This window comes from Stenotrophomonas sp. STEN046, assembly GCF_056759755.1.
Window position 1 is genome coordinate 1 of the sequence record NZ_JBRRDR010000014.1, and the last position, 92,202, is coordinate 92,202.

Annotated in this window: 81 protein-coding genes and 1 riboswitch; of the genes, 59 read left to right on the forward strand and 22 right to left on the reverse strand. The window is 65.8% G+C overall.

Annotated features, from left to right (window positions below; all coding sequences use genetic code 11):
- Nucleotides 1–144: 144 nt before the first annotated feature.
- Complete coding sequence (locus ACVOLJ_RS08860; RefSeq protein ID WP_481563958.1) at nucleotides 145–1,044, reverse strand: LysR family transcriptional regulator; 900 nt, start codon at nucleotides 1,042–1,044, stop codon at nucleotides 145–147.
- A 227-nt stretch (nucleotides 1,045–1,271) separates the two neighbouring features.
- Between ACVOLJ_RS08860 and ACVOLJ_RS08865 the strand changes: the two genes are divergently transcribed.
- Complete coding sequence (locus tag ACVOLJ_RS08865) at nucleotides 1,272–2,450, forward strand: serine hydrolase domain-containing protein (RefSeq protein WP_481563959.1); 1,179 nt, start codon at nucleotides 1,272–1,274, stop codon at nucleotides 2,448–2,450.
- The gene (locus ACVOLJ_RS08870; RefSeq protein WP_481563960.1) at nucleotides 2,447–3,631 is read left to right on the forward strand and encodes an MFS transporter; all 1,185 of its coding nucleotides are present in this window, start codon (nucleotides 2,447–2,449) and stop codon (nucleotides 3,629–3,631) included. Before ACVOLJ_RS08865 ends, ACVOLJ_RS08870 begins: the two co-directional genes overlap by 4 nt.
- Nucleotides 3,632–3,666: 35 nt before the next feature.
- Here the strand turns inward: ACVOLJ_RS08870 and ACVOLJ_RS08875 are convergent, their stop codons facing one another.
- A complete protein-coding gene (locus ACVOLJ_RS08875; protein ID WP_475279427.1) occupies nucleotides 3,667–5,298 on the reverse strand; it encodes an EAL domain-containing protein in 1,632 nt (543 codons plus the stop codon).
- A 228-nt stretch (nucleotides 5,299–5,526) separates the two neighbouring features.
- Between ACVOLJ_RS08875 and cycA the strand changes: the two genes are divergently transcribed.
- Entirely contained in the window at nucleotides 5,527–6,900 is a 1,374-nt protein-coding gene (cycA, locus tag ACVOLJ_RS08880) for a D-serine/D-alanine/glycine transporter (protein WP_481563961.1), read from the forward strand.
- Between the two features lie 319 nt (nucleotides 6,901–7,219).
- Complete coding sequence (locus ACVOLJ_RS08885) at nucleotides 7,220–7,996, forward strand: lytic transglycosylase domain-containing protein (RefSeq protein WP_475279425.1); 777 nt, start codon at nucleotides 7,220–7,222, stop codon at nucleotides 7,994–7,996.
- A gap of 10 nt (nucleotides 7,997–8,006) precedes the next feature.
- On the opposite strand, the gene ACVOLJ_RS08890 is transcribed toward ACVOLJ_RS08885, so the two are convergent.
- A complete protein-coding gene (locus ACVOLJ_RS08890; protein ID WP_481563962.1) occupies nucleotides 8,007–9,527 on the reverse strand; it encodes a hypothetical protein in 1,521 nt (506 codons plus the stop codon).
- 163 nt (nucleotides 9,528–9,690) lie between these two features.
- Between ACVOLJ_RS08890 and ACVOLJ_RS08895 the strand changes: the two genes are divergently transcribed.
- Nucleotides 9,691–11,775: a gluconolaconase gene (locus tag ACVOLJ_RS08895; RefSeq protein WP_481563963.1), complete on the forward strand. Its 2,085-nt coding sequence runs from the start codon at nucleotides 9,691–9,693 to the stop codon at nucleotides 11,773–11,775.
- Here ACVOLJ_RS08895 and ACVOLJ_RS08900 read toward each other — a convergent pair.
- On the reverse strand, nucleotides 11,753–12,160 hold the full coding sequence (locus ACVOLJ_RS08900; RefSeq protein WP_481564006.1) for a YciI family protein: 408 nt from the start codon (nucleotides 12,158–12,160) through the stop codon (nucleotides 11,753–11,755). The two genes, ACVOLJ_RS08895 and ACVOLJ_RS08900, sit on opposite strands and share 23 nt — an antisense overlap.
- A gap of 717 nt (nucleotides 12,161–12,877) precedes the next feature.
- Here ACVOLJ_RS08900 and ACVOLJ_RS08905 point away from each other — a divergent pair.
- The 32 genes from ACVOLJ_RS08905 to ACVOLJ_RS09060 all read left to right on the forward strand — a co-directional run bounded on the left by ACVOLJ_RS08905 (nucleotide 12,878) and on the right by ACVOLJ_RS09060 (nucleotide 51,895).
- Nucleotides 12,878–13,291, forward strand: coding sequence for a YciI family protein (locus ACVOLJ_RS08905; RefSeq protein WP_475279422.1), 414 nt, complete (start codon nucleotides 12,878–12,880; stop codon nucleotides 13,289–13,291).
- A 65-nt stretch (nucleotides 13,292–13,356) separates the two neighbouring features.
- Nucleotides 13,357–13,779, forward strand: a complete 423-nt coding sequence (locus ACVOLJ_RS08910) for a VOC family protein (RefSeq protein ID WP_475279421.1) — start codon at nucleotides 13,357–13,359, stop codon at nucleotides 13,777–13,779.
- A 33-nt stretch (nucleotides 13,780–13,812) separates the two neighbouring features.
- Nucleotides 13,813–14,223, forward strand: coding sequence for a VOC family protein (locus ACVOLJ_RS08915; protein WP_475279420.1), 411 nt, complete (start codon nucleotides 13,813–13,815; stop codon nucleotides 14,221–14,223).
- A gap of 25 nt (nucleotides 14,224–14,248) precedes the next feature.
- The gene (locus ACVOLJ_RS08920; RefSeq protein ID WP_481563964.1) at nucleotides 14,249–14,605 is read left to right on the forward strand and encodes a DUF1428 domain-containing protein; all 357 of its coding nucleotides are present in this window, start codon (nucleotides 14,249–14,251) and stop codon (nucleotides 14,603–14,605) included.
- Nucleotides 14,606–14,650: 45 nt separating this feature from the next.
- On the forward strand, nucleotides 14,651–15,898 hold the full coding sequence (locus tag ACVOLJ_RS08925; RefSeq protein WP_481563965.1) for an RNA polymerase sigma factor: 1,248 nt from the start codon (nucleotides 14,651–14,653) through the stop codon (nucleotides 15,896–15,898).
- A 356-nt stretch (nucleotides 15,899–16,254) separates the two neighbouring features.
- Nucleotides 16,255–16,767, forward strand: a complete 513-nt coding sequence (gene tssB / locus ACVOLJ_RS08930; protein WP_481563966.1) for a type VI secretion system contractile sheath small subunit — start codon at nucleotides 16,255–16,257, stop codon at nucleotides 16,765–16,767.
- 42 nt (nucleotides 16,768–16,809) lie between these two features.
- Nucleotides 16,810–18,285 (forward strand): type VI secretion system contractile sheath large subunit, encoded by a 1,476-nt coding sequence (tssC, locus tag ACVOLJ_RS08935; RefSeq protein WP_481563967.1) that lies wholly within the window; start codon nucleotides 16,810–16,812, stop codon nucleotides 18,283–18,285.
- Between the two features lie 7 nt (nucleotides 18,286–18,292).
- Nucleotides 18,293–18,718 carry a type VI secretion system baseplate subunit TssE gene (gene tssE, locus ACVOLJ_RS08940; protein WP_481563968.1) on the forward strand — a complete coding sequence of 142 codons (426 nt, stop codon included), beginning with the start codon at nucleotides 18,293–18,295 and terminating at the stop codon, nucleotides 18,716–18,718.
- Between the two features lie 4 nt (nucleotides 18,719–18,722).
- The gene (gene tssF / locus ACVOLJ_RS08945) at nucleotides 18,723–20,486 is read left to right on the forward strand and encodes a type VI secretion system baseplate subunit TssF (protein ID WP_481563969.1); all 1,764 of its coding nucleotides are present in this window, start codon (nucleotides 18,723–18,725) and stop codon (nucleotides 20,484–20,486) included.
- Nucleotides 20,450–21,472, forward strand: coding sequence for a type VI secretion system baseplate subunit TssG (gene tssG, locus ACVOLJ_RS08950; protein WP_481563970.1), 1,023 nt, complete (start codon nucleotides 20,450–20,452; stop codon nucleotides 21,470–21,472). Before tssF ends, tssG begins: the two co-directional genes overlap by 37 nt.
- Nucleotides 21,469–22,164 (forward strand): FHA domain-containing protein, encoded by a 696-nt coding sequence (locus tag ACVOLJ_RS08955; RefSeq protein WP_481563971.1) that lies wholly within the window; start codon nucleotides 21,469–21,471, stop codon nucleotides 22,162–22,164. The genes tssG and ACVOLJ_RS08955 overlap by 4 nt, the downstream gene beginning before the upstream one ends.
- Nucleotides 22,165–22,228: 64 nt before the next feature.
- Nucleotides 22,229–22,981, forward strand: a complete 753-nt coding sequence (tssJ, locus tag ACVOLJ_RS08960; protein WP_481563972.1) for a type VI secretion system lipoprotein TssJ — start codon at nucleotides 22,229–22,231, stop codon at nucleotides 22,979–22,981.
- Between the two features lie 3 nt (nucleotides 22,982–22,984).
- Nucleotides 22,985–24,322 carry a type VI secretion system baseplate subunit TssK gene (gene tssK, locus ACVOLJ_RS08965; protein ID WP_481563973.1) on the forward strand — a complete coding sequence of 446 codons (1,338 nt, stop codon included), beginning with the start codon at nucleotides 22,985–22,987 and terminating at the stop codon, nucleotides 24,320–24,322.
- Nucleotides 24,315–25,148, forward strand: a complete 834-nt coding sequence (gene icmH / locus ACVOLJ_RS08970) for a type IVB secretion system protein IcmH/DotU (protein ID WP_481563974.1) — start codon at nucleotides 24,315–24,317, stop codon at nucleotides 25,146–25,148. The genes tssK and icmH overlap by 8 nt, the downstream gene beginning before the upstream one ends.
- Nucleotides 25,149–25,236: 88 nt before the next feature.
- Nucleotides 25,237–27,810, forward strand: a complete 2,574-nt coding sequence (gene tssH / locus ACVOLJ_RS08975) for a type VI secretion system ATPase TssH (RefSeq protein ID WP_481563975.1) — start codon at nucleotides 25,237–25,239, stop codon at nucleotides 27,808–27,810.
- A 14-nt stretch (nucleotides 27,811–27,824) separates the two neighbouring features.
- A complete protein-coding gene (locus ACVOLJ_RS08980; RefSeq protein ID WP_481563976.1) occupies nucleotides 27,825–29,366 on the forward strand; it encodes a sigma 54-interacting transcriptional regulator in 1,542 nt (513 codons plus the stop codon).
- A gap of 107 nt (nucleotides 29,367–29,473) precedes the next feature.
- Complete coding sequence (gene vasI / locus ACVOLJ_RS08985; protein WP_481564007.1) at nucleotides 29,474–30,052, forward strand: type VI secretion system-associated protein VasI; 579 nt, start codon at nucleotides 29,474–29,476, stop codon at nucleotides 30,050–30,052.
- Complete coding sequence (tssA, locus tag ACVOLJ_RS08990; RefSeq protein ID WP_481564008.1) at nucleotides 30,046–31,494, forward strand: type VI secretion system protein TssA; 1,449 nt, start codon at nucleotides 30,046–30,048, stop codon at nucleotides 31,492–31,494. Before vasI ends, tssA begins: the two co-directional genes overlap by 7 nt.
- 115 nt (nucleotides 31,495–31,609) lie before the next feature.
- A complete protein-coding gene (gene tssM / locus ACVOLJ_RS08995) occupies nucleotides 31,610–35,263 on the forward strand; it encodes a type VI secretion system membrane subunit TssM (protein ID WP_481563977.1) in 3,654 nt (1,217 codons plus the stop codon).
- A 189-nt stretch (nucleotides 35,264–35,452) separates the two neighbouring features.
- The gene (locus ACVOLJ_RS09000; protein ID WP_481563978.1) at nucleotides 35,453–35,971 is read left to right on the forward strand and encodes an Hcp family type VI secretion system effector; all 519 of its coding nucleotides are present in this window, start codon (nucleotides 35,453–35,455) and stop codon (nucleotides 35,969–35,971) included.
- Nucleotides 35,972–36,048: 77 nt separating this feature from the next.
- A complete protein-coding gene (locus ACVOLJ_RS09005; RefSeq protein WP_481563979.1) occupies nucleotides 36,049–36,306 on the forward strand; it encodes a PAAR domain-containing protein in 258 nt (85 codons plus the stop codon).
- Nucleotides 36,307–36,335: 29 nt separating this feature from the next.
- Nucleotides 36,336–38,837, forward strand: a complete 2,502-nt coding sequence (locus ACVOLJ_RS09010; protein ID WP_481563980.1) for a type VI secretion system Vgr family protein — start codon at nucleotides 36,336–36,338, stop codon at nucleotides 38,835–38,837.
- Nucleotides 38,818–41,013, forward strand: coding sequence for a T6SS effector phospholipase Tle3 domain-containing protein (locus ACVOLJ_RS09015; protein WP_481563981.1), 2,196 nt, complete (start codon nucleotides 38,818–38,820; stop codon nucleotides 41,011–41,013). Before ACVOLJ_RS09010 ends, ACVOLJ_RS09015 begins: the two co-directional genes overlap by 20 nt.
- Nucleotides 41,010–42,557, forward strand: coding sequence for a type VI lipase adapter Tla3 domain-containing protein (locus tag ACVOLJ_RS09020; protein WP_481563982.1), 1,548 nt, complete (start codon nucleotides 41,010–41,012; stop codon nucleotides 42,555–42,557). The genes ACVOLJ_RS09015 and ACVOLJ_RS09020 overlap by 4 nt, the downstream gene beginning before the upstream one ends.
- Nucleotides 42,558–42,681: 124 nt before the next feature.
- The gene (locus ACVOLJ_RS09025) at nucleotides 42,682–43,869 is read left to right on the forward strand and encodes a hypothetical protein (RefSeq protein WP_481563983.1); all 1,188 of its coding nucleotides are present in this window, start codon (nucleotides 42,682–42,684) and stop codon (nucleotides 43,867–43,869) included.
- Nucleotides 43,860–44,960, forward strand: coding sequence for a hypothetical protein (locus ACVOLJ_RS09030; protein WP_475279416.1), 1,101 nt, complete (start codon nucleotides 43,860–43,862; stop codon nucleotides 44,958–44,960). Before ACVOLJ_RS09025 ends, ACVOLJ_RS09030 begins: the two co-directional genes overlap by 10 nt.
- 121 nt (nucleotides 44,961–45,081) lie before the next feature.
- Nucleotides 45,082–45,759, forward strand: coding sequence for a hypothetical protein (locus ACVOLJ_RS09035; RefSeq protein ID WP_475279415.1), 678 nt, complete (start codon nucleotides 45,082–45,084; stop codon nucleotides 45,757–45,759).
- A 16-nt stretch (nucleotides 45,760–45,775) separates the two neighbouring features.
- Entirely contained in the window at nucleotides 45,776–47,422 is a 1,647-nt protein-coding gene (locus tag ACVOLJ_RS09040; protein ID WP_481563984.1) for a CsgG/HfaB family protein, read from the forward strand.
- 267 nt (nucleotides 47,423–47,689) lie between these two features.
- A complete protein-coding gene (locus ACVOLJ_RS09045; protein ID WP_481563985.1) occupies nucleotides 47,690–49,339 on the forward strand; it encodes a M28 family metallopeptidase in 1,650 nt (549 codons plus the stop codon).
- Nucleotides 49,340–49,502: 163 nt separating this feature from the next.
- A complete protein-coding gene (locus tag ACVOLJ_RS09050) occupies nucleotides 49,503–50,762 on the forward strand; it encodes a sensor histidine kinase (RefSeq protein WP_475279412.1) in 1,260 nt (419 codons plus the stop codon).
- Complete coding sequence (locus tag ACVOLJ_RS09055) at nucleotides 50,752–51,522, forward strand: LytR/AlgR family response regulator transcription factor (protein WP_475279411.1); 771 nt, start codon at nucleotides 50,752–50,754, stop codon at nucleotides 51,520–51,522. Before ACVOLJ_RS09050 ends, ACVOLJ_RS09055 begins: the two co-directional genes overlap by 11 nt.
- A gap of 28 nt (nucleotides 51,523–51,550) precedes the next feature.
- A complete protein-coding gene (locus ACVOLJ_RS09060) occupies nucleotides 51,551–51,895 on the forward strand; it encodes a hypothetical protein (protein ID WP_481563986.1) in 345 nt (114 codons plus the stop codon).
- 39 nt (nucleotides 51,896–51,934) lie between these two features.
- Here the strand turns inward: ACVOLJ_RS09060 and ACVOLJ_RS09065 are convergent, their stop codons facing one another.
- The gene (locus ACVOLJ_RS09065; RefSeq protein ID WP_475279409.1) at nucleotides 51,935–52,549 is read right to left on the reverse strand and encodes a hypothetical protein; all 615 of its coding nucleotides are present in this window, start codon (nucleotides 52,547–52,549) and stop codon (nucleotides 51,935–51,937) included.
- Between the two features lie 310 nt (nucleotides 52,550–52,859).
- Here ACVOLJ_RS09065 and ACVOLJ_RS09070 point away from each other — a divergent pair, with 310 nt between their 5' ends.
- On the forward strand, nucleotides 52,860–53,789 hold the full coding sequence (locus ACVOLJ_RS09070; RefSeq protein WP_481563987.1) for an oxygenase MpaB family protein: 930 nt from the start codon (nucleotides 52,860–52,862) through the stop codon (nucleotides 53,787–53,789).
- 439 nt (nucleotides 53,790–54,228) lie between these two features.
- Here ACVOLJ_RS09070 and ACVOLJ_RS09075 read toward each other — a convergent pair whose 3' ends face one another.
- Entirely contained in the window at nucleotides 54,229–54,816 is a 588-nt protein-coding gene (locus ACVOLJ_RS09075) for a TetR/AcrR family transcriptional regulator (RefSeq protein ID WP_481563988.1), read from the reverse strand.
- Nucleotides 54,817–54,949: 133 nt separating this feature from the next.
- Between ACVOLJ_RS09075 and ACVOLJ_RS09080 the strand changes: the two genes are divergently transcribed.
- Together ACVOLJ_RS09080 and ACVOLJ_RS09085 are read left to right on the forward strand one after the other, a co-directional pair.
- Complete coding sequence (locus ACVOLJ_RS09080; RefSeq protein WP_481563989.1) at nucleotides 54,950–56,164, forward strand: MFS transporter; 1,215 nt, start codon at nucleotides 54,950–54,952, stop codon at nucleotides 56,162–56,164.
- Nucleotides 56,161–57,333, forward strand: a complete 1,173-nt coding sequence (locus tag ACVOLJ_RS09085; RefSeq protein ID WP_481563990.1) for an MFS transporter — start codon at nucleotides 56,161–56,163, stop codon at nucleotides 57,331–57,333. The genes ACVOLJ_RS09080 and ACVOLJ_RS09085 overlap by 4 nt, the downstream gene beginning before the upstream one ends.
- A gap of 133 nt (nucleotides 57,334–57,466) precedes the next feature.
- Here ACVOLJ_RS09085 and ACVOLJ_RS09090 read toward each other — a convergent pair whose 3' ends face one another.
- Complete coding sequence (locus ACVOLJ_RS09090; RefSeq protein WP_481563991.1) at nucleotides 57,467–59,578, reverse strand: M13 family metallopeptidase; 2,112 nt, start codon at nucleotides 59,576–59,578, stop codon at nucleotides 57,467–57,469.
- A 175-nt stretch (nucleotides 59,579–59,753) separates the two neighbouring features.
- Here ACVOLJ_RS09090 and ACVOLJ_RS09095 point away from each other — a divergent pair, with 175 nt between their 5' ends.
- Complete coding sequence (locus tag ACVOLJ_RS09095; protein ID WP_481563992.1) at nucleotides 59,754–62,816, forward strand: bifunctional diguanylate cyclase/phosphodiesterase; 3,063 nt, start codon at nucleotides 59,754–59,756, stop codon at nucleotides 62,814–62,816.
- A gap of 91 nt (nucleotides 62,817–62,907) precedes the next feature.
- Here ACVOLJ_RS09095 and ACVOLJ_RS09100 read toward each other — a convergent pair whose 3' ends face one another.
- Nucleotides 62,908–63,789, reverse strand: coding sequence for a LysR family transcriptional regulator (locus ACVOLJ_RS09100; protein WP_481563993.1), 882 nt, complete (start codon nucleotides 63,787–63,789; stop codon nucleotides 62,908–62,910).
- Nucleotides 63,790–63,884: 95 nt separating this feature from the next.
- On the opposite strand from ACVOLJ_RS09100, the gene ACVOLJ_RS09105 reads away from it, so the two are divergent.
- The 3 genes from ACVOLJ_RS09105 (at nucleotide 63,885) to ACVOLJ_RS09115 (ending at nucleotide 66,973) form a co-directional block, all read left to right on the forward strand.
- A complete protein-coding gene (locus ACVOLJ_RS09105; protein WP_481563994.1) occupies nucleotides 63,885–64,295 on the forward strand; it encodes a DoxX family protein in 411 nt (136 codons plus the stop codon).
- A 43-nt stretch (nucleotides 64,296–64,338) separates the two neighbouring features.
- A complete protein-coding gene (locus ACVOLJ_RS09110; protein ID WP_481563995.1) occupies nucleotides 64,339–65,148 on the forward strand; it encodes a dioxygenase family protein in 810 nt (269 codons plus the stop codon).
- A 181-nt stretch (nucleotides 65,149–65,329) separates the two neighbouring features.
- Entirely contained in the window at nucleotides 65,330–66,973 is a 1,644-nt protein-coding gene (locus tag ACVOLJ_RS09115) for a Na+/H+ antiporter (protein ID WP_475279399.1), read from the forward strand.
- Nucleotides 66,974–67,076: 103 nt separating this feature from the next.
- Here ACVOLJ_RS09115 and ACVOLJ_RS09120 read toward each other — a convergent pair whose 3' ends face one another.
- On the reverse strand, nucleotides 67,077–67,325 hold the full coding sequence (locus ACVOLJ_RS09120; protein ID WP_180868872.1) for a DUF3297 family protein: 249 nt from the start codon (nucleotides 67,323–67,325) through the stop codon (nucleotides 67,077–67,079).
- A 90-nt stretch (nucleotides 67,326–67,415) separates the two neighbouring features.
- On the opposite strand from ACVOLJ_RS09120, the gene ACVOLJ_RS09125 reads away from it, so the two are divergent.
- Nucleotides 67,416–67,958 carry a DUF6630 family protein gene (locus ACVOLJ_RS09125; protein WP_475279398.1) on the forward strand — a complete coding sequence of 181 codons (543 nt, stop codon included), beginning with the start codon at nucleotides 67,416–67,418 and terminating at the stop codon, nucleotides 67,956–67,958.
- 87 nt (nucleotides 67,959–68,045) lie between these two features.
- Here the strand turns inward: ACVOLJ_RS09125 and ACVOLJ_RS09130 are convergent, their stop codons facing one another.
- The 5 genes from ACVOLJ_RS09130 to msrB form a co-directional block, all read right to left on the reverse strand.
- Entirely contained in the window at nucleotides 68,046–68,321 is a 276-nt protein-coding gene (locus ACVOLJ_RS09130; RefSeq protein ID WP_439448132.1) for a DUF4031 domain-containing protein, read from the reverse strand.
- Nucleotides 68,322–68,334: 13 nt separating this feature from the next.
- Nucleotides 68,335–68,847: a hypothetical protein gene (locus ACVOLJ_RS09135; protein WP_475279397.1), complete on the reverse strand. Its 513-nt coding sequence runs from the start codon at nucleotides 68,845–68,847 to the stop codon at nucleotides 68,335–68,337.
- 85 nt (nucleotides 68,848–68,932) lie between these two features.
- The gene (motB, locus tag ACVOLJ_RS09140; protein WP_475279396.1) at nucleotides 68,933–69,901 is read right to left on the reverse strand and encodes a flagellar motor protein MotB; all 969 of its coding nucleotides are present in this window, start codon (nucleotides 69,899–69,901) and stop codon (nucleotides 68,933–68,935) included.
- Nucleotides 69,902–69,904: 3 nt separating this feature from the next.
- On the reverse strand, nucleotides 69,905–70,759 hold the full coding sequence (gene motA / locus ACVOLJ_RS09145) for a flagellar motor stator protein MotA (protein WP_475279395.1): 855 nt from the start codon (nucleotides 70,757–70,759) through the stop codon (nucleotides 69,905–69,907).
- 101 nt (nucleotides 70,760–70,860) lie between these two features.
- A complete protein-coding gene (gene msrB / locus ACVOLJ_RS09150; protein WP_481563996.1) occupies nucleotides 70,861–71,328 on the reverse strand; it encodes a peptide-methionine (R)-S-oxide reductase MsrB in 468 nt (155 codons plus the stop codon).
- A 136-nt stretch (nucleotides 71,329–71,464) separates the two neighbouring features.
- Here msrB and ACVOLJ_RS09155 point away from each other — a divergent pair, with 136 nt between their 5' ends.
- Together ACVOLJ_RS09155 and ACVOLJ_RS09160 are read left to right on the forward strand one after the other, a co-directional pair.
- Entirely contained in the window at nucleotides 71,465–71,839 is a 375-nt protein-coding gene (locus ACVOLJ_RS09155) for a classical arabinogalactan protein 4 (protein WP_475279393.1), read from the forward strand.
- Nucleotides 71,840–71,974: 135 nt separating this feature from the next.
- On the forward strand, nucleotides 71,975–72,166 hold the full coding sequence (locus tag ACVOLJ_RS09160; RefSeq protein ID WP_481563997.1) for a lana protein: 192 nt from the start codon (nucleotides 71,975–71,977) through the stop codon (nucleotides 72,164–72,166).
- An 81-nt stretch (nucleotides 72,167–72,247) separates the two neighbouring features.
- On the opposite strand, the gene ACVOLJ_RS09165 is transcribed toward ACVOLJ_RS09160, so the two are convergent.
- On the reverse strand, nucleotides 72,248–72,727 hold the full coding sequence (locus tag ACVOLJ_RS09165) for a winged helix-turn-helix transcriptional regulator (protein ID WP_475279391.1): 480 nt from the start codon (nucleotides 72,725–72,727) through the stop codon (nucleotides 72,248–72,250).
- A 147-nt stretch (nucleotides 72,728–72,874) separates the two neighbouring features.
- Here ACVOLJ_RS09165 and ACVOLJ_RS09170 point away from each other — a divergent pair, with 147 nt between their 5' ends.
- Together ACVOLJ_RS09170 and alr are read left to right on the forward strand one after the other, a co-directional pair.
- Entirely contained in the window at nucleotides 72,875–74,179 is a 1,305-nt protein-coding gene (locus ACVOLJ_RS09170; RefSeq protein WP_475279390.1) for a D-amino acid dehydrogenase, read from the forward strand.
- The gene (gene alr, locus ACVOLJ_RS09175; RefSeq protein WP_481563998.1) at nucleotides 74,158–75,225 is read left to right on the forward strand and encodes an alanine racemase; all 1,068 of its coding nucleotides are present in this window, start codon (nucleotides 74,158–74,160) and stop codon (nucleotides 75,223–75,225) included. The genes ACVOLJ_RS09170 and alr overlap by 22 nt, the downstream gene beginning before the upstream one ends.
- Before the next feature lie 117 nt (nucleotides 75,226–75,342).
- Here alr and ACVOLJ_RS09180 read toward each other — a convergent pair whose 3' ends face one another.
- Nucleotides 75,343–75,909, reverse strand: a complete 567-nt coding sequence (locus tag ACVOLJ_RS09180; RefSeq protein ID WP_475279388.1) for a DUF3016 domain-containing protein — start codon at nucleotides 75,907–75,909, stop codon at nucleotides 75,343–75,345.
- Between the two features lie 247 nt (nucleotides 75,910–76,156).
- Between ACVOLJ_RS09180 and ACVOLJ_RS09185 the strand changes: the two genes are divergently transcribed.
- Together ACVOLJ_RS09185 and ACVOLJ_RS09190 are read left to right on the forward strand one after the other, a co-directional pair.
- The gene (locus tag ACVOLJ_RS09185) at nucleotides 76,157–78,142 is read left to right on the forward strand and encodes a hybrid sensor histidine kinase/response regulator (RefSeq protein ID WP_475279530.1); all 1,986 of its coding nucleotides are present in this window, start codon (nucleotides 76,157–76,159) and stop codon (nucleotides 78,140–78,142) included.
- A gap of 44 nt (nucleotides 78,143–78,186) precedes the next feature.
- Nucleotides 78,187–78,480 carry a DUF3247 family protein gene (locus ACVOLJ_RS09190; RefSeq protein ID WP_481563999.1) on the forward strand — a complete coding sequence of 98 codons (294 nt, stop codon included), beginning with the start codon at nucleotides 78,187–78,189 and terminating at the stop codon, nucleotides 78,478–78,480.
- 94 nt (nucleotides 78,481–78,574) lie between these two features.
- On the opposite strand, the gene ACVOLJ_RS09195 is transcribed toward ACVOLJ_RS09190, so the two are convergent.
- Nucleotides 78,575–78,838, reverse strand: a complete 264-nt coding sequence (locus tag ACVOLJ_RS09195) for a hypothetical protein (RefSeq protein ID WP_230110317.1) — start codon at nucleotides 78,836–78,838, stop codon at nucleotides 78,575–78,577.
- Between the two features lie 156 nt (nucleotides 78,839–78,994).
- Here ACVOLJ_RS09195 and ACVOLJ_RS09200 point away from each other — a divergent pair, with 156 nt between their 5' ends.
- The 3 genes from ACVOLJ_RS09200 to ACVOLJ_RS09210 are packed head-to-tail and all read left to right on the forward strand — an operon-like array spanning nucleotide 78,995 to nucleotide 81,443.
- Complete coding sequence (locus tag ACVOLJ_RS09200; protein ID WP_481564000.1) at nucleotides 78,995–80,065, forward strand: class I SAM-dependent methyltransferase; 1,071 nt, start codon at nucleotides 78,995–78,997, stop codon at nucleotides 80,063–80,065.
- Entirely contained in the window at nucleotides 80,062–80,763 is a 702-nt protein-coding gene (locus tag ACVOLJ_RS09205) for a pseudouridine synthase (RefSeq protein WP_475279385.1), read from the forward strand. The genes ACVOLJ_RS09200 and ACVOLJ_RS09205 overlap by 4 nt, the downstream gene beginning before the upstream one ends.
- Nucleotides 80,760–81,443, forward strand: coding sequence for an HAD family hydrolase (locus tag ACVOLJ_RS09210; RefSeq protein WP_475279384.1), 684 nt, complete (start codon nucleotides 80,760–80,762; stop codon nucleotides 81,441–81,443). Before ACVOLJ_RS09205 ends, ACVOLJ_RS09210 begins: the two co-directional genes overlap by 4 nt.
- Before the next feature lie 115 nt (nucleotides 81,444–81,558).
- Here the strand turns inward: ACVOLJ_RS09210 and fabB are convergent, their stop codons facing one another.
- The gene (fabB, locus tag ACVOLJ_RS09215) at nucleotides 81,559–82,767 is read right to left on the reverse strand and encodes a beta-ketoacyl-ACP synthase I (RefSeq protein WP_475279383.1); all 1,209 of its coding nucleotides are present in this window, start codon (nucleotides 82,765–82,767) and stop codon (nucleotides 81,559–81,561) included.
- A complete protein-coding gene (gene fabA, locus ACVOLJ_RS09220) occupies nucleotides 82,767–83,282 on the reverse strand; it encodes a 3-hydroxyacyl-[acyl-carrier-protein] dehydratase FabA (RefSeq protein WP_025878420.1) in 516 nt (171 codons plus the stop codon). The genes fabB and fabA overlap by 1 nt, the downstream gene beginning before the upstream one ends.
- 191 nt (nucleotides 83,283–83,473) lie before the next feature.
- On the opposite strand from fabA, the gene dinB reads away from it, so the two are divergent.
- Nucleotides 83,474–84,568, forward strand: a complete 1,095-nt coding sequence (gene dinB, locus ACVOLJ_RS09225; protein ID WP_481564001.1) for a DNA polymerase IV — start codon at nucleotides 83,474–83,476, stop codon at nucleotides 84,566–84,568.
- A gap of 345 nt (nucleotides 84,569–84,913) precedes the next feature.
- On the opposite strand, the gene ACVOLJ_RS09230 is transcribed toward dinB, so the two are convergent.
- Nucleotides 84,914–85,825: an MBL fold metallo-hydrolase gene (locus ACVOLJ_RS09230; protein WP_475279381.1), complete on the reverse strand. Its 912-nt coding sequence runs from the start codon at nucleotides 85,823–85,825 to the stop codon at nucleotides 84,914–84,916.
- 59 nt (nucleotides 85,826–85,884) lie between these two features.
- Nucleotides 85,885–86,523, reverse strand: a complete 639-nt coding sequence (locus ACVOLJ_RS09235) for an NAD(P)-dependent oxidoreductase (protein WP_481564002.1) — start codon at nucleotides 86,521–86,523, stop codon at nucleotides 85,885–85,887.
- Between the two features lie 106 nt (nucleotides 86,524–86,629).
- Here ACVOLJ_RS09235 and ACVOLJ_RS09240 point away from each other — a divergent pair, with 106 nt between their 5' ends.
- From ACVOLJ_RS09240 to gph, 3 genes are read left to right on the forward strand one after another with little or no spacing between them, the layout of a single operon-like run.
- On the forward strand, nucleotides 86,630–87,559 hold the full coding sequence (locus ACVOLJ_RS09240; RefSeq protein WP_481564003.1) for a LysR family transcriptional regulator: 930 nt from the start codon (nucleotides 86,630–86,632) through the stop codon (nucleotides 87,557–87,559).
- Nucleotides 87,556–88,347, forward strand: coding sequence for a class I SAM-dependent methyltransferase (locus tag ACVOLJ_RS09245; RefSeq protein ID WP_481564004.1), 792 nt, complete (start codon nucleotides 87,556–87,558; stop codon nucleotides 88,345–88,347). Before ACVOLJ_RS09240 ends, ACVOLJ_RS09245 begins: the two co-directional genes overlap by 4 nt.
- Before the next feature lie 50 nt (nucleotides 88,348–88,397).
- Nucleotides 88,398–89,054, forward strand: a complete 657-nt coding sequence (gene gph / locus ACVOLJ_RS09250; protein ID WP_481564009.1) for a phosphoglycolate phosphatase — start codon at nucleotides 88,398–88,400, stop codon at nucleotides 89,052–89,054.
- A 98-nt stretch (nucleotides 89,055–89,152) separates the two neighbouring features.
- Here gph and btuB read toward each other — a convergent pair whose 3' ends face one another.
- On the reverse strand, nucleotides 89,153–90,994 hold the full coding sequence (gene btuB, locus ACVOLJ_RS09255; protein ID WP_481564005.1) for a TonB-dependent vitamin B12 receptor: 1,842 nt from the start codon (nucleotides 90,992–90,994) through the stop codon (nucleotides 89,153–89,155).
- A 117-nt stretch (nucleotides 90,995–91,111) separates the two neighbouring features.
- Nucleotides 91,112–91,333, reverse strand: a riboswitch (cobalamin riboswitch).
- A gap of 188 nt (nucleotides 91,334–91,521) precedes the next feature.
- Between btuB and ACVOLJ_RS09260 the strand changes: the two genes are divergently transcribed.
- The gene (locus ACVOLJ_RS09260; RefSeq protein WP_475279376.1) at nucleotides 91,522–92,100 is read left to right on the forward strand and encodes a histidine phosphatase family protein; all 579 of its coding nucleotides are present in this window, start codon (nucleotides 91,522–91,524) and stop codon (nucleotides 92,098–92,100) included.
- The last annotated feature ends 102 nt before the right edge of the window (nucleotides 92,101–92,202 follow it).

A 92,202-nucleotide genomic window follows, 5' to 3' on the forward strand; every position in this document is an offset into this window, starting at 1 on the left:
GGATCTACTGGATCGGGCATCCACGTGTGGCGTGGATCTACTGGACCGGGCATCCACGCATGGCGTGGATCTACTGGACCGGGCATCCACGCATGGCGTGGATCTACTGGATCGGGCATCCACGCATGGCGTGGATCGGCCTGATCACGGCACGGTATCCAGCCGTGCGCCGACGAAGTCGATGAACACCCGCAGCTTCGGCAGTACGTGGCGGCCCGAGGGCCACAGCAGGTGGAACGTGCCGCAGGAATGCACATGGTCTTCGAGCACCGCTTGCAGCCGGCCGTCTGCCAGTGTTTCGCGCACCGAGTGCACCGGTACGAACGCCAGCCCGATGTCCCGCAGCGCCAGCGCCACCCGCGCTTCGATGGTGTTGGCGACCATGTGCACCGGCAGTTCCTGCGGCGCTTCCCCGTGCGGCCACTGGATCGGCCAGGGTTCCAGCTTGCCGGAGCTGGGGAAGCGGTAATGCAGCAGCGTGTGTTGCAGCAGGTCGGCGGGCGTGGCCGGCGTGCCGCGTCGCTGCAGATACGCCGGCGAGCCGACGATGCGGCGCGGGAACACGCCCAGGCGGCGTGCGTTCATGCGTGAATCGCTGGGTTCGCCAACCCGCAGCACCGCGTCGAAACCTTCTTCGATCACATCGACCAGGCGGTCGCTGAAATCCAGGTCGAGGCGGATGTCTGGATAGGCGGCCATGAACTCGGCCATCAGCGGCAGGGTCAGGTCGCCCACCAGCGGCAGGCTGATGCGCAGGGTACCGCTGGGCGCGGCGTGCGGTTGCGCCAGTTCGGTGCGGGCCGCGTCGCGTTCGTCGAGGATGCGGCGGCAGCGCGCAAGGAACAGCGTGCCTTCGGCGGTGAGGGTGATGCTGCGCGTGCTGCGGTGGAACAGGCGCACGCCAAGGGCCTGTTCCAGCCGTGCCACGCATTTGCCGGCGGCCGATGCCGAGATCCCCTGCAGGCGCCCGGTCTCGACGAAGCTGCGGCTGTCGGCGGCGTGCACGAAGGTCTGCAGGTTGGCGAGGTTGTCGAGGACGGACATGGGCAGGGCCGATAGGGAAGGGGCAGGGTAGGCGTGCGCGCTGGGCGCCGAGCACGCGGCCGGCGCAACACTGCGATGCAGCGCGCGGGTTGCGCGCTGCGGCCCGCTGGTTCCGGCCATGATGCCGATTGCGGACTGGCCGGTCCATGATGCGCGGAGCCGTGCCCCGCTTTTTGTCGAGCGCGCAGCTGCCTACCGTGGCGACCTCTCCCCACGGAACACCGACGATGACGCTCGCCCTTCCCGTTGATGCCGCACCCACCCTGCCGGCGGTGAGCCGCCTGCTGCACGCGGTGCATCCACAACGCCTGGTTGGCGCGGTGGTGCTGGTGCGCCAGCACGGTGTGCTGCGCCATGCCAGCGCCAGCGGACTGGCCGACCGCGAAGCCGCCACGCCGATGCGCCGGGATCATCTGTTCCGGTTGGCGTCGGTGAGCAAGCCGCTGCTGACCACGGTGATCCTGCGCCTGGTGGCCGAGGGCGTACTCGACCTGGACGCACCGGTGCAGCGTTGGCTGCCCGACTTCCAGCCGGCGCTTGCCGATGGCAGCCGCCCGGCGATCAGCTTGCGCCAGCTGCTCAGCCACAGCAGCGGGCTGGGCTACCGCTTCCTGGAGGCCGACGCCGACGGCCCCTATGCCCGTGCAGGCGTCAGTGACGGGATGGATGCGGCGCGGCTGACCCTGCAGGACAACGTGCGCCGCATCGGGCAGGCGCCCTTGCTGTTCGCGCCGGGCAGCCAGTGGTTGTATTCGCTGGGCGTGGACGTGGCCGGAGCCGTGGCCGAGGCGGCAACCGGCGAGCCGCTGCAGGCACTGTTCGATCGGCTGCTGGCGCAACCGCTGGGCCTGCGTGATACCGGCTTTGCCACCGACGCGCCGGATCGCTTGGCCACGCCGTATGTCAGCGATACGCCGCAGCCGCATCGCCTGCAGGAAGGCGAGGTTGTACCGCCGTTCGACGGTACCGTGGGTATCGAATACAGCCTGGCGCGTGCGGGCGATCGCCATTGCCACCCATCGGCCGGCGCCGGTCTGGTGGGCACCGCTGATGAGGTCATGACCGTGCTGGAAGCGCTGCGCGATGCGCGCGCGTCCCCGCTGCTGCCCGATACGCTGCTGGCGCAGATGGGGCGCCCGCAAGTGGGTGAGCAGGGACCGGCGGAGCCGCCGGGCTGGGGTTTTGGGCTGGGTTTTGCGGTGCTGCGTGATCCGCAGGCCAGCGGCACGCCGCAGGCCGCTGGCAGCTGGCGCTGGGGCGGTGCCTACGGTCACAGCTGGTTTGTCGACCCGACCCGCGCGCTGAGCGTGGTGGCGCTGACCAACACGCTGTACGAAGGCATGCACGGCGCATTTGTCGATGCGTTGCGCGATGCGGTGTACCTCGATCTGGAGACCGTGCGATGAGCGGGCATGCGATCGACGTGGCCGCACCGGCCGGTGAGGCCACCCGGTTGCCGTGGCGCGGCCTGCTGGCGTTGGCCGGCGGTGGTTTCATCACGCTGTTGACCGAGACGCTGCCGGCCGGCGTGCTGCGCCCGATGGGCGAAAGCCTGGGCGTGAGCGACGCGGCGGCGGGCCAGCTGGTGAGCGTCTATGCGTTGGGTTCGGTGCTGGCCGCGTTGCCGATGACCGCACTGACCCAGCGCCTGCCACGTCGCCCCCTGCTGCTGGCGGCGATTGCCGGCTTCCTGGTGGTCAACACGGTGACCGCGCTGAGCCACGACTACGCGCTGACCCTGGTGGCCCGCTTCCTGGCCGGCGTGGGCGCGGGACTGTTGTGGTCGCTGGTGGCCGGTTACGCCGCGCGCATGGTGGTGCCAGCACTGCAGGGACGGGCGATTGCCGTTGCGATGATCGGCTCGCCGCTGGCGTTGTCGCTGGGGGTGCCGGCCGGCACCCTGCTGGGCCAGCAGATCGGCTGGCGTTGGGCATTCGCGCTGATGAGCGTACTGGCGGTGCTGCTGCTGGGCTACGCACGCTGGGCCTTGCCGGCACTGCCGGCCGCCGGCGCAGGCAAACGCGAGTCGCTGGGTTCGGTCTGGCGCATGCCGGGTATCCGCAGCACGCTGCTGGTGATGGTGCTGTACGTGCTGGCGCACAACGTGCTGTACACCTACATCGAACCGCTTGCGGTGCAGGCCGGGGCAGGTGCGTGGCTGGACCGCCTGCTGCTGACCTTTGGTATCGCGGCCATCGCCGGCATCGGCATTGCTGGCTGGGGCGTGGATCGCCACCTGCGCGCGCTGGTCTGGAGCAGTGTCATCGGCTTTGTGATGGCGGTGGTGGCGCTGCTGTTGTGGCCCCGTACGCCGGGCGTGCTGTTGCTGGTGACGATGCTGTGGGGCGTGGCCTTCGGTGCAGTGCCCACCCTGTTCCAGACCGCATTGGCCCGCCGTGCCGGTGCCGCTGCCGATCTGGCGCAATCGATGCTGGTGACCGGCTGGAATCTGGCCATTGCCGCCGGCGGTGTGACCGGTGGACTGATGCTGCAGGCCAGCGGCGCACAGTATCTGGGCGCGTTGCCATTGCTGTTGCTGCTGGTGTGCGCGGTATGGCTCTGGGCACGTCCCAGGGCCTGGCTGTAGGCATCGCGGTGCCGACCCCGGTCGGTACCTGCACCTCAGCCGACCGGCCCGGCCTCGGCCTGCTCGCGCTCGAACGGCACGCTGCGTGGATTCTGCATGTGCTCGCGTGCCGCGCCGTAACGCTGCTGCCGCTTGTGGTGGAAAGCGATGAACTCATCGCGCGGCAACGGCCGCGAGAACAGCCAGCCCTGGCCGAACTGCACGTGCTGGCTGTGCAGGTAGGCCAGCTGGGCTTCGGTTTCCACACCTTCGGCCACCACCCACAGCCCCAGCTCCTGGGCCATGCCGATGATGTGCGGGGTGACCGGGCTGGTGGCGCTTTCGGTGCCGATCGCATCGACGAAGGACTTGTCGATCTTCAGCGCATCCAGCGGCAGCTGCTGCAGATACTGCAGGCTGGAATAGCCGACACCGAAATCATCGATGGCCACGCTGTGGCCAGCCCGGCGCGCTGCGGCCAGCATGGTGCGGGCGCGGTCGATATCCAGGAAACCGCGCTCGGTGGCTTCCAGCCAAATCTGCTGCGGAAGAATGCCGCTGCCGGCCATGCGCTGGGCGATCACCTTCAGGGCGCGGCCGCTGCTGATGTCTTCGGCCGCCAGGTTGATCGCGATGTGTGCGCTGCGGTCCTGGGCCAGCAGTTCGCGCATGTCGGCCACCACGTTCTCGATCACCAGGTCGGTGATGTCGGCGATCATCCCGGCCTCTTCGGCCAGTGGAATGAACAGGTCCGGGCGCACCTGGGTGCCGTCGGGACGCTGCCAGCGCACCAGCGCTTCGGCACCGACGCAGATGCCGGTGTCCAGTTCGATGATGGGCTGGTAATGCAGGTAGAGCTCGCGGCGACGGATGGCGATGGCCAGCTCGCCACGCATCGACAGCCGCCGCCGCGACAGCCAGATGACCAGACCGGCCCCTGCGGCCGCCATCAGCAGGCCCAGGGGAACGAACAACCACGCCTGCTGGCGGAAGGTCGCCGCCAGCGCTGTACGCGGGGTGGTGGCGATGGCAAGCCATTCCCCACTGCGCGCGCTGGCATACAGGGTGTTATGGTCCAGCCCCTCGCCGGGGTCGCGCAGCAGCTTCAGCAGCAGGGCCGGGTCCATGCCGTCCTGGCGGGTCAGCAGACGCCCGTCCGGGCTGGCCAGGGCCAGCCGCACGTTGGGATCCCCGGCGACATCCACGAAGCGCCGCGGGTCGATCAGCACATCGTAGGACCCGTACAGGATGGACAGCATCGGCCGTCGGCCACTGGCTTCCGGGCGCACGTTCACGGTGATGCCGGCGCCGTCGCTGGTGACGTGGTCCGGGGTGGGTTGGTCCACCTCCGATTCGAATACGCCCCAGGACGTGCAGCGCAGCTTGCCGCCTTCGAAGTAACCCATCTGGTCAGCCGACGGTGTGGTCATCACCAGGCTCTGCATGCGCCGGATGTGTTCGGTACCGCACGGCGCCAGGGCGCTGGCTTCGGCGGACTTCAGCGCGGCCAGCGCTTCCTGGTAGGACACTTCGGCGCGCCGCATGGTGCGGTCGGCGATGGCATGCAGGCGCTGCTGTTCCACGCTGACGGCACGGTCCCAGGTGGCGTAGACCATCGCGGCGATCGGCAGGGCGGCGGCCAGCACGGCCAGCGCGGTTCCGCCGATGATGACCCGCAGGCGGCTCATGACCGGGGCTCCAGAGAAGTGTGCGGGGCAGGGCACATGGGCGGGGCCGGTCCTTGGACGATGACGCTATCTGAACACGCCGCCGGGCTGGGCGGAATGGGACGAATTCGGTAATCGGTCACATTGTGGTGAAAGCGACACCTGTTGGCGATTATGGGCCACCCGGCGCTGGTGTTGTGGCATCGGGAGGACTACCGTCGGTAGCTTCACCCGCCCCTTCCCGCGCCCATGACCGAGCCCGCCACGCCCCCCGAGCACCTGCGCCGCAGCCTGTCCAACCGTCACCTGCAACTGATCGCCATCGGCGGTGCCATCGGCACCGGCCTGTTCATGGGCTCGGGCAAGACCATCAGCCTGGCCGGCCCTTCCATCATCTTCGTGTACCTGATCATCGGCGCGATGCTGTTCTTCGTGATGCGCGCGATGGGCGAGCTGTTGCTGTCGAACCTGCAGTACAAATCCTTCATCGATTTTTCCACCGACCTGCTCGGGCCCTGGGCCGGCTTCTTCTGTGGCTGGACATACTGGTTCTGCTGGATCGTCACCGCGATCGCCGATGTGATCGCCATCGCCGCCTATGCGCAGTTCTGGTTCCCCGGGCTGGAAGCCTGGAAGCCGGCGCTGGCGTGCGTGTTGCTGCTGTTGTCGCTGAACCTGGTGACGGTGAAGCTGTTTGGCGAGATGGAGTTCTGGTTCGCGCTGATCAAGATCGTGGCCATCTGCGCACTGATCATCACCGGTGCCGGCCTGGTGGCCTGGGGCTTCACTTCGCCCAGTGGCCATACCGCCGCGCTGTCCAACCTGTGGAACGACGGCGGCATGTTCCCGATGGGCCTGGTCGGCTTCTTCGCCGGTTTCCAGATTGCGGTGTTCGCCTTCGTTGGTATCGAGCTGGTGGGCACCACCGCGGCGGAAACGGCCAACCCGGAGCGCAACCTGCCCAAGGCGATCAACTCGATCCCGATCCGCATCATCATCTTCTACGTGCTGGCGCTGGTGGCGATCATGGCGGTCACCCCGTGGCGGCAGGTGGTGCCGGACAAGAGCCCGTTCGTGCAGCTGTTCGTGCTGGCCGGCATTCCCGCCGCCGCCAGCCTGATCAACTTCGTGGTGCTGACCTCGGCGACCTCGTCGGCCAACAGTGGCATCTTCTCCACCAGCCGCATGCTGTACGGCCTGGCCGAGGAAGGGCACGCGCCGCGCGGGTTGTCCAGGCTGTCGCGGGCGGCGGTACCGGCACGCGGCCTGTTGTTCTCGTGCCTGTGCCTGCTGGGCGGCACCCTGCTGATCTACATGATTCCGAACCTGGTGACTGCCTTCACCCTGGTTACCACGCTGGCGACGGTGCTCTTCATCTTCGTCTGGTCGCTGATCCTGGTGGCCTACATGGTCTACCGCCGCCGCTACCCGGAGCGCCACGCCGCATCGATCTTCAAGATGCCTGGCGGGGTGCTGATGTGCTGGGCCTGCCTGGTGTTCTTTGCCGCCGTGCTGGTGCTGCTGAGCCTGCAGGCCGACACCCGCCAGGCGCTGATCGCCAGCCCGGCGTGGTTCGTGCTGCTGGGCGCGGGGTACTGGTTGCGGCGCAGGACCGCGAAGTGATCCAGCGTTTGCGTTGGGTTGATTGATCCATCGTTACCAGGGAGTTTCATCCACGCATGGCGTGGATCTACGGTCAGCCGCAGGGAACTGTCGAAGGTGGGGTGGGTCCGGTGGCGGGAGTGTCCGTGGCATGGATGCCGCGGCCCAGCCCCCGAGGACGGGTTTACGGCGTCTTCCGCCACCGGACCCATCCCGCCTCCCCCCAGGGGATCGACCTTTGCCGTTGCGTGTGATCTGGCCTCTGCAGGTGCAGGGCGCAGCCCTGCCAACTCCCCCATTCACCCGGTATTAGCGGGCGCGGCCGGATCATCCGGCCGCCATGACCCTGCGCCCCGCCCTCTTCGTTCTGTTGCTGCTGGCTGGCCTGTGGCCGGGGCTGGCCGGCGCGCGCACGGTCTACCGCTGCGTGCAGGGCAATACGGTCAGCCTGGCCACCGCCCCCGAGCCGGGCTCGCGCTGCACGCCGAAGGAGATCGACGACAGCGCCGTGCAGACGCCCAACCTGTGGGGCAACATGGGGGTGTTCAGCGGCGTGCTGTACGAACGCGAGCAGGACGGCGTGCTGGTGTATTCCACGCGCAACCTGCCGGGCTCACGGGTGTTCCTGAAGTTCACCGTGGCCACCCCGCCCGGCGAGCCGGCGCATGAAGGCCTGGGCAAGGTCGGCAAGCCGCAACTGGCGCAGCACGCCAGGCAGTTCAAGGCCGCTGCCAAGGCCACCGGTGTGGACGATGCCTGGCTGCGTGCGATTGCCCACGCTGAAAGCAACTTCGATGCGCTGGCGGTGTCCAGCAAGGGTGCGCAGGGGGTCATGCAGCTGATGCCCGATACGGCACTGGAATACGGCGTGCGCGATCCGTTCTCGCCGCAGCAGTCCATCGATGGCGGTGCCCGCTACATGCGCGCGCTGCTGCGCCGCTACAACGGCGACCGGCCGCTGGCCGCTGCGGCCTACAACGCCGGCATCGGTACGGTGACGCGTTACAAGGGCGTGCCACCGTATGCCGAGACGCTTGCCTACGTGGACAAGGTGATGGCCCTGTACGCCCGCTACCGTGAGGCGATGGGCATCCGCACCGAGGTGCCGGCGAAGTAGCCGGTGCCGCTCAGCGCGAGGTGCTGCCGCTGACCAGATCGTAGCGTTCGATGCGGCCGACACGTGCGACCTCGGCCTGTACGTCGGCACGCTGCTTGAGCGCGCGCCAGTTGGCATCGATGCGTACATCACCCGGCAGCGAGGGATACACGCGCAGGTCCTGCAGGCTGGCCAGTGCGTCACCGCGCTCCAGCGGCGAACGCAGCTGCTCGATCAGCACCGCTGCGGCGCCATCCAGATCACCTTCTTCCAGCAGCATCTCGCGGTGGAGCGAGAGCGCGTCCTTGCCCTGCGCGACGATGATCGCGCGTAGCGCAGCAGCCGTTGCGCTGTCGCCGCGCTCGCGTGCGGCGGAAAGCTGCAGCAATGCCTGTGTCGCCCGCCCATAGTCGCTCAGTTCCGGCAGTGCCTTCATCACCGCATCAGCTTCCTGCCGCCGCCCCAGCGAGTTCAGTACGAAGCCGACATTCATCTGGTGGTCGATGCCATCGGGCCCCCGTGCGCCGATACGTGCGGCGAGCTGTGCCGTCGCAAGCGCATCGTCGGTACGGCCGAGGCGGCGCAGCGCGGTGATCCGGGTATTGAGCAGCCAGGCCGCCCACTCCACCTGGCCACCGGGCGGCGACTGCTCCTGCGCTGCAGCGCTGGCCAGACTGTCGGTCAGTGCCAGCACCTCCTCGTTGCGGTCCAGGGCCAGCAGCGTGCTGCTGAAATCCACCAGGCGGGCGTCGAACGCCCGATCAAGCAGGCCGGATACGCGCAGATCATCCAGATGGTGCTGTGCGGCCTTTACCGGATCAAACCGTGCATCGCTGCGGTCGACGTAGCGGTCGAAGCGTCTGTCGCTGCGCAGCTGGATCAGTTCGGCCGGGGTGTCGATGCGCCGCAGGGTTGCCGGCACGGCCTCAGCGCGACCGTTGTCGACCTGCAGCGTGGCCAACGCCAGCCACAGGGTGGTCGGCTGCATGCCGCTGCTTTTCCAGTCGTTGTCGAACAGCGCCTGCAGCAGGGCCATGCGCTGGATGGGCTGGTCGCGCAGGTGATGCTGCAGGTAGCTGACGGCGTGGTGATCGATGCCGAGCGGACCATCGGCCTGGCCGAGCGCTTCGATCAGGCGCGTGGCAGCCACGCCGGGATCTTCCTGGTTCAGGTCCAGTGACACGCTGATGGTCAGGATCTGCGCATCGCCCGGCAGTGCCAACAGGGCCTGTTGCAGGTAGCGGCGTGCCAGCGCGGGCTGCTTCTGCTTTGCCGCCGTCCAGCCGGCAAACTGTGCCGCACGGCCGCGGCGCTCGTTATCGAAGTCGGCCAGCAACGGGTTGTCCATCAGCCGCTGCATGGCAATCAGCGCCGCCAGGGTGTTGCCGCTGCGGCTCTGCTCGATCGCCTGGTCCCACTGCTGCGCGTACGCGGTGTGCGCGGCATCCATTGCAGCGGCAGGTTCGGCCGGCGCCGTGGGTATGTTCGCGCTGGCGGGCAGGCTGGCCAGCGTGGCCAGCGTCAGCGCGAGGAACAGGATACTGCGGGGCATGGTGGGCCTCCGTCCATGGAATGGACATTGAACCCGCTGTTGCAGCGCAGGACAAGCGTGCCAGAACAGCGCTTTTGCTCCAGGGGGCAATTGGCGATGGCGCCGCACGGGCGCAGCGACTATCGTCGTGCCTCTTCAAGAGCAAGCACAGGCAAACGGTACGATGGCGCGGTGGCAAGGGATGGCAGTGGGTGCGGTGGTGGTGGCAACGGCAGTGGCGCTGGCGGCAACCTGGTGGGAGTTCCCCGCATCGGGCCCCGCCGTACCGAAGGGCCCGGTGCCGACGCCGCTGGCGTGGACCGCACAGATCGAACTGCTGGCGGGCGACGGTCACCCGGGTGATCGTGATGGAGCCTCGGCGCAGGCGCGCTTTGCTGATCCCTATGCGTTGCTGGGTGCTGCCGACGGCAGCGTCTATTTCACCGATGCCGGCGACAACAACCGCATCCGCCGCCGTCTGCCCGACGGGCGGATTGAAACGGTGGCGGGGCAGGGCGAGGGACGCGTTGATGGTCCTGCGCTGCAGGCCAGTTTCAATACCCCTTCCGGTATTGCCGCCGATGCACAGGGCAACCTGTATGTGGCCGACACCGGCAACCACGCAATCCGCCGCATCGGCGTCGACGGCCAGGTCACCACGTTGGCGGGTGGCACCCAGGGGTTCGCCGATGGTCCTGCTGCACAGGCCCGCTTCGACGGCCCGATGGGCATCGCCGTGGACGCGCAGGGGCAGGTCTACGTGGCTGACACCTGGAACGACCGCATCCGCGTGATCGGCACCGATGGCAGCGTTCGTACGCTGGCCGGTGGTGATCGCCCTGGCTTCACCGATGCGCCCGGTGGCGAGGCACGCTTCGATACGCCGGTGGCGCTGGCCATCGATGCGCACGGTGCATTGCTGGTGGCCGACCTGTTCAACAACGCGGTGCGGCGCGTTGGCGCCGACGGCACGGTCAGCACGCTGATCGGCAATGGCACGGTCATCAATGGCCCGCTGTCGCTGGCCACGACCCACGACGGTGTGCTGTACGTGGGCGATCTTGACGGACGCATCGTGCAGGTCACGCCGCAGGGTCATCAGCTGGCGCTGCTGGGCAACGATCGCCTGCCACGCCTGGCCCGCCCCAGCGGATTGGCGGTGGAAGCCGATGGTTCGCTGCTGGTGGCCGATTCAGCGGGGTATCGCCTGCATCGCCTGCGCCCGCTGCCGGTGGGTGAGCTGCCGGCACCGGCGCTGGTCGGCCCCGCCTCCGACGCGGCGCTGCCTGACAGCGGTGGGCGCTGGCCGCTGGCGCCGCAGGATGGCTGGCACGAGGTGGTTGGGACGCTGGGCGAAGTACGTGGGACCTTCCAGGGCGAGAGCCGCCACCATCTGCATGGCGGCTTCGATGTGCGCGGCGATGTCGGCCAGACCGTGCTGGCGATCGCCGAAGGCAAGATCAGCAGCCCGATCGCCGCCTGGAACCTGGGTGGGCAGGCCGAGGGCCTGGCCGTTGACCGGCTGAAGTACATCCACATGCGGGTGGGACGCACGCCGGCGGGCGCACCGTTCGATGCGCGCTGGCAGGCGCTGTATGACGATCAGGGAAAACTGGAACGCATCCGCGTGCGTCGCGGCACGCGCATCCATGTCGGCGATCGGCTGGGCAGCATCAACAGCCAGGCGCACGTGCACCTGGCGGTGGGCAACGGTGGCTTTGAGACCAATGCGGTGGCGCTGGGCTTCAAGGACTACGCCGACCACTTCGCACCGCGCATCACCGATGTCGGGTTGCTGGATGACAACGACCAACCGCTGGCTGCCGGCAGCGATGGCGTGGTGATGCTCGCGCGGCAGGGACGCGGCGTGCAGATCGTGGTCGAAGCCTGGGACCAGGTGGACAACAACCTGCCGCGCCGCCGGCTGGGGCCGTACCAGGTGGGTTACCAGATCCTCGACGCTGCAGGACAGCCGCTGCAGGGTTACGAGCAACCACGCTGGAACATCGTCTTCAACCGCATGCCGCCGCAGAAGCAGGCGGTGAAGGTGGCCTATGCGCCCGACAGTGGCATCACCGTGCATGGCAGTGCGGTCACCCGGTTCCGCTACCTGGTGACCAACACTGTGCGCGATGGGTTGATGGAGACCGGTCGCTGGCAACCGGCAGCACTGCCGCCGGGCGAATACATCGTGCGCGCCAGTGCGCGCGACTACAGCGGCAACGAAGGCGTGGGCCCGCGCGAGATCAGGGTACGGCTGCTGCCATAGCGGCGGCCGGGGCGCCGCAGCGTTCGCGCTCGGCGTCCATGTCTTCCAGCGGGCGCACTTCGATGCTGCCGAAGCGGGCCCAGGGGAAATCCTGGGCGATGCGCATGGCCTCGTCGCGGTTGCGGGCCACGATCAGGTTGAAGCCGGCAAGCAGCTCGCGGGTTTCGGCGAACGGCCCATCCAGTACACGGCTGTGGCCATCGCGCACGCGCAGCGTCTGTGCGGTGTCCACCGGCTGCAGTTTCTGCGCAGCCAGCAACGTGCCCTCGGCCTGCAGTTTGTCGGCGTGGGCGAGGCAGTCGCGCATCAGCGCATTGAACTCTTCGCTGGGCAGGCGCTGCAGCAATGACGGGTCGATGTAGATCAGGAGCAGGTACTGCTGCATGGCACGGTCCTGGCGGGGGCGGGTGCCCATGATGGCGCAGGTTCTGCGCAGGGCCATGCTGCAGCGCGAGAGGCGCGCCTTCGGCGGGGATCGGCGAACGGCGGAGCCCCTCCGTGGTAAAGCTACAGCGTGATTCCTGGGCTTGGCCCGGGGGGGGGGGGGGGGGGGGGGGGGCCCCAAAACCCACCACAGGGGGGGGGGGCCCCCGGACCACGACCCCGACCCCCCCCCCCCCCCCCCCCCCCCCCCCCCGGCCCTGGACAGGTTCCTGCGGCGTCCACCACGGAAAATCACAAACAAGAGCAAAAGCGGGTCGCTTCGCTCGCAAAGCCGAGGCCCGCCAGCCAACCGCCGTTGCTGTTGCCGTTGCTTCTGCCCTTTTTTCTTGATCTTCCCGTGGTGGGGCAGCCGCAGAGATCTGTCTGGGGCCGGGCGGGTGGGGTTGGCGGGGTATCCGCGCCATGGATGGCGCGGCTAAGCCTCCAAGGACGGATTCACGGCGTCCCCGCCAATCCCACCCGCCCGGCCCACCCTCAGGAACCCAGCTTTCAGCGACCAACCCCACCCCACCACGGAGGGGCTCCGCCGTTCGCTGATCCCCGCCGAAGGCGCGCTCTCCGCGGAAGAATAATTTTCAGAAGACGTGTCGATTCCCATGACCCTGGTTCGTTGTATCCAGTGAAGGGCACGCACCCGGCGTCCCCACGGGAGACCGAAATGAAAGTGATGGTGATCGTGAAGGCCAACGCCGATTCCGAGGCCGGCCGCATGCCCAGCGAACAGGAACTGGCCGCAATGGGCGCCTACAACGAGCAGCTGGTGGCGGCCGGCATCATGCTGGCCGGCGAGGGCCTGCACGCCACCCAGCGTGGCCGCCGCATTCATTTTGGTGGCGGCGCGCCGCAGGTCCAGGCCGGTCCGTTTGGCCCGGCAGGCGAACAGATTGCCGGGTTCTGGCTGTGGGAGGTGCGCTCGCTGGATGAAGCCACTGAGTGGGCCAGCCGCGCGCCATTTGCCGCCGGCGGCGCACTCGAGCTGCGGCCGTTGATCTCCGCCGAAGACTTCGGCGAGGCCTTCACCCCCGAATTACAGCAGCAGGAACAGCGTCTGCGTGCACAGCTGGAAGGCTGAGTTCTCCATTCCCCGCCGGGCGTGGCCCGGCGCTTTCGCTCTGAATCACACCACGGAGTAGTGCCATGAAACTGATTCCCTTCCTCGGCTTCAGCGGCCAGGCCCACGATGCCATGGCGTTCTATGCCAAGGCACTGGGTGGCCAGGTCACCTCGGAAATGAAGTACCGCGACATGCCACCGTCCGATGGCTCGCCGGGCTGCAATGACATGCCCGCAGACACGCTCGACCACGTTGCACACAGCCAGCTGGAAATCGGCGCGGCGATCCTGATGGCCGCCGATGGCCCAGGCAGCGGCGAGGGCGGGGCGACCACCATCAATGTGGACGTGGACAGCATCGAAGAGGCCGAACGTGTCTTTGCCGCGCTGGCCGAGGGCGGCCAGGTGCAGATGCCGATCGCCGAAACCTTCTGGGCGCATCGCTGGGGCATGCTGATCGACCGTTACGGCAAGCCGTGGATGGTCAACTGCATGAAGCAGCCCTGATTCCTCTTTCATCCATCACAAGGAGCCGTACCGATGAGCACACCGCAACCGCAGATGATCTTCGTCAACCTGCCCGTGCAGGATCTGGAAAAGGCCAAGGCGTTCTTCGCCGCGCTGGGCTACAGCTTCAATCCGGCGTTCACCGATGAGAACGCCGCCTGCATGGTCGTCAGCGAGAGCATCTTCGTGATGCTGCTGGTCAAGCCGTTCTTCCAGCAGTTCACCAGCAAGGCCATCGCCGATGCGCACGCGCAGACCGAGGTCATCACCTGCCTGTCGGCCGACAGCCGCGAGGCGGTGGATGTGATGGTGGACAAGGCACTGGCCGCCGGTGCGAGCGAGCCGCAACCGGCGCGCGACTATGGCTTCATGTACCAGCGCGGCTTCCAGGACCTGGATGGGCATCTCTGGGAAATCGCACACATGGATGGCGAACCGGGCTGACGGCCGGTCGCCGCGGAGAACTGTCATGGCTTACGTGGATGCTTACGTGCTGCCGTGCCCGCAGGACAAGGTGGCGGCCTATCGCCGCCTTGCCCGCCAGGCCGGTGCGGTGTGGAAGGACCACGGCGCGCTGCAGTACATGGAATGCGTGGCCGACGATGTGGAACCGGGCAAGTCGACCTCGTTCCCGCGCGCGGTGAAGGCCAAGCCGGGCGAGACGGTCATCGTCGCCTTCGTGGTGTTCCGTTCGCGCGCCGCGCGCGACCGCATCAACAGGAAGGTGATGGCCGACCCACGGCTGGCGCACATCGGCCCGGGCGACATGCCGTTCGATACCCGGCGCATGTTCTGGGGCGGCTTCAAGCCGATCGTGGAAGCGTGACCCCCGGCGCTTGTGTGGGCCGGGCCCGCATGCTGTGATCGGTGCATGCACGATCCGGCCCTGAGCCAGCGTCTGGATACCCTCTGGCGGATGGAGTCGCCAGTGTTGATCGCGCGCCTGGCGCGGCTGCTGGGCGGCGATGTCGGTCGCGCCGAGGAGCTGGCGCAGGACACCTGGCTGGCCGCGCTGGAGCGCTGGCCGGCGCAGGGCGTCCCGGACAATCCCGGAGCCTGGTTGATGACCACCGCGCGCAACCGCGCCATCGATGTGCTGCGCCAGCACCAGCGCGTGGCGCAGCAGCATGCGCAATGGGGTGAGCAGCTGCACCCGGCTGCATTGACGGCGCCCGACGACAGCCAGGCGCTGGAAGATGACATCGGCGATGACCTGCTGCGCCTGATGTTCGTGGCCTGCCATCCGGTGCTGCCGGCCGACGCGCGGGTCGCGTTGACCCTGCGGTTGCTGGGGGGACTGACCACCACCGAGATCGCCCGTGCCTTCCTGCAGCCGGAGCCGACCATTGCCCAACGCATCGTGCGCGCCAAGCGCACGCTGGCGCAGAAGCAGATTGCCTACGAAGTGCCCCGTGCAGAGGCCCTGCCCGCACGATTGGCCTCCGTGCTGGAGGCGATCTATCTGGTGTTCAACGAAGGCTATGCGGCCAGCGCGGGCGACGACTGGATGCGCCCGGCACTGTGCACCGAAGCGCTGCGGCTGGCGCGCATCCTCGCCCACCGCATGCCGGCGCCCTCGGCACTGGGGCTGCTGGCGCTGATGGAGCTGCAGGCCTCGCGCATGGCCGCGCGCGTGGACGCAGACGGTGCGCCGATCCTGCTGGATCAGCAGAACCGTGCGCGCTGGGACTGGCTGCAGATCGAACGCGGCCAGCAGGCGTTGACGCGTGCGGTGTCGGCCGGCGGTGGCGATGACCCCTATGTACTGCAGGCGCGCATCGCCTTCTGTCATGCCAGTGCACGGCGTGCCGAAGACACCGACTGGGCGCGCATCGCCACCTTGTATGCGCAGTTGCTGCAGGTGATGCCTTCGCCGGTGGTCGCGTTGAACCGGGTGGTGGCGGTGTCGCGCAGCGAGGGTGCGTTCGCCGCCTGGACCTTGCTGCAGCCGTTGCTGGACGAACCCCGCCTGCAGGGCTATGCACCGTTGCTGGTGGTGCGTGGCGAACTGCTGCAGCTGCTGGGCAGGGCGGAGGATGCGCGTGACGCGTTCCGTAGTGCTGCTGCCCTTACCGGTAACGAGCGCGAGCGGGCCCATCTGCTGACCCGGGCCCAGTAATCCCGCGCGACGCGCGAGGGCACGGTCTGAGGCTGATCTGTCGGATACGGCGCTGTCGCCGTCCTCGAAAATTGGATCTGATTGCGCGTGCACAATAGAAATCAGATGAATATCTGCCGTATTCGGACCATTTCGAGAAGATTGAAATAATTCCTATTTAATCTGCGCGCCCAAGTTGATCATCATGGCCCGTCCATTACGGAAGCAGCGGCCAAGCCCTGATTCAAGGTCACCCTGGCATTCGGGTGACACGGCGCAACGAGGACATCACTTTCCTGCACTGCAAGCGCGGTCACGCTACACGCGTGCAGGAGAAAATCCGGAAGTCGAACCTCAACGCAGGAGGTCATGCACATATGTCGAGCAAGGATGGTTCTGTCGCTCCAAAGGAGCGGATCAACATCAAGTACGTCCCGGCAACCGGCGACCAGATGGCGGAGATGGAACTGCCGCTGAAACTGATTGTCGTCGGGGACTTCAAGGGGCACGCAGAGCAGGTCCCGATCGATGAGCGCGAATCCATTCGTGTTGATAAAGGCAATTTTGACGCAGTAATGGAGAAGGCCGGCTTGGAACTGACGCTGGAAGTTCCTGACCGCCTGTCGGAAGAGCCAGATCGCAGTCTGCCGGTCCACCTGGGCTTCAAATCGCTCAAGGACTTTACTCCTGATTCGATTGCCCAGCAGGTTCCGGAACTGCGAACGCTGCTCGAGCTTCGTGAGGCGTTGGTCGCACTGAAGGGGCCGCTGGGTAATGTCCCTGCCTTCCGCAATGCTCTGCAGGAAATGCTGGCCGACCCCGCAGCACGGGAGCGATTGGCCGATGAACTGCAATTGGCACTCGCAACACCCGATAGCGATCCAATCTGAGATTGCCAACGAAGGCCCGCACGAAATTCCAAGGGAGCAACGATGGAAGCCACGGAAAAACTGTCCAGCACGACGATGCCCGCCACAGATGGGCTGCTCGATCAGATCATGGCCCAGACCAGAATGGAGCCGACGCAGGAAGGCTACTCCATCGCAAGGCGAGGTGTAGCAGAGTTCATCACTGAAATGCTGCGCACGAAGGAGCGTTCCGAGCAGATCAACAAACACCTGGTCGACGAGATGATCGTGGAGCTTGACGGCCGGATCAGTCAGCAGATGGATGCCGTGCTGCATCATCCTTGCATGCAGGAGCTGGAGTCCGCATGGCGTGGCCTGAAACTTCTGGTAGACCGAACCGACTTCCGGGAGAACATCAGGATCGACCTTTTGCATGCCACGAAGCAGGAGTTGCTGGAGGACTTCGAAGGCGCGGCCGATCTCACCCAGAGTGGTCTGTACAAGCACAGCTACTCAGCGGGCTATGGGCAGTTTGGTGGTGAACCCGTAGCGGCGATGGTAGGGAACTACTACTTCGGTCCGTCGACACCGGACATGAAACTACTGAACTACGTGGCGTCCGTTGGAGCGATGGCGCATGCACCCTTCATTGGTGCAGCAGGTCACGAGTTCTTCAATGTCGATGGCTATCAGGATCTATCCGCACTGAAGGAGATAAAGGACATATTCGACGGTCCGCGATACGCAAAATGGCGCGCATTGCGTGATTCGGAGGATTCCAGATATCTCGGTCTGGCAATGCCGCGCTTCCTTCTCAGGCAGCCTTACCATCCACTGGAAAATCCGGCTCGCCGCTTCAACTACAACGAGGCTGTCAGCGGGTCCCACGAGAGCTATCTCTGGGGGAATGCCGCATTCCTGCTTGCGACACGCATCACCGATAGCTTCGCCCGCTACCGCTGGTGCCCCAACATCATCGGCCCGCAGTCCGGTGGCGCGGTGGAGGACCTCCCTGTGCATCTGTATGAGGCCCTGGGACAGATTCAGGCCAAGATTCCAACCGAGGTGCTGATCACCGATCGCAAGGAGTTCGAGATCTCCGAAGAGGGATTCATCCCACTGACAATGCGAAAGGGCAGCGACAACGCTGCGTTCTTCTCAGCCAACTCCGTGCAGCGCCCCAAGGTGTTCCCGGGTACCGTCGAAGGCCAGCAGGCACAGACGAACTACAGACTGGGCACGCAGCTTCCCTACATGTTCATCATCAACCGGCTGGCGCACTACATCAAGGTTCTCCAGCGGGAGCAGATCGGGAGTTGGAAGGAGCGCCACGACCTGGAGCGGGAACTCAACACCTGGCTGAAGCAGTACGTCGCTGATCAGGAGAATCCCCCCGCGACGGTGCGTAGCCGCCGTCCCCTGCGCGCGGCCAAGGTAGAGGTCGCGGATGTTCCCGGCGACGCCGGCTGGTACCAGGTAACGATGGCGGTACGGCCCCACTTCAAGTACATGGGCGCCAACTTCGAGCTATCCCTGGTAGGACGGTTGGACAAGGAGTAGTCGAGACATGCTGGGATCTGGACAGGGAAGTCTCTTCGACAGGTTGGAGGACCCGGCTGGAAGCGGGCGCGAGCGCACTACGGCGCGTTCATCGGAGGCGAGTATCCAGACCGTGAAGCGTCATGTGGAGCAGCTGCTGAACTCCAGGCAGGGTGGCTCGCAAAGCAGTCCTTCCGTTGGATTGCCGGATTTCAATGATGCAGCTCTGGGCTCTTCCGATCTGCTGCTTCAGGCCGCCATTGGAATTCGCGCGGCCATCGAGGACAACGAGCCACGGATCAGGGTTGGCGCCATCCGATTGCTACCAAACGACATGCAGCCGCTGCAGCTTGGGTTCCGCGTGGACTGCAATCTCGTCGCGGATGACGCCATCAGGGAGTTCGAGATGGATCTCATGTTGAACAGCCACACCCGACACTACAGCGCGACCTGAGCCGATGCCACTACGAAGAGCATTTCGCGATGAGCTGAGCTTCCTGCGTCTTCAGGGCAAGGACTTTGCTCGCAGCAATCCACAATTGGCGCGCTTTCTTGGAGAGAAGGCAAACGATCCAGATGTCGAAAGACTCCTGGAGGGCTTCTCATTCCTCACCGCAAAACTCCGGTTGAAGCTGGAAGATGATTTCGAGGAGTTGACCCACGGGTTGCTGCAACTGCTCTGGCCCAACTACCTCCGGCCGGTTCCCAGCATGACGATTCTGAGGTTCGAGCCCAGTGATAGGGCCATTGCAGATTCCCAGACCATCAGCAAGGGCGCGTTGGTCGGATCGGTTCCGGTGGATGGTGTCGCCTGCCAATTCCGAACCTGCGCGGAACTTCGGATCCATCCTCTGGAAATCCAGCAGGTGCAGGACGTGCATACGCGTGAGAGCTCAACGGTTGCCGTGGAGCTGAGGACGCTATCGGATCTGAGCCTCAACGCCGTGGACTGCGATACGCTCGAATTTCACTTCAGCGGGAACGATCACGCTGCACAGACATTGTATCTGTGGATGGCGAAGTATCTGCGCGAGGCCCGCCTGATCATGGGTGACTCGGTGACGGTGTTGGCCGCAGGTAGTCTCGAGTTTCCCGGATTCCGTCCTGAAGATGCACTGCTTCCCTATCCGCGGAATGTGTTCGATGGATACCGGGTGCTCCAGGAGTACTTCGTCTTCCCGCGGCGCTTCTATTTTGTCAGGCTCAGGCATCTCGCCGCTGCATGGCCAGAATCCGGGCCCTGCGCCCGCATCGAGTTTCATTTTTCCAGGCCAATGCCTGCCGACGTGCGCATTCGACACACGGACCTGGCCCTGCACTGCGTGCCCGCTGTGAACCTTTTCGATCACGACGCTGAGCCGATCCGCGTGGACGGAAAGATGACCGACTATCCCCTCAATCCGGCGGGAGCCATGGGGCATGGACACGAGATATTCAGCGTCGACAACGTCAGCGGAGTGCGACCTGCCTCGCGGACCGGGGAGAAGGCGCTTCGACTGCGCTACCAGGACTTTTACTCGTTCCAGCATGAGATCGAGCGTTCCAGCAACCGCGCGGCGCTGTACTTTCGGACGCGTCTTCACCCGGGGCGGAGTGGCAGAGGAACCCAGCAACGAATCGCGTTCGTGCGAAGTGATGAAACCCAGCACCTTGACGTGAACGAAACAATCTCGGTGCAGCTTACCTGTACCAACCGCGACCTGCCTACCGCGCTTGTGATTGGGGATATCTGCGTGCCGCAGGAAGGCGTCCCCGCGTACGTGGGGGTTGCCAATGTGACGGTGCCGACTCCCAGCCACAGGCCGGTTCTGGATGGAAGCCTGCATTGGAACCTCATCTCCAACCTATCGTTGAACTACCTCTCCCTGCTGGGGACGGAGCCCATGAAGGCGGTCATTCGTGCCTATGACTTCGCCGCCGTCCATGACGTTCAAGCGGAGCGGGCGAGCCGGAAGCGTCTGGACGGGATCGTGTCGGCCACGACGTCGCCCAGCACAACATTCGTCAAGGGTCTGCCCGTTCGCGGTTTGAAGACGATATTGGAGCTTGACCAGTCCGCATACCTCTGCGAAGGCGAGGTATACCTGTTCGGGACGGTGCTTTCGCACTTCTTCTCACTCTACGCAAGCATCAATGCATTTCACATTCTTGAATTGAAAAACATCACAAACAACGAGACCTACGCATGGCCACTTCGGCACGGAAGCCAGCCCGTCATCTAGCGGATCCCCTCCTGGAACGGGCAGATCAACGTGCATTCTTCAGTTTGGTGGAGCAGTTGCATCGCCTGCACGGCGATGACCTGGAGTATGCGATTGATGGTGATCCTGCGGCCGAGCGCATCCGGTTCTGCAACGATCCTGGATTGGGATTCCCTGCATCGGATGTAGTGGCTGGCGATCGCGGAGACGCTGATGGACGAGACTCGTATCGCATTGTTGTCAGCTTCCTGGGGCTTCATGGCGTTGATTCCCCGCTGCCGCTGCACTACGTGGAGCGCGTCGCGTCTGACCACGTCAACGGTGCCGGACTGCACGCGGCGTTTCTGGACTTCTTCAATCATCGATTGCTGACCCTGCTTCATCGCGGCTGGAGGAAGTATCGCTACCACGTCCGCTTTCAGCCCGGCGCCGCTGATCGTTTCTCCCGCTATGTCTTTTCATTGATCGGGCTGAATGATGATCACCTGCGGGAGCAGAGCAGCATTCCGTGGAGCCGATTGTTGACTTACGCCGGCATCGTCGCCAGTCGTAGTCGATCACCGACGATCGTGGCCGGAATAGTTTCCCATTGCTTTGATCTGGCCGACGTGGGCGTGAATGAGTTCCAGGCCAGCTACGTGGATGTGCCCCTTGCGGACCGATCACGCATTGGGCGCAGTGGCATCACGCTGGGAGACGGATTGATCGCGGGAGGCCGGGTGAAAACGCGTGAACACTGCTTCGCAATCGCCATCGGTGGGCTCAGCAGGGAAAGGTTCCATGATTTTCTCCCGAACGGTCGAGACTTCGCGCCGCTTGGAACATTGATCGATTTTCTACTACGTGATCAGCTTGCCTACGATCTTGAGCTTGGATTGCGGCCCGACCATATAGCGCCATTGCAGCTGTGTGCACGGCGCGGAGGAAATCTTGGCTGGACGACCTTTCTTGGGGGCCCGCCATCAATGCTCGACCAGGCAATGGTCAGGATAAGGGTGCGGACATGATGCGACTGCAGGCGGGAACCCAGCTTCATCTGGCCGTTGCAAACCCGGCGTGTCTTGATATCGGATGCAGACCCGTTCACGGCTTCGACCGACGTGGTGGAAGCATCGGCAGTGGAGAGGTGACCTGGCGACTCTCTGACGCCCGCGGATGGGTTGCGTCCCAGCACGCGGAGTTGTTTGTCATGGATGGCGCATTCTGCCTTAGGGATGTTGTTGGCATGACCTGGGTCAACGATGCCGAGGACGCGTTGGGCAAGGGCCGCGTGGTGGCGCTCCGCGATGGGGATGTCGTGCGCATCGGTCCATTCGCCATCACCGTGGCCCTCACCGGGCCGGCCGGTTCAGGTGAAGGGTGCACCGTAGTGCTCCCACTCTCAGTAGCTGATCTTTTCGACGCAGACCAGGTGCCTCTGTGGGAAGACGGCGGGTCCACGGCGGTCGTCGATGAGGTGGCGCTCGAGGTAGGGCCGGTGGATCGCGATCCGTTCAGCACGGATCCCTGCTGGAACCTCGAGGCGCTGGAGCCACTGAGCGCCCTCGATGAGGTGTCGGGCCGGCTCCGTCCCTTGGGCACTCCATCGTCTGCAGATCTGTCGCCGGCGGCGCATATCGCCGACAACGAGGAACTGCGATCTGGCCAAGGCGCTGCCATTCTGACAACCGCCATGTGCCGGTGGCCCCGTGCGCGGTGAGATAACGCGCGGCTTCGCACGCTTCGGGCTTGCGGGTGGCCTGCTGCTGGTGGTCTCCGGATGCATGGCTACCTCCAAGGCATGGAAAGTGCTGAAGGATCCGAGCATCCCCGTTGGGCTGCCCCAGGACCAGCCATCCACCGTTGCACTGAGCCTGGTCGCGGCGCCAGTGATGAATGCGACCTCAGAGCCAGCGCTTGAACAGCCCCCGCTGGGGGATGTGTCGCCGGGTTATCGCGTTCGTCTCTCAAGCACGGATCTGGGTGGCCTGCTAGGACAGCTGCGGATGACTACCCGCACGTTGCAGGCCGAGCTGGAGGCTTCCGGCGCAGCGTTGCCCGATCACCCGGTTGTGGAGAAGGGAGGCGATGCGAAGGCTGAAGTTGAATCCATCGATCACGCCGGAAACACGCGTCCCCTCGGTAGGTACGGTGAACCTGCCACTACAGAGGACTCACCGCCCGAGCCGGGGCCTACGGCCCTTGAGGGCAGCCCGTTGCGGGTTCGCGTGTTCCAGTTGAAGGACGACGGTGTCTTCCTCAGCCTGGATATCGATGCCCTGCTGGACCGCCCCGACAAGTCACTGGGCAAGACCTATCTGGATCACGACGACTTCGTCATCAAGCCCGACAGCTACAGGTTCGTGCCCTTTCATGGTGTCCAGCCCCATACACGCTTCATCGCGGTCGTCGCCAGCTATCAGGATCCCAATGCGGACAGGTGGAGGGCAGTACACCGCATTCAGTCTGAAGGAAGGGTCTATCCGCTGCTGGTCGCGCTTGATGCAGACGGCATCAGGATCAAGAGTGAGGATTAAGCAATGACATTGCGCAGCAAAGTTGTCTGGAAAGAGGGGCTTTTCGTAAAGCCGCAGCATTTCCAGCAGGAAACCCGCCACCTGGAAGGTCAGCTCCAGCAGCGGCTTTCGTGCATGGGTGAACATCTGCATGGGTTCACCGAACTTGAGATCAACACCGAGTATCTGAGCTTTGGAAAGATCGCGCTCCTGCGCGCGCGTGGCGTCATGCCTGACGGCAGCATCTTCGACATGCCGATGGAAACGCCCGTCCCGTTGCCGCTGGATATCGTTGATGCGTCGTCCATCAATCAGACTGTCTATCTGGCGCTGCCTTTGCGAATGGAGGGGGCCGCCGAAGTTCAATGGCCGGATCACCCGGCGCCGCGTCGCTACCGGGTTCAACAGCGCGAGGTCCGCGATCTGCACAGCGAGGATGGGGATCAGGTTGAGATGGACCTGGCGACGCCGAACTTCAGACTGATGCTCCAGCATGAGGACAGAAGCTCATTCTCCTCCATCGCCGTGGCGCGCATCGGTGACCGTCGACCCGACGGCAGCCTGATGCTCGACCAAGCGCATTATCCCACGGCGATGTCGGTCGGGGCGGTAGTACCGCTATCACGCTTTCTTGGCGAGATTGCAGGCCTCATGCGGCAGCGGGCGATGGCAATCGCCGAACGCATGGGACAGCCGAAGCAGTCCGGCGTAGCCGAAGTGACGGATTTCAGCCTTCTGCAGGCACTGAATCGCATCCATCCGCTGTTCCAGCACCTGGCACGATCGCGCCACCTCCATCCCGAGCGCCTCTATCGCCATCTGTCACAGGCTTGCGGGGAGCTGGTCACCTTCACCGATGAAGGACGGGTCCCGGTGGAGTTTCCGGCCTACCAGCATGACGATCTTCGCCAATCCTTCCGTGTCCTGGAGGAGACCCTGCGGCGGGCACTCGGCACCGTACTGGAACCCCGCGCAGTCTCCATTCCAATCGAAGCTCAGAAGTACGGCCTACGCACTGCGCTGATCCATGATCGACGTCTTTTCGACAGTGCCGTGTTCATTGTAGCGGTTCGTGCCAATGTTCCCTTGGAGCAGTTGCGCACGCGCTTCGTCCAGCAGGCAAAGATCGCATCGATCGAGCGCATCGATGAACTGATCAGCCTGCAGCTTCCCGGCGTGCCGCTGGTCGCACTGCCAATGGCCCCCCGGCATCTGCCCTACCACGCGGGATTCATCTACTTCCAGCTCGACCAGGGCGATCCGGCCTGGCAAATGATGCTCACCACCTCAGGCATCGGCCTGCACGTCTCTGGGGAGTTCCCGGACCTGGACATAGAGCTCTGGGGGATCAGGAATGAGTAATCCAGAGACAAATCCCGATCGCCTTCCGCACTCCCTGTCAGATGCAACCGATGCGATCGTGCAGCAGAAGCGCGAAGTATCGTTTGAGACTGCCGAAGGCATCGATGATGACGCGGATCTCGGATTCCAGATGCGTGGTCATTCCTGCAATCCGCTGGTGGATGCCGCCCAGCCGCTGCTCGCCATGGCGATAAGGATCCGTCGCATCGAGGCGCCCATGGATGCCAAAGCGCTTCATGCGCGTGCGCGGAACCAACTGGTCACCATGGAGTCGGAGCTTCGCCCACTGGGTTACGAGAGCGGCACGTTGTCGGCTTACCGCTATTGCCTGTGCAGCTTCCTCGATGAAGCGGTGATGGCTACGCCCTGGGGGTCGCAATCGACCTGGGCACAGCATTCCCTTCTCAGTGCCTGTCACAACGAGACCTGGGGCGGGGAAAAGTTCTTCAGCATTCTGACCAGGATGATGATGCAGCCAACGCACTACCGCGACGTACTGGAATTCCTCTATCTCTGCCTGTGCCTTGGTTTCAAGGGGCGCTACCAGCTGGAACGCGATGGTCAGGATTCGATCAATACGATCACCCGCAATCTGCACCGGGTGCTCCGGCATATGCGTGGACCGGCGCCTGCCCTGCTGGGTGAAGAGGAAAGTCGGCCAATCCAAAGGCGCTACCGCTTCGTCCGCCTTCTGCCCCCCTGGTCTCCATGGCTGGCGGCCGGCGCGTTGCTGATCGCTGCCTACAGTACATACGCGTTCCATCTCAATGGGATAACCACGGAAGTTCTCGGCGCGCTGGACACCATCCTGGCGGATCGCCGTTGAGCGCAGGCGCTGCTCGCTGATCCAGCCGTCACCAGCATCTCGTTTGACGTGGCGCCGGCCGCTGCCCGAGTACAAGGAGCATTACCTCATGATACGTATCGACCTGCCAGCACTGATTGCCGGCCTCAACGATGGCGCACGCTCCGCCCTGGAGGGCGCCGCCAATCTTGCCGTGCAGCGCAACGACAGGGAAGTAACCGCGAAGCACCTGTTGTGCGCGTGCCTGGATGACCCCCTTGGCGACTGCCGGAGCATTCTCGGACTCAGCGGCATCGACGCTGATCAGCTGCGACAGGTGACGCTGCAATCCTTCCCGGACGGTGCAGGCCCACCTTCGTTGACCCCGCCGTCGTTCTGCCCGCTGTTGCTGGAGTTGTTGCAGGAGGCATGGATGCTTGCAACGCTGGAGCTGAACCAGGCAAGGATTCGCACCGGCACAATCCTGCTCGCATTGCTGCTGACGCCCGACCGCTATCTTCCACCGGCGGTCGGCCGCTGCCTGGCTTCCGTCAACCGGGATGCGCTGCGAAAGAATTTCGGGCGGGCGGTATCTGCGTCCAGCGAGCAGGACGGTCAGGGCGAAACAGCCGGCAGCGACGCAGCCCACCGTGCCCACGAGGATGCGACCGCATTGGGCCAGTACGGCATCAATCTGACCCGGCATGCGAGAGAGGGGCGAATAGACCCGGTCTCAGGCAGGGAGGAGGAGATCAATCTGATGATCGATATCCTTTCTCGCCGCCGCAAGAACAATCCCATCGCAGTGGGGGATGCCGGCGTCGGCAAGAGCGCGGTGGTTGAGGGGCTGGCACTGCGTATCGTCAATGGTGGGGTGCCCGATGCTCTCAAGTCTGTGGACATCTGGAGCCTGGACATGGGGGCATTGCAGGCCGGCGCCTCCGTCAAGGGCGAGTTCGAGCGGCGGTTGAAGGGCATCATCGATGAGGTGAGGGCCGCTTCGCCTCGTATCATCCTTTTCATTGACGAGGCGCATACCCTGATCGGTGCGGGAAATGCAGCCGGCGGCAGCGACGCGGCAAACCTGCTCAAACCCGCCCTGGCGAGGGGTGATCTGCGCACGATCGCCGCCACCACATGGACCGAGTACAAGCGATACTTCGAACGCGATCCTGCGCTTTCCCGACGCTTTCAGCTGATCAAGCTTGCCGAGCCGAGCGTCGAGCAGGCCGTTCACATGCTGCGTGGATTGCGGTTGTACTACGAACAATCCCACGGTGTCAGCATCAGTGATTCCGCACTGCAGGCAGCGGCGGCGCTATCTGCGCGCTATCTGCCGGGTCGGCAGCTCCCTGACAAAGCCATCGATGTACTGGACACCGCCTGTGCACGGTTGGCTTGTGCTCAGCAGGGTGAATGCCGACAGTTGGCCGCCATCGATTCGTCCATTCGACAGATCGAGGCGGAGGAGCACCTGTTGCAACGGGACGAGCGGGATGGTCGGAACATCGATCCGGATCGGATCAACTTGCTGCGGATTCGCGGCATTGAACTGCGGCAGAAGCGTGGTGACCTGGAATCGATGTTCCGCCAGCAGCAGGAACTGGTCCTGCGCATCCAGGAACTGCGCGATAGCCACGAATGTCAGGCCAGGGAAGAACTGCCCGGGCTGGTGGAAGCATTGCGCGAGCTGCATCGAGATGGCGCCGTGCTGAATGCGGATGTCGGGCCCGCACAGATCGCACAGGTGATCGCCTCCTGGACCGGTGTTCCCGTGGACACGCTAAACGCCGACCAGACCGAACGGCTTGCGGGTCTTCAAGCAGCGGTCAAGGTGCATGTCAGGGGTCAGGACAGTGCGATCGAGCACATCCATCGTCATCTGCTGACGGCGATGGCCGATCTCAGGCGCCCCGGCCGTCCATTGGGAGCGTTCCTCCTGGTCGGGCCCAGCGGTGTCGGCAAGACCGAGACTGCAGTCCGGATTGCTGATCACCTGTTTGGTGGAAAGCAATTCCTCACCACGATCAACATGTCCGAGTACCAGGAGAAGCACACGGTCTCGCGTCTGCTCGGCGCGCCGCCAGGCTATGTCGGATTCGGAGAAGGTGGTGTGCTGACAGAAGCCATCCGGCAGAGACCCTACTCGGTGGTTCTGCTTGACGAGGTCGAGAAGGCGCATCCCGAAGTCCTGAACATTTTCTACCAGGCCTTCGACAGAGGGGAACTTGCCGATGGCGAGGGTCGTGCCATTGACTGCAGGAACATCCTGTTCTTCCTCACCTCGAATCTGTGCTTCGACAAGCACGAGGCGTATCAAGGCGACATCAATGACGATGCACTGCAGGACGGGCTGCGCGACTTCTTCAAGCCCGCGTTGCTGGCGCGCATGCACGTCGTTCGGTACGGCGCATTGGATGATCGCGTGCTGGCTGAGATCGTCGAGCATCGCCTTGAGCAGGTCTGCCAGCGGTTTGCGGGGCGCTATGGCGCGCCGCTCCACGTAACAGCTGCGGTGCGCGAGATTCTCCGGGAGCGCTGCGTTTCAACCGCAGACGGCGCGCGAAGGCTTGATGCAGGCATTGATGGTGAAGTGCTGCCACCGTTGTCGCTGGCTGTGCTCCAGCAGATGGCCAGTGGGTTGCCCTTTCAACGGGCGACGCTGGATGTCCGTGCGCAGACCTTCGTGGCAGAGCTGCTATGAGCACCGCCGGAGACATGAAGGCACTGCACGCATTGCAGATGGTGCAGGCGGCCCTGCGTGCCAGGCACGTGAGCGGGGTGGCATGCGAGTGGCTGCGAGCGGTCGAGAGGCTGCCGGACGTGCCAGCCACGGTGCTGGCAATCTATCGCATTGATGATGCCGCACAGTCCCTGCATCCGATTGCGGAGCTGCACGCCCCCATGCGGCGTTTGCCGACAATCAGCATGGGCGACCTGGAACATCCGGCCGTCTACTGTCTTCTGCAGCGCTCGTCCTGCCTGCTGGCCGCGCCTCATGGCGGCCTGCAACCGACAGTCCTTGCGCTGATCTCCGCGATGAAGTCCGGGCCAGCGCTGTTGGCGGTGCCACTGGTTGATGTCGCTGCAAGCAGGGGACTTGCGGTTCTGTTGCTGGCTGGGACGGCCGACATGCTGCGCCGCTTCCAGAGCAGTCCTGAATGGTCGGCAGCGGTCGGCGTGCTGCAGCTTGTGCTTGCGCAGGCTGCGGCGAGGGAATGCGCTGCGCACCAACCCGCGCCAGTGACAGCTGCATCGAAGCCGGACGCCGGGCTGGTGCGGCGCACCTTGATTGGCGAAAGCGTCTCTGCCAGGCGTCTGCGCGCAGAGGTTGTGGCGGCCGCGGAATCGAGGATGTCGGTGTTGATCACTGGAGAGACTGGAACCGGGAAGGATCACGCTGCGCTGTTGATTCATCGCGCTTCTGCCCGCTCGGACAAGGCCTTCGTCCCGTTGAACTGCGCGGCCATCGCGCCCGAATTGATCGCCGCCGAGTTGTTCGGGGCGGCCAAGGGAGCCTATACCGGTGCCAGTTCGGCGCGTCCCGGTCTGGTTGCAGCGGCCGATGGCGGCACCTTGTTCCTCGATGAGATCGGGGACATGCCAATCGCGTTGCAGGGCACGCTGCTGCGCCTTATCAACGAGAAGACCTACAGGCCCTTGGGCGAAGTGCGCGAGCGGGCGTCGGACTTCCGCCTGATCTGCGCCACGCATCGGCCACTGCTGGAAAGCGTACGTGAAGGACACTTTCGTCAGGATCTCTACTTCCGCATCCGTCAGTTGACCCTGGCGGTGCCGCCGTTGCGCGAGCGTCGCGCAGATATCCCCGCATTGATTGAACACGTCCTTGCCCGCATGGCTCGTGATAGTGCGAAGCCCCCGGCAGCAGTATCGGAGTGCGGAATGCGCCGTCTGCTCCAGCACGTGTTCCCCGGAAACATCCGCGAGCTGGCTACGTTGATCGAAGTCGCCAGCGAGAGAGCGAGCAGTGGATGGATCGATGCCCCATTGGTGGACTCGCTGCTGCAGCAGCCCGAGGCGCCGCCGCTGCCGATCGAGGCCACGCCTGCAACCGTGGACATGACATTCAGTCATTCGTTGAGCTTGAGCGAAGCCCGCGATCAGTTCGAGCGGCGGATGATCGCCGACCGCCTTCGCCACTTCAAGGGCGCGCGTGCGCGTACGGCGCAAAGCCTCGATATCGCCCGACGAACCCTGCTGTACAAGTGCAAGCGCTTTGGTCTGGGGGACGCAACATGAGTACGACTTGCGCCCGGATCCGCTGCGCACTGGCGGTCGTCATGCCGCTTGCCCTGATCCCTGCCGCTCCGGCCGGGGCAAGCCCCTCGGTTCCCGCTGTGTCCCTGATGCGCTGTGCGGCAGTGACGCACTCCGTAGGGCGCCTGCAATGCTTCGATGCACTGGTACAGGGGATGAGATCCATGAAATCCGCGGCGGGCATCGCCACCCGACCAGTGGTTCCGCCGTTCATTCATGAGCTCGCCAACTTCGAGCGATCCCGTCCCCGTGGCGATCACCGCTTCCGCATGCTGGGCGCGGACCAGTATCCGGGGCAGCGCAAGGTTCTCATCGCGGCGCCCGCCATCAATCAGGTGGCGCCGCGTTCCTTGTTGACGATCAGCTGCATCGACAACATCAGCCGGCTGCAGCTGGTGGTGTATCCCCCCTTGGAACAGCATCAGGCCCTTGTCGCCATCAGCGTAGACGGCGCGCCTGGCCCAGCCCTGCAATCGTGGCAGGTGCTGGGCGATGGACTACTGGTAGACGCAGGCCGCGGCCTTGCCGCCATCGAGGTGATACGCCGGCTGGAGGGTGCAACCGAGCTCCAGCTGAGCAGCGACGCTTCCCAGATCGACGGGCTGCGCTTCAATGCCTCCGGGTTATCGCCAATGATCCTGATGCAGCGGCAGGCGTGCAGATGGTGATCGGAATGGAAGGCGTCATTGAAAGCCTGCTTGCGCCTGTGCCCGACGGGCCAGCAGAGGGTCTGTTCGACGCTGAGGACGAACTGTATCTATCGATCGACCTGGAGATGGTCAAGCTCGGCGGGCTGCATGCAGCAACGTTGGACTGGTCGCTTGTCGAGGCCAACTCCGTCCGCTACCTCCAGCAGCGTTGCAAGCATTTCCGTGTCGTTGGACATCTCATGAACGCCTGGTTCCGGCAGCAGCAGTGGCAGGGCTGGGTCCATTCGATTCACCTGCTCGCTGGCATGGTCCGGATTCATTGGCTGTCGGCCTATCCACGGCCAGGGCAAGATGGGCTGCTGGCCAGGCAGAAGCAGTACGCAGCCTTGGGGCAACGAGCGCTGCAGGCGCTGAAGCAGTTGCAGGCCGGCAGCCATTCCAGTGAAGCCACAGCCCAGGCCGAAAGGGCCGTTGATGCATTGGCTCTGGCTGAGCAGCAGCAAGGAATCGCCCCCTCACTTGCGGAGGTTCTCCGCCCTGCGCTCGCGCGTGCAGTGGAACTTGCCGAACGGGCGCCATTCCAACCGCCACGGCCAGCTCGCACGGCCTCGCCACAGCCTGATCGCGATGCATTGGGGACGGATTTCTTCTCTGGTGCGCATGAGCCTCCGCTGGGCAGCGAAAGAGAGATCCGTGCCGCCAGCTTGAAGCTTGCAGATCTCATCAATCAGCAGGACGGGTTTGATCCCACAGGCTACCTGCTGCGTCGTCGCGCGCTCTGGTCCGGCATTCACGGAACTCCGCCTGCAAGGGGAGACGGCCGCACGGAGATGATGAATGTGCCTGTTGATATCAGCATCGAGTATCAGGAGGCAGTAGCGGGTGGTGCCTGCAGCCCCGCGCTGCTGATGAAGATCGAGCGGAGCGTGGCGTCTTCTCCCTACTGGTTGCGCGGGAGCTATATCGCTGCGGTTCTGGCGCAGCGACTGGAAATGCCCATGGTAGCTGTGGTCATCCGATCCGCAGTCGCGCGCTTCGTGCAGAGATTGCCCACGCTGCGCGATCTTCTCTTCAGCGATGGCAGTCGATTCATCGACGATGAGACGCTGAACTGGGTGAGTACGGGGGATGGCGCCAGCAATGCCACGGGTCTGGGTAATGCAGTTGCGTTGACCAGTCTTCGTGCCGAGCTGATGGACCAGCAGAAGGAGGGCAAGAGCGTGGAGGCGATCCTGTTGGGGTTGCAGTCACGCCAGCCGGGACAGCAGACGCTGCGTGAACGCAGCTATGCCAGCGCGGCGGCGGCCGACCTTCTGCACGCTCGCGGACTGACCTGGTTGGCGCAGGACCTCTACGCAGGAATCGAGCAGGTCATGTCGAGTCATGGCGCAAGCGAATGGGAATCCGATCTCTTCAGGCATGTCGCCACGCGCGGTGGCCGGAACCAGGCCGGTCAATGAACACGAATCTGGAGGAACAAGCGCTATGTCGGTGAATCTGAGTGGGCTCGGTAGGGTCAAGAGTCTCTGGCACGCGGTGAGATCGATTGGGACGCGGTGGTGGATACTGCTCGCTGTGTTCGTACTGCTCGCGGTGATTGTCGCGCTGTGGTGGCTTGGCCCGCAATGGTCATGGCGGGGACGGAGCCCTCTGGCACCTCTGTCCATCAGGCTCGGGTTGACCTTCTTCCTGGTAGTGGCGCCGATCCTGCTCTGGGGCGCCGTCATGCGTTCCCGCTACCACCGGTTGCGCGATCAGCAGGTGCAACAGAACCAGGCGCAGAGCGATCCGATACTGGCATTCGAGGCGGCCCAGCAACGATCGCTGGACGCATCACTGCAGTTGCTGCGACGCAATCTGAAGCGCCGGGACTTCCTGCACGCATTGCCGTGGTACGTCGTCATAGGGCAGGAGGATGCGGGCAAGACCAGCTTCATCAACCGCAGCAGTCAGAGCTTCACGCTGAGTGGTGTCGAGCGGGCCGCTGCCGACAGCACCGGCGAGCAGGCGCCCGTGTTGTCCATCGACTGGTGGATCAGTGACGACGCGGTGCTCATCGACCCCGCCGGCGAGTTGATCTGCCAGAAGCAGCACGCCTCGGTGGGCGATGCCCCGGGCCCTGCAAGCATCATTGAGCGTGAGCGTGTGCACAAGCTCATGCAGGAACATCCGGATGCCGCTCCACGACTGTGGCGGCACTTCGTCGGTTGGTTGGGGCGCAGCCGACCCCGGCGTCCTCTCAACGGTGCCATTCTGGTTGTCGATCTGGCGTTGCTGCTGATCCAGCAGCCCAGCGATCGCAAGGCACTGGCATTGCTGATACGCAGCCGCCTGCGCGAGCTGATGGAACAGCTGGGCACTCGCCTTCCAGTCTATGTCGTGCTCAGCAAGTTCGATATGGTTCGCGGCTTTGACGCATTCTTTGCGGGACTTCCGCGGGAGGCCCGGGAAACCAGCCTCGGCTTCACCTGCACCTTGAACTCGGTGGAGGACTTCGATGCGTGGCTGCAGGAACTGAGCCAGCAGTACGATCGTTTTGTCGAGCGCCTCAATGAGCAGGTCTTCGACGCGATGGCCAGCCGATCGGATCCTGACGAGCGTGAGGACCTGTACATATTCTCCCGGCAGGTGTCGGGGCTGAAGCCGGTGCTTTTCATGTTCCTCTCGGAGATATTGGAAAGTGATCGTTACTCGACGCCGGCCCTGGTGCGCGGCATGTACTTCGCGTCGGTCTTCCAGCAAGGCATCCCCGCCAACGCCCTGGTCAATGCGGCAGGCCGCTCCTATGGCCTGCCATCGACTGTGGCCAGCGCGCTGCCACCCGGAAAGGCCAGCAGCTACTTCACCCATCACCTGTTCCAGAAGATCGTCTATCCGGAGGCCGGGCTGGCAGGTGACAACATCAGCATCCTCGGGCACAAGCGTCGTGCCATGTGGATTCACGGCGTGTGTGCGGCGCTGGTCGGCGTCATTGCCGTGGGTGCCTGGCACTACCATTTCCAGCAGAACAGGCAGAAAGCGTATGCGGTGCTGGAGAAGAGCCAGTCCTTCACTGCGACCGGAATCGACAAGGGGCTGGATCCAACCGGGCGCAATCTGCTGGTGGCGCTCAACCAGATCCGGGACGCAGTATCGGTCTACGACGACTACCGGACATCATGGCCGCACGTGTCCGGTTTCGGTTTGTACCAAGGGCATGAGATCGGCCCGAAAGTCGATGCGGCATACATGCGGTTGCTTGGCCAGCGCTTCCTGCCGCAGCTTGCGCAGGGTGTGCTGACGCGCGTGGATGATGCCGCCTCGGACAGTGACAGCCGCCTCGCGGCCCTGCGGGTTTACCGCATGATCGAGGATCGACCCAATCGCGCGCCGGCCTACGTCGAATCCTGGATGGCCGGCACCTGGCATCACGCCTTCCCCGCCGACGCCGATACCCAGGGCCAGCTGATGACGCATCTGCGCTATGCGCTGACCTATGTGGATGCTCAGCTGCCGGCGCAGCCGCAAAGCATACGTGGCCTGCAGGCCGAGCTGCGACGCACTCCCTTGCCGCAGCGCGTGTATGCGGGCATGAAGCGCGAGGCGGCGGAGTTGCTGCCTGCGCCGCTTGATCTTCGCGCTGAAGTCGGCCCGGTGTTCGATGTCCTCTACACAGAGCCCGCCAGCGCCACTCCCGAGGCGGACACCGATCTGCGAATCGACCACCTGCTGACCTCGAAAGGCTTCAGGGAGCATTTCCTTGGCAACAGCAAGGATGTGGAGGCGCTGGCACTGATCGACCAGTGGACGCTCGGTTACCGGGCGCAGCTGAAGTACTCCGAGGAGGACAGTAAACGACTGGCCGAGCAGATCCGTGATCTGTATGCAGCCGATTACATCGCCACATGGCGGCGAAGCCTCAACGCTCTGCAGGTGACCTCCTTCGAGGACCTCGATCATGCGGTGCTGGTGCTGGAGCAGGTCAGTGGCACGTCGCAGCCATTTCGGCGGCTTATCGAATCGGTAAGCAGGAACTCGCGCCTTGAGTCGCACGAATCCCCGGCTGCCGCCGGAAGCAACGCAGTTGCCACAACGCCTGGCGATCTCCGTCCTGCCCGGCGCATTGAGCGAGAGTTCTCTGCCCTGACGCAGCTGCAGACCACGGCCGGCGACCAGAGCGCGCCCTTGGAGGAGATCCAGCAGGCGATCATCGGCCTGCACGACTACATGAAGAGCGTTCAGGACAGCCCGACGCGTGGACAGACGGCACTGGACGCGCTGACCGGCCAGTCGCGACGCGAGGGCGTGGATCCCATCTTCCTCGTCAGACGGATGTCCGCAGGCCTGCCTGCGCCGATCAACCGACAGGTTGGAAAACTCGCCGATGAGAGCGAGAGAGTGCTGGCGCTTGAGGCGCTTCGGGAGTTGGAAACGCGCTGGGAACAGGATGTCCATGGGTTCTATCGCGAGCGGTTGGCGGGGCGTTACCCGCTGGCTCCCGCCGGCACGCATGGCGTTGATCTGGCCGACTTCGAGGCGTTCTTCGGCCCCAAGGGGCGCCTGCAGGTGTTCCATGACCAGTACCTGGTCCCATTGCTGGCGGGCAACAACAGCGCACTGCCCGCACAGCGGTCGGGAGGCTCGCTGGTGGCGTCGGATCTGATGCCGCAGTTCGAGCGCGCGCGGACAATCCGTGAGGCGTTCTTCAATGAGCGGGGCGGGTTGGGGCTGCAGTTCAACATACAACCGCTTGCGCTGTCTCAAGATCAACTCAACAGCATCCTGAATGTTGATGGGCAGCTGTTGACCTACGCACATGGTCCGCGCGGTGCGACAGGCATGATCTGGCCCAACGCACTGCGAGAGGGCGTTGAGAGCAGGCTCACTCTGGTAAGCGGCGGTGGACAGACGCGAACGATGCGGTACCAGGGGCCGTGGGCGTGGTTCCAGTTGCTGAGTCAGGCCCAGTTGAATGGAAGCACCCTCAGTAGTGTGGATCTGAGCTTCAAGGCGGGTGCGGGTGCAGTGCGTTATCGCATCACCACCGACAGGGCGGTGAACCCATTCACGCAGGAGCTGTTCAGTGGATTCGAGTTGCCGAGGTCACTGCTGCCGACAGCCGGGCGCGGAGTACCGGCAGTCGGCGCCACCGCCCCGGTTCGATCGATACCGAAAGATGCTGATGCGCAGGAAATTGCGCGGCCAGCGCAATCGGCTGCACGCCAGAGATCCGGAGTTCCAGCGGGTTAGCTCGCCATGCGCAGTGCATTGCGCATGCGCAGCTGCATTCCGATCGCAAATGTGCGAAGTGCTCACGGCGATCCTTGTGGCACAGGCGCTGAAGAGGTTGGCACGGAACTTGGTATGCACCGTTGGCCGTGTTGGCCACCGCCGGTGGAACCCGGCACTTCGCATCGACAACAGAGAGGATTCTTCGCAATGCCAACTCCCGCCTATATCTCCATGCAGGGCAAGACCCAGGGCAACATCACACAAGGTGCATTCACCGCCGATTCGGTCGGCAATGTGTTTGTGGAAGGCCATGAGGACGAGGTACTGGTCCAGCAGGTCAGTCACGTGGTCACCGTGCCGACCGACCCGCAGTCCGGGCAGCCTGCAGGCCAGCGTGTGCACCGTCCGCTCAAGTTCACCTGCGCCCTGAACAAAGCGGTGCCGCTGATGTACAACGCGCTGGCATCGGGCGAGATGCTGCCGACGGTCGAACTGAAGTGGTTCCGCACATCCGTTGACGGTCGCCAGGAGCACTTCTTCAGCACGTTGCTGGAGGACGCCACCATCGTGGATATCAACACTCAGCTTCCGCATGCACAGGACCCGGACAAGTCCGATTTCACCCAGTTGATCGAGGTAAGCCTGGCTTACCGAAAGATCACCTGGGAACACACCGTGGCCGGCACCTCCGGGTCCGATGACTGGCGGGCGCCGCTGGAATCCTGATCGTGTAGTTGCAGCAAGCGGGCGCGACAGGTCGCGCCCGCCACGCTTCTTTCCTTTATCCAGATGCGGAGCGACGCATGGCGTCCATCATTCTTGTGGGGCACCGGCACGACTGTCCGCTTCATGGCGCAACCGAGGTGGTATCGGGTGCAGCGGGTTTTACGGTACAGGGGCGCTCGGTGGCCTGCGTGGGCGATCGCATGGCCTGCGGTGCGTTGATCGTCAGTGGTAGCGCGCAGGTGACCTGCGGTGGTGCGCAGGTGGCGCGGATAGGCGATGGCACCGACCACGGGGGAACGCTCAGCGAGGGCGATGACACCGTGGATCTCGGTTGACCCGGCTGCCTTGAACAGGAGACAGAACATTGGCCGCACAATCCGACGTCCACTTTGACTTCACCGTCAGCAAGGGCCCTTCTTTCGATGTCGTCCGGTTCACGCTGGTCGAGGCGCTCAGCGTGCCGTTCCGCCTGGAAGTGGACCTGTCCGCGCAAGAGGCGTCATTCGACCCTGGCACGCTGCTGGGAGAGGCGGCGCTGTTCACCCTTTCCCGGGGCAATGAGATCGTCCGGCGTGTGCAGGGCATCATCACCGGGCTCGAACAGGGCAGAACCGGCTTCCGCCGCACCCGCTATCGGGTCGTAGTGGAGCCGGCCGTGCATCGGCTGGCGCTGAGGCACAACAGCCGCATTTTCCAGCGCAGGAGCATTCCCGAGATTCTCAAGGCAGTACTGGACGAACAGGGTGTGCTGACCGAATTTGCTGCCGCCCACCCGCACCCACAGCGCGAGTACTGCGTGCAGTACCGCGAGTCGGACCTCGACTTCATCCAGCGTGTGGCGGCCGAGGAAGGCTTTGTCTTCTACTTTGATCCTGGCGAGCAGTCCGAGCTGAGGATGATCGACACCACGCTGGGGTGCCCTGAGCTTCCCGGCGGGATGTCCCGCCCGGGTGCGGTGATGTACCACGCCATGCCCGGTGGTGATGTTGGTGAGCCCGGCCTATGGCGGTTCACGCATCAGCGGCGGATGGCCAGTACCCGGGTCACCCTGCGCGACTACACCTTCCGCCTGCCCAACAGAGATCTGCAGCAGCAGCTCGATGCGCGCGATGGCGTTGGCGAGTACGAGCACTACGATGCGCCCGGTCGATACAAGGCCGATGCTGCAGGCAGGACGTCCACGCGGATGCGCCTGGCGACGCTGCGCGCGGGCACCAACCAGGCCAGCATCGAGGGTGACGATGCGCGGTTGTGGCCTGGGCTGGCCTTCGAACTGCATGGCCATCCGTCGCCGAGGTTGAACCGGGACTGGCGGGTGGTCGGCCTGGTTCACCAGGGTGAGCAGTCCAGTGGGCAGGAGGAAGACGGCGCAGGCGCTGAACACGGCAGCAGCTATCGATACGAGGGTACGGTGGTCCCCGCCGATCTGGATTGGCAGGCGCCGCCGCGTACCCGGCCTGTCATGGATGGGCCGCAGATCGCCCATGTGGTCGGGCCTGAGGGAGAGGAGATCTACACCGATCAGTTCGGCAGGGTGATGGTGTGGTTCCCATGGGACCGTGATGGACCAAAGCAGGACAGTACCTGTTGGATACGGGTCAGCCAGGGATGGGCCGGTGCCGGCTACGGCGCCATGCAGATTCCGCGTGTCGGGCACGAGGTCATGGTCAGCTTCCTGGATGGCGATCCCGATCAGCCCATCGTGACCGGCCGCAGCTACCATGCCGCCAATCCACCGCCCTATGCACTGCCGGCGCTGAAGACCCTGGTCACCCTCAAGAGCCAGGAGCACCGAGGGCGCGGTCACAATGAGCTTCTGCTCGATGACACCCACGGAGAACTGAAGGCACAGCTGCGAAGCAGCCATGCCGCAAGCGCGCTCAGCCTGGGCTACCTGACCCACCCGCGTGCCACCGACGGTACGGGCGAACCCCGAGGCGAGGGCTTTGAGCTGCGCACCGATGCCAACGGTGCGCTGCGTGCCGCCCGGGGCCTGCTGCTAAGCGCATATGGGCGCAACCAGGCTGCAAGCGGCCAACTGGATCATCGCGAGCTGGTTGAGTGCGTGCAGGCGCTGTCCGGTCTGTTGAAGTCGTTGGGCGATACAGCGGCGGCACACCATGCGCTACCCGACGTGGATGATTCCCGCGAAGCGCTGGTTGCGGCCATCACGCAGATGGGTGGCGGTGCCAATGATCGAAAGGACGCTGAGGCTCCCAAGCCGGTGGTCGCCATCAACGCACCTGAAGGTATCGTCATGGCGACCCCGCAGACCGTGCTGATGGTAGCGTCGGAGCGCGTGGAGATTGCATCCGAAGGCGGTCAGCGTGTCGCGGCCGGCGGGGTACTGCACCGGACGGCCGGCAAGGGCGTCAGCGAGTTCGCCATCGACGGTGGCCTGACCTACATCGCGCACCGCGGCGATGTACGCATCCAGGCGCAGCACGGCCATGTCGTCCAGCAGGCCGAGCAGAGCCTGCAGCTGCAGGCGGGGGAGCAGATCATCCATACGGCGCAGAAGAAGATCGTGCTGGGCTGTGGCCAGAGTGCACTGGTACTGCATGCAGATGGCCAGCTGGAGATATTCGGCTCGGCGCTGAAGATCCACGCGAAAGTGGAGATCGACGCTGCCGCCCCGGCTGAAAGCGCCTTTGAAGCGCTGGGCGACATTGATACCTCGGGCCGCTTTGCATTGCGCCAGGCCGATGGTGAGACGCCGGCAGCACAACAGCGCTACCGGATGACGCTGGTTGATGGAAGCGTGCTGGAGGGGATCAGCGATGCCCTCGGCATGACCGAACTACTGGAAAAAGATGCGATGAGCATCGCACACCTGGAGGTACTCGATGACCCGTCCGAACACTGAGCGCTGCATCGCTACCGGCAGAGTGATCACGCAGCCGGCCGGCACCCTGCAGAAGGTCATCCTGCCGATGCCCAAGCCGGCCATCGTGATCCTGGTGCACGGCGTCAACGACGTAGGCGAAGCCTATGTGCAGCAGGAAAGCGGCATCTGCCTGGGGTTGAGCGAGCGGTTGGACCGTACAGGGCGTCCCGAATCGTTGCTGAGCGGTGCGCACTACCGGGTTCCGGACTGCGCCGATCGGGATGCCCTTGACCCGGATGCCGTGTACTTCCGGCGAGCACACACGCAGGCGCAGTTTCCGCCGAAAGGCCAGGAGGCACTGGAGCCGCGCAGCGTGGTGATTCCGTTCTATTGGGGGTTCCGGGAAGAGGAGGGCATCAACCCGAAAACGGGCAGGCCATGGATTGACAAGGAGCAACCGCACGGCGAGTACCTCGATCGCTATGGCAACCGCCTGGACAAGGACAGCGCCAAGAACGGCGGCCCCTTCGCCAACGCCACCAGTTGCATCCCGGACATGTGGGCCGATGGCTTCTCCGGTCGCATCGCCAAAGTCTTGCCAAGCAACCCCATCGGCGGAACCGCAACGCGGCCGCTGCTGAAGGCGCGCTCCCGCCATTACATGGTGCTGGCCGCGCAGCGCCTGGCGATGCTGGTACGGATGATCCGCAAGAAGAATCCCAACGACACGATCAATGTGGTCGGCCACAGCCAGGGATGCCTGGTAAGCCTGCTGGCCAATGCTTTCCTGAAGGACAGTGGCGATCGGCCGGTGGATACGCTGGTGATGAATCACCCACCCTATGGGCTGGGTGAGCGGGTGCTGGACATTGCTGAAACTGGGGATCTTCAGCAGACGGTGGAGGCGCGGGTGAAGACGCTGCAGTCCATCGTCGGCTTCATGACCACTGCGCCATACGTTGTGCCTGCGTTCAATACCCTGGCCGATGCAGGCAAAGCGAAGGTCGTGGGCCAGGGCTGGGGGCCACAGCAGGCCTTGCGCGGGTCCGTCAGCAAAGGCAACAGAACCTTCAACGAGCGCGACAACCGCGGCAAGGTGTACCTGTACTTCTGCCCGGATGACCAGACCGTTGCATTGCAGACGGTTCAGGGCATCGGCTGGCAGGGCGTGCCGGCAGATGTCACCGTTCTTACGACTCAGGGCATGCAGCGCTGGAAGGCTGGCAAGGCATATGACCGGACGTTGATGCATAGCGACTTCGAGCAGAAACTTTCTGTACTGGATACGCTGGGCGACCGCTTCAAGCAGCGCTGCTTTACCAAGCGACTGCGCGATGGCGAGGTGCTGAAAGTGGGGCTGCCGCCACATGAGTACGTACTGGAGCACTGGCACGAGTTCGCGTGGTCCGGAACCACGATGGGAATGAAAGACAAGATTGGGCGTGGTGGCTTCAGTACGGGGCAAACGGTCCGCATCACCGCCGAGCCGCTGACCCCGCCGGTGACTGCACAACTGGGCGGCGACACAGACACCATCTCTCCCATCGATGCGTCCATTGCGATGACGCAGGACGATGGAAGGTTGCTGCCGTGGGAGCGGTTTCCACGTCTGGTGCACAGCACCAGCGCTTACGTGCTGCGGCAACCCGCTGAGCTTCCGCAGCAGGCCGTAGTTGATATCGAGCGCGCTTGGAATGAAGGCAGGGAGAAACCAGACCAGGCGCGGGTGATACGCGCGTTTCACCGCGGTGGCGGGCAGGTGGATATCCGCAGGCGGGAGACGCCGGCAGAAGTAAAACGTCGCTGGATGGACACCACCGACAGCGAGGACAACCGCAAGTCATTCCATTCCAGCATCGTGGCCAATGCGATGCACAGCCAGAAGGTCACCGCGTATGACCTCTCGATTGGGCAGGCCAGGACGATCGATGACCGGACGTATTACTTGTATCTGTGCCTGGTAGCAGATTGGAGGACGCCTTGGGATAAGCGCAGGAGAATTGCTCCAACGACTGATCGGGCTGAAGTAGAAAGGGCGTTGGACCTGTATCAGCAGGAGCGGCTTGAGTTCCCGTTGATTGATCAGACGCTGCGCTATCGAAAGACAGGTGTCCTTCCAGAGTGCGCCAAATGCGACCTCCCGACCTTGGTTTGGACCCAGACCATCGGGAACCGAAGGAACAACATGCCGGTCCAGCAGGGGAACGGTGCATGAATCGTCTCATCCTTCTGCTGCTGTTCTCACCGCTGGCTCTTGGATGTGAAAACAAGAGCGGCCTTGAGAAGGACTGGCCGGCAGATCCCTCGGCCTTTGCGGCGGCAGTGCGACCGCCGCCGGCTTACGACCCAAGGGCCGTGCCCAATGAATTCGTGGGTCTGAACCAATCCCCCATTTCCGGCGCGCCGCCGCCCCCACTACCGGATGCCCCCGTCATGGAAAACGATCAGCGCATGCTCACTCTGGACGTCATCGGTGTTGGCCTGTCGGTAGAGATGTTCCGGCAGGGCGATGTGTGGCAGGCAATGAAGCAGGCAGAGACATTCAACAGCAATGCCCTACCGCCGATGAATTCGTCACGGTGGCGTCATGTGAATGGCCCGGGGGTTCTCGAGAAGCGTCAGGCAGACACGCTGGAACTGACCCTGAAGACGATGGTGGAAGCCTGGCCCATCCCCAGCGTGACCATTGTGTCAACGGATGCAAATGATTGGTTGCGACGAATTGATACGGAAGAGGAGCTGCGCGAGATGGATAGCGATTTTATCAATGATACTCGCATGCCCGCCGGCCTCCATTGGACACAGATCAAGCAACTTGACGTGATCTACAGTGACACCCCCGAAGACGTGGTGGAAGCCATCTTCAGGACGTTCGAGCGGCATCCCGATATGCCCGCACTTCTGGTGTATGCCCTGGGGCCAGACGGCAAGTACGACGCCCCGCGCACCGCCAGCACCCCGTTGGCCACCTACACGGCCATGGTGGTGGCCCGCCGCGAGCGGGTGGAATGGCTGCGGCCGTGGGCGCCGTATACCCGCATGGGTGAGGACACCATCTATCCCGGCTTCTGGAAGTGGGCAGAGACGCCACCCACCCCATTCAAGCCCACTCCGTTCTTCCCCACGCCCTGGACACGCGGGCATTTCAAACAATGGGATGCCCTACCGACGCTGGCCCAGCTGCATCGCCCGGTAGTCACCTCGCTCACCGATGAAGAAGGCGCGCCACTCAAGCGCCAGGCCCAGCGCGAAGCGTTGGTGGAAGGCTGGAAGCAGGCGGCAGGAGAGACCTACATCGACTCGGTGTTCTTCGACACCGGCAAAGCCGGCACCGGCATCGCCACGCTGTCACCGGTGCTGCGCGAACTCAAGGGCAGCCCGGACCTGCTGGACCCGAAGGAGGGCATCGATCTGTTCGCACGCCTGGGCGAAACCGGTGCGGCATCACCCTTTGTGCAACTGGTACTGGCCACGATGGCTGCCGCCGAATCCAAGCGGGCCAGCATGGTGGTGCCGATGCGACGTTCGGGCCAGGTCACGATGATCCAGGTGAGTCCGTCGCACGATGAAATTCCTTCGTACCTGTTCAAGGCACGGCTGTTGCCGCAGACCTCGCAGGCACCGGATGTCCCGGTACGTGACGCAGTACCTGCCACACAGGTGAAGCCGGTGCATATCGACCCGCAGCGCATTGCCGCAGACCGCAAGGCATTGGACGACCTGCTGGCCAGTGGCGACGTTGGCTCTGAAGGGGGATAGCGCACCCCGGGCTTCAATAGGCCAAAACTGTCGCAACTTGCCCGTTTCCTAAACAGAGGCTATCGTTGCGCCCTTCACACGCCTGTGCCGCGTCCGGCACGGGGTGGACAAAGGACGCAGGTCGATGGCTTCAGGGAAGAGGAGTGCACGCGCCCTGCGCGTGCTGTTGGTGCTGTGCATGGTGGCCTTCACAGGCGCCACCCAGGCCGCAGACAAATCGCAGCAGGCCTACTGGGCCGGTTTTGCCTATACCGCTGATGCCGCCGCCGTACAGGCGACCACCCCGCACGCGCATGCGGTGCTGGAAAAGCGTGGCCTGATCCCGCTCAACCAGACCCTGGCCCAGGCGCTCAAGCGCCGTGCGCCGGCCAACCTGGAACTGATCGACCAGCCGGTGGCGATGCTCGATGGCACTACCAGTGCCGTGGTGCTGGCTGCCGCACTGGACCGCGAACTGGTGTCGGTCGAACCGATCGGCGACCAGTACAAGGTGCTGGTGGAAGTAGCGCTGCAGGCGCTGTTCTTCGACTTCCGCGAGCGCCAGGTGATCGCTTCTTATCCGCTCACCCTGCAGCGCATCGACGTGCAGGAATACCGGCCGGACAGCGATGATATCGACGCGATCGTCGCCGATCTGCTGTATGGCGGCGCCGATACCAGCCTGTCGCAGGTACTGGCCGCCACCCTGGCCCAGGCCAAGCTGCCCGAAGCGGCCACGCGTCGCCTGCAGGTCGGTGCGGTCACCCTGTCCGATGCCACCCTGGCCAAGCTGCCCGACCCGAAATGGGCCGGTCCGCTGCGCGCCACGCTGGCCCACGAACTGTCCAAGACGCTGTCGTCCAACACCGGTGTCGGCCTGCTGCCGCCGGCATCGGGGCAGGCGATCGGCGGCGCGATGGCCGCACGCTTCGCCGACGGCAAGGTCTACCAGCTGAAGATTCCCGAGGCGGACTATGTCATCAGCCTGCAGGTCGATGCGCTGAAGAACGGTGTCATCAGTGAAACCCCGGCGATGAAGACGATGCTGTTCGGTGCGTTCTTCACCGCCAAGGTCACCGAGCCGTTCTCCGGCAAGGTGTACTTCGAACAGCCGCTGCGCAAGGGCGCCACCAAGGTGGTGCCGGTCACGCAGTGGCAGGTCGACCAGTGGTCGGCCAGCTACGAAACCCTGCTGGCCGGCTTTGATGCCTTCGCCGGCGCCGCCGCCAAGCGTGCCGATTCGCGCGCGTGGCTGGACGAGCAGAAGCCGGGCGGCCGCCCGTTGCAGCAGCAGACCCAAGCCCTCCAGGAGTTGATCAAATCATGTCGTTGATGCGTACCATCCTGCTCATCCTCATCGCCCTGGCGGTGGCCTCGCCGGTCGCCGCGCAGACCGCCAGCTCGCGTGGTACCGGTTCGGCCAGCTACAGCCTGCGCCTGAGTGCCGATACCCGCGCCCAGGCCCTGAACAAGGCCAAGGCCAATGCACTGGAGGCGTACATCGCCGAATCCGGTGCGGCCAAGCTGCGCCTGTTCGAATCGCGCCGTGCCGAGTTCCTCGGCGAAATCGACCGCTACGTGCTCAGCGCCGTGCAGCTGTCGGACAACGAAGACAAGAAGGCCAAGACCTACAGCGTCACCGTCCGCGCCGAGATCAACACCACCCTGCTGCAGACCAAGCTGGATGCCGGTTCGGCCGTGGCCGGTGCCACCGCCGCGCAGCGTTCGCTCCTGACCTTCCTGTTCATGGCGCGCTCGCAGGACACCGTGCAGTCGTTCCAGGACAAGGAATACCGTCGCGTCGATGCCAGCAGCAGCTACAGCGAGAACACCCGCGAAGGCGACAGCTTCCGTGGCAACTCGGTCAGCACCAACGGCAGCATCAACCAGAACGGCTCGGTGTCGGTCACCAGCGGCGGCAGCACCACCGCACGCAGCGACAACATCGCCTGGAAGGTGGCCAACGCCGCCGAAGTGAACACCGCCATGACCGGTGCCTTCAGCGCCGCCGGCTACGAAGTGGTTGAAGCCGAATACGTGGAAGGCGAGTCGCGCGGCCTGCTCAGCATCGAGCGCATCCGCAAGGATTTCAGCACCGGCAACGATCTGTCCGCCGCCACCCTGCGCGACACCGCCAACGGCATCCGCGCGGCCAACATCCCGTACATCGCCGTCGGCACGCTCGACGTCGGCATGCGCGACCGCGACCCGGCCAGTGGCAACACCCGCGTGTTCGTCACCGTGACCGGCAAGGTGCTGGACGTGACCGGTCGCTTCCCGCGCACCGTGTCCTCGGTTGGCCCGGTGCAGTTCTCCGGCACCGGCCCGAACGAAACCGTCGCCCGCACCAATGCGCTGCAGCTGGCTGCCGAGAAGGCCGCCCAGCAGATGATCAACGAACTGAACGTCAAGGCGGTCCGCTGACGTTACCGCTGTGCCCGCCGGGCACCGCCCGGCGCTGGCTGTTCCGCTGCGCTCGCCGGGCATGGCCCGGCGCTACCTTCCACGTGCCGCATGGCCGCCGTCTCCTCCAAAGGAATCTCCCATGATCCGTACCACCGCTCTCACCCTGGCCATCGCGGCCGCCACCCTGTCGATGCCGGCGCATGCCCAGTTCGGCAAGCTGAAGGACATGGCGGGCGCCGCCACCGGCACCTCCTCGAGCAGCAGCTCCAGCGCCGCCGCGCCGGATGAAGCCGCGCAGGAAGCACTGGTGCGTCGTTTCGTCAGCTCGCAGTCGCACTCGCTGAAGGCCCAGACCTCCTTCGCCCGCGCCTTCGGCCTGGCCGAGCAGGTGCAGCTGCTGGAAGCCGAGCGCCAGGCGCTGTCGTCCGGTTCGGTGAATGTGGATGCGATGAAGAAGTCGGTGTCGGTCAGCGAAGCCGCACAGGCCGCCATCGACGAGCGCCAGGCCGCTCAGCCGGAACTGAACGCTGAATCCAAGCAGCACTACGCCGACGGCCTGGTTTCGCTGCTGGCCTCGGCCGCCGAAGCACAGAAGCTGAGCGGCGAAGCCAGCGGCTTTGCTGCCGGCATGAAGAATCTGGGTGCCACCCAGATGGCCACCGTGGGCCGCAAGCTGGCCGCCGGTGCCTGGGTTGCCAAGGAATCGCCGGGCTTCATCAAGGGCCTGTACGGCTCGACCAAGTCGGCCGTCACCTTTGCCAAGAAGAGCAAGGTGAAGGTGCCGTCCAACGCCGATTCGATGCTGGATTCGCTCTGATACGAGGCAGCCACGCATGCGTACCACGACTCGATTGATCGGCCTGGGGCTGGTTGCTGCCCTGCTGGCAGCCTGCGGCAAGCAGGATGCACCGGCAGAAGCGGCACCGGCCAAGGACAAGGCCACCAGTGCACTGGCCAGCAATGCGCCGGTGCAGGAAGCGCCCCTGCGTGGCACGCCGGATTTTGGCGGCACCACCCAGGTCGCGCGCGAAGCCGATGGCATCGGCAGCACCCCGGAACTGGCGGTGCTGGCGGCATTGCAGTCGGCCGTGGCCCAGGTCAACGGCGTACGCGTGGCCAGCCAGATGCAGAGCCTGCGCGCAGGCCTGCATGTGGATGTGGACGGTGAACACGTCGGCGATATCCGCGCCGACGCGTTCTCCCAGCAGATGATTGCCGGCTCGCAGGGCGCGGTGCTCGGCTATGAAATCCTGTCGCAGGATGAAGTCAGCCAGCTGGACGAGGAAACCATCGCCCGCGTGCGCGCCAGCGATGAAGGCTGGAACTTCAAGGGCTCGGCCTCGGCCAGCGCCTCCGGTGAGGCATCGGCCAAGAGCGGTTCGTCTTCGGCCAGCGTCAAGGAAAATTACGAAGAGCAGGTGCAGGTCGACGCCAAGCGCGGTGCCAGCTCCTTCGATTCGGATGTCACCCGGCGCAGCATGCGCAGCTACTGGAAGGTGCGCGTGCGCGCGCAGATCGCCCAGTACCGTGCACCGGACGAGGAAGGCAAGCCCAAGATCGTGGTTGCCCTGCCGCGTACCAAGTCCGGCAGCTACGCTGTGGGCGATGGCCGGGTGAACGCCGACGAGGTTGCCCAGGCCATCCGTGCACGCCTGTCCGACACGCTGACCCAGACCCAGCGCTTCATCGTGCTCGACCGCGAGTTCGGCGATGAACTGCAGGCCGAGATCGATCACATCAACAGCGGCAACGTACGCCTGCAGGACACCGCACGCATCGGCCAGCAGCTGGCGACCGACCTGATCCTGATCCCGACCATCGAACGGTTCGAGTACCCGCGCAGCGTGCGTAACCTGCGCATGTCCGATCGCCAGGTGACCTCGTACTCCGGTGGCGGCCGCATCACCCTGCGGCTGGTCAACGCCACCACCGGCCAGGTGGTGATGTCCGACAGCTTCGATCACCAGCTTGCCTCGACCGGCCCGAGCACCCTGCCGCGCGTGGTCAATGGCCGCAGCATGGCAGCGGCGATGATGGAATCGCTGTCCGGCCAGATCGGTACCACCATTGTCACCACGCTGTTCCCGGTGTCGGTGGTCTCGGTCGATGGTGACCAGGTGGTACTGAGCCAGGGTGGCGACACCCTGCAGGCCGGCCAGCGCTGGCAGGCCGTGCGCCTGGGCGAAGAGCTGAAGGACCCGCAGACCGGCCGTTCGCTGGGCCGCAGCGAGCATCCGTGCTGCACCATCCGTATCGACCGCGTGGCCGCGCAGACCTCCTACGGCACCCTGGAAGAGGGCGTGGATGCGATGCGTGGCGGCTTCCGCCCCGGCCAGATCGAACTGCGCCAGAAGCTGGGTGGCAAGCCCAAGGCCGCCGCCGGCGCCACCGCCTCGGCCGCCCCGGCTGCCGCTGCACGCCCGGCCAGCAAGCCCAAGCCGAAGCCCGCCGCAGCCCCGGCCGAAGACCCGAACTGGTAACACGCTCCGGTTCGTCGCACAGGGGCAGGTCGCTTTCCCGCAGGGAACGCAGCCTGCCCCTTCTTTCTTTGTTGCGGTCATCCACGCATGGCGTGGATCTACTGTGTCGACCAAGGTCGACACCTGCCGGACCCACCCCGCCATCCCACGGAATGCCGCTGTTGCTTCGGCTGTTGCTGTTGCTCTGGCTTCGGCAGGTGCAGGGCGCAGCCCTGCCGAACCCCTTAGCCCTTACACTCCAGAAGGATTTCCCTGCTGGAGAGAGCAATGAAACAACTCGTACTGGGCGTGCTCGCCCTGTCGGTGTCGAGCGCACTGATGGCGGCCACCCCGAAATTCGATGGCGCGCGGATCTCCGCCGACGTCAAGGAGCTGGCCTCCGACGCCTACGAAGGCCGCTCGCCGGCCACCGCCGGTGAACAGAAGACCATCGCCTTCCTCAGCAAGCAGTTCGCCGACGCCGGCCTGCAGCCGGGGGGTGACCTGAAGGACGGCAAGCGCCTGTGGACCCAGGCCGTACCGCTGCGCAAGGGCGACATCGTCGGCACCCCGCAGCTGTCGCTGCAGCAGGGCGGCAAGACCATCACGCTGGAACAGGGCAAGCAGATCGCCGTGCGTGCAGCCATGAATGGCGCCACCGACGTGGATATCAGCAAGGCGCCCCTGGTGTTCCTTGGCTACGGTGTGAACGCACCGGAACGCAACTGGGATGACTTCAAGGGCGTGGACCTGAAGGGCAAGATTGCCGTTGTGCTGATCAACGACCCGGACTTTGAAACCGGCAAGGGCGACTTCGACGGCAAGGGCATGACCTGGTACGGGCGCTGGCCGTACAAGTACGAGGAGGGCGCGCGCCAGGGCGCACTGGGCGTGCTGATCGTGCATGAGACCGCGCCGGCGTCCTACGGCTGGGCCACGGTGGCCGGCTCCAACACCAACACCATGTTCGACGTGGTGCGCGACAACCCGGCCGAAAGCCACCCGCTGCTGGAAGGCTGGATCCAGCGCGATCTGGCAGTGGAACTGTTCCGCTCGGCCGGACAGGATTTCGAAGCACTGAAGAAGAAGGCGCAGCAGCGTGACTTCACCCCGGTCGAGTTGAGCGGTGCCAGCCTGGATGCGAAGTATGCGGTGAAGACCGAGGTGATCACCTCGCACAACGTTGCTGCGCGCCTGGAAGGCAGCAGCCATCCGGACGAGACGATCATCTACAGCGCGCACTGGGACCACATCGGCGTGGGCGAGCCGGACGCACGCGGTGACCGCATCTTCAACGGCGCGCTGGACAATGCCAGCGGCACCGCATCGCTGGTGGAACTGGCACGCGGCTTCGCCAAGGCACCGCGCACGCAGCGCTCGGTGGTGTTCCTGGCGGTAACGGCCGAGGAGAAGGGCCTGCTGGGTTCGGAGTACTACGCCACCCATCCGCTGTACCCGCTGGAAAAAACCGTGGCCATGATCAACATGGATGGCATGGCGCCATTCGGCCCGTCGCGTGATTTCGGCATCTATGGCGCGGCCCGCTTCGAACTGCTGGACCAGCTGAAGGACGTCGCCAAGGGCTGGGACATCCGCTACACGCCGGACCCGAAGCCGGAAGCGGGCCTGTTCTTCCGCTCCGATCACTTCCCGTTCGCCAAGCGCGGCGTGCCGGCGCTGTCCTGGTCGGCCGGGCAGGATTGGGTGGACGGTGGCGTGGCCGCGGGCAAGAAGGCCTCGGAGGATTACACCGCCAAGCGCTACCACCAGCAGGGCGACGAATGGCAGCCGGACTGGGTGTTCGCCGGTGCCGCACGCGATCTGGAAGTGCTGTACACCCTGGGCAACCAGCTGGCCAACACGCGCAGCTGGCCGAACTGGAGCAAGGACGAGGCCTTCCGCGCCGTGCGTGACGCCAGCGCCGACCAGCGCAAATAAGGGAAAGCGGGGCGCGCCGCCCCGCCATCCCCGGTAGCGCCGGGCCATGCCCGGCGTTGCACTGAAGGCTTCCATCCCCGCTTTCCGGCCCTTCGTCGCAGGCCGCTTGCTTGCCCGGGGGGCCGCTCTATGCTCGGCTCACCCCTTTCACCAAGGCGCCGCCGTGATCGCCAGCTTCTCTCTCATCATCCGTCACCTGCTGGCCTGGGCCGCGGCGCTGTTCGTGGCCGGCATGGTCTGGAGTGGCATCTTCAGTGGCATGAACGACGGCCCCGGCTGGGTGTTCGGGCTGCTGGTGATGTTCCTGATGATTTCCGCACTGGGCAGCGCCATCACCCACGTGCGCCGGGTCTGGCTGGTGGCCGGGCGCCTGGATGGCGCCACCCTGTCGGGGCGCCAGCGGCGGCAGATCGAATTGCCGATGGACGCCGGCCCCGCCTACGCCGTGGTTGAAGCCGCAGTGGCCGAACTGCCGCGGGTGGAAGAGGTGGAAAGCTCTGCCGGCAGCCTGCAGGTGCGTGCCTACGTGCGCCGCGTCGATCTGTGGAACGGCCGCCAGCCCTCGCGCTGGAACCTGCCGGCGCGGCTGGCGATCAAGCGCAACAGCGTGCTGGCCACGGTCACGCCGGGGCAGGGCACCTGCACGGTCACGCTGCTGTTCGAACCCGACGCCGGCTGGTGGGCCGACCTGCTGGCCCTGGATGAGGGCAGCAACTATGAGAACGCCGAAGCGGTCACCCGCGCGATCAGCCGTCGTGTTGCCGACCAGCGCCGCGACGAGCAGGCCGCCGCCGAGCAGACCCAGGTGGAAAAGGAATTGTCGGTGGCACGGCTGAACCTGCTGCACGCGCAGGTCGAGCCGCATTTCCTGTACAACTCGCTGGCCAACGCGCAGGTGCTGACCCGTACCGACCCGGCGCGCGCCGAACAGATGCTCGGCCATCTGATCCAGTACCTGCGCAGTTCGCTGCCGCAGGTGGACGAGTCGGTGTCCACGCTGGGCGTGGAGCTGGACCGTACCCGCGCCTACCTGGAAATCCTGCGCATCCGCATGGGCGCCCGCCTGGCCGTGGAAGTACAGGTGCCGGCCGAACTGCTGGAGGTGAAGTTGCCGGCGATGGCGCTGCAGACGCTGGTGGAAAACGCGATCAAGCATGGCCTGGAACCCAAACCGGGCGGCGGTACGATCTGGATCCTGGCACGTGGTTTCGATGACCATGTCACGGTGACCGTGGCCGACGATGGCCTCGGTTTCGGCCAGGGCACCAGCGGCACCGGCATCGGCCTGAAGAACCTTCGCGAGCGCCTGCGCCTGACCTGCGGCGAGCAGGCCGGCGTGGCCATCGTCGCCAACTTCCCCAGCGGCGTGGCCGCCACCATGACCCTGCCGCAGTCGGCCAAGGAACGCAGCCATGCCGCTTGAAGCACTGATTGCCGAAGACGAGGAACTGCTGCGGCACTCGCTGGTCGAGCAGCTGGTGCGGCTGTGGCCGGAGCTGAAGCTGGTGGCCGAGTGCGAGGACGGCGCCAGCGCGCTGGAGCAGCTGGCCGAGAAGCAGCCGGACATCGCCTTCCTCGATATCCGCATGCCCGGCATCAGCGGCATTGAAGTGGCGCGCGCGTTGTCCGATCTCAGCCCACGCACGCAGGTGGTGTTCGTTACCGCCTACGATCAGTACGCCATCGATGCCTTCGAGCAGGGCGCGATGGATTACCTGCTCAAGCCGGTCAGCGATGAGCGCCTGCTGGCCACGCGCGAACGCATCCTTTCGCGGCTGCCTTCAACGCGCCAGGATGACGCGGTACTGGAACGACTGCTGCAGCGCCTGGGTGCCGGCCCGGTGGCCAATGATCGGCCGCCGCTGGCCTGGATCACCGCCAGCAACGGCCGCGATACGCAGCTGATCATGCTCGATGATGTGATCTATTTCCGCGCAGACAACAAGTACACCACGGTGGTTACCGCCGCTGGCGAAAGCCTGCTGCGCACGCCGCTGCGCGAACTGCTGGAAGTGCTCGATCCACAGCATTTCCGCCAGGTGCATCGTTCCACCATCGTCAACATGAAAGCGGTGTCGGCGGTCAGCCGCGATGACACCGGACGCGGCGTGCTGCGGCTGCGCCAGCGTGCCGAAACACTGGTGGTCAGCCAACCGTTCATGAGTCTCTTCCGCGGCATGTAGCCGCTTCCCGGTAGCCCTGGAGCATTCCATGCGTCCTCTCCTGCTTGTGTGCATCGCGACGTTGGCCCTTGCCGGCTGCGAAAAATCCACCGAGACCTCGATCACCCGCACCAACGCCAATGGCGTGGACACGCTCTACAGCAAGCGCACCGTGGTCGATGGCGTGGCGCGCTTCGAGTGCATCGCCAGCCGCAGCGGCCAGTGCCATTACCTGGTGCTGGCCCCGTCCTGCAGCCCCGATGCGGCCTGCGCGACGGCACCGTTGCAGTCGTTTGCGGTGGCAGTGGGCGATACGCGGCAGGTCAAGGATCTGCCCAAGGGATTCAAGCAATGCGTCAGCGATGTGCGCAAAGAACAATGCCACCGTGACTGAGCACGGTGGCATTGTGGCTCCCCCCGGATTTCGGTCCGCTCAGTAGGCCGGTTGCAGGGTCATGTCGTGGTGGTGCTCGGTCTCACCAACGTGGTTCAGGCGGCCCACCAGTTCGGAGTGCTGCTTCATGCGCCCGATCTCGGTCATGATGCGGATGTCCTCATGGCGCAGCTCGCGCTTGGCGGTGACCGCCTGCTTGTAGTCCAGCACTTCGGGATAGTGCTCGGCCAGGTCCAGCGCCTCGGCGACATGCTCGACGCTGTCAGCGGTGGAGGTGATCCGCGCGCGGCTGTTGAAGGCCTTCATCCAGCGCTCGAAACCTGCGGTGCGGTCGAACATGTTGGCCATGAACCAGATCACGAACAGGATCGAGATCCAGGAGCCGAACACCACGACCACCCGGGTGAAGGTGATGTGGTAATCGTCGCGCCACAGGTAGTTGGTGATCAGGCCGAGGATCAGCAGCGAGGCCGCCTGCCAGCCGACGATGGAAGTAATCAGCCATTGGCACTTGGCCTGGGCCAGCACCGCCACTTCATCGCGGATCTGCTGTTCGCTCATGTTGCGCCAGTGCGCAACCTGTTTATCGAACGGGCTGTTGTAGAGCTCGTTGTCGCGAAGCAGTAATCCCAAACCCTTGAACAAAGCAATCATGGCTGGCTCCTTGTGGAACGTGCGGCGATCTGCAGTGGACGGTGTGGCGGGTTCAGTTCTAGCACTTCCAGCGCGCGGTGCAACGGGTGGAATGCCATGTGGCACAAGGCTTCTGCCTGAACAGGTGAATATTGCTGCGCCGCAGCATAGGCGCCGCAGCCTGCGACAGGATGTCGCAGGGTGAAACGTGCTGCGCATGCACATGGAACCGACGCTGAGCGCGTGGGGTCGCCGTGCCGGTCGTGATCGCCCAGAATCGGGGCAGACCGCGCAGGACGTGGTCCGTTTCCGCCACCGATCAGGACCTGTAATGCCGCCCTTGCTGCACCGCCTCGCCCGCCCCGTCACCGCGCCCATCCGGCGTTGGGTGCTCGATGCCTTCCCGCGTGGCCAGAGCGGCATCGATTACGACCACCCGCTGGGCGATCCCGGCTGGTTCGGGCCGGACAGCATCACCTGGCGCATGCACGCCGAGCTGCCGTCGATGCTGGCCGGCGGCCTGTGTGCGCTGATGTTGCAGACCCTGCACCCGCGTGCACTGGCTGGCGTCTACGACCACTCCAATTTCCGCCAGGACCTGGTCGGGCGGTTGCGCCGCACCACCGCGTTCGTGGCCGGTACCAGCTATGCGCCCAGCGCCGAGGTCGATGCACTGGTGGCTAAAGTGCGGCGCATCCATGCGCAGATACGTGGCCATACCGCGCAGGGCGAGCTGTACGCTGCCGATGATCCGCACCTGCTGACGTGGGTGCACGTGACCGAAGCCTACGGTTTCCTGCAGGGCTACCGCCGCTACGGACGCGACGTGCCGAGCGTCATCGCCGACCGCTACTACGACGAGTACCGTTGCGTGGCCGAAGCGTTGGGTGCGGTGGACGTGCCACGCAGCGAAGCCGAAGTGGATGCCTACTTCTGTGCACGGCAGCCGGAGCTGCTTGTGGACGAGCGCTCGCGTGAGGTGCTGCAGGTGCTGTCCGGCGTACGCCTGCCGGTGCCGGTGCCCGGCCTGTCGCGCGAGATTTTCCTCGGCGCCGGTGCCGCGCTGCTGCCGGACTGGGCCGAGGCGATGCTGGAACGCGGTACACGGCAACGCGCGCAGGCGGCGGCGTCGGCGGCGCTGATGCAGGGCATGGCACCGCTGTTCCGGCGTGCGCTGCCAGACGGCCTGGCGACCCGTGCCTGCACGCGCATGGGCGTACCGGTAGCAGTGCTGCGCGAGTGGCCAGCAGCACACCGGTAGATGCCGACCTTGGTCGGCAGGCGTTTCGCGCGGTGCCTCATCCACGCACGGCGTGGATCTACTGGTAGATGCCGACCTTGGTCGGCAGGCGTTTCGCGCGGTGCGTCATCCACGCGTGGCGTGGATTTACCGGTAGATGCCGATCTTGGTCGGCAGGCGTTTCGCGCGGTGCCTCATCCACGCGTGGCGTGGATCTACTGGTAGATGCCGACCTTGGTCGGCAGGCGTTTCGCGCGGTGCGTCATCCACGCGTGGCGTGGATCTACCGGTAGATGCCGACCTTGGTCGGCCGGCGTTTCGCGCGGTGCCTCATCCACGCGTGGCGTGGATTCCACAGAGGCGCCAACCAAGGTTGGCGACTACCAACGTGGGCTATGTGGTGGATCCATTCCATCCATAGCGGATTCCGCAGTAGATCCACGCCATGCGTGGATAGGCACTACCCGGCCGGTTTCAGCCCACGCAGCAACATCTCCAGCGCCATCGTCGCCTGCCGCAACCGTGCATCGCCGTCCTCACCTTCGGCAATCCAGAACGCGGCCTCGGCCAGGCTGCCATAGATCAGCGACGCCAGCGCCTGCGCCTCCACCGGGGCTATCACCCCCTGTGCAATCAACTGCTCGATCAGGCGCTGCATTGAGTTCACACAATGGCGCTGCGATTCCGGCGACGCACCGCCGAGTACGGCGCGTGCATCACGCAGCACGATGCGCTGGATCTCCGGTTCCAGCGCCATGTTCAGATAGGCGCGACAGCGCTGCACGAACCCCGCCCACGCATCATCGGCGTGGTCGCTGATTGCCTGCAGGCGCAGATCGGTCTCGGCGTCGAGCTGTGCGACCACTGCCGCCAGCAATCCCTTCTTGTCGCCGAAGTGGTGGTACAGCGCACCACGGGTCAGCCCGGCCTGCGCGGTCAGGTCGTCCATCGATGTGGCGGCATAGCCGTGCTGGGCGAACACCCGGCGGGCGGTGGCCAACAGGGTGGCGCGGGTTTCTTCCATCTCGGCGCGGGTGCGGCGGACCATCCGGAGCTCCTTACATACGGCGTGCATGATTGTTTACATACGCGACGTATGAATGTAGCCTCTTATTCATACGCCCTGTATGTATTGTCGTGGCGCGCTGCGCGCCAGGCAAGTCGCTGCCCTGGAGATTGCGATGTTCACCCCCTACCGCGAGCTGTTCGCCGTTCCCGGCACCACCGGCCTTGCCCTGGCCGGACTGCTGGCGCGGCTGCCGCTGCCGATGACTGGAATCGGCATCATCACCCTGCTGTCGCAGCTGCGCGGCAGCTATGCGCTGGCCGGTGCAGTGTCGGCCACCTTCGTGCTGACCTACGCGTTGCTGTCGCCGCAGGTCTCGCGCTGGGTGGATCGCCACGGCCAGGGACGGGTGCTGCCGTGGGCCACGGCACTCAGTGCAGGCGGCCTGCTGCTGTTGTTGGCCTGCACGGTGCTGCAGGCACCGCTCTGGACATTGTTCGCCACGGCGATGCTTGCCGGCTGCATGCCCAGTGCCTCGGCAATGGTGCGGGCGCGCTGGACCGCGATCCATCGCGGCCGTCCGCAACTGCAGACCGCCTACTCGCTGGAAACGGTGTTCGATGAGATCACCTTCATCGCCGGGCCGCCCTTGTCGGTGGGCCTGTCGGTGGCGATCTGGCCACCGGCCGGCGTGCTCGCCGCTGCCCTGATGCTGGTGGCCGGCATGGCGGCGCTGGTGCTGCAGCGGAATACCGCGCCGCGGCCGCAGCGCATCGATGGCGCAACCACGTCCGGTTCATTGCTGCGGCAGCCGGAGATCCGCCTGCTGGCGCTGTTGATGCTCGCGATGGGCGTGATTGTCGGCACCGTCGACATCACCAGCGTGGCCTTCGCCGAGCAGCGTGGGCAGCCGTTGGCGGCCAGTCTGGTGCTGTCGGTCTATGCGGTGGGCAGCTGCGTGGCCGGCCTGCTGTTCGGTGCACTGAAGCGCCAGGCGCCGCCGCATCGCCTGCTGCTGCTGGGCGCGCTGGCCACCGCGCTGACCACGCTGCCATTGTTGTGGGTCGCCAGCCTGCCGGCACTGGCAGCGGTGCTGCTGCTGGCCGGGGCGTTCTTCGCGCCGACGATGATCGTGGCGATGTCGCTGGTCGAGCAGCGCGTGCCCGGAGCACGGTTGACCGAAGGCATGACCTGGCTGTTGGCTGGGCTCAACATCGGTGTCGCCCTCGGCGCCGCGTTGTCGGGGCAGGTGGTCGATGGCCGCGGCGTGCGTGCGGGGTTTGCCGTCGCCGTGTGCGCCGGCATCGCCGCGCTGGCAGTGGCCTGCATCGTGCAACGGCGGCTGCATGCCCCGTGCGGCGCCGCAGCGGTTGAAGGGGCAGCACGATGAGTGTCCCGCGCGCGGTTGCCATGCCTGCGGTCCGCCATCCCTGGTGGGCAGTGGCTGCCGCCGGCCTGGCGACGTTCTCGGTGGTTACCACCGAAATGCTGCCGGTCGGTCTGCTGAACCTGATCGCCGACAGTCTGGGGGCTTCCACCGGCACCACGGGCCTGATGATTTCGTTGCCGGCGCTGTTGGCGGCGCTGTTCGCTCCGCTGGTGGTGATGGTGGCCGGTGGCATCGATCGCCGGCGCATCCTGTGTGCGCTGCTGGCCCTGCTGCTGCTGGCCAACATCGCCTCGGCGCTGGCACCGGGCATCGGCTGGCTGCTGGCGGCGCGGGTGCTGGTAGGGTTCTGCATGGGGGGCATCTGGGCGATCGCCGGTGGCCTGGCAGGCCGGTTGGTGCCGGCCGAGCGCGTCGGGCTGGCAACCGCGATCATCTTCGGCGGTGTGGCTGCGGCCTCGGTGCTGGGCGTACCGCTGGGGGCGCTGATCGGTGAAGCGCTGGGCTGGCGTGCCGCCTTCGCGGCCATGGCGGTGTTCAGTGCCGCCGTGCTGCTGCTGCACCTGCTGGTGATGCCGGCGTTGCCGGTGGCAAGCTCGGTGCGGCTGCCAGAGTTCGCGCAGCAGCTCGGCCATCGCGGCCTGCAGCGCGGCCTGCTGCTGACCCTGTTGCTGGTGGCCGGGCACTTCGTTGCCTTTACCTACGTGCGGCCGTTGCTGACTGCGGTATCGGGCGTGGAAGCGCAGTGGATCGGTGTGCTGCTGTTCGCCTATGGCGTTGCCGGTATCGCCAGCAACTTCATCGCAGGGCCCTTGGCCGCACGGCAACCGCGTGGCGTGCTGCTGGCGATTGCGTTGGGCCTGTTGCTGACGCCGCTGCTGTTCCTGCTGGTGGGCGGCACGCCGTCGGGCGGCGTTGCGGTGTTGTTGCTGTGGGGCCTGGCGTATGGCGGCGTATCGGTGGGGCTGATGACCTGGATGATGAAGGCCGCACCGCAGGCGGTGGAGATCGCTACCGCACTGTACGTGGCGGTATTCAACATCGGTATCGCGCTGGGGGCATGGGGCGGCGGCCGGCTGCTGGATGGCCTGGGTCTGCGCGCGAATCTGTGGGTGGCGGCAGCCTTCGCCACTGCCGCGGTGCTGCTGCTGGCCAGGCGGCCACGCCGCTAGATCCACGCCATGCGTGGATGGACTCTGGGGATGCCGACCAAGGTCGGCAGCTACCGTTGCAGGTGTCGACCACGGTCGGCAATTACCGAGGCAAATGCAGAACGGGCGCCTCGCGGCGCCCGTTCCAATCACATCACCACACCTTGACCCGCTTGTCCGGGGCCAGGTACAGCTTCTGGCCTTCCTTCACTTCGAACGCCGGATACCAGGCGTCGATGTTGCGCACGGTCAATGCACGGAACTGGCCCGGTGCATGCACGTCGGTCAGCAGCGAATTGCGCAGTGCCTGCTCGCGGCTCTTGCTGCGCCATGCCTGGGCGAAGCCGAGGAAGAAGCGCTGGTCCGGCGTGAAGCCTTCCAGGGTCTGGCCCGGCTTGCCCTGCAGCGACAGCTGGTAGGCGTCATAGGCAGTACCCAGACCGGCGACATCGGCGATGTTCTCGCCCAGGGTCAGCTTGCCGTTCACGTGTACGCCGGGGAACGGCTCGTAGCTGCTGAATTGCGCGGCCAGTGCATCGCCGGCGGCGTTGAACTGCTTGAGGTCTTCGGCCGTCCACCAGTTGTGCAGCTTGCCGGTCTCGTCGAACAGCGCGCCGGCATTGTCGAAGCCGTGGCTGATCTCGTGGCCGATCACCGCACCGATTGCACCGTAGTTCACCGCATCGTCGGCTGCGCCATCGAAGAACGGCGGCTGCAGGATCGCGGCCGGGAACACCAGGCGGTTTTCCAGCGGCACGTTCATCGCGTTGATGGTCTGCGGCAGCATCGCCCACTCGCTGTGGTCCACCGGCTTGCCGAGTTTGGCGATGTTGCGCTGGTACTCGAACAGTTCGGCGCGCTGCGCATTGCCCAGCGGATCATCGCGGCGGATATCCAGGCCGCTGTAGTCGCGCCACTTTTCCGGATAGCCCATGCCCACGGTCAGGCCGGCCACCTTGGCCTTGGCGCTGGCCTTGGTCTGCGGTGACATCCAGGCCAGTGCATCGATGCGCTTGGAGAAGGCGGCGATGATGTTCTTTGCCATCTCGTCGGCACGTTCCTTGGTCTTCGCATCGAAGTGCTTTTCGACGTAGCGCTTGCCGATGGCTTCGCCGACGGCATGGTTGGCATCGTCCACCGCACGCTTCCAGCGGTCGCTCTGCTGCGGGGTGCCACTCAGCGCGGTGCCATGGAAGGCGAAGCGTGCATCGGCGAATTTCTTCGGCAGGTAGGCGGCGGCGCGGTCCAGCGCATGGAAGGTCATGTAGTCCTTCCAGGCATCCAGCGGCTCGGTGGCCACCAGCTTGGACAGGCCGGCCACGGCCTTGGGCTGCCAGACGATGAAGTCCTGCTGCTGGCCAAGCTTGGCCGCGTCGAGGAAGGCGGCCCAATCCATGCCCGGCGCCTTGGCGTTGAAATCGGCCTGGGTCCAGGGGTTGGCGCCCTTGGTCACGTCATTGGTTTCTTCCTGGGTGGCGTGCGCCTGCGCGATCCGGGTTTCCAGTGCGAGGATGCGCTTGGCCTTGCCGGCAGGATCGGCCACGCCGGCCAGCTGCAGCACCTGCGCGATGTAGGCCTGGTACTGCTTGCGCAGGTCGGCCATGCGGCCATCGCCCAGGTAGAAATCGCGGTCGGGCATGCCCAGGCCACCCTGCACCAGGTACGGCGCGGTGCGGTCGGGCTGCAGCAGGTCCACCGACACCCACAGGCCGAACAGGCGGTCGGTGTAGAAATTGGTCGCGTTGAGCAGGTCGACGTCGGCGCGCAGATCGCCGCCAAGGGCGCGGGCCAGGCCGGCCTTGTCGGCGATCGCATCGATCGACTTCAACTGCGGCTGCACCGGCGCCAGGCCGCGCTGTTCGATGCCGGCCTCATCCATGTAGGCGGCGTAGTAGTCGCCGATCAGCTTGTCTTCGCCGCTGGCCTGGGCATTGCCGGCAGCCCCTTCAAGGATGGCGCGGGTATCGGCCTGGGTCTTCTCGGCGATCACGTTGAAGCTGCCAAAGCGCGAGCGATCGGCCGGGATCTCGGTGTTCTTGACCCAGCTGCCGTTGGCGAAACCGAAGAAGTCGTCACCGGCGGTGAGGCTGCGGTCCATGCCACTGGCGTCGAAACCGAAACTGCCCAGCATCGGCTTGGCGGCGGCGGGGGCCGCAGCGGCCGGTGCGGCGGCGCTGGCGGCCGGTTCGGCCGGACGGTCGCAGGCGGCCAGGGACAGGCTGGCGATGATGGCCAGTGCCAGAGTGGGGCGGCGCAGCTTGGACATGGACTTCTCTTGCGGCGGAAAACGCCAAGTCTAATCCGCTGCGGGCCGACCGCACGCATCCAGGCCGGGCCAGCACTGTGCGCGATCTGGCTGAACACGCTCCGGCGATCTTCACGCGGTCATCGCCGTGGTGCATGCTGCGCTCTGGAAGCCTGCGGCGCCCGGGGGAGGGAGCATGCAGGACGGGTCGAGGCGTCAAGAATGGCGTCCGCCGGCCGTTGAGGTCGGGGACGTGGAGGAATCGTTCGCGCATGAAGCCAGCCGACTGCACAGGGAAGACCGACCGATGCCGGCGCTGAGACATGCGCTGGCGCGGCCGTTGCGTGCCATTACCTGGGGCGGCGTCGCGCTGGGCGTGCTGTTGGCGGTGGGCCTGGCGGTGATGCTGGCCAACGACTACCAGCGCCGGCTGGAAGCGGCGCAGCGGCAGAGCCGCGCGTTGGCGGTGGGCAGCGAGCGCCTGCTGGCACTTGAACTGCGCAACCTGGAACGGGCGATGGGCGGCATCGCTGCCGATGCAGGCGAACTGTTCCGCTCGGTGCCTGCGCAGGCGCCGGCGCTGCTGGATGCAGCCATCGCCGGCGTTCTGCGGCGACACGCCGAACTGCACAGCATCGTCGTGCTCGACACCTATGGCCGCGCGCTGACGGCGGGCAAGGGCGACCTGCAGTTGCCGTTGTGGACCGACCCGCAACGGCGCGGGCAGGGCAGTGCGCTGTACATCGGGCCACCGCAGCGCGCCAACGACGGCGGCTGGGTGATACCGCTGGCGCTGCCGATGGCCGGTGACCGCTGGCTGCTGGCGCGGCTGCGCTGCGGTGAGCTGCAGCGGATCGTCGGCGGCCTGGACGTCGGCCCCAACGGCCTGGCCTCCATCAGCGATGCCGACGGCTACATGCTGGCCCGCGTTCCCAATCCCGATGGCACCGTCGGCCGCCGCTACACACTGCCGGCGCGCACGCTGCTGGGCCGGCAGGCGGTGGTCGAGCTCGGCAGCATCCCCGGAGCGGTCGACCAGGTGCCGCGCATCTCCACCATCAGCACGCTCGAACACAGCCCGTTGGCGGTGCAGGTGGGCCTGGCCGACGAAGACGTGCTGGCACCGTGGTGGCCCTATCTGCAGGCGGCCATTGCCATCATGCTGGCGTATGCCGCGGTGCTGCTGGTGCTGCTGTATGCGGTGCGCCGCAGCACGCACCGCCAGCAGTCGATGGCCGAGGAACTGCGCACCGGCCATGCCGAGCTGCGCCTGGCCCATCAGGTCGGGCGCGTCTGCACCTGGTATGTCGATGAAGACGCGGCCCTGCTGCGCTGGTCGCCGCTGGCCCGCGAGATCTTCGGCGTGCAGACCGACGCACTGCCGGTGGCCGAGTTCTTCGCCCGCGTCCACCACGATGACAGTGCACGCATGCAGCAGGCGTTCGACCAGGCCTTTGCCGGCAACGCGGTGCTCGATGAAGAATTCCGTCTGGTGCTGCCCGGCGGTGCGGTGCGCTGGGTCGCTGCACGTGGCCAGCGGGTGGCGGTGGCCGACCGTGAGCGCCGGATGATCGGCGCGCTGACCGACCTCAGCGAGCGCTACCGGGCACGCGAGCAGATGCTGCAGGTCGAGCGCCGTTTCCGCCTGCTGTTCGACCGCAATCCCGCCCCCTTCTGGGTATTCGACCCGGACACCCTGCGCTTCATCGAAGTCAACGACGCGGCGGTGCAGCAGTATGGCTACAGCCGCGACGAATTCCTGGCGATGAGCATCCTCGACATCCGCCCGCGCGAGGGCTGGGAGGAGGTCAAGGGTGCGATCGCGCAGGTTCGCAGTGGCGAGCTGCAGGATGCAGCGGTGCGCCTGCACCAGCGCAAGGACGGCAGCGTATTCGAAGTGCGCGTGCACCTGTCGCAGCTGGATTTCGACGGCCAGCCGGCCTGCCTGGTGCTGGCCGAGGATGTCAGCGAGCGGTTGGCCTACGAACGCGACCTGGCCTATCACGCGCGCCACAACCCGGCCACCGGCCTGCTCAATGTGCGCGCGTTGAGTGAGCAGCTGGACGAACAGGCCAACGGCTACACCATCGCCTACGTGCAACTGCGCGGCCTGCAGCTGGTGGCCGATACGCTGGGCCGCGAGATCGGCGATGCGGTACTGCAGTCGATGGCCTCGCGCCTGGGCGGGCTGGGCGCGCGCTTCGGCCTGCTGGCGTTCCAGCCGTCGGAAGATTTCGTGCTGGCCATCGCGCCGGAGCACAACGCCCAGCGCGTGCTGGACGACCTGCTGCAGATCGTGTCGGCACCGATGCGCGGGCAGGATTCGCTGCATCAGTTCGAACCCCGCATCGGCGTTGCGGTATGCGTTGCCGGGGCAGGGCACAGCGCCGAGCAGGTGATCGGCATGGCGGCGCAGGCCGCGCACGCAGCGCGTGCCGAAGGCAACGTGGTGGCCTGGTTCGATGCGGCCGTGACCACCCGCCTGGCCGACCGCCTGCGCCTGGCCGGGCGCATCCACGCGGCAATCGACAACGAATTTCAGCTGTATTTCCAGCCGATCCGGCATGCCAGCGACGGCAGCCCGGCGTCGCTGGAAGCGCTGCTGCGCTGGCCACAGGCCGACGGCAGCTTCATTCCGCCCAGCGAGTTCATCCAGTTGTGCGAGGACACCGGGTTGATCCTGGCGCTGGGGCGCTGGGTGATCCGCGCAGCGGCGCAGGCACAGCGGCAACTGGTGGACGCAGGCTGGGGCGAGCTGTCGATCGCGGTGAACGTGTCGGCGGTGCAGTTCTTCAACAGCGATCTGGTGGCCGAGTTCACCCGCGCACAGCAGGATTTCGGCCTGGCTCGCGGCGCGCTGCATGTGGAGCTGACCGAGAGCAGCCTGATGCGCAAGCCGGCACAGGCACTGCAGACCATGCAGCGCCTGCATGAGCAGGGCATCAGCGTGTCGCTGGATGATTTCGGTACCGGCTACTCGAGCATGTCCTACCTGCAGCATCTGCCGCTGGACATCCTCAAGATCGACCGCAGCTTTGTGGCCGACGTGGAAACCAATCCACGCAATGCCTCGATCTGCCGTGCGTTGCTGTCGCTGGGCCACAGCATGGGGCTGACGATCATCGCCGAAGGTGTGGAAACACCCGGGCAGCTGGACTGGCTGGCCGCGCATGGCTGCGACCAGGTGCAGGGGTACCTGCTGGGGCGACCGGCGCCGCTGCAACAGATCATCGATGCGCTGGATGAAGTCGCTGCCTGAGCGGGTTTCGTATTTACCGGCCAGCGGCCGGCACTACCAGACCGCAACATGACGGTAGTGCCGGACGCTGGCCGGCAAGCGCCAGACTCGGCTACACCCCAACCTCCACCAGGTGGTCGATGAAGCTGCGCACCTTCGGCGCCAGGTGGCTGCGGCTGGTGTAGACAGCGAAGATGCCGATCGGCGCGGCTTCCCACTCGGGAAGCACCGGCACCAGGCGGCCATCGTCGAGTGCGTCCTGCAGCAGGAAATCCGGTTGCAGGATGATGCCGAGACCGGCGATGGCGGCCTCGCGCAGCACGTCGCCGTTGTTGGCCTGCAGCAGGCTGTTCACTGCAACCTTCACTTCGCCGGCCGGCCCCTGCAGTGGCCACTGATTGCCCGATGCCCAGTAGCTGTAGCCCAGGCAATCGTGGCCCTGCAGGTCCTGCGGCAGCTGCGGCGTACCGCGTGCGGCCAGGTAGGCAGGGGCGGCACACAGGGTGATCCGCGATTGACCCAGGCGGCGCGCGATCAGCGCCGGGCTGGGTTCGCGGGTGATGCGGATGGCGACGTCGTAGCCCTCTTCCACCATGTCCACCAGGCGGTCGGACAGCGCCAGGTCCAGCTCCACCTGCGGGTAGCGCGCCCGGTAACCGGCCAGCAGCGGGCCGAGGCGGGCGATGCCCCAGCTGACCGGCGCGTTGATCCGCAGCGTGCCGGACGGTTCCAACGCCTGCGCGCCAATGCTGGCCTCCAGCGCATCGAATTCGGCCAGCAGGCGCACGCACTGCGCGTAATAGGCGGCCCCGGTACTGGTCGGGCTGACGCGGCGGGTGGTGCGGTGGAGCAGGCGGGTGGACAGGCGCTTTTCCAGCGCCGCGACCTGTCGGGTGACCCCGGCAGTGGACAGGTCCAACGCCTGCGCGGCGGCGCTGAAGCCGTTGCGCTCGACCACAGCAACGAACACTCGCATGGCCTCAATAGTGTCCATTGTTGCGCCTTTTGAAATAAATACGGTCGAATGATCGTATTTATCCGCCCGTGAAGGTGCAATAACCTGTGCATCGTCCCTTCCCGAGCTGTCCCATGAACGCCACCACCGCTCCCGTTTCCCCCCTCGCGCCCTACGCCGCCACCCTGCTGCGGCTGGCGTTGGGTGCGCTGTTCCTGGTGCATGCACTGACCAAACTGCTGGTGTTCACGCCGGCGGGCACCGCCGTGTATTTCCAGTCGCTGGGCCTGCCTGGCGTGCTGGGTTATCTGACCATCGCCGTGGAACTGACGATATCCGTCGCGCTGCTGCTGGGCATCTATGCGCGCTGGGCAGGATTGGTGGGTGTGCCGCTGCTGCTGGGCACCATCGTCACCGTGCACGGCGCCAACGGTTTCAGCTTCGCCAATGCCGGCGGTGGCTGGGAATATCCGGCGTTCTGGGCGCTGGCGCTGGTGGTGCTGTTCCTGCTGGGCGATGGCCGCTGGACCCTGCGTTCGCGCTGATTGCCGTCTGTGATTGATGTTGTCTCTGCCACTGGAGAAAACCATGTCCCGCCTGCCTTCGCTGTACATCTCCCACGGTTCGCCGATGACCGCGTTGCATCCCGGCCAGGTGGGCGTGCGCCTGGCCGAGCTGGCCCGCGCGCTGCCGGCACCGCGTGCGATCGTCATCGCCTCGGCGCATTGGCTGGCCCGGCAGCCGCTGGTCGGTGGTCATCGCCAGCCGCCGACCATCCACGATTTCGGCGGCTTCCCGCGCGAACTGTTCGAGATCCAGTACCCGGCACCGGGCGACCCGGCGCTGGCCGAAGAGGTGGCCGCCCGCCTCGCTGCAGCTGGCCTGCCGGCAGCGGTGGATCCACAGCGCGGTCTGGACCACGGTGCGTGGGTGCCGCTGCGGCTGCTGCATCCGCAGGCCGATATCCCGGTGGTACCGCTGTCGATCCAGCCGATGCTCGGCCCCCAGCACCAGTACGCACTGGGGCGTGCGCTGGCGCCGCTGCGCGATCAGGGCGTGCTGCTGGTCGGCTCGGGCAGCATCACCCACAACCTACACGACTGGGGCGATTACCAGCAGGGCAAGGAAGCGCCGTATGTGCGGCCCTTCATCGAATGGATGGAGCAGCGCCTGCTGGCCAATGATCGCCAGACGCTGTTCGACTATCGCCGCCAGGCGCCGTTTGCCGAACGCGCACACCCCACCGACGAGCATCTGCTGCCGTTGTACTTCGCAATGGGTGCAGCCGGTGGCGATGACCTGGGTGCGCAGCGCATCGATGCGGGAATCGATGCCGGGTTCCTGGCAATGGACATCTACCGCTTCGATGGCGGCCCGCACGCGCAGCACCCCGCATGAACCCCCTGCTGTCGCAGGACAGGCCGCAGGACATCGTGGCGCAGGTCGCGCAGCGTTTGCTGTCGCAGCGCTGACGCGTATTCAGATCGCAGGCCGCAGCAGCGGCCTGCTGTGTTAAGTTTTTTCCAGTCCCCCGGCGTACCCCGGTTTTCCGGCCCCCTGCGCTGTTCCTGGAATAAGCATGCACACCATCGAAGTCGTCCTGGCGATGCTGGTGGCCGTTGTCGCCAGCGGCTACCTGGTTCGCGTCCTGCCCTTCTCGTTGCCACTGCCGCTGGTGCAGATCGGCCTTGGCGCGGTGATCGCCGGGGTGTTCAACCGCGGGCACGCGCTGGAACCGGAAGTGTTCTTCCTGTTGTTCCTGCCGCCGCTGCTGTTCCTCGATGGCTGGCGCATCCCCAAGCAGGGCCTGTTCCGCGACAAGGGCGCGATCCTTGAACTGGCGTTCGGGCTGGTGGTGTTCACCGTCATCGGCGCCGGCCTGCTGATCCACTGGATGATTCCGGTGATGCCGCTGGCGGTGTGCTTCGCACTGGCGGCGATCGTGTCGCCGACCGACCCGGTAGCAGTGGGCGCGATTGCGGCCAAAGCGCCGATTCCCAAGCGCCTGATGCACATCCTGGAAGGGGAGTCGCTGCTCAACGATGCGTCGGGCCTGGTCTGCTTCCGCTTCGCCGTGGCAGCGGTGATGACCGGCACCTTCTCGCTCGCCACTGCCTCGCTGACCTTCCTGTGGGTGGCCGTGGCCGGCCTGGCGGTCGGCGTGGCGGTCACCCTGGGCGTGTCCACGTTCCAGCGCTGGCTGTGGCGCCGCTTCGGCGAAGAGCCGGGCGCGGCGATGCTGGTCAACCTGTTGATTCCGTTCGCGGCCTACCTGCTCGCCGAAGAAATCAACGCGTCCGGCATCCTGGCAGCGGTCGCAGCCGGCATCTCGATGAGCTACGTGGAAATGACCGGCCGCGTCTCCGGCAGCATGCGGGTGCAGCGCGCCGGGGTCTGGAACATGCTGCAGTTCAGCTTCAACGGCATCATGTTCGTGTTGCTGGGCGAACAGTTGCCGGGCATTGTCGAACGCGCCACCACCACCATGAACGAGAGCGGCCACCAGAGCGCATGGTGGTTGCTGGTCTACGTGCTGGTGATCAACGCAACGCTGATCGCGCTGCGCCTGCTGTGGGTGTGGCTGTCGCTGCGCTGGAACCTGCTGCGTGCGCGCAGGCGCGGGCTGGAGCACGGCGAGGCACCGAACTGGCGCATCGTGGTGGCCACTTCGGTGGCCGGCGTGCGCGGTGCGATCACCCTGGCCGGTGTGTTGACGCTGCCGCTGTTCCTGCCCGATGGCAGCCCGTTCCCGGCACGCGATCTGGTGATCTTCCTGGCCGCTGCGGTGATCCTGTTCTCGCTGGTCGGCGCCAGCGTGGCCTTGCCGCAGCTGCTGAAGGGCCTGCAGTTACCGGCCGATTCGGGCGAACGCAAGGAAGAGGACCTGGCCCGCAAACTGTCCTCGAAGGCGGCCCTGGCCGGGGTGGAGCGCATGCGCCAGCAGCTGGTGCTGAACCAGAACACCGAGAACGTGCAGCTGTACAACGACGCGGCATCGCGGGTAAGCCTGCTGTACCAGCGTCACCTGGACCGCGACAATCCCGATGTGGACCCGGAAAAGGTGAACCGGATGGAGATGGGCTACCGCCAGCTGCGCAATGCTGGCCTCACTGCAGAACGTGAGGAGCTGTTCCGGCTGACCCGTCGCGGGGTGGTGTCCGATGAGATCGCACGGCGTCTGATCCGCAACCTGGATCTGCTGGAATCGCGCAAGCGCGAATGACCCTGCCGCGGTAGCGCCGGGCCATGCCCGGCGGCTGTTGCTCCCGGCGTCACAAGCCGGGAACGAACTGCAGTCGAGCATGGCTCGACTCCACAAGGACCGGTTATTCCGGCTTGGCTTCCAGGAAGTACGCCTCGACCTTGCCCTTGACCTTGATGGTCATCGGGTTGCCGCGACGATCGCGGGCCTTGCCGGCCTGCACGCGGATCCAGCCTTCGCTGACCGAGTATTCCTCGACGTTGTCGCGCTCGACATCGTTGAAACGCACGCCAACGCCGCGTTCCAGGGCCTGCGCATCGTGGAAGGGGCTGGCCGGGTTGATCGCTAGGTGGTCGGGAGGAGTATCGCTCATCGCTTCATTCACAGTGACGGCCACCGCGGCCGACTTCAGGGCGACAGGATAAACCGTAGAATGCCCGCCTGCCCCCGAGGACGTTCTGCCATGCCCGACAACAGCGACTATTTCGACTTCGAGGAAGATGCCCACGATTTCGACGAGGACGACTTCGAGGCGCGGGTCTGGAACCTGCTGGTGCTGATCAACCCGGGCGATGAAGAACTGGCCCTGCAGCAGTTCAACCGCTGGCGCGAGCGCCTGGCCGAGGAGGGTCAGCCGCTGGAAGCCGACAGCGATTGGCTGCCGGCGCTGTTCACCGCCATTGCCTGGCAGTCCGGTTTCGAAGTTGAGCGCGACGATCTGGATTCGCTGCAGTCGGCCGTCAACGAACTGTCGGCGCGCTTCAACCTGCAGCCGGACTGGGGTGGTGACCTGGACGATGAGGATTTCGCAGTGGACCTGGATGGCGTGCAGCTGATGAGCACCGCCTTCGACCGCCTGCGCGAGCACAACTACACCCTGTGGAGCGTGGATGCCGGCAACGACGGCTTCAGTGGCTGGATGGCACTGACCCGCGATGACGACGCGCTGCTGGCACTGTGTTCACTGCTGAACGTGGAAGTGCGGCTGGGCAGCGACCCGTTCTGAGATTGATCGGCAGCGCCGGGCCATGCCCGGCGGCTTCCTGCCGCGCTGCGCGCTCGTCGGGCATGGCCCGGCGCTACCCACACCCATCTACGGCCGGTATTGCGCTCTGGCGTTGGCGATCACCGCTTTGACCAGCGCGCGGTCGGTGTGCCGGGAAATCGCACGGGCGCCCAGCGCGATTGCCTGCGCACGCAGGTCTGCAGTGACATCGTAATGTGCACCGCTGGCCTTGTTCTGGAAGGCCCGCGGTGGAATGCCGAGCTGCGCCGCCATGGCGTGCAGCTCGGCCAGGGTATCGGCCATCAGGTGCGCCCAGCGCTGACCGCGCCAGGGATGCACCGCGTCATCGACGTAGACCGACACCGCCGCGGCCGGATCAGGCCTGCGGCTTGCCGTCGGCGTCGGTGGCCGGGGTGGCCTCGGCGTCGGCAGCGCCTTCGGCGCCGGTGGTCTCGTCAGCAGCCTCATCGGCAGCCGCTTCGCCTTCTGCGGCTGCGTCTTCGGCCTGCTCGCTGGCGAACTCGGCCACCAGCTTGTCCAGGTACTCCTCGGCAGTCTGGCCTGCTTCAGCAGCCAGGGTGTCCAGCAGCTTCTGCATCAGCTCGGAGTATTCCAGGGTGACCGTGCGGCCTTCGGCTTCCTGCATGTTCGACAGGTGCTTGAGCATGGCCAGCATCGGCACCGGGTTGTCGGCGTTGCCCATGGTCTGGCCGCCGATGGCCAGCAGCCACTCACGGCCCTGCAGGCCGATGGCCGCTACGGCCTGGCCGTCTTCGCTGAGCAGCACGGCGTGGTTCTGCACCTGCTCGCGGGCGTTCAGACGGAGGAAGGGGCGCTTGGCCTGATGCTTCTTGCGCTTGTCGCGCTTGGCCTTGGACGACTGGGACATGGGTGGAATCACCTGGAAACGGAAAGACCGCCATTGTACCGGGTGCCGCGCAATGCGCCCGCCGGGCCATGCCCGGCGGAATGGATCAGCGCGCCACGGCGGGCGCGGTGGCGTCCGCAGGTGGCTGGCCCTGCGCCGCCTGCACATCCGGGTCCACGGTGGTGGCCGACAGGCCCACCTGCGGTCCGGCGCCGGCCAGTGCGGCTTCTTCAGCGGCCTTGGTCATCACCACGATGCTGATGCGGCGGTTGATCGGGTTCTGCGGGTCGGTCTTGTCAAACAGCACCGACGAGGACAGGCCGACCACGCGGGTGATCTTGCTGTCGTCCATGCCGCCATCGATCAATGCACGCCGCGCGGCGTTGGCACGGTCGGCACTCAGTTCCCAGTTGCCATAGCCACGTGCGGCCGAATAGGCGGTGATGTCGGTGTGGCCGGTCAGGCTGATCCGGTTCGGCACGTGGTTCAGGTACTCGGCCAGCTCATGCAGGATCTGCTGCGTGTACGGCTTCAGCGTGGCGCTGCCGAGGTCGAACATCGGCCGGTTCTGCTTGTCCACGATCTGGATGCGCAGGCCTTCCGGGGTCAGGTCCAGCAGCAGCTGGTCCTTGAACGGTTCCAGCGCCTGGCTGCGGCTGATCGCTTCCTGCAGTTCCTTCATCAGCGCTTCCAGCTGCTGCTTGTCGCGCTGCTGCTCGTCCACCGGCTGCGGGATCGCCTTCTGCTGGTTCTGGAAGGGATCGTTGCTGTTGCCGCGCGAGACATCGGTGGCGCCGCCCAGCTTGATCATCGAGGTGCTGGCGCCACCGGGCCCGGCCATGCCCGGCGCCGGGGTGGCGCTGGAACCGACCAGCGGGCTGGGGTTGCGGAAGTACTCGGAAATGGCCGCGCGCTCGGGCTTGCTGGTGCTGGCCATCAGCCACAGCACCAGGAAGAAGGCCATCATCGCGGTCACGAAGTCGGCATAGGCCACCTTCCACGAACCGCCGTGATGGGCGGCGTGGCCGGCCTTCTTGACCCGGCGGACGATGACGGTGGGCTTGGTCTCGGCCATGGCTTACTTGACCGTCTTCAGGTGCTGCTCGAAATCGGAGAACGCCGGGCGCACGTTCGACGGCAGCGTCTTGCGGGCGAATTCCAGCGCGATTTTCGGGTTGTAGCCACGCAGGCAGGCCAGCAGGGCGGTTTTCACCGATTCGTAGATGCGGCTGTCCTGTTCGGCACGGGCTTCCATCGCCGAGGCCATCGGGCCGACGAAGCCATAGCCCAGCAGGATGCCCAGGAAGGTGCCGACCAGCGCGCCGGCCACATGGCCACCCACTTCCACGATGTCGCCACCGATCGAGCCCATGGTGATGACGATGCCCAGCACCGCGGCCACGATGCCGAAGCCGGGCAGGCCATCGGCCACCTTGTTCATCACCTGCGAGGGCGCCATCGCTTCGGCGTGGTGCTTTTCAAGCTCCAGTTCCAGCAGCGGCTCCAGCTCGTGCGGCTCGATGTTGCTGCCGATCATCAGGCGCAGGCAGTCGGTGATGAAGTCGATCAGGTGATGGTCGGCCTGCACCTTCGGGTAGTTGCCGAACAGCGCGCTTTCAGCCGGACGCTCGACATGGTCTTCCAGCGCCATGAAGCCCTCACGGCGGGCCTTGTTGAGCAGTTCGTACACCAGGCTGAGGACATCGATGTAGTCCTGCTGCTTGTAGCGCGGGCCCTTGAACACGCCGACCATCGCCTGCAGGGTCTGCTTGACCGTCTTGGCCGGGGTGCCGACCAGGAACGCACCGACGGCCGCGCCACCAATGATGACCAGTTCGTAGGGCTGCCACAGCGCGCCCAGGCGACCGTGTGCGCCGAGGTAGCCGCCCAGCACGCTGATGATGACGACCAGGAATCCAACGATGATGAGCATGGCGCGACGCAAGGAGGGGGGATATCTCCTTGTCGGCCCGACACCGGTATTTCTGAAGAGGGAATTCTGTGAAGTCGGTCAGCGGCCTGATCCGGTGCGCTTCAGGCCGCTACGCCGGCCTCGGCGCCGCCACGCTGCAGCGGATCGGGCCACGGCTCGCCATTGGCGGTGAATGAAAGTGAGACCGAGTTCAGGCAATGGCGCTCGTGGGTGGGCGGCGGGCCGTCCGGGAACACGTGTCCCAGGTGGCTGCCGCAGCGGGCGCAGGTGATCTCGGTGCGCACCATGCCATGGCTGCTGTCGCGGATCTCGCGCACGTGCGCCGGGTCGAACGGGGCGAAGAAGCTGGGCCAGCCAGTGCCCGAATCGAACTTGGTGCTGGACCGGAACAGCGGCAGCGCGCACAGGCGGCAGCAGTAGACACCCTCGCGCTTGTTGTCCAGGAACACGCCGCAGAACGGTGCTTCGGTGCCGTGCTGCAGCAGTACGCGACGCTCTTCGGCGCTGAGGCCGGCGACCAGCGCATCGGCCTGGGCGGCAGTGGGGGGCGTCAGATCGAAAGCGGTCATGCCGGCTCTCCGTGGGTGTGGCCTTGGGATGCGGCAGAGGTGGGGGTGCGGCGACGCGCTTGCAAGTGTGATGGCCGTTCATGGCTGGCACACGGCGGCAGGCGCAGGCTGGCGGTGAACCACCCCGGAGCCTGCCATGAAACCCTGCCTTGTCCTGCTGCTGTCGGCCCTGCTGCCCCTGTCCGCGCAGGCCCAGGTGCCGACCGGCAATCCGACCACCACCCGCAGCAGCACGGTGGTGGCGCCGGCCCCGGTGGTCCCGCCGCCGCAACCGGCGCGCCCGCAGCCCCAGCCGCTGCCCTCGCCGCAGCCCGCGCAGCCGATCCGCGCCACCGGCCCGGCGCAGGTGATGCCCGCGCCCAGTCCAGCGCTGCCGGACAAGGTCTATGACCGCAATGGCCGCATCATTCCCGGGGTGAAGCCGGTCGGCCCCAACCGCGTCTTCGACTCCCGCACCGGTCGCTATTACGACAGCGTGCCGCAGGGCAGCGGCCAGCAGATCAAGCCATGACCGGCCTGGCCTGAACGCTGGAAAACACTGCGCCGCCGATCACTGTTTTTTCGCCTGCGATTAACCCTGCCGGGACCACCGTGGCCCTGCACCGGCGCTTGCCGATGCGTGTCCTTCGACCACTGGATCGCGATCATGAAAAACCAGCAGAACCGTCATCCCGGCAAGGAGCATCCCGGCAAGGAACCCCAGGGCCGCAACCCGCAGCAGCAACAGCAACAGCAACAGCAACAGCAGCAACAGATGGATCCGCAGCAGCCGCAGAAGGGCGGCAAGCAGCAGGACCAGCGCCAGCAGGGCTCGATGAAGCACCCGCAGCAGCGTTGACGCTTGCAGGGCCGGGGTCAGGACCCGCTGCGCGGGCTCTGGCCCCGATGCCGTTCGCGCATCCGGTTCAACACATCCGGTTCAATCAGGAATCGGCAGCGACCAGGTTTCCTTGACCTCTTCCATCACGATGTAACTCTTGGACTCGCGCACGTGCGGCAGCGTCAGCAGGGTGCTGCCCAGCAGCTTGCGGTAGGACGCCATTTCGCTGATGCGCGCCTTCAGCAGGTAGTCGAAGTCGCCCGACACCAGGTGGCATTCCAGTACGTTGGGCAACTTCAGCGCCGAGCGCCGGAACTCTTCGAAGATGTCGCCGGACTTGTAGGCCAGGCTGATTTCCACGAACACCAGCAGGCTGGCTTTCAACGCCGCCGGATCCAGGTGCGCGTGATAGCCGGTGATCACGCCTTCGCGTTCCAGCCGGCGCACGCGTTCGGTGCAGGGGGTGGTGGACAGGCCCACCCGTTCGCCCAGTTCGGTGAAGGAAATACGGCCCTCGCCCTGCAGGATGCGCAGGATCTTGCGGTCGATCTTGTCCAGTTCGCGGGAGCGGGTGGCCATGGCCGTCAACCTCGGTCAATGAATCACAGGGAAACATCCTGCCTTTGTTCCTGAAATCAGGCAAATCGTCTAGGAACGGAAGAATATACTTCCCCGATTATGGCCCCTGCGCACTCAAATGCAGGGAATGATCGGGTTGGAGGTTTCATGCGAGTCCTAGTTCTCGGCAGCGGCGTGATCGGCACTACCAGTGCCTGGTACCTGCGACAGGCCGGGTTTGAAGTCACGGTCATCGACCGCCAGCCCGGTCCTGCGCTGGAGACCAGTTTCGCCAACGCCGGCCAGCTGTCATTCGGCTACACCTCGCCATGGGCCGCCCCGGGCGTGCCGAAGAAGGCGATCGGCTGGCTGTTTGAAAAGCACGCGCCGCTGGCGATCAAGCCGGGCATGGACCTGGCCCAGTACCGCTGGCTGTGGCAGATGCTGCGCAACTGCACCCACGAACGCTACGCAATCAACAAGGCGCGCATGGTGCGCATGTCCGAGTACAGCCGCGACTGCCTGAACGAACTGCGCGCACAGATCGGCATCGATTTCGAAGGCCGCGACCTGGGCACCACCCAGCTGTTCCGCACCCAGCAGCAGCTGGACGCCTCGGCGCAGGACATCGAGATCCTGGCCCAGTACGGCGTGCCGTATGAAGTGCTGGACCGCGCCGGCATCATCCAGGCCGAACCGGCGCTGGCCCACGTCGATGGGCTGGTCGGTGCGCTGCGCCTGCCGCGCGACCAGACCGGCGACTGCCAGCTGTTCACCCGTCGCCTGGCACAGATGGCGGCCGAAGCGGGCGTCGAGTTCCGCTACGACCAGGACATCACCGGCGTCGAGTTCGACGGCGATCGCATCACCGGCGTGCGCATCGGCGGCAAGCTGGAAACGGCGGACCGCTTCGTGGTGGCGCTGGGCAGCTATTCGCCTGCGCTGGTGGCGCCGCTGGGCATGCGCCTGCCGGTGTACCCGCTGAAGGGCTATTCGCTGACGCTGCCGATCACCGATCCGGCGATGGCACCGACCTCGACCATTCTCGATGAGAGCTACAAGGTCGCGGTGACCCGTTTCGACAACCGCATCCGCGTGGGTGGCATGGCCGAAGTGGCCGGTTTCGACCTGTCGCTGTCGCCGCGTCGGCGCGAGACGCTGGAACTGGTGGTGCGCGACCTGTACCCCAAGGGCGGCGATCTGGCCAAGGCCGAGTTCTGGACCGGCCTGCGCCCGGCCACCCCGGATGGCACGCCCGTGATCGGCGCCACGCCGTTCCGCAACCTGTACCTCAACACCGGCCACGGCACCCTGGGCTGGACCATGGCCTGCGGCTCGGGCCGCTACCTGGCCGACCTGATGAGTGCGCGCCAGCCGCAGATCAGCACCGAGGGCCTGGATATCTTCCGTTACGGCCAGTACCGCCACACCCCGCAACATGAGAGCCGCACATGCGTCCTGCCCGCGCGCTGATCGATCTGGGCGCACTGCGCAGCAACTACCGGCTCGCCCGGGAGCTGGGCGGCGGCAAGGCACTGGCGATCATCAAGGCCGATGCCTATGGGCACGGTGCGGTGCGCTGCGCGCAGGCGCTGGAAGGGCAGGCCGATGGCTTCGGCGTGGCCACCATCGAAGAGGCGCTGGAGCTGCGCCAGGCCGGTATCACCGCGCCCATCCTGCTGCTGGAAGGCATCTTCGAGCCCAGCGAAATGGCGCTGGTGGCCGAGCACGACCTGTGGTTCTCGGTGGGTTCGCCGTGGCAGCTGGAAGCGCTGGCAGCCTTCGAAAGCCCGCGTCCGCTGACCGTGTGGCTGAAGCTGGACAGCGGCATGCACCGGCTGGGCCTGGACGTGCCCGGTTTCCGTGCCGCGCATGCGCGACTGTCGGCGCTGCCGCAGGTCGCACGCATCGTGATGATGACCCACCTGGCGCGTGCCGATGAGCTCGACAGCGAGCGCACCCACCAGCAGGCGTCGACCTTCGCCGAGGCCATCGCGGCCCTGGAAGGGGAGACCAGCGTGTGCAACTCGCCGGCGCTGCTGGGCTGGCCGGACGTGCGCAGCGACTGGGTGCGCCCGGGCCTGATGCTGTACGGCGCCAACCCGCTGCCCGACAACACCGGATTGACCGCGCGCCTGCGCCCGGTGATGACGATGCAGTCGAAGGTGATCGCGGAACGCTGGATCGAAGCCGGTGAGCCGGTGGGCTACGGCGCGCGCTTCGTGGCCAAGGCGCGCACGCACGTGGGCGTGGTCGCGCTGGGCTATGCCGATGGTTATCCGCAGTTCGCGCCCAACGGCACGCCCGTGCTGATCGATGGCCAGCCGGGTGCGTTGATCGGCCGGGTGTCGATGGACATGCTGACGGTGGATCTGACCGCACATGCGCAGGCCGGCGTCGGCAGCGTGGTGGAACTGTGGGGCAGCGCGCCGACGCTGTCCGAACTGGCGCCACGGTGTGGCGTGAGTGCCTACCAGCTGCCCTGCGGCGTGAAACGCGTGGCGAAGGAATACGTGTAGAGCCAAGCCCATGCTCGGCTCCGTGAATGCGTGTCGACCAAGGTCGACACCTACCGATGGGTCTGCGCTGCAGCTCGGCTCGGGTAGCGGCCGACCAAGGTCGACACCTGCCGGGGCTTACCGCGCAGCGGTAACCCGCGAGGCCAGCTGGCGCTTTACCCAGTCATCGATCAAGCGCTTTTCGTAGCGCAGCGGATCGCTGTCGCTCTTCAGGCCGATGTTGTGCAGGTAGCCGCTGTCGCTCAGCCTGGCTTCGCCTTCGTCGATGATGCGGCCGCTGGCGTCCTTCAGCGTGTACTGCAGGCTGATGCGTGGCGGGTAGATGTCGCGCATGATGCGGATATCGGTGCCGCGTGGGCCATGCCAGGGTTCATAGTCGCCGGCACGCTTGATGTCCAGCAACGTCACCTCCAGGGTCTGCCCTGCCTGCAGCGGCTTGGCAGCGGTGGTCTGCACGTAGCGCGCAATCTGCTGCACCCAGTCGCCGCGTTCGGCTTCGAAACGGTTGGTGCTCTGGCGGATCTCGGTGAATTTCGCCGGATCGGTCCACTGCACGCTGACCGGGCCGTCGGCCTGCAACGCGCGCGGTGCGTCCGGTGCCGTCACCGTTCGCGGTGCGGCGGCCACGCTGCCCACGGCGAGTGCGCCGGCCAGCAGCAGGGCGGTGGAAAACGGGCGTTTCATGGCAGTCTCCTGCGTCCCCGGGGCGGGGCGGATGATGATCTCGGATCGAGTCTGATCCTGCAGAGGAACCGCAGCAATGGCCCAATGCGTCAAAGGCGACACTGGTTGTCGCCAATTCATGCTCGTCAACCCTGACTGAAGGCGCTTGACGCTGTGAATACGCGCTCTGGAAGATGCTGTGCCTCCATACCGGCCTGCACCCACCCCATTGTCTACTCAGCCACCCCTCCTGGGACGTCCGCCCGTGATGGTACCGACGCCCGAACCTGACCTGCATCACGGTGTGCTGGAGCGCATCAACGCCGGATTCTGCGTGATCCAGGTGCTGTTCGAGGGGGACCAGGCTGTCGACTACCGGTTCCTGGAGGTCAACGACGCCTTCGAGCGCCACACCGGCCTGAAGGATGCCCGCGGCCAGCGCATGAGCGATCTGGAGCCGCAGCACGAAGAAGACTGGTACCGCATCTACGGTGAAGTGGCGCGCAGTGGCCGCCCGGCACAGTTTGAAATGGATGCGCGCGCGCTCGGCCGCTCCTTCGCGGTCGATGCCGTGCGGGTGGGCCGGCCCGGCGAAGACAAGGTGGGCATCCTGTTCTTCGATGTCACCGCACGCAAGCAGATGGAAGTGGAACTGGGCGAGAGCGAAGCGCGTTTCAGCGCGTTGGCCGATGGCCTGCCGATGCCGGTGTGGGTGCTGGACGAGCGCGGCCATGCACGCTTCGTCAACAGTGCCTTCAGTGAATTCTTCGGCGGCGATGAAACGCGCGTTCCGGAAGATGTGTGGCGCGGTCTGGTACATCCCGATGACGCCTCGGTGTTCGAGTACGAGCTGCAGGAAGCATTGAAAGCGCAGCGTTCGATGCATGCACTGGTGCGCGCCCGTCGCGCCGATGGGCAGTGGCGCTGGCTGGAAATGAACGCGCGCCCGCGCTTCTCGCGGATGGGGCGCTTCATCGGCTTGGCCGGCAGCAGCCCGGATGTCACCGATCGCCGCGAGATCGAACTGGCGCGCGAGGAACTGCTGCAGTCCGAGCGCGCCGCGCGCAGTGCCGCCGAGAACATGGCGCGCCTGAAAGACGAATTCCTGGCCACGCTGTCGCACGAACTGCGCACGCCGTTGACCACCATCCTGGGCTGGAGCGAACTGCTGCTGCAGCGTGTGGATGCGACCAGCCCGCTGTACAAGGGCCTGGGCGTGATCGCCAACAGCGCCACCGCGCAGAAGCGGCTGATCTCGGACATGCTCGACCTGAGCAGCATGCTGCTGGGCAAGGTGCAGCTGGAAGTGGAAGTGCTGGACCTGCGCGACCAGTTGAACGAAGCGATGGGTGCGCAGGAACTGGTGGCCGAAGGCAAGGCGCTGGATGTGACTCTGCAGCTGCCGAGCGAAGCCTGCCAGGTGCTGGGTGATGCCACGCGCCTGCAGCAGGTGTTCTGGAACCTGTTGTCCAATGCCATCAAGTTCACGCCGGCCGAGGGCCGCATCGATGTGCAGCTGCAGGCCGAGGGCCATTACTGGGTCATCACCGTGCGCGACACCGGCGACGGTATCGCGCCGGAATTCCTGAACCATCTGTTCAGCCGCTTCCGCCAAGCCGATGGCACCACCACGCGCCGCCATGGCGGCCTGGGTCTGGGCCTGGCGATCGTGCAGCAGCTGGTGGAACTGCATGGCGGCACGGTCAGCGCCGCCAGTGACGGGCACGGTCACGGTGCCACGTTCACCGTGCGCCTGCCGCAGCACATCCGCGATGCAGAGAAGCGGCCGTTGCGGGAAGTGGTCAGTGGCCCGATCCTGGAGCCGATGGTGGTCGAGCCGTATCCGCTGCGCGGCCTGCATGTGCTGGCGGTGGAAGACCAGCCTGAAGTGCTGGAGTACCTGCGCCGCATGCTGGAAGAGCAGGGTGCCAGCGTGTCTGCGGCCAGCTCGGCCGGCGAAGCACTGGCGCTGCTGGCCGACAATGGCCACCTGCACTATCACGTGCTGCTGACCGATATCGGCATGCCGGGCATGGATGGCTACGGCCTGGTGAGCACGCTGCGGCAGGACCTGGGCGTGGATGCCGCGGCACTGCCTGCAGTGGCGGTGACTGCGCTGGCGCGCGCCGATGATCGTCGCCGCGCGCTGGCGTCGGGCTTCCAGGAACATGTGGCCAAGCCCTACTCGGTGGCGCAGCTGGTGGGCGTGGTGCGGCGCGTGCAGGCCACGCGCGGCGATACCCTGCTGCACTGAGTGTTCACGGCTGATCGGCGACCCTGCCTGCAGGAGGTCGCCGAATGTCCCGTATTTCTCCCCGTATCCATACCGATCCTGCGCAGATCGCGCACCTGGAATCGTTGCTGCCGCAGTTGCATGGCGAAGCGCGTGTGCAGCTGACCCTGCGCGATGGCCGCCGCCTGCTGGGCACCGTCGCGGTGCAGCCGACGCTGCAGCAGTACCGCAACGACGCCGGTGATGAAGGCAGCAATGGTCAGCTGCGCCTGGACGATCTCGATTCGCCCGTGCAGCAGCACCATGTGTGGCTGGATGAAATAGACAGCATCCGCGAACTGCCGCCGCTGGCCCCCTGACCGGGGGTACTGCCGAGCCCATGCCCGGCGGTCATCCCGCACGACAGCGCCGTCACCCGGGCATGGGCCCGGGCGCTGCAACGGCGCGTCGTGTTCAATGCTCGAACAGCGTCGCTGTCGCCTCGAACCGCCGCGCGTAGGCGCGCTCTTCGGCAACCCGGGACACTTCATCGTCGGCCAGGTCCGGTGCGCCGTAGACGGCATAGGCCACGCTGCCATCGGCACCATGGCCGACCTGGTGCAGGCGATAGCGCGAATGGCCGCCGCCGGTATCCTCGGGGTAGTGCACAGGCGGATGGCTGCCTTCCAGGTCCATTTCACTGTTGTCGACGACACCTCCGACGAACAAGGCACGCATGCAGTTTCTCCATGGGTTGCGGGGGAGCTTCTACCCTGAACGCAGGCATGTTGCTGCGGCATCAAGGCCCCGTTGAAGTTTCGCAAAGCGAGCGCCGGGGCCGGGCCGGACAAGCCGGTACAATGGACGGCCCTCACGCTTGAAGTACCCGCGCCGATGGCATCCAGCGACGACGCCCCCCTGCAGACCCTGCTCCTGCCGTTCTCCAGCGGCGCCCTGCGCTGGCCGGAAGGCCCGGTCGCCTTCCTGCGTGCCCGCGATGGCTGGGCCCTGCGCGAGCAGGCCGGCGGCCGCGCGCTGGACTGCGAACAGAGCTTTGCCCCGTTCGCCCAGCCGCTGCAGCAGGCCGCCCAGTGGACCGTCACTGCCCAGCTTGACGATGCGGCCGGTCGCGGCCGCTACCCGCTGGTGCTGGTGCTGCCCCCGCGCCAGCGCGAGGAGGCCCGTGCGCTGTTCGCCCGTGCCCTGGCGCTGGTGGCCGACGGTGGCCGCATCGTGGCCTGCCAGCACAACAACGAAGGTGCCCGCTCCGGTGAAGGCGACCTCAAGCAGCTGACCGGCCTGGGCGGCAGCCTGACCAAGAACCATTGCCGCGTGTTCTGGACCGCTCCGCTGCAGGGCCAGCACGATGCTGACCTGGCCAAGCACTGGGGTGCGCTGGACGCGGTGCGGCCGATCGTCGGTGGCCGCTTCCTCAGCCGTCCGGGCGTGTTCGCCTGGGACCGCATCGATCCGGCCTCGGCGCTGCTGGCCGAGCACCTGCCGGCCGACCTGGCCGGTCGCGCCGCCGATCTCGGCGCCGGTTACGGCTACCTGTCGCGCGAGCTGCTGGAGCGTTGCCCCGCGATCACCGCGCTGGACCTCTACGAGGCCGAGCAGCGCGCGCTGGCGCTGGCCGAACTGAACCTCTCGCCGCCGCCGCGTCCGTTGCCGCTGCGTTTCCTGTGGCGCGACGTCACCGCCGGTATCGAGCCGGACTACGACGTCATCATCAGCAATCCACCGTTCCACACGCCGTCGCGCGCCGACCGGCCGGACATCGGCCAGCGCTTCATTGCCGTGGCCGCGCAGGCGCTGCGCCCGGGCGGTCGCCTGTACGTGGTGGCCAACCGCCACCTGCCGTACGAGTACACGCTCAACGAAAGCTTCGGCGCGGTGCGCGTGGTGGCCGAGCGCGATGGCTTCAAGCTGGTCGAGGCAGTGAAAGGCAAGGGGAAGAGCCGATGAAGCTGATCAAGCTCATCGCCAACCTCGGCTATGGCAGCCGCAAGCAGGTGCAGTGGATGTTCCGCGAAGGCCGCATCACCGATGCCGATGGCGAGGTGCTGTACGCCGATGACCAGGTGGCGCACGAGGCAGTGCGGGTCGACGGCGAACCGTTGGATCCGCCGGCGGGATTGTCGCTGGCACTGCACAAGCCGGCCGGCTACACCTGCTCGACCAAGGACAAGGGCCGCCTGATCTACGACCTGCTGCCGCCGCGCTACCGCGACCGCGACCCGGTGTTGTCCACCGTCGGCCGGCTGGACCGCGACACCAGCGGCCTGCTGCTGCTGACCGACGACGGTGGCCTGCTGCACCGGATCATCTCGCCGAAGTCGAAGCTGCCCAAGGTCTACGAGGTGGAACTGGCTGACGACCTGCGCGGTGACGAGGTCGCGCTGTTCGCCAGCGGTACGTTGATGCTGGAAGCGGAGAAGACCCCCCTGCTGCCGGCTGAACTGGACGTGCTTGGCCCGCGCAAGGCCCGGCTGACACTGCACGAAGGCCGCTACCATCAGGTACGCCGCATGTTTGCCGCCGCAGGCAACCATGTGCAGGCGCTGCACCGCAGCCGTGTCGGTGGCCTGGACCTGCAGGGGCTGGCCGAGGGGCAGTGGCGCACCTTGACCTCCACCGATCTGGATACGCTGTTCGCTCCATGACCGCATTCGCTGCACTGCCGTTTCTTCCTGACGCCGTCATCTTCGACATGGACGGCCTGATGATCGACAGCGAGCGGGTTTCGCTGGCGTGCTGGAGCCAGGCGGCCGAGGAGTTCGGCCTGCCGTTGGATGCTGCCTTCTTCGTGCGCATGGTGGGCCTGGGCGACCGTGACAGCCACGCGCTGCTGCGCCAGCAGGGCATCGAAGACAGCATGATCGAGGCCATGGCCGCACGCTGCCACGACCTGTACGAGGCGCGTACCCAGACCGGCCTGCCGCTGCGTCCGGGCATCGTGGAGCTGCTGGACCTGCTGAAGGCCCACGCCATTCCGCGTGCGGTGGCCACCACCACGCGGCAACCGCGGGCCAACCGCAAGCTGGCGGCGGCCGGCCTGCTGCCGTACTTCGACGTGGTGATCACCAGTGGCGATGTGGCGCGGCCGAAGCCGGCGCCGGACATCTATCTGTTGGCCGCACAGCGGTTGGGCCAGGCACCGGAACGCTGCCTGGCGCTGGAGGACTCACCGGCCGGCACACGCGCCGCACTGGCCGCCGGCATGACCGTGATCCAGGTGCCGGACCTGGTGCATCCGGATGAAGAACTGCGCGCGCTGGGCCACCGCATCGTCGGCTCATTGGTGGATGCGCACGCGTTGTTGCTGCCGTTGCTGCCGAGGTAGTGGTGGGTGATGGTGGGTGCCGACCGTTGGTCGGCACGCTTCACTGCTCTCGCCGGGCATGGCCCGGCGCTACCGCCTCCGGTGGGTGCCGACCGTTGGTCGGCACGCCTTCCCATCACACCCGGCCGAACACCAGTGCCGCGTTGGTGCCACCGAAACCGAAGCTGTTGGACATCACCGTATCCAGCTTCTGCGCGCGGCTTTCGCGCAGGATCGGGAAGCCTTCCACCTTCGGGTCCAGCTCGCCGATGTTGGCCGAACCGGCCACGAAACCATCGCGCATCATCAGCAGGCAGTAGATCGCCTCGTGCACGCTGGCAGCGCCCAGCGAATGGCCCGACAGCGCCTTGGTCGAAGACAGCGGCGGAATCGCATCGCCGAACACTTCGCGGATCGCACCGAGTTCGGTCACATCGCCCAGCGGCGTCGAGGTGCCGTGGGTGTTGAGGTAATCCAGCGGGCGGTCGACGTTCTGCAGCGCCATCTTCATGCAGCGCACCGCGCCTTCGCCGGACGGGGCGACCATGTCGGCACCGTCGGAGGTCACGCCATAGCCGATCAGCTCGGCATGGATGTGCGCGCCACGCGCCACGGCGTGATCGTAATCTTCCAGCACCAGCATGCCGCCGCCACCGGCGATGACGAAGCCGTCGCGGTCCTTGTCATAGGGGCGCGAGGCGCTGGCCGGGGTCTCGTTGAAGCTGGTGGACAGCGCACCCATCGCATCGAACATCACGCTCATCGACCAGTGCAGGTCTTCACCGCCGCCGGCGAACATGATGTCCTGCGCGCCATGGCGGATCAGATCGGCGGCTGCGCCGATGCAGTGTGCCGAGGTCGCGCAGGCGGCCGACAGAGAGTAGCTGACGCCCTTGATCTGGAATGCGGTGGCCAGGCATGCCGACACCGTGGAGCACATCGTGCGCGGCACCATGTACGGGCCGACCTTGCGCACGCCACGGCTGCGCAGCAGGTCCACCGCACCCACCTGCCATTCACTGGAGCCGCCACCGGAACCGGCGATCAGGCCGGTGCGCAGGCCGCTGACCTGCTCGGCGGTCAGGCCGGCATCGCTGATGGCATCAGCCATGGCCAGGTAGGCGAAGGCCGCCGCGTCGCTCATGAAGCGCTTCTGCTTGCGGTCGATCAACGCATCCAGGTCGAGGTCGACGCGACCGCCCACCTGGCTGCGCAGGCCCGCTTCGGCGTGGTCGGCCAGCGCGGTGATGCCGGCGCGGCCTTCACGCAGGGCGGAGGACACGGTATCCAGATCGTTGCCGAGGCAGGACGTGATGCCCATGCCGGTGATGACGACGCGACGCATCAGAAGCTCCCGGTTTCAGTGAACAGGCCCACGCGCAGGTCGCGGGCGTTGTAGATTTCGCGGTCATCCACGTACATGCGTGCGTCGGACTGGGCCATCACCAGCTTGCGGTTGATGACCCGGCTGATATCGATCTCGTAGCGCACCAGCTTGGCGTCCGGCAGCACCTGGCCGGTGAACTTCACCTCGCCGCAACCCAGCGCGCGGCCCTTGCCGGGCGCGCCCAGCCAGGTCAGGAAGAAGCCGGTCAGCTGCCACATGGCATCCAGGCCCAGGCAGCCGGGCATCACCGGGTCGCCGATGAAGTGGCAGCCGAAGAACCACAGGTCCGGGCGGATATCCAGTTCGGCGCGTACCATGCCCTTGCCATGCGGTCCGCCGTCCTCGCGGATTTCGGTGATGCGGTCAAACATCAGCATCGGGTCGTTGGGCAACCGCCCGGCGGCAGCGCCGAACAGTTCACCGCGTGCGCTGGCCAGCAGCTGGTCGCGGTTGAACGCGTGAAGACGAGTCATGGAAAGCGCAATCCTGGAAGCGAAAACAAGGCAACGAGTTCCCGAGGATGCACGACGGATCAGGCGGATATCAAACCGCGTCTCCGTACGCTTGCGTAGTGTTTTCAGCTGAAACCACGCATCCCGTTGATGCACAACGACCATACTTCGGCGTCTGGACGGGTACGGTGCAGGTATCATGTGGGCCAACCATGAACGCACTGCGCAAGATCATCCACGTCGACATGGACGCGTTCTACGCGTCGGTGGAGCAGCGCGACGATCCGTCACTGCGCGGCAAGCCGGTGGTTGTGGCATGGCGCGGCGCGCGTTCAGTGGTGTGTGCCGCCTCGTACGAGGCACGCGTGTTCGGCGTGCGTTCGGCGATGCCGGCGCTGCGCGCCGAGCGCCTGTGCCCGGACGCGATCTTCGTGCCGCCGGACTTCGCCCGTTACAAGGCGGTGTCACGCCACGTGCGCGAGATCTTCCTGCGCCATACCGACCTGGTCGAGCCGCTGTCGCTGGACGAGGCGTATCTGGATGTCACCGATCCGAAGAGCGGTGCGGCACTGGCCACCGACATCGCCCGCACCATCCGCACGCAGATCCGCGAGGAAACCAACCTGACGGCTTCAGCGGGCATCGCGCCGAACAAGTTCCTGGCCAAGATCGCCTCGGACTGGCGCAAGCCGGATGGCCAGTTCGTGATTCCACCGCAACGGGTCGACGCGTTCCTGCTGCCGCTGCCGGTCAATCGTGTGCCGGGCGTGGGCAAGGTGATGGAAGGCAAGCTGGCCGCGCGCGGCATCATCACCTGTGGCGACCTGCGGCAGTGGACGCTGCCGGATCTGGAGGACGCTTTCGGCAGTTTCGGCCGCAGCCTGTACAACCGCGCACGCGGTATCGACGAACGACCGGTGGAACCGGACCAGCAGGTGCAGTCGATTTCGTCCGAGGACACTTTCGCCGAGGACCTGCTGCTGGAAGATCTGGCCGAGGCGATCGTGCAGCTGGCCGGGAAGACCTGGCAGGCCACGCGCAAGACCGAACGCATCGGTCACACCGTGGTGCTGAAACTGAAGACCGCGCAGTTCCGTATCCTCACCCGCAGCTTCACCCCGGAACGCCCGCCGGAAACGATGCAGGAACTGCGCGATATCGCGTTGGCACTGCGCGCGCGGGTGGATCTGCCAGCGGATACCCGCTACCGGCTGGTCGGTGTCGGCCTCGGTGGCTTCCGTGAAAAGGAACCGGTGGTGCAGGGCGAATTGTTCGAGCACGCAACGAACGATTCCCCACGTACCTGATACATGTGTCGACCAAGGTCGACACCTGCCAACAGCAGGCCATGCCATTCCGACAGATCGCGGGAATCTGTCGAAGGCGAGGTGGGTCCGGTTGCGGGGGCGTGAGCCGCATGGGCCCGAGGCATGCCTCGGGCGGGTTGGGTAGGACGCCCAACCCCGGTCTTGCCGTGTGCGCAGGACAGCGCACACGAGCAAGCGGCGACCGAGCTTACATGGACGTACTTGCAGCGCCCCCCGCAACCGGACCCACCTCGCCAACCAACGGAATGCAGGCTTTTGACGTTGACGTTGCTCTGGCTTGCAGCGGGTGCAGGGCGCAGCCCTGCAAAAGAACCCCTACCTACCTCATGGCCACTGCATCTCGCCCTTGGCCACCTTCGCACTCAGCTGCAGCGACTCCACACCTGCCAGCTTCGGGTAGCGCGCCTGCATCGCCTTGACCAGCGCGGCGCTGTCCTTGGCCTTGGCGGTCTCCACATCGAATGCACGGATGTAGTCGGCGGTAAAGCGCAGTGCGCTGGCATCCAGCGCAGCACCCTCGGCGTAGTGACCGGGCACCACCATCTTCGGCTTCAAAGCCTGCAGCTGCTGCAGCGTGCGCAGCCAATCGGCATGCGACTGCGGCGTCTGCGTATCGGCCATCCACACATGCTCGCCGGCCACCACCGGAATGCCGCCGACGATCGCGCGCAGCGACGGCACCCACAGCACGCTGCGGTCCGGCGTCGGGCCATCCAGCCCGATCAGCGGCAGGCGCTGGCCTTCCAGCAGCAGCGCGTCGCCCTCAAGCACGGACGGCACCACGATGCGCGCGGGAGCGTCGCTGCCCATCTTCGGTCCCCAGTACGCCAGCTTGCCGGCCTGGGTCTGCTGGATGTGCGCGACGGTCTGTGCGGTGGCGACGATCCGCGCCTGCGGGAACGCGTCCTGCAGGGTGGCCAGGCCGAAGTAGTAATCGGGATCGCTGTGGCTGATGTAGATCGTGGTCAGCTGCTTGCCGCTGGCGCGGATCAGTTCGACCACGTTGCGCGCGTCGCTGGCGCCGAACTGCGCGTTCACCAGGATCGCCTCGTGGCGGCCTTCGATCAGCACCGAGGACACCGCGAACATCGCCTGCGGGCCGGGATGGAAGGTCTGCAGGCGCAGTTGGGACTTCGCCGCCGTGGCCGGTGCCGTGGTGGCCGGCGCGGCCAGCAGCGGGGCACTGGTGAAGGTGGCGGCCAGGGCGAGGGGAAGCAGCAGGGCAGTGGTACGCATGGGAATTCCTTGTGGCGGATGGCGAGCCGAGCGTGGGCCATGCCCGGCGGCAGTGTCGATCAGTACGCGGCAGTGATGATCTGCTTCGGGTAGCGGTGCGCTTCCAGCTCGGCGACGAACGCGGCGCCATAGTCGGCGTAGCTGATGCGGCTGTGGCCGCTGGCATCGGCCAGGAACGCCTTGGCCTGCACGCGGTACTGGCCGCGTTCGTCGCCCGGGCCGATTTCGGCGGCCGGTGAGAAGAACGTCCAGTCCAGCTCATCCACCGCCTGCAGGCGCTTGAACGCTTCGCGGTGGGCCAGTGCGTAAGGCTTGTAGGCGTCGGGGAAGGTGGGGGTGTCGACCAGCTGCACGCCGGGGGCGACTTCCAGGCTGCCGGCGCCGCCGACCACCACCAGGCGCGGCACGCCGGCCTTGCGGGCGGCAGCGGCCAGCTGCGCGGCGACCTCGCCGACGCGGCCGATGTCATCGCCCGGGCGCGGGCCGTAGGCGCTGGCCAGCACGTCGTGGCCGGCGATGGCCGCGACCAGCGCGTCCTGGTCGTCCAGCGCGGCGATGACCGGATGGGCACCGGCCAGTTCGGCCGGCAGATCGTCCGCGCTGCGCACGATGACGGTGAGGGAATGGCCGTTGGCCAGCGCGTGGCGGGCGATCTGGCGGCCGATATTGCCGGTGGCACCGACGAGGGCGATCTTCATGGCAGGACTCCGTGGGGTGGGGCGTGGGGGATGAGCCCACTGTAGGCCGCTGCACTCGCTCGAAAAACAGCGTATAACGCGCATGTTTGTTGCATGGATCGAGCAGATGGACCGATTGACCGCCATGACCGTGTTTGTCGAAGTCGCCGAACGCGGCAGCCTTACCGCCGCCGCCGAGGTGCTGGACATGTCGCGGGCGATGGTCAGCCGCTACCTGGCCGAAGTGGAGGGCTGGCTCGGCGCCCGCCTGCTGCACAGGACCACGCGCCGGATCAGCCTGACCGGTGCGGGCGAAGCGGCGCTGGCCCGGTTCCGGCAGATGCTGGCGATCGGCGATGAGCTGCAGGGCGAGCTGGCCAGCGATGATCCCGAGCCGCACGGCACGCTGCGCATCACCGCCAGCGTGTCGTTCGGCCAGAGCCATCTGGCGCGCGCGGTGGCGGCGTTCGTGCAGCGTCATCCAGCTGCACGGATCGAACTGCTGCTGGTGGACCGCACGGTCAACCTGGTTGAAGAACGTGTTGATCTTGCGGTCCGCATTGCGCGGCAGATCGACCCCAGCCTAATCGCGCGACGGCTGGCGACCTGCCGCTCGGTGCTGTGTGCGACCCCGGGCTACCTGCAGGCACGTGGCACCCCGACCGCACCGGAGCATCTGGCCGCACACAACTGCCTGACCCATCACTACGTGGGCAAGAGCCTGTGGCAGCTGCACCGCGATGGGCGGTCACTGTCGGTGGCCGTGGGCGGCAACATCAGCGCCAACGAAGCCTCGCTGCTGCTGGAGGCGGTGCGCGCCAATGCCGGCATCGCGATGCTGCCGACCTACCAGGTCGCACCGTTGCTGCGTAGCGGTGAACTGATCGAACTGCTGCCGGCGTACAGCCTGGAAGAACTGGGCATTCATGCGGTGTATGCATCGCGCCGGCAGCAGCCCGTTATCATGCGGCGATTCCTGGACTTCCTCGCCGAATGCTTCGCGAGCCCGGCCTTCCAGGATCTGGACTGGCGCCCCTCGGGCAAGGAGAACACATGAACCATGGACAGGCGTTGATCGATCACAACCGTGCGGCCTGGGACCGCCAGGCCAGCGAGGTGCGCGAGTGGTCGCGACCGGTGGATGCCGAAACCATCGCCGCGGCGCGCGAAGGGCGCTGGCAGGTGCACCTGACGCCGCGCGCGCTGCCGCTGGATTGGCTGGGTGACGTTCGCGGCCGGCGCATCCTGTGCCTGGCATCGGCCGGTGGACAACAAGCCCCCGTGCTGGCGGCGGCCGGCGCCGACGTTACCGTGTTCGATCTTTCCGATGGCCAGCTCGCACAGGATCGCGCCGTTGCCGACCGCGATGGTCTGCCGCTGCGCACCGTGCAGGGCGACATGCGCGATCTGCGTGTCTTTGCCAACGGCAGTTTCGACGTGGTGTTCCATCCCATCTCGAACCTGTACGTGCCCGACGTGCGCCCGGTGTGGGCCGAATGCCAGCGCGTGCTGGCACGCGATGGCCTGCTGATGGCCAGCTTCTACAATCCGGTGGTATTCGTTGCTTCGCGTGATCCGCAGCTGAGTGAGCAGGGCCTGATGCGCCCGCAGTACGCCATTCCCTATTCGGACCTGGAAGACCTGGAACCGGCAGCACGGGAGGCCAAGCTGGCCCGTGGCGAAGCACTCACCTTCGGCCACAGCCTGGCTGAACTGATCGGCGGTCAGCTCGATGCAGGGTTCGTGATCGATCGCTTCATGGAAGACTGGCAGCCGCAGCCGCGCTTCGTGATCGACCGCTACCTGCCGACGTTCCTGGCTACCCGCGCGCGCCGGATCGGCTGAGGACGCGGGCGTACAATGGACGGCCCCACGTTGCACAAGTGAGCCGTCCGTTGTCGTATCCCTATCCGCTGGTCGTGTTCGACCTCGATGGCACGCTGGTCGACAGCGCAGCCGATATCGCCGAAGCGCTGAACCGCACGCTGGAAGACATCGGCGTTGCACGCGTACCGGAAGCCACCGTGCTGGGCTGGATCGGTGATGGTGTTCGCCGCTTGGTGGAGCAGGCGATGCAGGCCGCAGGGCGCGAGGTCGACCTGGCCGAGGTGATGCCGGTGTTCATGGTGCACTACCGCCAATGCCTGCTGCGCAGCCCGCAGCTGTTCGATGGTGTGGTGGAAGCGCTGGCGCAGCTGCGCGCGTTGAACGTACCGCTGGCGATCTGCACCAACAAGCCGGCTGCGCTGGTGCCGCCGTTGCTTGAGCACCTGGGGATCGCCGATGCGTTCGCGCTGGTGCTGGGCGGCGACTCGCTGCCGCAGCGCAAGCCCAGTGGCGAGCCGTTGCGGCACATCGCGGCCCACTTCAACCTGGCCGTGGAGCAGTGCCTGATGGTGGGTGATTCGCTGACCGACTACTGCGCCGCCGAAGATGCCGGCATGCCGATCGCACTGGTGCGCTACGGCTATCCGCGCGGACTGGATCTGGACAACGCACAGGCCGTCGCGGTAATCGACGACCTGCGTGAACTGCCGGGACTGCAGGACTGACGCGACGGTAGTGCCGGCCGTTGGCCGGCACCCCGTGGCGCGCTGCCGAAGGTCATGATGTTGCCGGCCAGCGGCCGGCACTACCGTGGCCGTTGCGGTCACTTCGGCTGGTAACGCACGCTCAGCTGATACTCACGGCCACGCTGGTTGAACCACGCCACGGTCTCGTACTGGCGATCGAACACGTTGGCCACCCGTGCCAGCACCGACCATGCCGGGGTCAGTGCATAGTCCGCACGCAGGTCCAGGGTGCCGTAGCCGCCGACCTTCACCGCATTGGCGGCATCGTCGTAGCGCTTGCCCGCGCCCTGCACGGTCAGGCCGGCGCGGAAATCGCCGAAGCGGCGATCCACGTCCAGGCGCGCGGTCTGCTGCGCACGGCGCGCCAGCCAGTTGTCGAACTGGCTGCTGCCGTTGGTGCGGTTGCGCGGGTCGGTGAAGCTCAACTGCCCGTTGATGTCGAAACCGGCAAGGGTGGCGCCGGCGGTCAGTTCGGCGCCGCGGATGCGTGCCTTCTCCACCTGCTGCATCCTGAAGGTCGCCGCATCGTAGGTGATCAGGTCGTCGATACGGGTCTGGTAGACATCCAGCCCCCAATGCCAGCCCTGGCCCTGCTGCGAGATGCCGATATTTGCGCTCTTGGACTTCTCCGGATCCAGCGTCGGCACGCCACTCCACGGATCGTACAGATCGCTGAAGGTGGGCGCCTTGAACGCGGTGCCGTAGCTGGCGTTCACGCGCAGACCGTGCTCCAGCGTCATCGCCCAGCCGAGGCTGCCGGTGGCATGGTTGCCGAACTGCGCGTTGTCGTCGTTGCGCGCGCTGGCCTGCAGCTGGTGGCGACCGAAGCGGGCCTGGTACTGCACGAACACGCCGGTGTTGCGGCGGCTGTCGACCAGGTAACCGGCGCTGCTGCCATTGAGGTTGTCTTCGCTCCAGTCGACACCGGTGCTCAGCAGCTGGCCTTCGGCCACGCCGATATCGGCCTGCAACGACGCACTGTCGCGGTGTGTCTGTGCGCTGCCGCGTGCACCGAAATCACCGAAGTTGTCCGATTCGTTGTCGCTGCGGCCGACGTTGGCGGTCAGCGCCAGCTGCTCGGACGGGGTGTAGCGCAGCTTGCCGGACAGTACCTGCTGGCGCGTTTCGGAGTAGTTGTAGTAGCCGTCGTAGTGGTTTTCGCCATCGGCGCGCAGCGCGCTGCCCTCCAGGCTCCACTGGTCGTTGAAGGTGTAGCCACCGCGCAGGCTCTTGGACAGGTTGCGGTAGCCATCGCGGTCGGGCTCGTCGGCAAAGCAGCCGGTGAACAGCGTGGCCGAACCCCGGCAGGCGTCGATGCCATCGGAGTGCTGGTAGGCGATGTCGGCGCCGAACCAGCCGCGCTCGGTGCCGCCGCCGATGCCGCCACTGGCTTCGCGCAGACCGTTGCTGCCACCGCCCAGCTGGAAGTGCGGTGCGAAATCGCCCTGGTTGCGCCGGGTGAAGATCTGGATCACGCCGCCGATGGCATCGGCACCGTACAGGCTGGACTGCGGACCGCGCACGATTTCCACGCGCTCGATCTGCGCCAGCGGCAGGTCCTGGTACATCGCCAGGCCGAGGTCGGCGCTGTTGATGCGCACGCCATCAACCAGCACCACCGTGTGCGAGGAATTGGTGCCGCGCAGGAACAGCGAGCTCTGCTTGCCCAGGCCGCCGGCATTGGTCAGGTTGATGCCGGCACGGCCCTGCAGCAGCTCCTGCAGCGAGGTGGCCTGGCTGGATTCGATCTGGGCGCGGTCGATCACCTGTGCAGGCGCGATGCTGTCCTGCAGGGCGATGGGCGTGCGGGTGGCGGTGACCAGCACCTGGTCCAGCGCGGCGGTGCTTTCGTCGGCATGGGCCAACGCGGGCAGGGTGGCCAGCATGGCCAGGGACAATACGGAAATCTGCAGCTTCATCGGGGGGACTCCAGGTGCCGCGCACGCCCGCGCAGCGAAGGGGAGGAGTCGCGAGGGCAGGCAAGCGCTGACGCCACGGCGATTGCCATGCGCGTCCAGCGCCATGCCCACCGCATCGCGACCTGAGGCTTCCGGGCCGGTCTCCGGGCTCGCCGCCAGGTGGCGCGAGGCCACCGTCCAGGCGCCTTCCCATGCCTGCGGCACAGTGGCGATCTTGCCTGGAACTGACGTGCTTACCGTTGCGGGGGCAGCGCCGGCATGGCGTGTTTCCACGCGTCACCGGCTTCCCGTTTCAACCTGCCGGCAGGGCCGCAGGTCACCTGGAAGTGCGCGCAGTCTACGGCATCGCCGCCGCCGCGTAGCATCGGGCCTGCATGGCGCATGGAGGCCACCTGGGCGGCTGCCAGCTCCGGCGTGGTGGGCGTGAGCGGCCCCAGCCACTAGAATGCAGCTCGAATTATCGTGGTGCCGTTGCCGATGTCCGCTTGCTTTACGCTGTTTTCGCGTCGCTCCCGCGGCGCACGCGCATGATCCTCGATCTGGTCCGCCACGCCGGCAACGGTCGCGATGAGTACCTCGATGGCCGCAGCGATCCTGCGCAGCTGGCCCGCCTGCCGCAGGAACTGGTGGACGCCTATGCCGGACAGGAATGGGAACGGGTGATCAGCTCGCCGCGCCTGCGTTCGCTGCACACAGCGATGGCCCTGGCCACGCCGCGTGGACTGGACGTGGAGTCGGACGAGGAGTGGGAAGAACTCGATTTCGGCGATTGGGACGGGCAGTCGTTGCTGGATCTGCCGGAGGACGCGTTGGCCGCCTTCCACGCCGATCCGCACGCGTTTCCGCCACCCAACGGCGAAAGCTGGGGCCACTTCGAGCGTCGCATCGCACGCGCGCTGGATCGATTGATGGATGACGACGATCCGCCGCCGACCGTCGTAGTCAGCCATGGCGGCCCGCTGCGCATGGTGCTGTCGCAGGTATGCGGCCTGCCGATGTCGCTGTGCTGGGCGCTGCGCATCGACCACGGCACCCGCCTGCGGGTGTGGGTGGAGCGCAGTGAAGCGGGGCTGGTGGGCGAGCTGCTGGAGCTGCAGCAGCCCTGACCAATTCGGTAGCGGCGGGGCCGAGCCCGGCGCTTGCCCCCCCGCCCCCCGAACGGGGCGCCGCGGCTGGGCCCGGCCGAACCCGACAAGCGACGCGGGTGG

Excerpts from the sequence above, each read along its gene's own strand:
- ACVOLJ_RS08860 (WP_481563958.1), bottom strand. The coding sequence starts at position 1,044 with ATGTCCGTCCTCGACAACCTCGCCAACCTGCAGACCTTCGTGCACGCC.
- ACVOLJ_RS08865 (WP_481563959.1), top strand. The coding sequence starts at position 1,272 with ATGACGCTCGCCCTTCCCGTTGATGCCGCACCCACCCTGCCGGCGGTG.
- ACVOLJ_RS08870 (WP_481563960.1), top strand. The coding sequence starts at position 2,447 with ATGAGCGGGCATGCGATCGACGTGGCCGCACCGGCCGGTGAGGCCACC.
- ACVOLJ_RS08875 (WP_475279427.1), bottom strand. The coding sequence starts at position 5,298 with ATGAGCCGCCTGCGGGTCATCATCGGCGGAACCGCGCTGGCCGTGCTG.
- cycA (WP_481563961.1), top strand. The coding sequence starts at position 5,527 with ATGACCGAGCCCGCCACGCCCCCCGAGCACCTGCGCCGCAGCCTGTCC.
- ACVOLJ_RS08885 (WP_475279425.1), top strand. The coding sequence starts at position 7,220 with ATGACCCTGCGCCCCGCCCTCTTCGTTCTGTTGCTGCTGGCTGGCCTG.
- ACVOLJ_RS08890 (WP_481563962.1), bottom strand. The coding sequence starts at position 9,527 with ATGCCCCGCAGTATCCTGTTCCTCGCGCTGACGCTGGCCACGCTGGCC.
- ACVOLJ_RS08895 (WP_481563963.1), top strand. The coding sequence starts at position 9,691 with ATGGCGCGGTGGCAAGGGATGGCAGTGGGTGCGGTGGTGGTGGCAACG.
- ACVOLJ_RS08900 (WP_481564006.1), bottom strand. The coding sequence starts at position 12,160 with ATGCAGCAGTACCTGCTCCTGATCTACATCGACCCGTCATTGCTGCAG.
- ACVOLJ_RS08905 (WP_475279422.1), top strand. The coding sequence starts at position 12,878 with ATGAAAGTGATGGTGATCGTGAAGGCCAACGCCGATTCCGAGGCCGGC.
- ACVOLJ_RS08910 (WP_475279421.1), top strand. The coding sequence starts at position 13,357 with ATGAAACTGATTCCCTTCCTCGGCTTCAGCGGCCAGGCCCACGATGCC.
- ACVOLJ_RS08915 (WP_475279420.1), top strand. The coding sequence starts at position 13,813 with ATGAGCACACCGCAACCGCAGATGATCTTCGTCAACCTGCCCGTGCAG.
- ACVOLJ_RS08920 (WP_481563964.1), top strand. The coding sequence starts at position 14,249 with ATGGCTTACGTGGATGCTTACGTGCTGCCGTGCCCGCAGGACAAGGTG.
- ACVOLJ_RS08925 (WP_481563965.1), top strand. The coding sequence starts at position 14,651 with ATGCACGATCCGGCCCTGAGCCAGCGTCTGGATACCCTCTGGCGGATG.
- tssB (WP_481563966.1), top strand. The coding sequence starts at position 16,255 with ATGTCGAGCAAGGATGGTTCTGTCGCTCCAAAGGAGCGGATCAACATC.
- tssC (WP_481563967.1), top strand. The coding sequence starts at position 16,810 with ATGGAAGCCACGGAAAAACTGTCCAGCACGACGATGCCCGCCACAGAT.
- tssE (WP_481563968.1), top strand. The coding sequence starts at position 18,293 with ATGCTGGGATCTGGACAGGGAAGTCTCTTCGACAGGTTGGAGGACCCG.
- tssF (WP_481563969.1), top strand. The coding sequence starts at position 18,723 with ATGCCACTACGAAGAGCATTTCGCGATGAGCTGAGCTTCCTGCGTCTT.
- tssG (WP_481563970.1), top strand. The coding sequence starts at position 20,450 with ATGGCCACTTCGGCACGGAAGCCAGCCCGTCATCTAGCGGATCCCCTC.
- ACVOLJ_RS08955 (WP_481563971.1), top strand. The coding sequence starts at position 21,469 with ATGATGCGACTGCAGGCGGGAACCCAGCTTCATCTGGCCGTTGCAAAC.
- tssJ (WP_481563972.1), top strand. The coding sequence starts at position 22,229 with ATGGCTACCTCCAAGGCATGGAAAGTGCTGAAGGATCCGAGCATCCCC.
- tssK (WP_481563973.1), top strand. The coding sequence starts at position 22,985 with ATGACATTGCGCAGCAAAGTTGTCTGGAAAGAGGGGCTTTTCGTAAAG.
- icmH (WP_481563974.1), top strand. The coding sequence starts at position 24,315 with ATGAGTAATCCAGAGACAAATCCCGATCGCCTTCCGCACTCCCTGTCA.
- tssH (WP_481563975.1), top strand. The coding sequence starts at position 25,237 with ATGATACGTATCGACCTGCCAGCACTGATTGCCGGCCTCAACGATGGC.
- ACVOLJ_RS08980 (WP_481563976.1), top strand. The coding sequence starts at position 27,825 with ATGAAGGCACTGCACGCATTGCAGATGGTGCAGGCGGCCCTGCGTGCC.
- vasI (WP_481564007.1), top strand. The coding sequence starts at position 29,474 with ATGCGCTGTGCGGCAGTGACGCACTCCGTAGGGCGCCTGCAATGCTTC.
- tssA (WP_481564008.1), top strand. The coding sequence starts at position 30,046 with ATGGTGATCGGAATGGAAGGCGTCATTGAAAGCCTGCTTGCGCCTGTG.
- ACVOLJ_RS09000 (WP_481563978.1), top strand. The coding sequence starts at position 35,453 with ATGCCAACTCCCGCCTATATCTCCATGCAGGGCAAGACCCAGGGCAAC.
- ACVOLJ_RS09005 (WP_481563979.1), top strand. The coding sequence starts at position 36,049 with ATGGCGTCCATCATTCTTGTGGGGCACCGGCACGACTGTCCGCTTCAT.
- ACVOLJ_RS09015 (WP_481563981.1), top strand. The coding sequence starts at position 38,818 with ATGACCCGTCCGAACACTGAGCGCTGCATCGCTACCGGCAGAGTGATC.
- ACVOLJ_RS09020 (WP_481563982.1), top strand. The coding sequence starts at position 41,010 with ATGAATCGTCTCATCCTTCTGCTGCTGTTCTCACCGCTGGCTCTTGGA.
- ACVOLJ_RS09025 (WP_481563983.1), top strand. The coding sequence starts at position 42,682 with ATGGCTTCAGGGAAGAGGAGTGCACGCGCCCTGCGCGTGCTGTTGGTG.
- ACVOLJ_RS09030 (WP_475279416.1), top strand. The coding sequence starts at position 43,860 with ATGTCGTTGATGCGTACCATCCTGCTCATCCTCATCGCCCTGGCGGTG.
- ACVOLJ_RS09035 (WP_475279415.1), top strand. The coding sequence starts at position 45,082 with ATGATCCGTACCACCGCTCTCACCCTGGCCATCGCGGCCGCCACCCTG.
- ACVOLJ_RS09040 (WP_481563984.1), top strand. The coding sequence starts at position 45,776 with ATGCGTACCACGACTCGATTGATCGGCCTGGGGCTGGTTGCTGCCCTG.
- ACVOLJ_RS09045 (WP_481563985.1), top strand. The coding sequence starts at position 47,690 with ATGAAACAACTCGTACTGGGCGTGCTCGCCCTGTCGGTGTCGAGCGCA.
- ACVOLJ_RS09055 (WP_475279411.1), top strand. The coding sequence starts at position 50,752 with ATGCCGCTTGAAGCACTGATTGCCGAAGACGAGGAACTGCTGCGGCAC.
- ACVOLJ_RS09060 (WP_481563986.1), top strand. The coding sequence starts at position 51,551 with ATGCGTCCTCTCCTGCTTGTGTGCATCGCGACGTTGGCCCTTGCCGGC.
- ACVOLJ_RS09065 (WP_475279409.1), bottom strand. The coding sequence starts at position 52,549 with ATGATTGCTTTGTTCAAGGGTTTGGGATTACTGCTTCGCGACAACGAG.
- ACVOLJ_RS09070 (WP_481563987.1), top strand. The coding sequence starts at position 52,860 with ATGCCGCCCTTGCTGCACCGCCTCGCCCGCCCCGTCACCGCGCCCATC.
- ACVOLJ_RS09075 (WP_481563988.1), bottom strand. The coding sequence starts at position 54,816 with ATGGTCCGCCGCACCCGCGCCGAGATGGAAGAAACCCGCGCCACCCTG.
- ACVOLJ_RS09080 (WP_481563989.1), top strand. The coding sequence starts at position 54,950 with ATGTTCACCCCCTACCGCGAGCTGTTCGCCGTTCCCGGCACCACCGGC.
- ACVOLJ_RS09085 (WP_481563990.1), top strand. The coding sequence starts at position 56,161 with ATGAGTGTCCCGCGCGCGGTTGCCATGCCTGCGGTCCGCCATCCCTGG.
- ACVOLJ_RS09090 (WP_481563991.1), bottom strand. The coding sequence starts at position 59,578 with ATGTCCAAGCTGCGCCGCCCCACTCTGGCACTGGCCATCATCGCCAGC.
- ACVOLJ_RS09095 (WP_481563992.1), top strand. The coding sequence starts at position 59,754 with ATGCAGGACGGGTCGAGGCGTCAAGAATGGCGTCCGCCGGCCGTTGAG.
- ACVOLJ_RS09100 (WP_481563993.1), bottom strand. The coding sequence starts at position 63,789 with ATGGACACTATTGAGGCCATGCGAGTGTTCGTTGCTGTGGTCGAGCGC.
- ACVOLJ_RS09105 (WP_481563994.1), top strand. The coding sequence starts at position 63,885 with ATGAACGCCACCACCGCTCCCGTTTCCCCCCTCGCGCCCTACGCCGCC.
- ACVOLJ_RS09110 (WP_481563995.1), top strand. The coding sequence starts at position 64,339 with ATGTCCCGCCTGCCTTCGCTGTACATCTCCCACGGTTCGCCGATGACC.
- ACVOLJ_RS09115 (WP_475279399.1), top strand. The coding sequence starts at position 65,330 with ATGCACACCATCGAAGTCGTCCTGGCGATGCTGGTGGCCGTTGTCGCC.
- ACVOLJ_RS09120 (WP_180868872.1), bottom strand. The coding sequence starts at position 67,325 with ATGAGCGATACTCCTCCCGACCACCTAGCGATCAACCCGGCCAGCCCC.
- ACVOLJ_RS09125 (WP_475279398.1), top strand. The coding sequence starts at position 67,416 with ATGCCCGACAACAGCGACTATTTCGACTTCGAGGAAGATGCCCACGAT.
- ACVOLJ_RS09135 (WP_475279397.1), bottom strand. The coding sequence starts at position 68,847 with ATGTCCCAGTCGTCCAAGGCCAAGCGCGACAAGCGCAAGAAGCATCAG.
- motB (WP_475279396.1), bottom strand. The coding sequence starts at position 69,901 with ATGGCCGAGACCAAGCCCACCGTCATCGTCCGCCGGGTCAAGAAGGCC.
- motA (WP_475279395.1), bottom strand. The coding sequence starts at position 70,759 with ATGCTCATCATCGTTGGATTCCTGGTCGTCATCATCAGCGTGCTGGGC.
- msrB (WP_481563996.1), bottom strand. The coding sequence starts at position 71,328 with ATGACCGCTTTCGATCTGACGCCCCCCACTGCCGCCCAGGCCGATGCG.
- ACVOLJ_RS09155 (WP_475279393.1), top strand. The coding sequence starts at position 71,465 with ATGAAACCCTGCCTTGTCCTGCTGCTGTCGGCCCTGCTGCCCCTGTCC.
- ACVOLJ_RS09160 (WP_481563997.1), top strand. The coding sequence starts at position 71,975 with ATGAAAAACCAGCAGAACCGTCATCCCGGCAAGGAGCATCCCGGCAAG.
- ACVOLJ_RS09165 (WP_475279391.1), bottom strand. The coding sequence starts at position 72,727 with ATGGCCACCCGCTCCCGCGAACTGGACAAGATCGACCGCAAGATCCTG.
- ACVOLJ_RS09170 (WP_475279390.1), top strand. The coding sequence starts at position 72,875 with ATGCGAGTCCTAGTTCTCGGCAGCGGCGTGATCGGCACTACCAGTGCC.
- alr (WP_481563998.1), top strand. The coding sequence starts at position 74,158 with ATGCGTCCTGCCCGCGCGCTGATCGATCTGGGCGCACTGCGCAGCAAC.
- ACVOLJ_RS09180 (WP_475279388.1), bottom strand. The coding sequence starts at position 75,909 with ATGAAACGCCCGTTTTCCACCGCCCTGCTGCTGGCCGGCGCACTCGCC.
- ACVOLJ_RS09185 (WP_475279530.1), top strand. The coding sequence starts at position 76,157 with ATGGTACCGACGCCCGAACCTGACCTGCATCACGGTGTGCTGGAGCGC.
- ACVOLJ_RS09190 (WP_481563999.1), top strand. The coding sequence starts at position 78,187 with ATGTCCCGTATTTCTCCCCGTATCCATACCGATCCTGCGCAGATCGCG.
- ACVOLJ_RS09195 (WP_230110317.1), bottom strand. The coding sequence starts at position 78,838 with ATGCGTGCCTTGTTCGTCGGAGGTGTCGTCGACAACAGTGAAATGGAC.
- ACVOLJ_RS09200 (WP_481564000.1), top strand. The coding sequence starts at position 78,995 with ATGGCATCCAGCGACGACGCCCCCCTGCAGACCCTGCTCCTGCCGTTC.
- ACVOLJ_RS09205 (WP_475279385.1), top strand. The coding sequence starts at position 80,062 with ATGAAGCTGATCAAGCTCATCGCCAACCTCGGCTATGGCAGCCGCAAG.
- ACVOLJ_RS09210 (WP_475279384.1), top strand. The coding sequence starts at position 80,760 with ATGACCGCATTCGCTGCACTGCCGTTTCTTCCTGACGCCGTCATCTTC.
- fabB (WP_475279383.1), bottom strand. The coding sequence starts at position 82,767 with ATGCGTCGCGTCGTCATCACCGGCATGGGCATCACGTCCTGCCTCGGC.
- fabA (WP_025878420.1), bottom strand. The coding sequence starts at position 83,282 with ATGACTCGTCTTCACGCGTTCAACCGCGACCAGCTGCTGGCCAGCGCA.
- dinB (WP_481564001.1), top strand. The coding sequence starts at position 83,474 with ATGAACGCACTGCGCAAGATCATCCACGTCGACATGGACGCGTTCTAC.
- ACVOLJ_RS09230 (WP_475279381.1), bottom strand. The coding sequence starts at position 85,825 with ATGCGTACCACTGCCCTGCTGCTTCCCCTCGCCCTGGCCGCCACCTTC.
- ACVOLJ_RS09235 (WP_481564002.1), bottom strand. The coding sequence starts at position 86,523 with ATGAAGATCGCCCTCGTCGGTGCCACCGGCAATATCGGCCGCCAGATC.
- ACVOLJ_RS09240 (WP_481564003.1), top strand. The coding sequence starts at position 86,630 with ATGGACCGATTGACCGCCATGACCGTGTTTGTCGAAGTCGCCGAACGC.
- ACVOLJ_RS09245 (WP_481564004.1), top strand. The coding sequence starts at position 87,556 with ATGAACCATGGACAGGCGTTGATCGATCACAACCGTGCGGCCTGGGAC.
- btuB (WP_481564005.1), bottom strand. The coding sequence starts at position 90,994 with ATGAAGCTGCAGATTTCCGTATTGTCCCTGGCCATGCTGGCCACCCTG.
- ACVOLJ_RS09260 (WP_475279376.1), top strand. The coding sequence starts at position 91,522 with ATGATCCTCGATCTGGTCCGCCACGCCGGCAACGGTCGCGATGAGTAC.